Below are 110650 nucleotides of genomic sequence, written 5' to 3' on the forward strand. Positions count from 1 at the left end.
CGACCCCTAAGCTCCTCCCGCGAGCTCTTTCTACAACTATTTATTTGTTCTTCGCCTTTATCTCCATAAAAAACATCAACCCGCCGTTCTCATTATTGTTCAACTTTTATGGTCGACGCTGCCAAAACGGCCCGCAACCGTTGCCCCGAAGAACTCAACGACACGCTTTTCGCATTATTTTCTCAGAAAGTGAATCTCTCGGAATCGTAAGTACTTGCCAGTGAATCAACTCTCTGATTCTCTGTTCGAAAGCGTTTCCTGATTTGAGTCGTTCGACGCGTCACCCGCGTTTTCCGTCTGGGGGGCAACCTGCCGGGAGACTCGGACTCAATGTTGCGGAAAATCTTGGTTTTGGTCCGCCGTGAGAGGGGATACCGGGGAATGAAAAGCAAGCATGTGGCTGTCCTGCTGGGTGGTTTTTCGTCCGAGCGGCCCGTGTCTTTGTCTTCGGGAAAGGCTTGTGCCGATGCGCTCGAGCAGGAAGGTTACCCGGTCACCCGTGTCGATGTCGGGCGCGATGTCGGCTCCGTGCTTGCCGAGCTCAAGCCCGATGTCGTCTTCAACGCGCTGCATGGTCCCTTCGGCGAGGACGGTACCGTCCAGGGCATCCTTGAGTATCTCGGCATTCCCTACACTCATTCCGGCGTGCTCGCCTCGGCTCTGGCCATGAACAAGGAGCAGGCCAAGCGGGTTGCCAAATCGGTCGGTATCCCGGTCGCTGAATCGAAGGTCGCCAGCCGCTTCGCCATTCAGAACAAGCACCCGATGAAGCCGCCCTATGTGGTCAAGCCGGTCAATGAAGGCTCGAGCTTCGGCGTCGTCATCGTGCATGAAGGTCAGTCGCATCCGCCGCAGGTGATCGGCTCTTCCGAATGGAAATATGGCGATACCGTCATGGTCGAGCGCTACATCCACGGCCGCGAGCTGACCTGTGCGGTGATGGGTGATGTGGCGCTGGGGGTCTGCGAGATCATCCCGACCGGCCATTCCTTCTACGACTATGATTCAAAATATGTCGCTGGGGGATCAAAGCACGAATGCCCCGCAAAAGTTTCACCGAATATTTACCAAAAAATACAAACACTGGCGCTTAAGGCTCACCAAGCGATCGGCTGTCGGGGCGTTTCCCGATCGGATTTCCGTTATGACGATCGGCATTCCGAAAACGGCGAGATTGTCTGGCTCGAGGTCAACACCCAGCCGGGTATGACGCCGACGTCCTTGGTGCCTGAAATCGCCGCCCAGGCCGGGCACTCGTTTGGCGATTTGTTAAGTTGGATGGTGGAGGACGCTTCGTGTCTGCGTTGAAATGGGGACAGGGTAAGGAGAGGAGCGCGGCCGAGCCGGCGCTGTTCGGCCTGCCGTTGTCATCAGGCCATTTCGTGCTGCCGCGCGTGCTTCGCCGCCCTGTGCGTATTCTGGCCCGTCTCGGTGTTGGGGAATTCCAGGCGCCGCGCTTTTCCGCGGCGATGATGTCGGCCGTGCTGATCGCCTCGAGCAGTGCCTACGGCGCCTATCTCGGAGGCCACGTCGACGGCATCGTCCAGAGCATCACCGCCCGCACCGGCTTTGCCGTCGACCAGGTCAAGGTGGTCGGCAATCGGCAGACCTCGGAGATCGATATCCTCGACAGGCTCGAACTCGACGGCTGGACGTCGCTGATCGGCTTCGATGCGGCGGCGGCGCGCGAGCGGATTTCCGGCCTGCCATGGATCGAGGTCGCGGCGGTGCGCAAGGTCTATCCGCACACGCTGGAAGTGCGTGTCGAGGAGCGCGCCGCCTTCGCGCTTTGGCAGCAGGGTGACGAGCTGTCCGTCATCGAGAGGAATGGCGCCGTGATCGCGCCGTTCTCGGGCGGCAAGCAGGTGCTGCTGCCGCTGCTGATCGGCACCGGCGCCCCGGCGAGCGCGCCCGACTTTCTGGCCAAGATCGAAAAATATCCCGATCTCGCGAGCCGGATCAAAGGCTATGTCCGCGTCGGAGAAAGGCGTTGGGACCTGAAGCTCGACAATGGCATCACCGTCAAGCTTCCCGAGGATGGCGAGGATCAGGCACTCGCCGAACTCGTCAAGATGGATCATGAGAAGGGCCTGTTGTCGCGCGATATCGCCGCCGTCGACATGCGTCTGACCGACCGGCTGGTCGTGCAGTTGACGCCCGAGGCGGCGACGCAGCGCGAAGCCGCACTCAACGAAAAGCCCAAGAGCCTTAAGCACAAGCCGGAGACGAAGATATGAGCTGGCTTGGCGGTCATGGCGATGCCTCGTCGCGCCGGTCCGGCACCCTGACGGTGCTGGATGTCGGTTCGAGCAAGGTCTGCTGCATGGTGGCCAAGCTGAAGCCGAGTGATGACGGCAAGCTGCTGCGTGGCCGCTCCCACCGGATCCAGGTGATCGGCATCGGCCATCAGAAATCGCAAGGCGTGAAGTCTGGGGTCGTCGTCGATCTCGACCGCGCCGAGCATGCCATCCGGCTTTCCGTGGACGCAGCGGAGCGCATGGCCGGGCTGACCGTCGATTCGCTGATCGTCAACATGACCGCCGGCCGGCTGAAGAGCGAAGCCTTCTCGGCAACCATCAATCTTGGCGGCCACGAGGCCGACGAGGCCGACATCAAGCGCGTTCTCGGTGCCGGCGCCAAGCAGGCGCTGAAGGCCGAGCGCGAGGTGATCCATTCGCTTCCCGTCGGCTTCTCGCTGGATGCCGAGCGTGGCGTGCGTGATCCGCGCGGCATGGTCGGCGACGCACTCGGCGTCGACATGCATGTGCTGACCGGCGACGCCGCTCCGATGCGCAACCTGGAGCTTTCCATCAACCGTTCGCATCTGTCGGTCGAGCGCATGGTGGCGACGCCCTATGCCAGCGGGTTGGCGGCCCTGGTCGACGACGAACTGGAAATGGGCGCGGCCTGCATCGACATGGGCGGCGGCACGACGACGATCTCGGTATTTTCGGAAGGCAAGTTCGTCCATGGTGATGCCATTGCCATCGGCGGCAATCACGTCACGCTTGATATGGCCAAGGGGCTTTCGACCTCGCTCGATGCCGCCGAACGGCTGAAGGTGATGCATGGTTCGGCGCTGCCGGGCAGTGCCGACGACCGCGACCTGGTCTCGATCCAGCCGATCGGCGACGATGGCGACGTGCCTTTGCAGATCCCACGCTCGGTGATGACGCGCATCGTGCGCGCGCGCATCGACGAAACGCTGGAATTGCTGCGCGACCGGTTGAACAAGTCCGGCTACGGCAATGCTGTGGGCAAGCGTGTCGTTCTGACCGGCGGCGCCAGCCAGCTTGCCGGCCTGCCCGAAGCAGCGCGCCGCATCCTGGGGCGTAATGTGCGCATCGGCCGTCCACTCGGCGTGGCCGGCCTGCCCGAAGCGGCAAAGGGGCCGGCGTTCTCGGCCGCGGTGGGGCTTCTGATCTACCCGCAGATGGCGAGCTTCGAGAGCCATCCGGCAAAAGGAATTTCCGGTCTCAGAATGACTGGAACGGGCGGAAAACTGCATCGCATGAGTCAGTGGTTGAGAGACAGTTTCTAATTGACGGGGACAGCCCCATAGGCGGCCGCGGCGGCGAAGCGGCGTGAAAGGCAAAGGACGGAGACAATGACCATCAATCTGCAAAAGCCGGACATCACCGAGCTTAAGCCGCGCATCACCGTGTTCGGTGTCGGCGGCGGTGGCGGCAATGCCGTCAACAACATGATCACCGCCGGGTTGCGCGGTGTCGAGTTCGTGGTGGCCAACACCGACGCGCAGGCGCTGACCATGTCGAAGGCAGGCCGCCTGATCCAGCTCGGCGCGCATGTCACCGAGGGCCTCGGCGCCGGCTCGCAGCCGGAAGTCGGCCGTGCGGCGGCGGAAGAGTGCATCGACGAGATCCTCGATCACTTGACCAACACCCATATGTGCTTCGTCACCGCCGGCATGGGCGGCGGCACCGGCACAGGTGCTGCTCCGGTCGTTGCCCGCGCAGCGCGCGAAAAGGGTATCCTCACCGTCGGCGTCGTCACCAAGCCGTTCCATTTCGAAGGCCAGCGCCGCATGAAGACAGCGGACTTCGGCATCGAGGAACTGCAGAAGTGCGTCGATACGCTGATCGTCATCCCCAACCAGAACCTGTTCCGGCTGGCCAATGACAAGACCACCTTCGCCGACGCCTTCGCCATGGCCGACCAGGTGCTCTATTCCGGTGTTGCCTGCATCACCGACCTGATGGTCAAGGAAGGCCTGATCAATCTCGACTTCGCCGACGTGCGCTCCGTCATGCGCGAGATGGGCAAGGCGATGATGGGCACCGGCGAAGCTTCGGGCGAGGGCCGTGCGATGGCCGCCGCCGAAGCGGCGATTGCCAACCCGCTTCTCGACGAGACCTCGATGAAGGGCGCAAAGGGCCTGCTGATCTCGATCACCGGCGGCCGCGACCTGACGCTGTTCGAAGTCGATGAGGCCGCAACCCGTATCCGCGAGGAAGTCGACCAGGACGCCAACATCATCCTGGGCGCCACCTTCGACGAGGAACTCGAGGGCGTCATCCGCGTCTCGGTGGTTGCTACCGGCATCGACAAGTCGGCGGCTGAAATCGCCGCGGCGCCGATCTCGATCCGCACCGCGCCTCCGAAGCCGGCCAGCCGCCCGGCCGTTGCCGCACCGGAAAGCCGCCCGGCTCCGGTCCAGCAGACCGCGTACGAACCGCGTGCCATCGACCCGGTCGCCGAAGCCATCCAGTTGGCCGAGGCAAATGCCGCGGCCATGGCACAGGCGCGTCCGGCTCCGGTCGCTCACGCCGAAGATTTCCGCCCGCAGAGCAAGATCTTCCAGGCGCCGCCAGCACAGCCGATGCCGCAGCCGGTGGTCCAGCAGATGCAGCCGGCTCCGCAGCCGCGCGAGATGCTGCGCGAAGCCCCGCAGCCGGTTGCCATGGCGCCGCAGCGCATGCCGCGCGTCGAGGACTTTCCGCCCGTCGTCAAGGCCGAGGTGGATGCCAAGAGCCGCCCGGCCGACCACGAGAACAACAGCGGACCGATGGGCCTGCTGAAGCGCCTGACCAACGGACTGACCCGCCGCGAAGAAGAGCCTGCACGGCTGCAGCCGGCGCAGCCACGCGAACCCAAGCTGCGCCAGGCCGCACCCGAAGTGCGCCGTCTCGCCAGCCAGGATGCGCAGCTCTACGCGCCGCGTCGTGGTCAGCTCGACGACCAGGGCCGCCTGACACCGCAGGTGAGGGCGACTCAGGAAGACGATCAGCTGGAGATTCCGGCGTTCCTGCGCCGCCAGGCCAATTGATTGGTAAACGGACTGTAATAGTTGTTAACAGGCAAGCGAGGAATCGCTTGCCTGTTAGCGTATTAAACGATGTGATTTCAATCACTTACAAAGTCGTGCCCATTCCAGTTTGTGGTTACACAGAGTAAGAAACCGTGATTTGGAGTCTCCCTGACGGGACATTATCTTCGCCGCCTACCATCGTCGGTTTGCCAGGATTTCGGGGGAAGTCGCCCTGCTTGCCGATTCACACAAGAGCCGCGCCCTCGGGCTGGAGAAGCGGACCTAGGCATTACGGGCTTATGGGGATTGTCTTGCACGACTATCAGACGACATTGAAGACGCGCGCGTCGCTTACCGGCACCGGCGTCCACAGCGGCAAGGAAGTTTCCATCAGCTTCATGCCGGCGGATGCCGACACCGGCATCGTTTTCCAGCTTTTCAGCGGTGCGGAGCAGGGCCGCGAGTTCCGGGCCTTGGTCTCGGAAGTCGGCGCCACCGACCTGTGCACCATGCTTGGTGATCCCGCCGGCGAGCACATCGCCACGGTCGAGCACATCATGGCTGCGTTGCTCGGGCTCGGTATCGACAATGTCGCCATCGAGATCGATGGTTCCGAGGTTCCGATCTTCGATGGCAGCGCCATGGCGTTCGTCGAAGCCATCGACCAGGCGGGCATCGAGACGCTGTCGGTCAAACGGCGCTATATCAGGGTCATCAAGCCGGTCCGCATCGAGAATGGCGCCTCGTGGGCAGAATTCAGGCCCTATGACGGCACCCGTTTCGAGATCGAGATCGACTTCGAAAGCCCGGCAATCGGCCGTCAGCTGTTCGCCTCCGACCTCAATGCCGATATTTTCCGCCGCGACATTGCGCGCGCCCGCACCTTCGGTTTCATGAAGGACGTCGAGCGGTTGTGGGCCGCCGGCTACGCGCTCGGCTCCTCACTGGAGAATTCGCTGGTGATCGGTGACGACAACCGCGTCATCAACATGGGCGGCCTGCGCTATCCCAATGAATTCGTGCGCCACAAGACGCTGGACGCCATGGGCGACCTGGCTTTGGCCGGCGCCCGCTTCATCGGCTGCTTCCGCTCCTATCGCGGTGGCCACAGGATGAATGCCGCGGCACTGCGCCGCCTGCTGTCGGATCGCACCGCGTTCGAAATCGTCGAGACGACACGCCGGGAGCGTGGCCGCAGCGCCGAGATGAACGCTGTCAACGCGCCGCTCTACGCGCCCTGGATGATCTGATTTTCTTATTTTTTCGTGTTCCATGACAGCCGGCCAGTGTTGCAGGAATGCACCACCCGTCGGTGAAATTGCACCGATGTTCAAGCTGTGTCTGGCCGCCATAAAAATGTGCGATTGGCCGGAGATAGCGTTGCCGGGCAAGGCGGTAATGGTTTATGGCTGCTGCCGTCGATTAGTGCATGGCGCTCAAAAGTGGGGACCAGTTTTGAGACAACGGCATGCATCAGACATTTAAATAACGCCGAAAGGGCGGAATCCAATCATGTTCTTCAAGCGAGTCGGTCAATCGAAAGCGCCGCAGAGGGCTGTTTTCCTGGCGCTTTCGGTGGTTGTTCCATCGCTCTTCCTGTCGGCCTGCATGTCGTCGGAGAAAGACATCGACCTGTCGACCTATGTCGACCAGACTGAACCGGCCGATGTTCTCTACAATCAGGGCCTTGCCAACCTCAACGCCGGACGCCTTCAAGAGGCGAGCCGCAAGTTCGACGCTGTCGACCGCCAGCATCCCTATTCGGAGTGGGCCCGCAAATCGATGGTGATGGGCGCTTTCGCCGACTATCGCCAGGGAAATTACGACGAGGCGATCGGCTCGGCCAAGCGCTATCTCACGCTCTACCCGTCGACCGATGACGCGGCTTACGCGCAGTACATCATCGGCTTGAGCTACTACCGGCAGATCAAGGATGTGACGCAGGATCAGAAGGAAGCGCGTCAAACCGTGCAGACGATGCAGGATCTGGTGACGCGCTGGCCGACATCGGAATATGTCGACGACGCCAAGGAAAAGATCCGTTTCGCCAACGATCAGCTGGCCGGCAAGGAGATGCAGATTGGCCGCTACTATCTCGAGCGCCGTGAATACATCGCCGCCGTCAAGCGCTTCCGCACCGTGGTGGAGAACTATTCCAACACGCGCCATGTCGAGGAGGCACTCGCCCGCCTGACCGAAAGCTATTACGCGATGGGCCTGACCTCCGAGGCCCAGACCGCCGCCGCCGTGCTCGGCACCAACTACCCCGACAGCTCATGGTACAAGGATTCCTACAAGCTCTTGCAGAGCAATGGGCTTGCACCGCGCGAAAATGCCGGCTCGTGGATATCCAAGGCCGGGAAGATGATCACCGGCGCCTGACGCTAAGCAGGCGTCCGGGCTTCGGCAACGCGACGCCCGGTTGGTTTTCTTCTCTTTGCTTGTCGCAGGTTCTTGCCGCAAAACCGCACGACACCTTTGCGGAACCTGCGTAGAGCATTCGGCCCGAAGCGTGCATGGCGCTTTTTCGGATTGATCCGATGCTCAAACAAAAAGATAGTGCGGCGCTGCGACCGCAATTGGTCGCGTGCCGTTCTAGATTCGGGTTCTGATGCTTTCCAGACTGTCGATCCGCGATATCGTCCTGATCGAGAAGCTGGATATCGACTTCCAGCCGGGTCTTTCGGTGCTGACCGGCGAAACCGGCGCCGGCAAATCCATCCTGCTCGATGCCTTGTCGCTGGCGCTTGGCGCGCGCGGCGACGCATCGCTGGTGCGCCATGGCGCGGCGCAAGGACAGGTCATCGCTGTCTTCGACGTGCCGCGCAACCATCCGGCCCGCACGCTGCTTGCCGACAACGCCATCGAGGATGACGGCGACATCATCCTGCGCCGCTTGCAGACGGCGGATGGCCGCACCCGCGTTTTCGTCAACGATCAGCCCTCAAGCGTCACCTTGATGCGCGATGTCGGCCGCGCGCTGGTCGAGATCCATGGCCAGCACGATGAACGCGCGCTGGTCGATCCCGGCGCGCACCGCGAGGTGCTCGACGCCTTCGGCGGCCATCTCGGCGCTGTTCGCTCGACGGGCGAGGCATGGCGGCACTGGCGCGCCTGCGAGCAGGAGCTGTCGCGACACCGTGCCAAGGTGGCGGCGGCCGCGCGCGAGGCCGACTATTTGCGCGCAGCGGTCGCGGAGCTGACAAAGCTCGATCCGCAGCCGGGCGAGGAGACCGACCTCGCAGAATTGCGCGCGTCGATGATGCGGGCCGAAAAGATCGCATCGGAAATCCATGATGCGCAGGATGTGCTGTCCGGCCCGTCCTCGCCCTTGCCGCAATTGGCGAGCCTGCTGAGGCGGCTGCAGCGCAAGGTGACGGAGGCGCCGGGCTTGCTCGATGACGTGGTCAAGTCGCTCGACGAGGCGATGCTGTCGCTCGACGCGGCGCAATCGGGCGTCGAGGCAGCGTTGCGCGCCACCGAATATGATCCGCAACGGCTGGAGAAGGCGGAGGAGCGGCTGTTTTCGCTGCGCGCCGCCTCGCGCAAGCACAGCGTCGCCGTCGATGACCTGGCGCAGCTGCGCGACACGATGGTTGCCGACCTTGCCGATCTCGATGCCGGCGAGGAACGCCTGCACGGGCTGGAAAAGCAGGCCGCAGCGGCCCGCGAGACCTATGACATTGCCGCCGCGCAGCTATCCTCGCTTCGTCATGCGGCGGCTATCGGCCTGACGAAGGCGGTGATGGCGGAATTGCCGGCACTGAAGCTCGAACGCGCCGCTTTTATCGTGGAGATGAAAAGCGAGGCCGAGAGCCGCATGGAAGACGGCATCGACCAGATCGAGTTCTGGGTGTGCACCAACCCAGGCACGCGGCCCGGGCCGATGATGAAGGTCGCGTCCGGCGGCGAGCTTTCGCGTTTCCTTTTGGCGCTGAAGGTAGCGCTGGCCGATCGTGGCTCGGCGCCGACGCTGGTCTTCGATGAAATCGACACCGGCGTGGGCGGCGCCGTCGCGGACGCCATCGGCCAGCGGCTGGCGCGATTGTCGAAGCGCGTCCAGGTGCTCTCGGTCACGCATGCGCCGCAGGTGGCGGCGCGCGCGGCAACCCATTTCCTGATCTCCAAATCCGGTACCACCGACCGTGTCGCCACCGGCATTGCCGAGATGGACCGGCCGGCGCGGCAGGAAGAGATCGCGCGCATGCTGGCCGGCGCCACCATCACCGACGAGGCCCGCGCCGCCGCCGAGCGGCTTCTGCGTGAGAACACCGGCGCTTCCTGACGGCGCTGCTTGGGATCGGGAGTGCTTCCAGCTGGTCAAAATCCGGCGTCCCACAGAGTCAGCATATGGCTCCATCCCGCTGTTTAGGCGTGGTTTTGTCAGAATTTCAGCTCCCGTCCATCCGAATCCTGATCTATTGTCCCGAGCCAACAGCAGCCAGGTGCAAAACCATGTCCGAGAAGCCAGTTGATGCCCTGACCGAAATCGAGGCCGAAGCCGAGCTGAAGCGCCTGGCGGAACAGATCGCCGAGCACGACCGGCGCTACCATACCGAAGACGCGCCTGTTATCACGGACGCCGAGTATGACGCGCTGGCGCGGCGCAATCTCGCCATCGAGGAGCGCTTTCCGGCGCTGGTGCGCGAAGATTCGCCCTCGCGCAGAGTTGGTGCGGCACCGGCGGAAGGCTTTACCAAGGTGCGCCATGCGGTGCCGATGCTCAGCCTCGCCAAGGCGTATACCGACCAGGATGTCATCGATTTCATCGAGCGTGGCCGGCGGTTCTTCGACCGCGACAAGGACCTCGACATCGCCTTCACGGCCGAGCCGAAGATCGACGGGCTGTCGGCTTCGCTGCGCTACGAGAAGGGCATGTTCGTGCAGGGTGCGACGCGCGGCGACGGTGCCGTCGGTGAGGACATCACCGCCAATTTGAGGACGATCGCCGACATCCCTGCGAAACTGAAAGGCTCGGGCTGGCCCGAAATCATCGAGATCCGGGGCGAGGTCTACATGACCTATGCGGAATTCGAAGCGTTGAAGCAACGCTCGGCGGCAGTCGGCGGCCAGGACTATGTCAATCCGCGCAACACGGCGGCCGGGTCGCTGCGCCAGAAGGATCCGTCCGTCACCGCCAGCCGCAACCTCAAATTCTTCGCCTATGCCTGGGGCTACACGACAGCGGATCCTGCTCCGACCCAGTATGATTCGGTACAGAAGTTCGCGGAGTGGGGATTCAAGATCAGTCCTCTGATGGTACGGGCGAAATCGGCCGATGACCTGATCGAGCATTATCATCGGATCGAGGAGCAGCGCTCGGCGCTGGGCTACGACATTGACGGCGTCGTTTACAAGGTCGACCAATTGGAGCTGCAGCGCCGATGGGGCTTCGTCACCGGCGAACCGCGCTGGGCCGTCGCGCACAAATTTCCGGCCGAACAGGCGATGACGACCGTGCTCAAGATCGATATCCAGGTCGGCCGCACGGGAACGCTGGCGCCGGTTGCGCGGCTGGCGCCGGTCACGGTCGGCGGCGTCGTGGTCGAGAACGTCACGCTGCACAATGAGGACTACATCAAGGGCCTGGACAGCACCGGCCAGCCGATCCGCGACGGCATCGACGTGCGCATCGGCGATACGGTGGTGATCCAGCGGGCCGGCGATGTCATTCCGCAGATCGTCAGCGTCGTCATCGACAAGCGGCCGCCCGACGCCGTGCCATACGAGTTCCCGCACACCTGTCCGATCTGCGGTTCGCCGGCGACGCGCGAGATCAACGAGAAGACCGGCAAGGAAGATTCCCGCCGGCGCTGCACCGGCGAACTGATTTGTCCGGCGCAGGCGGTGGAAGGATTGCGCCACTTCGTGTCACGTGGCGCCCTGGATATCGAAGGCCTGGGGGCGGAGAACATAGACACTTTCTTCAATGCGGGATTGATCAAGACTGCCGCCGATATCTTCACGCTCAGGGATCGGCGCCCGGCGGTCACCAGGGCACTCGCTGAACGGCGCGAGGAGCAGGCGAGGCAGCGCGAGGCCGCATCGGGCAAGACGCGCAAGAATGTACGCAGCGTCGAGGATCGCAATTACGAAGGGTTAGACAAGCTGTTCGCGGCGATCGACTCGCGCCGCGAGCCGGAACTCGACCGTTTCATCTTCGCACTCGGCATCCGCCATATTGGCGAAACGACGGCCGCAGTGCTTGCCCGGACGTTCTCGACCATCGAGGAGTTGATCCGCGTCGGCAAGGAGACAGCGGCCGCTGCCGATCCGCACAGTGTCTTCCCGTCGGTCAACGGCATCGGCGACACGGTTATCAATGCGCTGCGCGATTTCTTCGGCAATCAACGCAATGACGACGCGCTCGACGCGCTGCTCAAGCAGGTCAAGCCGAAGCCTTATATCGTCAACGTCTCGGCCGACAGCGAGGTCGCCGGCAAGACGATCGTATTCACAGGCTCGCTGGAGAAGATGACACGCTCCGAAGCCAAGGCGATGGCGGAGCGTCTCGGCGCCAAGGTTGCAGGCTCGGTTTCGGCGAAGACCGATCTCGTCGTGGCCGGGCCCGGTGCCGGCTCCAAGCTGAAGCTCGCCAGCGAACACGGCATCGAGGTGATCGACGAGGACGCCTGGCTGGCGCGGATCGGCAAGGCATGACTGGATCGTTCACCGGCTTCGGCCCCAAAGCCATTCCGTTCCTTAAGGCACTGGATTTCCACCAGAGCCGCGAGTGGTTCCTGGCGAATCGCGACATTTTCGAAAAGGATTTGCGCGATCCCTTCGGCGATCTTGTCGAGACGCTGACGGAGCGCTTCGCGAAGGCCGGCATCGGCCTGCGCGGCGACCGCAAGAAATCACTGTTCCGGATCAATCGCGACGTGCGCTTCGCCAAGGACAAGCGGCCCTACAACCGGCATCTGTCGGCCATCCTGTCGCCCGACGGCACCAAGATGGAGCAAGGGGTGTTCTACGTGCATATCGGGCTGGAGCGCTGCTTTGCCGGCGTCGCCTGGTGGCAGCCGGAGCCGGCGCTGCTGCTGGCGATGCGAAAAGCCATCGCGACAAGGCCGGACGATTTTCGCGCCCTGGTGGCGGCGTTGAAGAAGAACCGTCTTGAACTCGAGACCGAAGGCCGCATGAAGCGCACCCCACGCGGCTTCGAGCATATCAGCGATGCAGATCTGGTCGCCGCTATCCGCAACCGGCATTTTGTCGTCCAGCACCTCATCGATCAGGAGGGAATTCATGAGGCTGATCTGGTCGACGAGCTCGTCGATTTCACCTTGCGTGCCAAGCCGCTGCTCGACTGGGGCCGAGCGATCGAGGGCAAGGTTTCGGAGCATTGGGCCACCCCATAGCCGTTTCGGCTTTCAAGTCGAAGCGAAGGCCGATGCACGGCCTGGTTGCTTTGTGAGTGCAGTTATGCTATGTATTTAGCCATGGTGCTGATTTGCGCCAGTAACCCGCCGCAGAGGCGGGTTTTGCGTTTCGGGTCCTGGCGCCGTCCTGCACAGCCGATGAAGCACAGGCGAGTGCGCCTGTAGGGCGCCAACTGAATCAGGGAATCACACGGCGCGCGTATCGCGGCCTTGCTAGATCAGGACATATCAGTTTCGCTGATTTGTTGGCTCAAGCGAATTCGTCTGACTTTTCAACCGCGCACCCCTAAATACCGGCGCGACGTTAGGAATGTGACATGTCGGCTGAGACCTTGACTACGAATTCCGTGAACAGCGATTTCTGGCAAGGTGTTCGGCTCTCGATGCCTGTCGTGGTGGCGTCGGCGCCGTTCGCGGTGTTGTTCGGCGCGCTCGCCGTCGACAATGGCTTCTCGGTCCTCGAAGCCTTCCTGATGAGCGCGCTGATCTTCGGTGGCGCCAGCCAGATGGTCGGCATCCAGCTGTTTGGCCAGCATGTGGCGCCGTGGTTGATCGTGCTGTCGATCTTTGCCGTCAATTTCCGCCATGTGCTCTATTCCGCCGGCATCGGCCGGCGCATCGCGCACTGGCCCGTCATCAGCCAAGCGCTCGGCTATTTCATCCTTACCGATCCGCAGTTCGCGGTGGCCGAGGCGAGGGCGCAATCCGGCCAGACGGTCGGCTTTGCCTGGTATCTGGGACTTGGACTGCCGGTCTACCTGTTCTGGATCGTCGAAAGTGCGCTTGGCGCGGTGTTCGGCAAGCTTATCCCCGACACGCATGCGCTGGGCATCGACTTCCTGCTGCCGATCTATTTTCTTGGTCTGGTGCTGGGCTTCCGCAAGCGGCCGCTGTGGCTGCCGGTGGTCATCGCCAGTGGCGCCGCCTCGATCATCGCCTACAAGACGGTGGGCTCGCCCTGGCATGTCTCGATCGGCGCGATTGCCGGTGTGCTGCTGGCGGTCATCCTGCCTCCCCACCACAGCGGCGTGAAGGCACGGCCATGAGCACGACATTCTGGATCATCATCGCCGGCGCGATCGCCACCTATCTCACGCGCATTGGTGGGCATCTGGTCATCTCCCGCTTCGACACCATCCATCCGCGCGTCGAGGCAGGCCTCAATGCCGTGCCGGCGGCGGTGCTGACGACGCTGGTGGCGCCGGAGCTGTTGAATGCCGGACCGGCGGAATGGGCAGCGTTGGTCGTCACATCAGTGGTTTCGCTGCGTGGCGGACTGATGTCGATGTTCCTGGCGGGGGCTGCGGTGCTGATCGTCGCTCGGCAGATCGTCGGGTGATCGACTTTTACCTTCGCGATAAGCCACGCATGCGCTTCGTCTAAGCGCCGACGAGCAGGCGAACGCAAACCCTCGTCAGGGGCGCTTCCTGAACATCGCAGCGACCCGGACCACGCCCAGCCAGATCGACTCCGACCTCTCCTGATGGGCGCGGCGTACGGCGCCAGCATAGATGATCTCACGCTGTTTGGGCGTCAGCGCGTTAAGTTCGATGGGCCGACGGCCGAAGGGTTCAGATACCATTTCGATCTCCGTGGCTGGCTGTCTTGATCGGTGCCAACACCGGCAATTTACGTGATGCGATTCATCACATACAATGAATAATCAAGATGTCTTTATTCTCTAGGAGAGATGGATGGACCTGTCGGATCTCCGCATTTTCCGCATGGTGGTGCGCGAGGGCGGAATCACCAGGGCGGCGGAAAAGCTGTTTCGTGTGCAGTCGAACGTGACCACACGCGTCCGGCAGCTCGAAGAAGATCTGGGTGTGCGGTTGTTTATCCGCGAGGGCAAGCGATTGCACGTGTCGCCTGCCGGCCGACGGTTGATCGAATATGCGGACCGGTTGTTGGCGCTTGCGGAGGAGGCCCGAACAGCAGTGCTTGATCCGCGCCCACGCGGCACTCTGCGGCTTGGCGCCATGGAAAGTACCGCCGCGGCTCGACTTCCTGGTCTCCTCGCCGAGTACCACGCATGCTATCCCGAAGTAGAGATCCAACTGCGCACCGGCAACCCGCAGGTTCTCGCGGCCGCAATGCTTGCCGGCGAACTCGACGCCGCGCTCGCAGCCGAGCCAATCGCCGACAATCCGTTCGAAAAACAACCTGCATTTCGAGAGGAATTGGTCATTGTCTCGGCGGCATCGCGCGTTTCAGTCGAGAACCGCCTTGATATGCCCAAAACCATGATTGCCTTTGAACATGGCTGCCCGCATCGCAAGAGACTGGAAGAATGGTATACGCGCCGAGGGTTTATGGCCGAGCAAATCATTGAACTCGGTTCATACCATGCCATGCTTGGTTGCGTGGTTGCTGGTATGGGCATAGCGCTGATGCCGAAAAGTGTGCTTTCGGGTTTTCCTGAAAGCGGCAGGCTGCGGCTGCATGAACTACCTTCGGAAGAAGACAATGCACTCACAGTATTGTTCTGGCGCAAGGGGGCCAGTTCTCCCAATGTTCAGGCTTTGCGGGAGATGCTTGCAAAACAAGGCCCCCCAATCTCAGCCAAAACAGCCACTGCGACTACTGCTTGAGATCGTGCGGCAGCGGCGCCGTCGCTTTCTCCAACCAGGCCAGCGTCTCGCCGTCGAGCATCGGTCCGATCTCGGCCAGCACGCGCGCATGATAGGTGTCGAGCCAATGCAGTTCGTCGCGCGTCAGCAAATCCGATCGCACCAGCCTGGTATCGATCGGCGCCAGCGTCAGCGTCTCGAAGCCGTGCATGGCGATGTCGCCGCCCTCGATCGCTTCGGCCGGCGTGACCAGGATGAGGTTCTCGATGCGAATGCCGTAGGCACCTTCCTTGTAGTAGCCCGGCTCGTTGGACAGCATCATGCCTTCCAACAGTTTCTCGGTGCCGGTGCGGGCAATGCGCTGCGGCCCTTCATGCACGGCCAGATACGAGCCGACGCCATGGCCGGTGCCGTGGGCGAAGTCGCAGCCGTGCTTCCACAGCGCCATGCGGGCGACAGCATCGATTTCCGAGCCGCGCGTGCCGGCGGGGAAGCGCAGTGTGGAAATGCCGATCATGCCTTTCAGCACCAGCGTGAAACGCTCGCGCATCTCCTCAGTCGGCTGGCCGATCGGCACGGTGCGCGTGATGTCGGTGGTGCCGTCCTGATACTGCGCACCGGAATCGAGCAGGAACAGTTCGCCGGCCTTAAGCTTTCGGTTGGTGGCGCGCGATACGCGGTAGTGCATGATGGCGCCGTTCGGGCCGGCGCCGGAAATGGTGTCGAAGGCGACGTCGCGCAGCGGCATCTGGGTTTCTTCACCTGTCTGCCGGCGCGTCTCCTCCAGCCTGGTGACGACGGATATCTCGTCGAGCGAGCCGGGCTTCTGCCGCTCCAGCCAGCACAAAAGCTTCGCCACGGCGGCGCCATCACGGCGATGCGCGGCGCGCGAGCCGTTGATCTCGGCCTGGTTCTTGGTGGCCCGCGGGATGCGGGCGGGGTCGGGTGCCGCAACCACGGTGCCGCCATTGGCCTCAACCAGCATGCGCAGCCTGTCTGCTGCCAGCACCGGGTCGAGCGCGATTTTCGCGCCGCCCTTGGCGAGGGCCACGATCGCCGCTTCGAATTCGCTGGGCTCATGCGGTTCGGCGAGCTGGGTGAGGTAGGCCGCGACCTGACGCGAGAATTTGCGCCGGTCCATGAAAAGCTGGTGCGACCCGTCGGCGGCGAGGATGGAGAAACCAAGCGCCAGCGGCGTGTGCGGCACGTCGCCGCCGCGAATATTGAAGGCCCAGGCGATGGAGGAAGGGTCGGTGAGCACGGTGTGGGTGGCGCCGTCCTTGGCGATCGCACTTGCCAGCCGCGCCAGCTTGTCTTTGGCCAATTCGCCGGCAAAGCCGATCGGGTGAAGCTCGACGGGGGCCATCGGCGCCTCGGGCTGGTCCTTCCAGACGATGTCGATCGGGTTCCTGTCGAGCGGCACCAGCACGGCGCCTGACTTGTCGGCCGAGGCCTGCAGCGCCTTGACGTCGCTGATCGTGTGCAGCCATGGGTCGAAGCCAAGCCGCGCGCTCTTGCCGAGGTTGTCCTTGAGCCAGACGGCGGGCGGGTTATCGACCAGGCTTTCGATTGCAAAAATGTCGAGATCGACCTCGCCGCGCACCTGCAGCGTGTAGCGCCCATCGACGAAGACGAAGGCGCGGTCGCGCAGGACGATGGCGACACCGGCCGAGCCGCTGAAGCCGGTCAGCCATTTCAACCGCGCCGAACGTTCGGCGACATATTCACCCTGGTGCTCGTCGGCGCGCGGCACGATGAAGCCGTCCAGCCCATTGGCTTCAAGCCATTGGCGCAGCAGCGCCACGCGCGGTTTGCCGACGGCCGGGTCGCCCGCGGAATCGAAGGTCTGGAACATGGTGGCCTCCTGCAGTCAGTACAACCGTAGCGTACGGTCGCGGAAACCGGAATCGATTTCCGGCAGCGGCAAATTGCTACGGCATCAATTGACTGACAACCGGCGGACCTTGGTCCAAGCTCGTTCTCGGCTTCAATGTTTGAGGTGGATGGTCACCCAGCCTTCGCGATGCAGGGTTCTGACATGCCGGAAGTTCTGGCCGACATAGGCCGAGACGACGGCATCGCGCTGCCGCTCGAGGATGCCCGACAGCACGATCGAGCCACCGAGGGCGATGTGATCGGCCATTAGCGGGGCCAGCCGCATCAGCGGCCGTGCCAGTATGTTGGCGACGATGAGATCGAAAGGCGCGCGTTTGCCGAAGATCGGGTGGTGAAAGCCTGGAGCGGTGACCGTTTCCACCAGCGCCTTGACTTGGTTGAGCCGCGCATTGGCGGCCGCCACTCTCACCGCCACCGGATCGATGTCGGTGGCCAACACGGGAATACGCGCCAGCTTGGCGACAGCAATTGCCAGCACAGCACTACCAGTGCCGAGGTCGAGCGCGTTGCGCGGGTGCTCGCGCCGGACCACTTTTTCCAGCATTTCCAGGCAGCCGGCCGTGGTGCCGTGGTGGCCGGTGCCGAAGGCGAGGCCGGCCTCGATCTCGATTGCGAACTCGCCGCTATGGCGTTTTTTGCGATCATGCGCGCCGTGGACGAAGAAACGGCCGGCGCGCACCGGCTTCAGCCCTTCCAGCGAGCGTGACACCCAGTCGATGTCAGGCAGGCTCTCGCGCTCGATCGGCTTCGACAGCGAAAGCCCGGCAAGGACGTCCTTCAAGCGGGCCTCGACCGCATCGACGTCGCCATCGGCGTAGAGCGACACTTCGTGGATGTCCTTGTCCTCGTCGACCTCGAGCAGGGCGATCGGCAGGCCTTCATCCTCGAAGGCCGCCTCGAGCGCCGCGAAAATGCGGATCGACTCGATCTTTCCGATGGAGAAGTAGAGGCGCGTCTGGGTCATGAAATCGTGATCAGCTCTTCGCCGCCAGCCGCTTCAGTTTGGTGATGGCCGTTTCCGAACTTTCGCCATAGGCGATGGTGCCGGCAAAGTCACCCTTGGCGTTGAGCAGCAGCACCGAAGCGGTGTGGTCCATCGTGTAGTCGCCGTCGCCGGTGTCGACCTTCTTCCAGTAGATGCCGAACGACTTGGCCATCGCATGGACCTTGTCTGGATCGCCGGTGATGCCGGTGATCCGGTCGGAGAAATTGCTGACATAGGCGTTCATCACCGCTGGCGTGTCGCGCTCCGGATCGACCGAGACGAAATAGGCGTGCAGGTTCTTGCCGTCGTCGCCGAGCGACTTCAGCCAGCCGGCCAACTCGAACAGCGTGGTGGGGCAGACCTCGGGGCAATGGGTGAAGCCGAAGAAGACGACGCTGGGCTGGCCCCTGAAGGCAGCTTCGGTGATCGGCGCGCCTTTCTGGTCGACCAGGGTAAAGGCGGCGCCGAAAGGCTCGCCGCCATAGTGGCCGCGGTACCAGTCGAAGGTCAGCCAGCCGATGCCGGCCGCCATCAGGACGAGAATGCCGATCAGGATAGAACGCATCATCAGTAAGGTCCGTCTTGCAATTTCTTCGGCGTGCCGGCCAAAACCAGGCGAGCCCTTGGTTCGGCGAACAGTCTTAGCGGTTTGACCGGGTACACGCAAAGGTGCCGCGTTGACGCAACCGGCCATGGCGGATGCGGCGTTTTCATCCGGTGCCGCCGCTTGCAATGCCGTGCTCTTCGCCCCACCTGAGACCGGCAAACTCGAACCCCGGAGGCTACCTTGCAAGGATCGATTGGGCGAAAACTGGTCGGTGGCGCCTTAGCCATGTGCCTTGTCCTCGGCGCCGGTGCGGCCCTTGCCGAAGAAGTCGGCAAGGTCGGCGTCGACTGGCTCGGCAACGACATCATCGTCGAGGCGATCAAGGATCCGAAGGTGGACGGCGTGACCTGCCACGTCTCCTATTTCGATCGCGGCATCATCGATCGCCTGCACAAGGGCAACTGGTTCGAGGATCCGTCCGATTCCTCGATCTCCTGCCGCCAGACCGGTCCGATCATCATCGGCGACATCGACATGAGCGAACGCGGCGAGGAAGTGTTCAAGCAAGGCATCAGCCTGATCTGGAAGAAGCAGGTGGTGAACCGCATCTACGACAAGCCCAACGAGACGCTGATCTATCTCTCGCATTCGCGCCAGGTGCAGAACGGCTCGGCCAAAATGTCGGTCACCACCGTGCCGCTCTACGGCCAGAACGTGGTCTGGAGCAAAGGCAAGCCTCAATAGGGGCTTCAGCTCTTTCGCGGAACCGGTAGACGGACGATTGGTCCCGCTTGCGGGACCAATCGCTCTGACGTAAAGCCGCCGGCATGGATCGTTCCGAAAATCTCGTCCCGAAGGATTCCGAGCCGCGCATCCATCCGACCGCGGAACTGAAGGCGTGCAGGCTCGGCCGTTATGCCTCGATCGGCGAGCGGGTGGTGCTGCGTGAGGTGAGCGTCGGCGACTTCTCCTATTTCGAGCGCCACTCGGAAGCGATCTACACGACGATCGGGAAATTCTGCTCGATCGCCGCCAACAGCCGCATCAATGCTCTGGAACATCCCATCGAGCGGCTGACACAGCACAAGGTCAGCTACCGGCCGAACGAGTATTTTCGCTGGCTGGGCGTCGATGCTGCATTCCGCGCACGGCGGCAGGCGAAAGCAGTCACCATCGGCCACGATGTCTGGATCGGCCATGGTGCGGTGATCATGCCCGGCGTCACCATCGGCAATGGCGCCGTCATTGGCGCCAACGCGGTGGTGACACAGGACGTGGCGTCCTATGCAATCGTTGCAGGCGTGCCGGCGAAGGCGCTCAGATCTCGCTTTCCGGCCGTCATCGCGGCCCGGATCGAAGCTCTCGCCTGGTGGGATTGGCCGGTCGAAAAGCTCGCCAGAGCGGTTCCCGACATGCAGGCAATGCCGATCGAGGCATTCCTTGACCGCTGGGAAAACGAGGGGGCCTGACCTTCCGCAGATGCGGCTCAGTTGGCGGCCAATCGACGCCCGAGGCTTAACGGATCGGCGTCTCGCCACGAAACAGTGGCTGGTGCGCCCGCATCAAGGCGGCAATCCGGTCGGCGACCTTTCGTACCGGCGGGGAGTGACGTTCCTCATGATGGGTGACGATCCATTGGTCGGTTTCGAGTTCGGGGATAGGCTGAGCGACGCGAACCAGCCGCGGGTCGCCGTCACCGACGAAGCAGGGAAAGACCGAAAGGCCGGCGCCGGCGGCCACCAGTTCGCGCACCGAATGGGTGTTGTTGCCGCGCACGGCGATGCGGTCGCCGTGATGGGCTTGTAGCCAGCGCGCCGAGGCAATGTTCGCCCCTTCGCCGGTGACGCCGACGAACAACCCGGCGGCGATGCCGTTGATCAGGTGGCGCCCGGAATAAATGGCGTGGGCGACCTTGCCGCTCTGACGGCCGGCCAGCCACTGCTCGGTCGGGCGGTCGCTGCGGATACCGATGTCGGCGTCACGGCGACCGATGTCGACCCGGTCGGTGGTGGTGACGAGCTCCACCCTTATGCCGTCGTCGACCGTCCAGATCTCGCCGATATGGGTGGAAATGAAGGCCGAAGTCCACGGCCCGGCCGACACACGGACAATGCGGTCGGGCAGGCTTCCTTCGCGCCAGCGGGTCAGCGACTGCATTGCTGCCTCGACGTCTTCGGCGCGCCGCAGCAGTTCTTCACCGACCGGGGTCAGCCGGTAGCCGGTCTGCTGACGCACGAACAGCGGTTCACCGATTTGCCTTTCGAGCGCGGTGACGCGTCGTCCAAGGGTGGCTGCGCTGAGGCGCGTGGTTCCTGTCGCTGCGCTCAAGCCACCCAGCCGCGCAACGACGAGAAACAATCTTAGATCGTCCCAGCCGATGTCCATTTTGCAGAAATGAAAAACTCCTTGCGACCGTGGCTGTAGCGCGAAGCCGGCATCACGCGCAAGTATGCAGGCATTGGAAGCATTGGACAATCCTGCTTGGCAGGATGGCGATAAGCGCGTCGGCTGGTTGACGAGCCAGCGCAATCCTTTCGATCTCGCATACGCTTCGCGCAGATGCTTTGCGCTTTCGACCAACCCGAGCGCGCGGCCACTTTGCGCGCCAAAGGAGACGATCATGTTGTATGAACTTCGATTCCATTTCGCCCGCTGGCTTGCCTATCGCCGGACGCTTGCGAGCTTGAGGCGGGCCCCGGACAGCACATTGGCGGACGCCGGCATTTCTCGCGAAGAGATCCGCGAGCGTGCCCGCCACGCCAGCTTGCGACTTTGAGACAATGGAGGCGGGCAGATGATGGTGCTTTGGGAAGATCGCTCGGTACCACGCATCGGGATCTGGCGGTCGTGGTGCCGTCCGGCGCTTCAGGGGAACCGCTCTGCGCACTCTCCGCAGTGAAACCCCTTCCGCCATGCGGGGGTGGCGCGGCGGAAGGGGCCGCTGTGAAGCGGGAGGAACAGGCACTCTTGCCTGCACCGTTACTGTGCCAGTAAACCAATAAAGTGTGGCTTTGCCGCAATTCTCCATATGCGTGCATTAAATTGTATTGTTTGCGCGGGGAACCTCGAGCGGTCGCCGATTGTTTCTCATCGCGCGGCAAGGGACTTCGATAGATGGAAAAGCATTTCACCAAGATCGCCAACTGGGTCGCTCATGTAGCCGGCCTGCCGCTGACATTTGCCGTCTGCTGCCTGATCGTCGTCGTCTGGGCGATGACCGGTCCGTTCTTCGGCTTTTCGGATACCTGGCAACTGGTGATCAATACCGGCACAACCATCATCACCTTCCTGATGGTGTTTCTCATCCAGAACACCCAGAACCGCGACGGCGCAGCGATCCAGGCCAAACTCGACGAACTGATCCGGGTCGGCAAGGGCCACAACCACTTCATCGGTATCGAACACCTGACCGAATCCGAAGTCGAGGAAATCCGCGAAAAATGCGAGCGTGCGGCGAAGCGGCATGACGAGAATATCGCCGCCATGGCGGCCAAGAAGGCCGTGGAGCAGAAGCGCGGGTCGAAAAAGCACGCGGCCTGAAGATCAGCCTTTCATGAACGCCGCGAACGACTCCTTGTAGTCCGGGTGCCAGCGCGAGAGGGCAGGGCGGTTTTCGATGATGTCGCCGATCGCCCACGCCATGCGCTTCTCATCCAACGGCCGCGCCGCCTCATTGTCCGGGCACAAGATGTAAAAGTCGCCCCTGGTCAGCGATTCCAGCATGAAATCAATGACCTGTTCGCCGGTCCAGGCGCCGGCCGGTTTTTCCGTCGCGCCTTCGGTCAGGCCGGTATAGGTGAAGCCGGGGATCAGCAGATGGGCTGCGACATGGGCGCCGGGTTCGTTGCGTAGTGCATGCGCCAAGCCTTCGGTGTAGGTCTTCACCGCGGCCTTGGAGACATTGTAGGCGAGGTTGCCGGGCGGCGTGGTGATGCCTTGCTTGGAGCCGGTGTTGACGATCAGGCCTGGCTTGGCCGAGGCCAGCATACGCGGCGCGAAGGCCCCGACGCCATGCACGACGCCCCAGAAATTGATGTCCAGCAGTCGTTTCCAGGCATTGCGGTTTTCCCAGGGCTTTCCGGGATTGTCGCCGACGCCGGCATTGTTCATCAGCAGCGACACATCGTCGAAGGCGCCGAACGCCCTTTCGGCGAGGCGGTCCACCTCATCCGCCTTCGAAACGTCGGCGGCGACGGCAAGCACGGCATCATCTCCGGCAATCGCGGCGACGGCTCGCGAGGCGTCGTCAAGGCGCGCGCCGCCAATGTCGGCCAGCACGATCTTCATGCCCATCAACGCAAGCCGCTTGGCGGCCGCAAGACCGATGCCGCTGGCGGCGCCAGTGATGACGGCGGCGTTGCCTCGGCCAAGCGCGGGCAGGACTGTCTGGATCTCGGCGTCGGTCATCATGGGCGATGGTTCCTTCTTTCGATGGCGCCGAACTTAGCGCCCGAACGGGCTTGCGCAAGCCTCTGATCGCCCTGTTTGGGTTGACCAGTCCGGTCGAGGCTGCGCATGTTGTCCCGGCAAAAGGAGCTTTTGCCCGGGGCAAACGGAGATTTCCTGATTGACGGACTGGGTCGCAATTCTCAGGGAACAGACCACCATCGGTGACCAGATGGGGCGCGAGGTGCCGCAGATGCTGGCCAACCCCGACATCAGCGAAGCCCAGGTGAAGACGCTGTTCTCGGCGTTGGAAAAACAGGCCGAGTTCGTCGAGAAGCTGCGCATGGCGCTGGAAAAGTTCGGCCATGATTTTTCGATCATCAAGGCGGCGGAACAGCTGGAGGAGCGCTATGCCGACCTTGCCGCATCGGTGGCGGAGAAACTGAAAGCGATGCGCAAGTAGAGACTACTTTTCGAGCACCCGTGCGAAACGCGTATCCGGAACGAGCCATATCGTTGCGACCAGCACATACAGTGCGACGCCGATCCACTGGCTGGCGAAGGTCAGCACGACGGCTACGACGTAGATAGCCAACGAGATCTTTCCCTTGCGGTCACGGCCCAATGCCTTGGCAAAGGCGGTGTCGTTGCCGTGCAGGCGATGCAGCGCGGCGGCCAAAATCGTATAGGCGATGGCGCACAGCACCAAGTCGATGCCGTAGATGGCGACCGGCACCGGCGCAAAGTGGTTCTCGCCCATGAAGGCCGTCGTCGCCGGTATCAGCGACAGCCAGAACAGCAGGTTGAGGTTCGCCCACAGCACGCGGCCGTCGACACGCTGCACGGTGTGGAACATGTTGTGCAGGTTGTTCCAGTAGATGCCGACATTGATGAAGGACAGCACGTAGCAGAAGAAGACCGGCCACAATGGCAACAAGGCTGCGACATCCTCGCCATGCGGCACTTTCAGCTCAAGCACCATGATGGTGATGATGATGGCCACGACGCCATCGGTGAATGCCTCGACCCTGCCTTTGCCCATAAGTCCTCCCTCCTCCCGGCACAGGTTACGGTACGAAATCCAAAGACGCCATCTCTCGAATGGAGTGCTCAACAGCGAGCTTGTCGCTCGGGCAACGCTCACCGTGCCGTCAGGAGACCTGCCTGCCGGCCGGAACGTCGCGGATGAACGTGCGTTAAGATCGCGATCCCCGAAACCGGTAATGAGGTTGACCCATGGCCATTCGCTATTTGGCCCGTACGCACAATGAAACTCGCAGCGATGCGCTTGCAATCCCGGCGATCGCCGCGATGATTGCGGTGCTGTTTGCCGGCAGCACCGTGCTGACGCCGCTCTACATCATCTACAAGCAGCAATTCGGTTTTTCACAGATCACGCTGACGCTGATCTACGCGGTCTATGTCGTCGGCAACCTGGCGGCACTGCTGATGCTGGGCGGCGTCTCGGATGTTGTCGGGCGCCGGCCCGCGAGCCTGGCGGCCATGCTTGTCGCCATCATCAGCGCCGTTGTCTTCCTATTTGCCGGAAACGTCGTCTCGCTGGGCATGGCCCGCATTCTGAGCGGGCTCGGCATCGGGGTTGGCGCGGGGACCGGAACCGCATGGATTGCCGAGCTTCTTCCGGGCGCGGACAAGTCGCGCGCCAGCGTCATCGCCACCAGCACGAATTTCCTCGGCCTCGGTCTTGGCGCCTTGATTTCAGGACTTCTGGCTGAGTACGAGCCATGGCCGTTGCGGCTGGTCTTCATCGTCTATCTGGCGGCACTCGCGGTGGTGACGATCCTGGTCTGGCACACCCGCGAAACCGTTGCGAAGCCGGGCGGCCTCAAGCACGTTTCCATCCGGCCGCAACTCTCCGTCCCGGAGGATATCCGCGCGCGCTTCGTCGCGCCGGCGGTCACCGGCTTTGGCGCCATGGCGCTCGTCGGCTTCTATGCGGCAGTGGCGCCGAGCATATTGGCGCAGCAGCTTCATGAGACCAACCACGCCGTCGCCGGCGCGCTGTTCTTCGAACTGGCGATCGTCACCGCGATCAGCATCGTGGTTCTGATGCACATGACGAGCAACAAAGCCATGCTGGCCGCGCTGGCATTGATGATCCCAAGCGTCTTGGCGGTGGTGGCGGCGCAAATACTGGCTTCGCTGGCGTTGATGATCGCGGCGACAGCCTGCTGCGGCGTGGCGGCGGCGCTCGGCTACCGTGGTGGCCTGCAGGTGGTAAACGAGATCGCGCCGCAGGATCGCCGTGCGGAGGTGGTGTCCAGCTTCTTCATCTGCTGCTTTGTCGGCAATGCCTTGCCCGTCATCGGCATCGGCATCGTTTCGACCTACGCAAATTCTATCGCCGCAAGCCTGGCCTTCGCCGGCATGATCATCATATTTGCGGTGGTGGCGCTGGCCTTCGGGTTGAAACACAGGCGTTGAGACGAGGCGACGCTCGGGCTCAGCCGTTCGGCATTTCGGGCGCCATGTTGGCGCGCTGGCGCGGCACGCCGAGCCCGGTATCCGGTGGCTCGCCGGCAGCCGGCCTGTTCTCGATCATGTGCAAGGTGCGCCAGCCGCCGAAGCGGTAGTAGGCCGCTGCCAGAACCAGCGAGGTGATCGAGCCGGCCGGAAAACTCCACCACAGCGCCTCCTCACCGAGCACGCCGCGCATGGAATAAGCAAAGCCGGTGCGTACGACCAGCACCGAGATCACCAGGATGATCAACGGCGGCATCACGGCGCCTGTGGCGCGCACCGTGGCAAACAGCACGATGGTGACACCGAACAGGATGAACGACCACGACGCGATGGTGTTGACGTGGCTGGCGATGTCGATCGCAGCGCTATCGCTGCTCAGGAACAGGCTCAGCACCGGGCGGTCGAAAACGGAAAGCACGGCAACCAGTGCGCCCGTCAGGACCAGGTTGAAGCCGACCCCGGACGCCGCGATGCGGCCGATCCGGTCCCAGCGCCCGGCGCCGACATTCTGCGCCGCCATCGAGGAAACCGCGGCACCGATGGCGAGCGCGGGCATCTGGATGTAGGTCCATAGCTGCGCGGCGATGCCGTAGGCGGCAGCGACTTGCGAACCGTAGGAATTGACCATGCCCATCACCGTTAGCGCTGCTGCCGAGATGACGATCATCTGCAACCCCATCGGAACGCCCTTGAAGACGACGATGCGCAGCAAGGTGGGGTCGGGCCGCAGCAAAGCGAGATTGGCGCCGGCCAGCCGCAGCGGATGCTTGCGCACGTAGAGCACGATGAGGATGGCGATCACACTCACCGTCTGGCCAATCAGCGTGGACGTAGCGGAGCCGGCGATGCCGAGTTCGGGAAACGGCCCGATGCCGCGGATGAGCAGCGGGTTGAGGACGATGTCGAGGACGACGGCCAGCGCCATGAAGAAGAAGGGCGTGCGTGAATCGCCGGCACCGCGCAGCACGGTCATGACGAAGGACAGAAGGTTCATCATCGGCACGGCGATGAAGATGATGCGCAGGTAGGAACGGGCGAGCGGCAGGGCGTCGGCGGGCGTGCCCAGCGCGCCCAGGATGGCGTCGACCCAGATCCAGCCGCAGACCGCGAAAACCACCGAGACCAGGAAGAAAAAGGTGGCGCTGGTGCCCACGATGCGGCGCGCCTCCGGCAGGTCGCGGGCGCCGACCGACTGGGCCACCAGGATGGTCGCCGCCATGCCGATGCCGAACACCGTGCCGAGGATCAGGAACAGGACGAGGTTGGCATTGGAGGTGGCGGTCAACGCCGATTCGCCGAGGAAACGGCCGACCCAGACGGCGTTGATCGATCCGTTGAGCGACTGCAGCACGTTGGAGCCGAGCACCGGCAGTGCGAACAGCAGAAGCGTGCGCGCAATCGGCCCGCTGGTCAGGTCGCCGGTGCGCCGGCGCGAGGGCATTATTTCGTCCATGTCGGGCAACTCGGCGAAGGTTTATCTCAAGTCCGGTCCACGATGATCGCCGATTCCACGGGACAGGTCATGCTTGATACAATCATTTTCTCAAAACTCCAGGAATGGCATATTGATCCCTGGTACCTGGGCTGCATTCCTGCTGATCTTGGATAGCCGGGGGGCATGTCCCGATGTGCGCCGGTCTTCGTGCGTCCAATCCGTCGGCCACGGCAAGATCAACGCGGTGTCGAACAGGACGGCCGAGCCGATCGATGCGGGGCGAACCGAGGGAATGCGGAGATATTGAACCAAGCCTTCGCGATCTGCTCAGGCGGACGCGCTCGGCGCGCCCGCCCTTGTGTTGTCGCTACTTCTTGGCAAGACCCGGCAGCGTGACTTGGTAGACCAGGAACATGGTGTCGACATCGGCGCCGTCCTCGGCCTTGTAGGGCGCGCCGACCTGGAAGCCGTCCTGGGCGAGGAAGTCGTTATCGTTGGCGACGAACAGGAAATAGTCGTCGGGCAGTTTCGGATCGAGCGCGCTGACCACCGACATCGCCTCCCACTTCTCCGACAGGTTGTTCCTGTTGTTTGGCGCACCGTTGTGCAGGCCGAAGCGGCCGAGTTCGGCAGTGTCGTTGATGTCGATGAACGGCGTCAGTCTTGCCGGCGTCACCGACGGGTCGAGCAGGCCCTTAGGCGCCAGCGGCTTGTCGGCGGCATCGAAGGCGCCGCCGGCAATATCGGTCGCGGCCGAGACGTCGACGACGAAGATCTGGCGCACCATTGAGGTGTCGCCTTTCACGCCTTGGCCGTTGCCGCTGTCGCGCGCCAACATCAGGAAGACCTGATCCGACAATGCCACGATCTCGCTTTGCGCCGCGATCTTGGTCTTGCCCTTGGCATCCTTGAATACCGGCAGCGGCACGACATACTCATGCGCCAGCTTTAGGTGGGCGAGGTCGGAAGCGTGATAGACCAGCGCCCTTGTGTTCTGGCGGGTAGAGGCGGAATCGCCGCCGTCTTGCCTTGCCGCCGACTGCAGCACGGCGATCAGGAACTTGCCGTCGGGCGTCATAGCCATGCCTTCGAGGCCCTGGTTGTTCTGGCGGCCGGTGTCGGGATCCTTCGGATCCGGCTCCGCGGCACCCGGGCCGGGATTGTCGGAGGCGAAGTTCGGCGCGCCGTGGCGCATCGGCACGAGAGCGGCGGGCGGCTGGGTCGCCGACAGCAGATGTCCGTCGGCGGAGAACCGGTAGATGTTGGGGCCGTATTCGTCCGAGATGAACATTGTGCCGTCGGGCAGGCGCGCGATCGCCTCGTTGTCGAGCGCCAGCTTGCCGTTGGCTTCGGGCAGGATCGGCATGTCGCCGCTTGATGCGCGCACGCCGTTGAGCGGATCGAGGCCGGTGGCATTGGCGCCCTTGTCGTCGGTGAGAAGCATGGTGTCGGCAAGCGTTGCCTTGACGCCTGTCTGCTCCTGGCCGGCAGCCGGTGCGGTGCCTGGTGCTGCCGGGGTAAACTCGATCCCGATCGTGTTGAGGCGCGGCCGGTAGTCGGTGGTGCCGACGACATTGTAGCCGCGGTCCGGCAGCAGCCAGAGCGAGCCTTTGTAGCGGCCTGCATCACGCGTCCAGCTGGTGGTATCGATCGACATGCCGGAGCCTGAGCCGAAGGTCTCGCCGAACTTGTCGCGCTGGGCGGCCGGGATGCGGCCGACGCCGACCAGTCCCTTGTTGACGAGGCCGCCGATCGTCGCGGTGCTGTCGGCGAGAGCCGGCGTCAAGGCGGTGAACAAGGCCAGCGCGACGCCGAGCGACGCGGTTCGGTGCAGGTGTTTCATGGATGAACCTCTTTGAGACAGATGAGCCGAAGCGGCCGCAGGACGAAAAGCTGCAAGAGGTGCAACGATGATGCCGCGCGCTCCCGAAACGCGGTCTACGGCGCGAACATGATGCTTGCGTGACAGCGCACGATGCTTCGCCAGGCTCTGGCCGACGGCCGACATCTCGAATGCGCAGTCCTCGCACGAGACTTGTCATTCCCGGACATTCATGGAATTGGCCGAGGCTGGCGAGAAGCCGGTTGACCGAACGCGTCGATCGAAGCGCACAGCATCAATCGCTGTCGCGCGCCACCAGCTCCAGCGGCCAGACCTCGCGCATGATTCGCGGACCATCCGGGCCGGCGAAGCCGGGCAGCGACGCCAGCAGCATTTCGGCGAGCCGCTGTCCCATCGGCTCCAGCGCCGGGCGGAAAGCGGTCAACGCCGGCGAGAAGTAGCGGCAGAGCGGCGTGTCGACGATAACGGTCACCGCCATGTCGTGACCCGGCCTGATGCCCATCTCGGCCAGCGCCTTGCAGCCGCCAAGCGCCATCGCGTCATTGTTGAAGATGATGGCGGTCGGCGGGTCCTTGGAGCGCATCACCTGCGGCGTCACTTCGTAGCCGGCAGCCTCGTTGATGAAGCCGGAAGCAATCAACCCGGGGTCGACCTCGATGCCATGCCGCCGCAAGGCCTTGCGGTAGCCGGTCAGGAACAGATAGCCGAAATTGAGGTCGAGCGACGGGCGTATGGCGGCGATGCGGCGGTGGCCGCGCGCCACGAGGCGGTCGACCGCATCGGCTCCGGCCTTTTCGAAATCGAGGTCGAGGGAAGGGTAGGACTTGGCTCCGGAGCGGCTGCGCCCGAGCGTGGCGAATGGGAAACCGACCTGGGTGAGATAGTCGATGCGCTCGTCCTCGCGCCGCGTCCAGGCCAGCACCACCGCATCGGCCCGGCGCGTCTCGACGACACGGCGCAGGCGCTCCTGCTGGTAGTCGCCGGGAGCGCCCATCACCACGATCAGGTCGAGCCCGCTTTCGGCGAGCCTCGCCTGCAGCCCGATCAGGAGCGGAATGAAGAACGGCTCGCCATATTGCTGGTCGCCCGGATGTGGCTGCATCATGAAGGCGATCGAATGGGTGGCGCCTTGCCGCAAGCTGCGGCCGGATTGGTTCGGCGAGTAGTTGAGTGTCCTTGCCGCTTCGAGCACGCGCTGGCGCGTGTCGGCATTGACGTCGGCGCGGCCGTTGAGGGCGCGCGACACCGTGCCGATCGAAATGTTCAGGTGACGGGCAAGGTCGTGAATGCTGGATGCCAAGTGACTGTTCTCCCCCTTGCCTGGCTAGCACCGGCAGCCGCCGAGGCCAAGACGACAAGACGATTTTCGCGAGCGACCAATTGACATTCTACGCCTTCGGGTGTGTTCTCGTAAACGTTTACGGAAAAACGTTTACGGCCATGCCGTGAATGCCGTGACGATCGGTCTGGAGGGACCGAGAGGGAGGAGTACTGGATGGTCAATGTCGTCCTGGTCGGTTGCGGAGCCATGAGCAAGGCCTGGCTCGATGCCGCGCGGCAGATCGACCAGCTGGCTATCGTCGGCCTTGTCGACCTCGATGCCGACAGGGCGCGAGCGAGGGCGCACGAATACGATCTCACCGGTGCCGTCATTGGAACCGATCTCGACGCCGTGCTCGACCAGACCCGGCCCGACGCGGTATTCGACGTGGTGGTTCCCGCCGCCCGGCGACAGGTCGCGCTTTCCGCCTTTGCCCATCATTGCCATCTGTTGACGGAAAAGCCGCTCGCCGACACTCCTGAGAATGCGCGGGCCATCGTCAAGGCCGCTCGCCAGGCGGGGCGCATCCATGCCGTCGTCCAGAACCGCCGCTATGTCGCCAATGTCAGGCGCATCCGGAGGTTCCTGGACTCCGGCGCCATTGGTGCCGCCACCAGCATTCATGCCGACTTCTTCGTCGCGCCGCATTTCGGCGGCTTTCGCGAAGAAATGGCTCATGTCCTGCTGCTCGACATGGCGATCCACACTTTCGATGCCGCCCGCTACATGGTCGCCGGCGAGCCGGCCGGCGTCTATTGCCAGGAATGGGAGCCGGCCAATTCCTGGTACCGGCAGGGATCGTCGGCCAGCGCGGTCTTCGATCTCGGCGGTGGCAGACTGTTCACCTATGCCGGCTCATGGTGCGGCGCCGGTTTACGCACAAGCTGGGAGGGCAGCTGGCGCATCGTTGCCGAGCGCGGCAGCCTCATTTGGGACGGTCATGACGTGCTACAGGCAGAGGTCGTGGCGCCGGGCCGCGACGGCCTTTTCGACAAAACCCAGCCAATCAACGTGCCGCCGCTCGATCCCGCCGACCGCGTCGGCGGCCATCTCGGCATCATCCAGGATTTCATCCGCGCCATCGAGACCGGCACCGAGCCGGAGACGCGCGGCGCCGATAACATCAAGAGCCTGGCCATGGTTTTTGGCGCCATCGAGAGCGCCGAAACCGGCCGCCGGGTGACGATCGCAGAGGACCCACAATGACGCTAAACCCGCTTCTCGACATCAGGATCGGCACCATGGTGCGGGCCAACCTCGACGACCCGGCGGCCTACATCAAGGCAATCCTGCCGCTCGGTTTCGAGAGCATCCAGCCCTTCTTCTGGCAGACGCTGGGCGGCAAGGACTTGCCGCGCCTTGCCGGACAGATCCGAGAGACGATCGGCGATGCCGATGTCACCGTGTCCTCGCTCGGCGTGTTCGGCAATCCGCTCGAGAGCGGCGATGTCGACCGCGGCGTGCTCCAGGCTTGGGAAACGGCGATCGACAACGCGCATCTGTTCGGCACGTCGATGGTCAGCGGATTTACCGGCCGCTTGCGCGGCAAGCCGCTGACCGACAGCCTGCCGCGCTTCAAAGAGGTCTGGGGACCGCTGGCCAGGCGCGCCGCCGACAAGGGCGTGCGCATCGCTTTCGAGAATTGCGCGATGGATGGCAACTGGGCTCAAGGAGACTGGAACATCGCCCACAATCCCGACGCCTGGGAGCTGATGTTCAACGAAGTGCCCGACGACAATCTGGGTCTCGAATGGGAGCCCTGCCACCAGCTTGTCTATTTGATCGATCCGATGCCGCAGATCCGCAAATGGGCGCCGCGCATCTTCCACGTCCATGGCAAGGACGCGACGGTGCGCTGGGATGTCATCCGCGAGCATGGCGTGTTCGGCCGGCTGCCGTTCGTGCAGATGCGCACGCCGGGCTTCGGCGACAGCGACTGGACGCGGGTGATCAGCGAATTGCGGCTGGCCGGCTACAAGGGCGCCATCGACATCGAGGGCTGGCACGATCCGGTCTATCGCGGCGATCTTGAGATCACCGGGCAGGTGCGGGCGCTGGAATATCTGAAGCAATGCCGGGGAGGCGCCAGCTACCTGCCGAATCCGGTGTGAGAGCAGACCGGCGGGGGGAGCCAGCCGGAAAGTCTGCTGGATACTGCCGGAACGAATGTTGAAAACCCTCGGATTGCGAGGACAAAAGGGAGGATAAGTGCATGAGCATCGCGAAGAGAAAGACACTTCTGCGCTCGACCGTCGTGGCTGCCGCCACGGCGCTTTGCGCCACAATTTCCACCTTGCCCGCACAGGCGCTCGACGCCCAATGGTGCAAGGATGTCCACATCCGTTTCTTTGTCGGCGGCGCCGAGGGCGACGCTTTCGGCACCATCGTCTACAATGGCGCCAAGCAGGCGGCGGCCGATCTCGGGCCGAAGGTCGACTACATCTTCTCCGGTTGGGACATCGAAAAGATGGTGCAGCAATTGCGTGAAGCGGTCGCGGTCAAGCCCAACGGCATCGCCATGATGGGTCATCCGGGAGATGCGTCGATCATGCCGCTCGCCGAACAGGCGCATAAGGACGGCATCAAGATGATGTACCAGAATGTGCCAGTGCCGACGGTGACGGCGGCGTTCGGCGGCGGCTATATCGGCGCCCAGCAGGAGCAACAGGGCCGCGCGCTCGGCGCCGAGGCGTTCAAGCTGGGCAAGCTCAAGGCCGGCGACAAGGCGATCATGATCGGCCCATTCGACAACGAGAACCGCGGCGCGCGCGAGCGTGGCACGGTCGCAGCGCTCAAGGAGGCCGGCGTGAAGGTCATCCAGCTGTCTTCGCCGCCGAGCGGCGAATGGGCGTCCGACCCCAATCTGGCGATCCCGGTGATCACCGCGGCCCTGCTCAACAATCCCGATGTCAAGGCGGTCGGCTATCCCGGCGGGCAGATGCTCGGCAATGTTCCGACATACATGCAGGCGGCGGGACGCAAGGCGGGTGAAATCTTCAACTTCGGCTTCGACACCAGCCCTCAGATCGTCGAAGGTTTCAAGGGCGGCTGGGTGCAGCTGACGGCCGACCAGCAGCCGTTCCTGCAAGGCTATCTGCCGATCCTCAGCCTCTGCCAGCAGGTGGTGCTCGGTCTGGCGCCAATGAATGTCGACACCGGTGCCGGTTTCGTCACGCCCGACAATTACGAGATCGTCGCCGAGCTTGCCAAGCAGGCGCTGCGCTGACCTCCCAAGCCGTGCGCCGGGATCAAGTCGGGCCCCCGGGACCGCTGGCAAAGCCGGCAAGAGACAACCAAGTGAGGATCGCCATGGCCGAACGGATCATCGAACTGCGCGACATCAGCAAATCCTACGGTCAGGTCTATGCGCTGGGCGGGGTTAATCTCAGCGTCGACCGCGGCGAGGTGGTCGGCCTGATTGGCGACAATGGCGCCGGCAAGTCGACGCTGATCAAGATACTGTCGGGCGTGGTCAAACCGACCAGCGGCGAAATCCTGGTGCGCGGCAAGCCGGTGACCGGATGGAGTGCGGCACGCTCGCGCGATGCCGGTATCGAGACGGTGTTCCAGGACCGGGCGCTCGCCGTCCAGCAGACGATCGTGCGCAACATCTTCATGGGCCGCGAACTCACCGGATTCATGGGCTTTTTGAAGGTCAACAAGGAGATCGAGGAAGCGAGCCGGCTGATGCGCGAGATCGGCTTCACCTCGAAAGTGTTCACGCCGCACTCGATCGTCGGACAGCTGTCGGGAGGCGAACGCCAGGGCGTGGCGATCGCACGCGCCATCTACAAACAGGCGGAGCTGATCATCCTTGACGAGCCGACGACGGCGCTGTCGCTGACCGAGACCGCCAAGGTCTTCCATTTCGTGCGCCAGGTGCGGGCGAGCGGCCGCTCGATCCTGTTCATCGGCCACAACATCCACCATGTCTTCGACATTGCCGACCGCTTCGTGGTGATGGACCGCGGCAAGGTGGCGCTGACCGCCGATCGGAGCGAGGTCAAATCGGCCGAAGACCTCATCAACTTCATGGAAGACGTGGCACACCCGGGCGGATTGGCCGGACTGCACGATGCCGGCGACGCGGAGCAGAGAGCACGATGAGCAAGACCATGGAACCCGATCTGCACGAACCGGCGGCCGGCATTCCTCGCCCCAGTCCCCAGAAGGAGTGGAAGCACCCATCCGATCACTGGATGCGGGGGTTCATCCTCGACAACCGCGCTTCGCTTGGCACGCTCGGCGTGTTCATCATCATGATGGCGGTGTTCATGGTCGCCAACCCGACTGTCTTCACCACCTGGTATCTCTACCGTTCAGTGCTGACGACGCTGCCGGTGGCGCTGTTCGTGGTCGTGCCGCTGGTCTTCGTCGTCACTTGCGGCGAGATCGACCTGTCGTTTCCGGCGACGATGGGTTTTGCTTCCTGGGTCTTCGCGCTGGTCGTGCAGGCCGGCTACGATCCGTTCCTCGGTATCATTGCGGCGCTGATCACCGGCTTGCTGCTTGGTTTCCTCGTCGGTTCGCTGGTGGTCTATGGCGGTCTGTCGTCGCTGATCGCCACGCTTGGCATGAATTTCCTGCTGCGCGGCCTGATCCAGATCATCAACGAGGGCAAGTCGATGGCGCTGACCAGCCTTGCCGACAGCTGGGCCTACACGATCTTCTCCGGCGAGCTCATGGGCATTCCGGTGCAGATATTCTGGGCCATCGCCTTTGTCGTGCTGTCGGCGATGCTCTACAACCGCCATCGCTTCGGCGCGCAGGTGAGAGTAGTCGGCGACAACCCCGACAGCGCCCAGCAGATGGGCATCGACGTCAAGCGCGTGCGGGTGAAAGTGTTCGTCTTCGTCGGCATCGGAGCGGCGATCGCGGGGACCTTTTCAGTGATGATCAACTTCACCTGGTGGCCGACAGCCGGCGACGGCTATCTGCTGCCGGTGCTGGCATCGGTGTTCGTCGGCGGCACGCCGACCTGGGGCGGCATCGGCACCGTGGTCGGCGGCGCGATCGGCGCGGTCACCGTGTCCTTCATCCAGACCGGCGTCGTCGCGGCGGGCCTGAGCGGCTTTTATGTCCAGTTCTTCAACGGCCTGATCATCATCCTGTCACTGCTCGGCCATAAGTGGAACCAGGCGCGGTATAGGTGAGGGGCTGTTTCGTTGGCGGACAGCAAGCCTGACGATTGGCGCAGACGCGCATCATTTCGTCATCCTCGGGTCTCCGCGACGTCGCTTCGCTCCTGCTCCGCCCGTGGATGACGAAGATGGGGGCTTCCGCCAGAGAATGGTAGGACGATGGGGCAAGCGGACGCTCACACCGCCGCGACGAACCCGTCCAGCACGCGTTTCTGGCCGGCCTTGTCGAAGTCGATGGTCAGCTTGTTGCCTTCGATAGCGGAAATGTTGCCGTTGCCGAATTTCTGGTGGAAGACGCGGTCGCCGACACTGAAGGCGGACGGCTTGTCGGCGACGGACTTGGCTACCAGCTCGCCGTCGATGGTGCGGCCCTTGACCGAGGTGCGGCCAGCGCCGTAGCCGGAGTCCGTTTCGCCATAGCCGATGCGTTCGACCTGATGGCCGGAGCGCGAGCCCCAGTTGCGATCGGTCGCCTCGGTGCGGTTGGCCTGCGCGCGCTGCCAGCCCGGCGTCGCATAGGTGTTGGAGAAGGCGCCGGATTTTTCGGTGTCGGCGCCGACATTGTCGAAGCGCGAGGCGCCATAGGGGTTTTGTCTTCCCGCGCCTTGGCCGCCGCGGCCGGAGGCAAAAGAACCGCCGCCATAGGAATTGCCATAGCCGCCATAGGAGTTGCCGCTTTCGGCGACCTCGACATGGGCGTTCGGCAATTCTTCGAGAAAGCGCGATGGGATCGTCGATTGCCACAGGCCGTGGATGCGGCGGTTGGAAACGAACCACAGATGCAGGTTCTTCTTGGCGCGCGTCAGGCCGACATAGGCGAGCCGCCGCTCTTCCTCCAGCCCGGAGCGGCCGCCTTCATCGAGCGCGCGCTGGTGCGGGAACAGGCCTTCCTCCCAGCCGGGCAGGAAGACGGTCTCGAATTCGAGGCCCTTGGCCGAATGCAGCGTCATGATGTTGACGGCGTCAAGCTCGGCATTCTGCTCGGCGTCCATGACCAGCGCGACATGCTCGAGGAAGGAGCGCAGCGATTCGTACTCCTCCATCGAGCGGATCAGCTCCTTCAGGTTCTCCAGCCGGCCGGGCGCTTCGACCGAGCGGTCGTTCTTCCACATGTCAGTGTAGCCGCTCTCTTCGAGAATGGTCTCGGCGAGTTCGGTGTGCGGCGTGGTTTCCAGCGCCTTCTGCCAGCGCTCGAAATTGGCGGCCACTTCGCGCAATGCCGCGCGCGGCTTCGGCTTCAACTCGTCGCTTTCGGCGAGTTTTGCCGCGGCTTCCAGCATCGGGATGCGGAGCGCCCGGGCGGTGTCGTGGATCTGCCGGATAGTGGCTTCGCCCAGGCCGCGCTTCGGCACGTTGACGATGCGTTCGAAGGCGAGGTCGTCGGCACCCTGCGCCACCACGCGGAAGAAGGCCAGCGCATCGCGGATTTCCATGCGCTCGTAGAAGCGCGGGCCGCCAATGACACGGTAGTTGAGGCCGAGCGTGACGAAGCGGTCCTCAAACTCGCGCATCTGGAAGGAGGCGCGGACCAGGATCGCCATGTCGTTGAGATTGTGCTTTTGGCGCTGGTAGGCCTCGATGGTCTCGCCGACGGCGCGGGCTTCCTCCTCGGAATCCCAGGCGGCGTGGACATGCACCTTGCCGTCCTCCGGCTCGTCGCGGTCGGTGAACAGCGTCTTGCCGAAGCGGCCCTCATTGTGGGCGATAAGATGGGAGGCGGCACCAAGGATGTGCGCGGTCGAGCGGTAGTTTCGCTCCAGCCGGATGATGGTGGCGCCGGGAAAATCCTTGTCGAAGCGCAGGATGTTGTCGACCTCGGCCCCGCGCCAGCCATAGATGGATTGGTCGTCGTCGCCGACGCAGCAGATGTTTACGGTGGCGCTGCGCTGATATCCCTCCCCCTTGAGGGGAGGGTGGCCGGGCGAAGCCCGGTCGGGTGGGGTCCTCGCGGCAGTGCTCGACGTTCTGGAGGTGCCTTCTGCGGCGACCCCCTCCGCCCGCTTCGCGGGCACCTCCCCCTCGAGGGGGGAGGACTGCGGCCGCTGCGCCAAAAGCCGCAGCCACATGTACTGGGCAGTGTTGGTGTCCTGATACTCGTCGACGAGGATGTATTTGAAGCGCTTGTGATATTCCTTCAGCACATCCGGATTGGCGCGGAAGATGCGGATCGGGTGGCACAGAAGGTCGCCGAAATCGCAGGCGTTCAGCGTCTGCAGCCGCGCCTGATAGGCCTTGTAGAGTTCGCGGCCCTTGCCGTTGGCGAAGGCGCGGGCGTCGCCCTCGGCGATGTCGGCCGGGCCTTGCCCCTTGTTCTTCCAGCCGTCGATCATCTGGGCGAACTGCTTGGCCGGCCAGCGCTTGTCATCGAGGCCCTCGGCCTGGATCAATTGCTTGATCAGCCGCACGACATCGTCAGTGTCGAGGATGGTGAAGTCGGATCTCAATCCGGCGAGTTCCGCATGGCGGCGCAGCAGCTTGACGCCAATCGAGTGGAAGGTGCCGAGCCAGGGCATGCCCTCGACATTGCCTTCGCCGATCAGGACGCCGATGCGGATCTTCATCTCGCGCGCGGCCTTGTTGGTGAAGGTCACCGCCAGGATCTGCGAGGGGAAGGCCTTGCCGGTGGCAAGGATGTGAGCGATGCGGGTGGTCAAGACGCGGGTCTTGCCGGTGCCGGCCCCGGCCAGGACGAGAACCGGACCTTCGGTGGTTTCCACAGCCAGCCGCTGTTCCGGGTTGAGCCCCTTCAGGTAGTCGGGCGCATTGTTGTGGCCGCTGCGGGCGGCCATGGCGCGCGCGGCAATGCCCGACGGGGCCGAAGGCCGCGCATTGGGTTCGTCGAAAAAAGGCATGTCTTCGGAAAAGCCGGACATTGCCCCGAATGTAGTGATTCGGGAGCGAAAGACCAGAAGTGTCTACGTTTTGTTCCGGTAAAGTGCCTGATATCGCCGTTCAGGCCTCGCGGTAACCGAGAGCGACGAAAGATGGATGTCCGAACGAGCGCACCTTGTCGCTTATCACGGCGCCGAGACTGCTGGAAAACCCTGATGCAGGCAAGATGGATTTCTACCTCGGCGTGTGCTGCGCGCTTGACAGGCGCGCGGGGCAGGAGAAAGTGTGCCCAGGGCAGGAAGGTAACGCCGGTTGCCCAGGGCCGCGTGTGAGAGCGCGCAACAGTCGAAGGAGTATCATCTTGGCTGTCACCACCACCTCCCTCATTCTCCTGCTCATCGGCCTGGCGCTCGGCGGCGGCGGCATCTGGTTGGCGTCGATGGGCGGCAGCTGGTATTACATCATAGTCGGCCTCGCCTTCCTGATCACAGCCTGGCTGCTTTACCGGCGCAGGTCCACCGCGCTGTGGCTTTACGCGGCGATCGTGCTCTGCACGCTTGCCTGGGCCGTCTGGGAGACCGGGTTCGATTGGTGGGAACTGGGCCCCCGCGGCGGCATCATCGTGCTGGTGGCGCTTTGGCTGCTGACGCCGCGGGCGAGACGGGGCCTTGCCGGTCCCGATGCACGCGCGCCGCTCATTCTTGCCGTGCTGGCATCGCTTGCCGTCGCCGGCTACTCGATGACGGCAGATCCGAAAGACATTGCCGGCGAACTCGGCACCGACAAGGTGATCGCGAACGCCAACCTCGGCAATGATGTGCCGGCCGGCGAGTGGCACTATTACGGACGCACGCAGTTCGGCCAGCGTTATTCGCCGCTCGACCAGATCACGCCGGACAATGTCGCCAAGCTGCAGCCCGCGTGGACCTACCGCACCGGCGACGTCAAGGGACCGGACGACGTCGGCGAGACCACCTATCAGGTGACGCCGCTGAAGATCGGCGACACGCTCTACATCTGCACGCCACACAATTTCGCCATCGCCATCGATGCCGCGAGCGGCAAGGAGAAATGGCGCTACGATCCCAAGGTCAAGCTCGACAAGGACCGCCAGCACCAAACCTGCCGCGGCGTGTCCTATTATGCCGATGCGGCCATCGCCGCCGGCCAGCCGTGTGCTGCCCGCGTCTACCTGCCGACCTCGGACGCCCGGCTGATCGCGCTCGATGCCGCCAACGGGCAGATCTGCCCCGCCTTCGCAGAGGGCGGCACGCTGAACCTTTTGACCAACATGCCCTATCCGAAGTCGGGCTATTATTACTCGACCTCGGCGCCGCTGATATCAGGCGGCAAGATCATCGTCGGCGGCGCGGTCAACGACAATTATTCGACGCAGGAGCCGTCGGGCGTCATCCGTGCCTACGACGCTGCCACCGGCAAGCTGCTGTGGAACTGGGATTCCGGCAATCCGGACCAGACGACGCCACTGGCGGCCGGCCAGACCTACACCGCCAACTCGCCCAACATGTGGTCGACGCCGAGCGCTGACGAGAAGCTCGGCCTGCTCTATGTGCCGCTTGGCAACCAGACGCCGGACCAGCTCGGCGCCGGGCGCAGTGACAATGTCGAGAAGTTCTCGTCGTCGATCACCGCGCTCGACCTCAACACCGGGCAGTTGCGCTGGGTGCGGCAGACCGTCCACCACGATCTCTGGGACATGGACGTGCCGGCGCAGCCGAGCCTGATCGACATCACAAAGGCAGACGGCACGGTGGTGCCGGCGCTGGTCGGGCCGACCAAGCAGGGCGACCTCTACGTGCTCGACCGGCGCACAGGCGAGCCGGTGATCGCGGTCAAGGAAGTGCCGGCACCCGGCGGCGCCATCGAGGGCGACCATACGTCGCCGACGCAGCCGGTGTCGGATCTTACCTTCAATCCGAAGCCGCTTACCGGCGCCGACATGTGGGGCCTCACCATGTTCGACCAGCTGGCCTGCCGGATCGAATTCCAGGCCCTGCGCTATGAAGGCCGCTACACACCGCCTTCCGTCCAGGGCTCGCTGATCTATCCCGGCAATTTCGGCACCTTCAACTGGGGTGGCGTCGCTGTCGACCCGGTCCGGCAGGTGATGTTCGGCATGCCGACCTACCTGGCCTTCAAGTCGCAGCTCATTCCGCGCGACCAGGTGCCGCCGCCGGACGAGGGTCGCGGCAGCGAGCAGGGATTGAACCGCAACGAGGGCGCGCCCTATGCGGTGGTGATGGGGCCGTTCCTGTCGCCGCTCGGCATCCCTTGCCAGGCGCCGCCCTGGGGCTATGTCGCCGGCGTCGATCTCAGGACCGGCACCATCGCCTACAAGCACCGCAACGGCACCGTCTACGACATGACGCCGCTGCCGCTGCCGCTGAAGGTCGGCGTGCCTGGCATCGGCGGGCCGATGATCACCGCCGGCGGCGTCGCTTTCCTGGGCGCCGCGGTCGACGACTATCTGCGCGCCTATGACCTGACATCGGGCAAGCAGCTGTGGCAGGCACGGCTGCCTGCCGGCGGGCAATCGACGCCGATGACTTATACGGTGGCCGACGGCCGCCAGTTCGTGGTCATAGTCTCCGGCGGCCACGGCTCGGTCGGCACCAAGCCGGGGGACTATGTGATGGCCTACGCGCTGCCGAAGTGAGGGTGGCGCAACCCATGAGCTAGCCGAGCCCCAGATGGCTTTTCAGGCTGGGTACCGATCCGAGTATGCGGTTGGTGAGGTCAGGGCCGGCGGCGGCTTCGGCTTGCTGGACCAGCGTTTCGCCGGCCTTCTGGATCTGAGCCAAATCGAGCCCGGACGCCTTGAGCGCCGCGAGGCCGTTGACCAGCGCGCCGGCCTTTTCGCCGAGAACCCCGCCAAGCGCGCCTTGCAACGACGACAGGAACCCGCCACTACCGCCAGCCGGAGCGGGGGCCATGACATCATACTGGTGGGCGAGGTCGTCGGCGCCGGGGATCTTGGCGAAAAACGCCGAGGCGCTGGTGCCTTCCGCCTCATGTTCGAGCACCGAGAAGATGGTGCCGACGACTTTCTCCGTCGTCGCCTGGTCGAGGCCCGCTTTCTGCGAGACGGTGTTGACGATATCCTGGACGTTCATGGTCTCACCTCAACCTTGGGTTTCGCGTTTGTAGAGCGGTTCCGGTCACGGCGGACGCAGACCAAAGATCGTCTGCCCGCATCCACAGCCGCCGAGAGTAGTGCCGGAGCCGTAGCGGCGGCAAGGACGATCGTGCTGGCGAGGATCGGGTGAGGCATGGTCATTGCTCGCTCCTTTCGGGTCGGGACGCGTGAAGGCATGCCGGTCAAGGTGCCATCGATAGCGGACAGCTTCTTTCACTATTGTGGCAGCGCCAGCAGGATTATCGCCGATGGCCAAGAAGTGATGACATGGACGCCCGCGGCGCCAGCCTTGCCGGCCTCACCTGCGCGACCGCGAGTATGCGCTCGACTGGATCATGCCGGCTCGGTCCCTATGTAGCTCAGGTATCGAAGCTCGAAGCCGAGGAGTGCACCATGACGAAATCAGCTGCCCCGACACCCGCCATCACCCAGGCGATGATCGATGCCTATGACGAGTACACGCATCTGACACTCGACCGCCGCCGCTTCATGGAGCAACTGACCCGGCTTGCCGGATCAGGCGCGGCGGCTGCGGCGATCGCGCCGCTTCTGGCGGCGAATTCCGCCCAGGCGGCAATCGTTGCCGACAACGATCCGCGGGTGAAGGGTGAGGACATCAGCTATCCCGGCAGCAGCGGCGAGATGAAGGGCTATCTGGTCAAGCCGGCGGATCAGGCGGGCAAGCTCGGCACGGTCATCGTCGCGCATGAGAACAGGGGACTCAACCCGCATATCCGCGACGTGGCGCGACGCGTGGCGCTGGAAGGGTTCGTGGCGCTGGCGCCGGATTTTCTGTCGCCGCTCGGCGGCACTCCGGCCGATGAGGACAAGGCGCGCGACATGTTCACCAAGCTAGATTCGGCGCAGACCATTGCCGATGGTGTGGCGACCGTCGCTTTCCTCAAGAGCGACAAGGACGGCAACGGCAAGGTCGGTGCCGTCGGCTTCTGCTGGGGTGGCGGCACGGTCAACATGCTCGCCGTCAACGCACCAGATCTCAATGCCGCCGTCGCCTATTACGGCTTGCATCCGAACGCCGCCGATGTGTCGAAGATCAAGGCGGCCTTGCTGCTGCACTATGGCGGACTGGACGAGCGCATCAATGCCGGCATCGATGCCTTCAAGAAGGCGCTCGACGCCGCGCATGTCGAATACACGGTCTATGTCTATGAAGGCGCCAACCATGCCTTCAACAACGACACCTCGGCCGCCCGCTACGACAAGAAAGCGGCCGATCTCGCCTGGGGACGCACGATCGCCTTCCTGAAGGAGAAGCTGGCGTAGCTTTCAGCGAGCCGGTTTGTGGAAGGCGACGCCGGCGACCACCAGTGCAATGCCGAGGCAATCGGTGAGGCTTGGAATCTGGCGCAGTACGATGACGCCGATCAGCGTCGCGGTGACCGGCAGCAGCGACAGCATCAGCGCGAAGCTGGCGCGCGGCAGCCGCGACATGGCGAGTTGGTCGCAGATGTAGGGAATGACGGAGGAGCAGATGCCGACGCCGATGGCGGCGAGCAGCAGCGGCCGTGAGAAAAAGGCCGGCAGCGCATCTCTGAAGCCGATCGGCAGCACGATGATGAAAGCGATCGCCATGGCGGCGCCAAGACTGGCGATGCCGCCGCCCGCGCCTGAAGCTGCGATGCGGTGCCCGAGCACGATGTAGCCGACAAACAGAGTACCGTTGAGGAAGGCCCAGAACAGCCCAAGGGGATCACTCGACCATTTGACGTCGATGAGCAGCAAGGTGCCGGTGACGGCAACGGCAAGGGCGGCGAGATTGCGCGGGGTCCTAAGCCCGATCACCGCGACACCGATGGTGCCGACGAATTCGATCGCCGCAACCAGCGAGATCGGCAAGCGGTCGAGCGCCAGGTAGAACGAACAGTTCATCACCGCCAGGCAGGCGCCGAAGGCCAGCAACAGCAGCCGGCTCGAGCGATCGGCGCGGGCGAGCGTTCGCCATGGACGGGTCGATGGCGCGAAGATCAGCGCGGCGGTAGCGATGCGCAGCCAGGCCATGCCAAGCACGCCGACATGCGGGAAAAGCAGCACGGCAAATGCCGGCCCGAGATAATGGAAGACGGCGCTGACGCCGAACCAGACATGCGGCGGCAGTGCTGTCGCCAGGCTGCGGAAGGGAAGGCCGGCAACAGCGGGGTCTGCCGCAGGAGCTTGCGTCTGATCATCCATCGGATCAGTATCGCAGGCGATTTTGCCTGTTCATATGGGTGATGATTGGCCTTTCCGGCCGGTATCCTCACGGAAGCAAGGATCTTTCCATGAAACGCCTTCGGATTGAAAGCGCCGACCTCGATGCCGCGGATATGAAAATCCTGCGCTTGCTGGAAAAGGACGCGCGCATCAGCACGGCGGAGCTTGCGCGCTCGGTCGGCTTGTCGGCGCCGAGCGTGGCCGAGCGCATCAAGCGGTTGCAGGAGAGCGGGGTCATCGAGGCCTATTCGGTCAGGATCAATCCCGCGGCACTCGGCCTGCCGGTGTCGGCGTGGCTGCGCATCCGTCCGGTACCGGGACAACTGGCCGTCGTGGCCGAGATCATCCGCGATCTGCCTGAGATCGCGCAATGCGACCGGGTGACCGGCGAAGATTGTTTCATCGCGCTGGCGCATGTCGGCTCGGTGGCCGAACTTGAGCGTGTGATCGACTGCATCATCCCTTACGCGATGACCAATACGGCGATCATCCAGTCGTCGCCGGTGGTGGCGCGCTCACCACTGGCAGCGGTGAAGCGTACGGTTTGAGCGAGCAGGAACGTTTATGCGTGGCCGCGCTTCAGGCGGGCTCGCTTCAGGATGGTGCGCCAGCGGATCATGTCGAACGGGATCGGCTCGTTGTTGTTGGCAATATGGAAGATCTCGTTGTCGACATTCTTGAGCGAGCGCCAGAAATCATAGTCGGTGATGCGCGGATCGGCAGCCAGCTTGTCCACTTCGACCTTGATGTCGGTTTTCATGCACTTTCCTCGAACCGGCTTCGCCGCGCCGCCCGCATCGCAACCCAATGCGATCGTTTTCAACCGCTCCGCTGAGTCGTTCAACGGCTCAATTGGCTTGTTCCCGTTAAAACCTCGGTAAGGTTAACGCGGGCGCCGAGCGGCTTCAAGCGGACTTGCGGCGAATCCCGATTGAACGGCCGGCGCGCTCCGGCATCGGCAGTGCCGAATGGGCGGCGCGCATGGCTTCGACCTTGGCAAGCACATCGGCTGGGAAGGGTGCGACCTTCGGCCCCGACATGTCGACATGCAGGGACAGCGTCTCGGAGGTTGCGGCGAGCCAGCCGTCGACGTGGCGGATTTCCTGGTAGGCCCGCAGCCGCTTGTCGTCATGGTCGAGGAGTTGGAAGGAGACCGTGACCTTGTGCCCGAGATGCAGCTCCTGCACGTAGCAGACATGGACTTCGGCTGTGTAGATGGTGAGCCGCCGCTGACTCACGTAATCCAGCCCCATGCCTATCGCTTCGAAGGCTTTGTCCGAGCAGCGGTCGAACAGCACGTTGTAATAAGCCATGTTAAGATGGCCGTTGTAGTCGATCCAGTCCTTCTCGATGTCCATGGGTTTGGAGACGAAGGGGGCGGGGATGGGCATCGAAACTTCCTTGTTCTGGTGCTGGACAGAGCGTGGCCGGTGAGTGTCTTCATTCTGACGCAATTCCTCAGGGAAAGCGCTACGCGGTTTCCCGGGAAAACCGCTTCGCACTTTTCCTGGAATTGCTTTAGGCATCCATAGACGCATAACAAGCATGGGCGCTGGTCCATTCGCGGAGGAATTCATGGCTTTGAGCGACCTCAACCCGGTCGAACGCAACGAGGAAGGCATCGCTGCCGTGCTCGGCATCCTCAAGCAGCGGCTCGGCGAACGGTTCCAGACCGGCGAGGCCATCCGCTCGCAACACGCGCATACCACCACCTATATTCCGACGCAGGCGCCGGACGGCGTCGCTTTCCCGGAGACGACGGCCGAGGTGCAGGAGATCGTGCGCGCCTGCGCCGCGCACCGCGTGCCGGTGATCGCCTTCGGCGTCGGTTCATCGCTGGAGGGGCACACCAACGCACCGGGCGGCGGCATATCGGTCGACACCTCGCGCATGAACCGCATTCTCGCGGTCAATCCGCAGGATCTCGATTGCACGGTCGAGCCCGGCGTCACCCGCGAGGATCTGAACCGGCATCTGCGCGACACCGGCCTGTTCTTTCCGATCGACCCCGGTGCCAATGCCTCACTTGGCGGCATGGCGGCGACACGCGCATCCGGCACCAATGCTGTGCGCTATGGCACGATGCGCGAGAATGTGCTTTCGCTGACGGCCGTCATGGCCGACGGCGAGACGGTGACGACCGGCAAGCGCGCGAAAAAGAGCTCGGCCGGCTATGATTTGACGCGACTGCTGGTCGGCTCGGAAGGCACGCTCGGTATCATCACCTCGCTGACCTTGAAGCTGCAAGGCATCCCGCAAGCGATCTCCGGCGGCGTCTGTCCGTTTCCGAGCGTCGAGGCGGCCTGCAACGCGGTCATCGCGACGATCCAGATGGGCATCCCGGTGGCGCGGATCGAACTGGTCAATGCTTTGCAGATGCGGGCGATGAAGAACTATTCCAAGCTCGACTATCCCGAGAGCCCGTGCCTGTTCGTCGAGTTCCACGGCAGCGATGCCGGTGTGGCCGAACAAGCCGAGACTTTCGGCATGATCGCCGAAGAGAATGGCGGCGGGCCGTTCCTGTGGACCAGCGTCGCCGAGGAACGGACGAAACTGTGGAAGGCAAGGCACGACGCCTACTGGTCGTCGCTGACGCTGCGGCCGGGCGCCAAGGGCCTGTCGACCGATGTCTGCGTGCCGATTTCGCGCTTTGCCGAATGTGTCATGGAAACCGAAGCCGATATCGCCGAGATGGGCCTGATCGCGCCGATCGTCGGCCATGCCGGCGACGGTAATTTTCACGTGTTGGTGCTGATGGATGTTAACGATCCCAAGGAGATCGCGCAGTCGGAAAAATTCGTCGCGCGGCTCAACACGCGGGCGATCGCCATGGATGGCACCTGCACCGGCGAGCACGGCATCGGCCAAGGCAAGATCGGCTTCCTGCGCCATGAACTCGGCCACGGCGTCGACATCATGCGCACCATCAAGCAGGCTCTCGATCCGCAAAACATCATGAATCCGGGCAAGATATTGCCGGGGATAGACTGAAGGGGATCCGATCCAGCGACGAACCGAGTGATTGCCTACTTCTCCTGTGCGCCCTGAACAAGGGTTTGCAGCATAGGGCGGGTTGGCGCGAAGAAAGTCGTGCCGGTGTGCGGCGTGGAGAAATCAAGCAGCCGGTCGTAGGCGCCCGGCGGCTCACCGACATACATACGCTGCAGCATCTTCTCGGTCACCCAGAGATACCTGGAATAGCCGATAAAGTAGGTGCCGAACTCCTGCTGTCCCGGCCGGCCGAAGGGCATGTTGTCACGCAGGATGTCGTATTCGTTGCCGTCGGCATCTTCGATGGTGGCGAGCGACTTGTGCGACTTGCGCGGGGCGTCGTCATCGTCGATTTCGATGTTATCGATCTTGGTGCGGCCGATGATCTCTTCCTGGAGCGGTGTCGGGGTTCGCGCCCACGCCTGGAGATCGTGCAGGTATTTCTGAACGACGACATAGCTGCCTCCGGCGAAGTCAGCATCCTCATCGCCGACGAGCGCTGAGGCCGGCAGATCCAGCCCGGTCGGGTTGGCCGTGCCGTCGACGAAGCCGAGCAGGTCGCGCGCATCGAAATAGCGAAAGCCCGAGACTTCGTCGACGACGTTCACGCCGTCACCGAGATTGTCGAGCAGAATGCGCTCGAACTCGAAGCACATGTCGGGACGTTCGGAGCGGATGTGGAAAAGAAGGTCGCCGTCGGTCGAAGGGGCCGAATGAACAGCGCCCTTGATCGGCGCGAACGGTTTCAGTTCCAGCGGCCGCCGATCTGGAGAAAGACGATCCCAGAGATCGCGGCCGATGCCGGCAATGCACGAAAGCCGTCCCGAAAGGTCACGGAATCCGACATTCTTCACCAGATCATCAAGTTCTCCGAGCACGGAGGCGACCTTGGCGAGCGCGCTCCGCTCGTTGGCGACATTGACGACAAGAAAGACCGCCGAAAGCGACAGCGGAGCGTCGATACTTTGCGCATCGATCGGCACGCGATCCCAGTTCTTGCCCGACATCTAGATTCTCCACTTCGCCGGGATTTGTTTCAGATCACCGGACATCACGCAACACCGGATGAATTGCCTCTTTATCGACACGCGGATGCGGGTAGAGTGCGGCAGAATTTCAATCAACCTGTTCGGAGCTGATGCTCGCTCGCCTGTTCGTGACCTTCGGTGGCCTTTTTGTGCTGGTGCTCTGTGCGGCGCTGGTGGTGCCGTATTTTGTCGACTGGACTAGCTACCGCGCCGATTTCGAACGCGAGGCAAGCGCCATTCTCGGCCGCAAGGTGACCGTGCGGGGCGACGCCACGGCCAGGCTGTTGCCGTTCCCGTCGGTGACCTTCGCAAATGTCGCCGTCGCCGGCGGCCCCAACGGCCAGCCGGCCATGACCGTCGAGACGTTTTCGATGGATGCGGAACTCGCACCCTTCCTGCGCGGTGAAGTGCTGATCTTCGACATGCGGCTGGTGCGGCCGAAAGCGACCATCGATATCGCCAATGATGGCACGGTCGACTGGGCGATGCGGCCGTCCTCGCCGTTCGATCTCAACCAGATCTCGATCGAAAAGCTGACGGTGACGGAAGGCCAGGTCGAGCTGCGCCATGCGGCCGGCGGGCGCAGCCATCTCATGTCCGAGATCAACTCGACCATTTCGGCCAAGTCGCTGGCCGGCCCGTGGCGCATGGACGGCACGCTTCGGCTGGACGGATTGCGCACCGCGGTCGCGGCCTCCACCGGCAAGGCAGAAGGCACCGGACAGATGCGGCTTCGGCTGAAGGCCGATCCCGATGCCTATCCGCTGGTCATCGAGACCGACGGCAATGCCGGCATCGTCAATGGGGCGGCCGTCTATTCGGGCCAGTTCAAGATTTCAAATCAGGACAAGAATGGCGCCGACAAGAACAGCGCAGAGCTGCGTGGCACCGATGGCGAGACGGTGAAGGTCTCTGGCGGCAAGCCCGATCCGGGCTTTCGCCTGAACGGCAAGTTTTCGCTCGACCATCAGAAGTTGGGCGTCGACGAATTTCGCTTCGAGACCGGGCCGCTCGACAATCCCTACACCGCCGACGGCAAGGCCTCGGTCGATCTCGGGCTAAAGCCGAGCTTTGCCATCGAAGCCAGTGGCGCTCAGGTGCAGCTCGACGAGGCCGTGGGTGCGCAAGCTGGTGCCGGCCTGACATTGGATCAGCGCATTGCAGGGCTGGAGCAGGCTTTGCTCGATCTGCCGAAGCCGACCATTCCCGGTACCGTCGAGGTCAAGCTGCCAGCGGTGGTGGCCGGCGACACCACGGTGCGCGACGTTCATCTTTCCGCCGAGCCGGTCGATGGCGGCTGGTCGGTGAAATCGCTTGCAGCGACCTTGCCCGGTCGCACCAGGTTGGAAGCCGATGGCAAGGTCTTGCTCAATGTGGAGGGCCATTTCGGCTTCAACGGCTCGTTGCTGCTGGCCGTGGCTCAGCCTTCGGGTTTTGCAGCGTGGCTGTCGAAGGACGTCGACGAGGCGGTCCGCCGTTTGCCCGCCGCCGGCTTCAAAGCCAAGGTCGACCTCTCGGAAAAGCGGCAGGCCTTCAGTGACCTCGAACTGATCCTGGGCAAGGCGAAGTTTTCCGGCCGCATCGATGCTAGCCAACCTGACGATGCCAAGCCGTCGGTGCTGATGCGGCTCGAAGGCGGCGAGCTCGATGTCGACGGCCTGGCGGCCTTTGCCTCGATCTTCGTCAGCGACAAGGGCGCCAATCGATTTGCCGACCGCGACCTCGATTTCCAGATCAAGGCAGGGCCGGTCAGCGCCGGCGGGCTGACCGCCGACACGGTCGATACCGCGCTGAGGTTGCGCGACGGGCTGCTCGAAATCGACCGGCTGTCGGTGGGCGGGCTGGCCGGCGCCTCGATCAGCGCCACCGGCAGGATCAAGGATTTCCCGGCACGTCCGACCGGCAAGCTCGACGCCTCGGTGGTTGCCGTCGACCTTAAGCCACTGATCGACGTCGCCGCCCAGCATTATCCCGACAGCGCCGTGCTCAAGGGACTGGCAAGCCGTGCCGCCGCCTATCCCGAGCTGTTCCAGGATGCGCGCGTCGACCTGGTGGCGAGTGCCGCCGACAATGGCGATGGCACCTCGGGCCTGGCGGTGAGCGGGCAAGGGAAGGCCGGCGGGTCGGCTTTTTCCGCGTCGCTGTCGGGAAGGGGGGCGGGGGACAAGCTTCTCGAAGCGCCGGTGGCGTTGACCTTCAACGCCAAAAATCCTGACGCCACTGCGCTGCTGGCGCTCTACGGCCTGCCGGCGCTGCCGCTTGGCATGCTGGGCGAGGCAAGCACGGACATCCAAGCCAAGGGCACGCTTGGCGGCGGCCTGGCGACGAGTTTCAGCCTTGCCGGTGACGACTTCAAGGCCGGTTTCGAGGGGACGATCGCCGATACGCCGCAAGGCCTCGCCGCCAAGGGCAAGCTTAGCCTCGACGCCGCCGACATCGAACCATGGCTGATGACATCAGGCATCGGCCTGCCAGGCATGGGGGCTGGCATGTCGACGTCGCTCTCCGCGCAGGGTGATTATGGCAACGGGCTGCTGGTGCTGGACGAACTCAGCGGCGCCATCAACGAAGCGGCGGTGTCCGGCGACGTCAATGTCGACGTCAAGGACGGCGTGCCGCATCTGGCCGGAGCGCTGGTGCTCGACGAACTTGATCTCGATCCGATGGCGGTGGCGCTGTTTGGCGATTCCGCCTTTCTTGCCGACAAGGAAGGGGCCGATAAGGGTGGGCCGGGGCCGGCCACGCCGATCAGCCAGAAATCCAGCCTGCCGTTCACTGCCGACCTCGATCTGACGACGGCAGCCCTTGCCGCCGGTCGGTTCGCCACCGCGTATGATGCCGCCTTTTCGCTCAAGCTCGACCAGGAAGGTATTCGCGTTTCGGATCTCAAGGCGAAATTGCTGGGTGGCGCGCTGACCGGCCTGTTCGAGCTGAAGAACAACGATGGCACCGGACTTTTCACTGGGCAGATGAAACTGGCCGGCGCCGATCTGGCGACCATGCTGCCGGATGCCGGCATCAGGGGCAATGGTGATTTCTCGACGGCGCTGTCAAGCAGCGGCAAATCGGTCGAAGGGATGGTGGCCGCCTTGTCCGGCTCCGGTACGGCGGCGTTGAGGGGCTTGCAGGTCGCCGGCGTCAATCCCGATGCGTTCAGTGCATTCCTCGCCAAGGCGGATGCGATCGGGCGCGATATCGATGCGGCGAAGACCGCCGGCTTCGCGCCTGAAATCGCCGCCGACGGCAGTTTTGCCGCCAAGGACACCGATGTCGCCTTCACGGTTGCTGGCGGTATGCTCAGGGCGCCGCCGGTCAACCTCGAGAATCCGGCAGCGACCTTGTCCGCCGACATTGAGGCCGATCTCAATACCAGCAAGATTTCCGCCAAGGGGACGATCGCCTATCGGCCGGGCGATGAAGCCCTGGTCGGCTCCGAGCCGACGGTGAATTTCACCGCCGAGGGGCCCCTCGGCGCGGTGAAACGAGAGTTCGACAGCGAGCCGCTGGCGCAGTTCCTGACCCAGCGCGCGCTGGAAAGGGAGCAGCAGCGTGTCGAGGCGATGCAGGCCGAATTGCTCGAAAAGCAGCGGCTGCGGCGCGAGGTACGCTACTACGCGGCGCTGCAGGATGAGCGTGACAAGGCCGCCGAGGAATTGCGCAAGCAGGAGGAAGCAGCGCGGCTTAAGGCCGAGGCTGAGGCGAAGGCCGAAGCGGATGCGCAGGCGAAAGCCGAGGCCGACGCCAAGGCCCAGGCTGAAGCGGATGCGCAAGCGAAAGCCGAGGCCGACGCCAAGGCCCAGGCTGAAGCGGATGCGAAGGCGAAGGCGGATGCCGACGCGAAGGCCGCGGCCGAACAGCAGGCTGCCGACGAGGCCGCCAAGGCGCAGGCCGATCAGGAGCGGCAGAAGGCGGAAGAGGCGATGCGCATTGCCTCGCCGCAGGAGAAGGCAAGGCTCGAGGCTAAACGCAACGCCGCACAGGCTCCGAAGGTGGAGCGTGCGCCGCTGCCGGAGGCTCGCGACAACCCGCCGCCGGCCAAGCCGAAGTCCAATCCGTTCACCATCGACAATCTGCTGAAGTCGCTGCAGTAGGCAGCAGGAGGCTTTTCCCGTCCTGGGATAGTCTCAGAGAACGAGCAGTTCGGCGCAGTCGGTGACATAGCGGGCGTGGCGGAAATCTCGGACGGTCAAGAGTTTGCCGTCCTGCCAGGCCAGCAGGATGAAATAGGATGGCCGCGCCGCTGGATCATCGCTGTCGCGGACGAGGGCTGCCGGCCTGCCCTCGATAAAGCCCGCCACGAAACGCCAATCCTGCACCTGGGAATAGTTGTGGAAGTAGGTGCCGACCTCCTGGCGACCATTCAGCCGCGTCCTTGCCACCAGTTCCAGCCGCACCTCATCGGCCAGCATGTCGCGCACGGCGTCGAAATCGCGGGCGTTGAAGCGATCGATGTAAGCATCGAGCAGCAGACGCTCTGCGCCGCTCAATCTCGGAACAGGGCGGTCGTCCGGTTCGTCCGCAAGATGGCGCAGCCGATGACGACCACGATGCAGCGCCGCCTTTATGGCGGGGATGCTGGTGTCGAGCGTGGCGCTGATCTCCTGCAGTGAATAGCCCAGAACGTCCATCATGATGACGCTGCTTCGCTGCGTGACGGGAAGGCGCATGAAGGTATGAAGGCCGGCCGCCGCGGCCTGACGGGCGGCAGTGGGGTTTGCCGGATCGACGATCATGTCCGGGTCCTCATCGGAAAAAGACTTTTCACGGGCTCGCCGGCGCAGGAAGTCGAGCGCCGTATTGTGGGCGATGCGGAACAGCCAGCCCTCCGGATTGGCGATCGGGCCGGTATTCGGCAGCGCCTCGAATGCCTTGGCCAGGGTTTCCTGCAGCACGTCTTCACCGTCGATGACTGAGCCCGTCATGCGGGCGCAGTAGCGGTGCAGCTTTGGACGCAGTTCGCCGAACAGGCGGCTGAAGACTTCGCGTTGTTGGACGTCAATGGTGATGTTCATGCGTACCGTGTTCCACCTACTGGTCGAGCATACGGTAGCTGCCCACAACAGTCATTTCCTCGCTGTGTGGACGCTCGATGCAGCGATCCCTGATGCCAATCTGAAAGGCCTCGAATGCCGCCAGCCCGGTGATGATATCGGCATGGGCCTCGGTTTCCGTCTCGACCAGATGGACAAAGGTCCCGTCGTCGGAACGCCATGTCATGTAGCGAACGCCGTCCGGCGATTTTTCCCGCAGCTCATGGAATACGCCCTTGACCAGCCGTTCATTCTCGTCGGCCCGTTCCGGTTTCGTCTTGTAGCGTATCAGGAGGCGTTTCATCGCAGTTGTTCCTCTTCGTTGCCCCATGCTCATGTCCGAGACGTTGCGGCGAAGCCAAAGGATTCCGGGTGACGGGAAAATAGCTCTTTCCGTGCATCTGGGCTTCACGCCCGATCGAGCAGCCGCCTCAACATCGGTTCGATGCGCGACAGCTCGTCGAGATGTGCCGCCGATAGCTCGGCCAGACAATCGTCGGCGCGCTCGGTCAGCTGCAGCAGCACGCGGCGATGATCGTCCTTGTCCTGATTTCTAGCGACCAGCCCTGCCTCGCAAAGGCGGTTGACCAGCTCGACGGCGCTATGATGGCGAGTGCGCAAGCGTTCGGCCAGATCGCCAACCGTCACCGGCCCGCCGCCGGGGAAACCCTTGATTGCCAGCAGCGCCTGATGCTGGCGCGGAGTCAGGCCGGCGCCTTCCGCCTGGATTTGGCTGAATTCGAGAAAGCGGCGGATCAGGTATCGAAACTCGGAAAGCCGCTGGTAGTCGGCCTGGCTGATGGCGGGGCGTGGTTTTTGTGGCGGCGACATATTCAGACATGTGTTCGTTTTCCGACGAAAACTCAAACGGATTTCGGGCGAAACCGGCTTGAACAAATATATCGTGTTACGATACATAGCCACCGACAAACCCCGGCTGGCCTTTTCGACCGTGCCGCAACCACGTACGGCCCGCAGCCAGGAAGCAAAGCCCGCCATGAAGATCCACCACTCGAATCCGGAGCATCTGCGTGATTTCACGACTGATGCCAGGGTGCTGCTTGTTGCTGCCATTGCGGTGGTCGTGGCGACGGCCGGACTGGTTGCCGGTATCGCGCTTTTGAAGCTGATCCGGCTGGCCACTAACATCGCCTATTTCGGCCAGTTCACGCTCGCCGACCTGAAACTCGAAGACACGCCGCTGGGCTATGCCTCCATCATCGTCCCGGTGATCGGCGCGCTGATCATCGGCCTGATGGCGCGCTTCGGCAGCGAGAAAATCCGCGGTCACGGCATCCCCGAGGCCATTGAGGCGATCCTGCTCGGGCGCTCCAGGCTCGATGCCAAGGTGGCGATCCTGAAGCCATTGTCGTCGGCGATTTCGATCGGCTCCGGCGGGCCCTTTGGCGCCGAGGGCCCGATCATCATGACAGGCGGAGCGATCGGCTCGCTGATCGCGCAGATGCTGCCGGTCAGCGACAACGAACGCAAGACGCTGCTGGTTGCGGGTGCGGCGGCGGGAATGACCACGGTCTTCGGGACACCGATCGCCGCCATCATGCTGGCCGTCGAATTGCTGCTCTTCGAATGGACCCCGCGCAGCTTTATTCCGGTGGCGGTCGCGGCAATCATTGCCCAGGTCGAGCGCACCGTGCTGCATCTGCCCGGACCGATCTTTCCGTTTCAGGGCGGTATGGAGGTATCCTTTGTCGGCCTTGCCGGCTGGGTGGCGATCGGGGTCGCGGCAGGCCTGTTGTCGGGGCTGCTGACGCAGATGGTCTACGCCTGCGAGGACGGCTTCCAGAAGCTGCCTATCCACTGGATGTGGTGGCCGATGCTGGGTGGTCTGGTGGTCGGCATAGGCGGGCTGATCGAGCCGCACGCGCTCGGCGTCGGCTATGACAACATCACTGACATGCTGGACGGCCGCATGATCGCGACCGCGGCACTCCTCCTTCTGGTGGTGAAGGCCATCTTCTGGTCGGTTGCGCTTGGCTCGGGAACGTCGGGAGGCGTGCTGGCGCCGCTGCTGATCATGGGCGGGGCGATGGGGGCGGTGCTGGCCGGCATTCTGCCCGCGGCGGATCCGGGCTTCTGGGCACTGCTGGCGATGGCCGCCACCATGGGCGGCACGACGCGCGCGCCGCTGACGGCCACCTTCTTTGCCGTCGAACTGACCGGCAATACGCATATACTGGTGCCGCTGATCGCGGCTTGCGCCGCGGCGCACGCCGTCACCGTGCTTTTGATGAAGCGGTCGATCCTGACCGAGAAGATCGCCAGAAGGGGACACCATCTGGTTCGCGAATACCGCGTCGATCCCTTCGCCTTGACCAGGGTGCGCGAGGTGATGACGTCTGAGGTCGAAAGCGTGCCGGCGACGATGACGCTGCATGGCGCAGCAGCCTTCCTGACCGCGCCAGAAACACAGCATCCGAGTTTTCCGGTGGTCGATGAGAACGGCCATGTGCTGGGTCTCATCGATCCGCCGGCGATCTTGCGCTGGAGACGCGCCAGTAGGCACCGCACCACGACGCTTGGCGAGCTGCTGGCCGGTAGCAAGGTGACGCTGGCCTATCCGGACGAGTATCTTGAAGGCCTCTCCGACAAGCTGCTGATGGCCAATGTCTCCCACCTGCCCGTCGTTAGCCGTGAAGACCTGCGACTGGTCGGTTATGTCGGCTGGAAGGATCTGATGCGTGTGCGGTCGAGGAAGCAGGCCGAGGAGCGTGATCGCTCGACCTTGCTCGGATTCCGCACCAGGCGCGGGAAAAAGGAAGCGACGATCGAGGGCCTCTAGGAACTCGTTCCGCGTTTCACCCACTCGAGCACATAAAGCCTCAGCGCCGAGGACAGGTTGGTGTCGCGAGGCCGCGTCTCGTCGACTTCGGCGACAAGAGCCGCGAGCGTCAATTGCCGCGTGGCCGCGATCGCGACGAGGTCGTCATAGAAGGGTTTTTCGAGCGAATAGCTGGTGCGGTGGCCGCGAATGGTCACCGAGCGCTTTTCGACCGCGCTCACTGCGGAGCGCTCATTGCTCGCTTTCGCCGCCGGATGGCTCGCGGCGGTGACCAGCGACGAATTTCTCGGCCTGGTCGGCAACTAGGTGGTCGCGTTGCTTTTCACCTTTGGAGCGGCCGTATAGCACCCGGTTCTGTTCGGCGATCCGCACCTTTTCGTCCCGCGCCCTCTGCTTGCGGGCCTGGCGGAGATTGACGATGTCGGCCATGGCGTTAACTGCGGGCTTATTTCTTGCGGAAGGCGTCGAGCGAGACCACTTCGGCGCCCTTGGTGGCGGCGTCCGCCGCCGCGGGCTTCTTCTCCGCCTCGGCGGCAGCCTTCTTTTCGGCCTTGGGCTTTTTCTCGGAGACGATGGTCAGCGGCTCGGGTGTCGGTGTTGCCGGTTCTTCGTCGGGCTGAGCATCGGTCTTGACGTCGAATTCGAGCTCGAAATTGACCGAGGGATCGTAGAAGCCGCGCACGGCCGAGAACGGGATTTCAAGCTTCTCCGGCACGTCGGAGAAGGACAGGCCGACCTCGAAGCCGGTGTCGGTCACCTTCAGGTCCCAATATTGGAACTGGATGACGATGGTCATCTGCTCGGGATAGCGCTCGCGCAGACGCGATGACACGCGCACACCCGGTGCACCGGTCAGGAAGGTGATGAAGAAGTGGTGGTTGCCGGGGAGGCCGGTACGCGCGACTTCGGCCAGGACCTTGCGCATGACGCCGCGCAACGCCTCCTGGGCCAGAATGTCATAGCGAATGTGGTCGTCGGCCATGTGGTGGTCGGGTTCCGTTGAATCGTCCGCATAGCTGTAATCAAGCTTTAGGGCGGCGTAAACCTGATATAGACAGCCACCGAACCGATACGAGGACTATTGCCAACGATTTGATCGCTCAGGCGCCGGCAAGCGCGGTCTGCTTTTCAACCGATACCGCGGAACGGCGCTTGCCAAAGGCGCGCAAGAAGGTGCGAACGCCATTTGTCGCGGATTGCACCACTTCATCCTCGCGCGGCGAGCCGCCAAGCATGAAGGTCGTCTGCAGTTCGGCATTGACGAGGCCAAGGAACTGGCGTGCCGCCACGTCGGGGTCCTCGATCGCGAGGTAACCGCCATAGGCGAGGCGGGCAAAGCGGGCGGCGATCGCCGGCCATGTCCTGCCCGGTCCCTGTTCGCGCCACTCTGCAAACAGTTCGGGATAGCGCTCGCCTTCGGTCTGGATCAACTTGCGCAGGAACTTTCCGTCGCGGCTGCAGATGCAGTTCTGGTTCAAGCGAACGGCAAAGCCGATCAGATCCGCTTCGAGATCCTTGGGCTGATCTGGGAAGGTAGCGATGGTGGCGAAGATGCCGGCATTGCAGCGTTCGGTCAGATCACGAACCACCGCGACGAACAATTTCTCCTTGTCGCCATGATGATTGTAGATGGTCTGGCGCGAGACGCCGGCTTCGGCTGCGATCAGATCGATGTTGGCGCCTGCGAACCCTTCGCGGCAAAACACGGCAGCTGCAGAGTCGACGATCGACAGACGCTTGGCCTCATGGCCGCGTGGCGGGAAAGTGTCAGGAGAGACGTGCAGCTTCATAAAAATCTATATAGAGATGATTGACGAATTAGACAAGACTGTCTAAATTTGTGGACATACAATGAAGAGATTTCGCCCGCAGAGACGAACAAAATTCGCTCTTGAGGTGTCGGAATCTCATGGGGATGGAACGTCCTAGGTTAGACGTCGCCCGCGGCGGCAACCAGTCTTGAAAGAAGCCCTTATCATGAGTCCCAAATTCCTCCGCATTGCGGTCGTGCTCGGCCTGTTGTCCGCCATCGGCCCGTTCGCCATCGACATGTATCTGCCTGCGTTGCCGTCAATCGGCGCGGACCTGCACGCCAGCACCGCCGCCGTGCAGATGAGCCTGTTGATCTTCTTCCTGTCGATGGGCTTCGGCCAGATCGTCGTCGGGCCGATCTCGGACATGGTCGGCCGCAAGCTGCCGCTTTATGGCGGCCTTGCGCTGTTCATGGTTGGCGGCATCGGTTCGGCAATGGCGCCGACCATCGAATGGCTGATCGCTTTCCGCTTCCTGCAAGGGCTTGGCGCCAGCGCCGGCATGGCCGTTCCGCGCGCCATCGTGCGCGACCTGCACACCGGCAATGAGGCCGCCAAGCTGATGTCCTTGCTGATGCTGGTGTTTTCGGTATCGCCGATCCTGGCGCCGCTGACCGGCAGCCAGATCATCGAGAATTTCGGCTGGCGCGCCGTGTTCTGGACGGTGACGGGTGCGGCACTGCTGGCCACCATCCTTCTGGCAACCTCCCTCAAGGAGACGCGGCCGGCGGAAGAACGCGTCGGCTCCTCCTTCGGCACCGCGCTTGCCGGCTACCGCTTCCTGATGGGCGACCGCAACTTCCTTGGCCTTGTGGCGATCGCGGGCTTCGGCATTGCGAGCTTCTTCGTCTATCTGTCGAGTTCGTCCTTCATCCTGATCGACCATTACGGGCTGTCGCCTTCGGTCTACAGCGTGTTCTTCTCGATCAATGCGGTCGCCTTCATCGGCATGTCGCAGCTGACGGGATTGCTGGCCGAGCGGTTCGGGCTGCGGCGCGTGGTGCGCGTCGCGGTGACCGGCTACGCCACGACGATGGTGGTGCTGTTTGCGGTGATGGCGACCGGCATCGACCGGCTCGACGTGATGGCGGCACTGCTGTTCGTCGGCTACGGCTTCCTCGGTCTGGTCATCCCCACCACTTCGGTGCTTGCCATGGAAGAGCATGGTGAGATCGCCGGCACGGCTTCGGCGCTGATGGGCACGCTGCACTTCGCCATCGGCGCGCTCGCCATGGGCGTCGCCGGGGTGTTCTTCGACGGCACGCCGCTGCCGATGGTCGCCGGCATCACGCTCTGCGCGGTGATCTCGTTCACACTGGCCAAGGTCACGCTCGGCCGCTCGCGCGAGACGGTCGAGGCCCCGGCGGAATAGGCGAGCGCAAACGCATAAAAAAGGCCGGGTTCGTCCGGCCTTTTTTCATGCCCGCAGACCAGCTACGCCGAGGATGAAGCGGACACGCTCCTCAACCGGAAGCTGCCGTTGCACGTGACGCATATCGAAGGAGGAGGGGAGAAGTGGAGGTTTCTGTTGCCAGGTACCTCCGAACCCCGCCTAGAAGTGCGAACCCCTAGGGCTTGAATTGAAGCTATCGCACCGCTTACGCGGCGAGACGTGCTTCCGCATAGTTGTCGTTTGCAACTACAGGTTTAGCCCGATAACGGTGGTACTATGCCGGGCAAAAGTACGATCTTTACACCTTCGTCGATCCTATTTCGCCCCCAGCAAAAACCGCTCTGTCGCCAACAGCGGCTTTTGGTGGAGGCGCCGGGTACCGCCCCCGGGTCCGAACGGCTTATTTCATCGCCCATTTATCGCCATAGTCGGTCAAGCCGACAAACTGAATATAGGGGCCCATCGCGAGAAATGAAAGGCCGCAATGGCACTTTGTCCCGTGTCAAACCGCGTCTCCAAAGGGTTGACTTGGGCGCGGTCTCCACCGAAGCTTTGCTACGGTGAGGAGTTGCCGACCTAGCGCACACGTTGCAGCAGCGCGCCACAACCCTCATCGATCGGATCCGTGGCGCCGACGAGGGGAATTTTGATGGCCGACTATCTTGCAGACGTGAAGAAATACGACGTTGGCGCCAGTGCGGATGCGGTCGAAAAGATCGTAAAGCATCTGGGGATTGCGCTCAGGAACCGCGATTCCTCGCTGGTGTCCTGCACCGATCCGAAGGAGCTTGGGCGCGTCAGGGACAACTGGGTTGCCAAGAAACTCGGCATCAGCGACTCGGCGAAGGCCGATGCGGCCATCGAAAAGACGTGCAAGGCAATGTCCGCCGACAACACCAAAAGCCGGGTGACTTTCTACTATCTGGTTGCGAAGGATTTGGGCAAGCTCGGCTCCCTCTGACGATCGCGCGTCAATTTGCGGAGGCTGGCGCGAGCCTTGCGCCAGCCGATGATGTTGTTGGGGACTGGCGACCTTCGAGCAGGATTTGCGCTGCTTTCTGGTGTTCGGCCGCCTGTCCATCAGCTATGATGGCTGGACAACCGAATCGAGCCGGAACCGATGCGCCAGTATCTCGACCTCCTGCAGCACGTGCTGGACAGCGGTGCCGATCGCGGCGACCGCACCGGCACCGGAACGCGCTCCGTCTTCGGCTACCAGATGCGTTTCGATCTGGCGCGCGGTTTTCCCGTCACCACCACCAAGAAGCTGCATCTCAAGTCGATCATCCATGAACTTCTGTGGTTCCTGGCCGGCGACACCAACATCAAATACCTGACCGACCATGGCGTTTCGATCTGGGACGAATGGGCCGACGAGAATGGCGACCTCGGCCCCGTCTACGGCAGGCAATGGCGCTCCTGGCCGGACGGCCATGGTGGCTCGATCGATCAGATTGCAAACCTTCTCAAGGAGATACGCAAAAACCCTCAATCGCGGCGGTTGATCGTTTCGGCATGGAATCCAGCCGAGGTGGAGGCGATGGCGCTGCCGCCCTGTCATTGCCTGTTCCAGTTCTACGTCTCGGAAGGGCGGCTTTCCTGCCAGCTTTATCAACGGTCGGCCGATATCTTCCTCGGCGTGCCGTTCAACATCGCTTCCTACGCCTTGCTGACGCTTATGGTGGCGCAAGTGACCGGGCTGAAGCCCGGCGATTTCGTCCATACGCTTGGTGACGCGCACCTCTATTCCAACCATTTCGAGCAGGCGCGCGAACAGCTGCGGCGCACGCCGAGGGCGTTGCCGACGATGTGGATCAATCCAGAGGTGAAGGACCTCTTCGCCTTCCGCTTCGAGGATTTCCGGCTGGAAAACTACGTCGCCGACGCGTCGATCAAGGCGCCGATCGCGGTATGACGCTAGAGAGGACCGCGCTTCAAGCCATAGCCAATGCGAAGCTGCAAGACGCAGAACTTTTGTTTCAAAACGAACGCTATTCGAATGCTTACTATCTTTTCGGGTACGCTGCGGAAATTGCCATCAAGTCACGAATTTCGCGACTTTTTCAGTCAGATACCATTCCTGACAAGAAATTCGTCCAAGATGTGTACAGCCATGACCTCAACAGGCTTGTGGCGTTGGCTGGCTTGTCTGCGGACCTTAACGAAAGCCGGACGGCGTCGCCTGTATTCGATGGCCATTGGTCGGCGGTTTCAGATTGGAATGAGGCTTCGCGTTACGATATGATAGATATGTTCGAGGCCACGGCCATGCGAAACGCGATGGTCGACGAAGGGCAAGGAATATTCAGATGGCTTCAGGATCGTTGGTAAGGACCGACATCGATGCCGGCATCAACCTAATTCGTGCTCTTGATGAAAAGGGATTTGGAGTTGCAGCCGCATTATGGTTGTACAACAGTGACGTCGACAACTGGCGCATGATCATCGCCTATCGAGGTCCACGAAAGGATCTTGAGAAGAAATATCTTGATGCAGCAACCTTTGCCGCTGACTGGCGCAAGGAACGTCCTCAAGAGCCTATTTTAGATCTTAGCAAGGTGAAGATCACATCAGCGGACGACCGGCTCATCGCGGGCTTAGGTATCGCCATGCGAGTTGATGGTCTAGGAGAGGTACGATTTTCGCATAACACCATCAATGGCATCTATGTCGAAGATGCCTTGATTCATAGGCTTGCCGCCTAGACCTTCTTAGGACGCGGCGATCAGTCGATGCCGACCATCACGTCCGAGGCCTTGACCACGGCATAGGCTTGCTTGCCCTTTTCGAGCTTGAGATCGGCGACAGGGTCGTTGGTGATCGAGGCGGTGACGATGGCGCCGCCAATGTCGATCCTGACATGCGAGGTGGTGGCTCCCTTGACGATCTCGGTGATCGTTCCCTTGAGGATGTTGCGGGCGCTGACCTTCATCGGAGCTTCCTTTCCGAGATTTCTTTTGCCCGTCTTACCAGAACAATCGATGTCGCACAGGCGCTTTCGCGGGGTACCAGGCCTTCCCTTGTTATATTCATGCGGATATATCGGTAGGCAGGCTTCGAGCAGATCGGATTCGAACCAGGGAGAACTTTCCATGACGCGCAAAGGTTCTGGATTGAGGGCGATCGCCATCGGCGGTCTTGCGGCGACGTTGATGGCAGTTCCGGCAGCACATGCGGAAGACAAGGTGGTGGTGTTTGCTGCGGCCAGCCTTAAGGACGCGTTGGATGCGGTGAACAAGGCCTGCGAGGCCGATGTCGGCGAGGCTGCGACGGTCTCCTATGCCGCAAGCTCGGCGCTTGCCAAGCAGATCGAGAGTGGGGCACCAGCCGACGTCTTCATCTCAGCCGACCTCGACTGGATGAAATATCTCTCCGACAAGAAGCTGACCAAACCGGACACCGAAGTAAAGCTGCTCGGCAACGAGATCGTGCTGGTGGCGCCGAAGGACTCGGCGGTTGAAACCAAGATCGAGAAAGGTTTTGACCTCGCCAAGCTGATCGGCGATGGCAGGCTCGCCATGGGCGACGTCAAAGCGGTGCCGGCCGGTAAATACGGCAAGGCCGCGCTCGAATCGCTCGGCGTCTGGTCTTCGGTCGAGGGCAAGGTGGCGCAGGCCGAGAATGTGCGCGCGGCGCTCAAGCTGGTTTCAACAGGTGAGGCAGCCCTCGGCATCGTCTATGCCACCGACGCGCACGCCGAAAAGGGCGTCAAGGTGGTAGGCACCTTCCCGGGGGATTCGCATCCGCCGATCATCTATCCAGTTGCCCAGACCGCCGATTCGAAGGACAAGGATACGCCGGCTTTCCTGAAATGCCTGCAGTCGCCGAAGGCCGGTAGGCTGTTCAAGGATCAGGGTTTTACTGTGCTCGCACCGAGCAACTGAGTTTCCAAGGGGCTTCATCTCGCAATATGAACTGGCTGCTGGACCTCACTCCCGACGAATGGAATGCGGTCCGGCTGTCGATCAAGGTGGCAACGGTGGCGATGCTCGCCAGCCTGCCGCCAGGCATACTGATCGCACTGCTGCTTGCCCGTGCACAGTTCTGGGGCAAGACCCTGGTCAACGGGCTGGTGCATCTGCCGCTGATCCTGCCGCCCGTGGTGACCGGCTATCTGCTGCTGCTGACCTTTGGCCGGCGCGGGCCGGCCGGTGCCTTCCTGGCCGACCATTTGGGCATTGTTTTCTCCTTTCGCTGGACGGGTGCGGCACTGGCTTGCGGCGTCATGGGTTTTCCCCTGATGGTGCGGGCGATCCGGCTGTCGATCGAGGCGGTGGACCGCAAGATGGAGGCGGCGGCGGGAACGCTCGGCGCCAATCCGCTGTGGGTCTTCGCAACCATCACTTTGCCGCTGATCCTGCCTGGGCTGATCGCCGGCGCCATCCTATCCTTCGCCAAGGCGATGGGCGAGTTCGGCGCGACCATCACCTTCGTCTCCAACATTCCCAACGAGACGCAGACATTGCCGTCGGCGATCTACACCTTCACTCAGGTGCCGGGTGGCGATGAAGGGGCACTGCGGCTGACGCTGATTTCCGTCGTCATTTCCATGGCCGCTCTGGTGGCTTCGGAAGTGCTGGCGCGGCGTGTCGGCCGGCGGATGGACATCGAATGAGCGTTCTCGTCGATATCGGCCATCGGCTGGGCGGCTTTGCCATCGACGCCCGCTTCGAAAGCGCCGGACGGCTGACGGCACTGTTCGGACCGTCGGGGTCGGGCAAGACGACGCTGATCAACATGATCGCCGGGCTGATCCGGCCCGACAAGGCACGCATCGAGGTCGACGGCCGCGTGCTGGTCGACACCAATGCTGGCATCTTCGTGCCGAAGCACAAGCGCCGCATGGGCGTGGTTTTCCAGGATGCGCGGCTGTTTCCGCATATGAGTGTTGCCGGCAATCTGCGTTACGGCCGCTGGTTCACGCCGCCAGCGGAGCGCTATGCCGATATGGATGCCGTCGTCGACCTGCTTGGCATCGGCCCGCTCATGGACAGGCGACCGGCGAAGCTCTCGGGCGGCGAGAAGCAGCGTGTGGCAATCGGCCGGGCGCTGCTTGCCAGCCCTGGATTGCTGCTCATGGACGAGCCGCTGGCCTCGCTCGACGAGGCGCGCAAGGCCGAGATCCTGCCCTATATCGAACGGCTGCGCGACGAGACGAAAATCCCGATCGTCTATGTCAGCCACTCGGTCGCCGAGGTGGCGCGGCTGGCCAGTGACGTGGTGATGCTGGCGCAAGGCCATGTCATCGCCAATGGTCCGACCGAGGCAGTCATGCAAAGGCTCGACCTGTTGCCGGCGGAAGAACGCGGCGAGGGGGGCGCCGTGCTGGACACCAAGGTGCTGCGTCACGACGAGACTTTCGGCATGACCGTGCTCGGATCGGCGGCCGGTGAGATCCGTGTGCCGCGGCTGGCGATGAAGGCGGGGGCGGCTGTGCGCATCCGTATACGTGCCCGCGATGTGATGATCGCCACCGAACATCCGGCAGGGCTCAGCGCACTCAACATCCTGCCGGGAACCATTACCGCGATAAACTCCGGTGAGAGCCCGGCGGTCGATGTCGGCATCGACTGCAACGGCGCAACCGTGCTTGCCCGCATCACCGAACAGTCGCGGCGGACACTGAAGCTTCATCTCGGCGGCAAGGTTTTCGCGGTGGTCAAGACGGTGAGCTTCGACCGGGCCAGCACCAGCGCCGGCCTGCCCGGTGAGGCGGACGGATGATCGTCGCTATGTCTTTTTGGAATAGCGGTTTCGCCGGGAAGTCTCTAGTATGGGATTGGGCGTGACTGCGGAGGAGAAAAAATGCCGTCGTTGAGCTTGCGGATAAATCTCGATCCAGACGGGCGCATCGGACCGGGCAAGATCGAACTCCTGGAGCAGATCGCCGCCTTCGGCTCGATCTCGGCCGCCGCACGCGGCATGGAAATGTCCTACAAGCACGCTTGGGACCTGGTGGAGGACATGAACCGGGTGTTCGGCAAGCCACTGGTGGCGGCACAGACCGGTGGCCGCAAGGGCGGCGGCGCGCAACTGACGGGCGCGGGGCTCGCCGTGGTCAGCCGCTTCCGCGCCATCGAGCGTGCGGCTTCTGCCGCTGCAGCGACACATATGGAGGCGTTACAGGCGGAGATTGATGCTGGCTGAGTGGAGGGCAGTAGGCAGTAGGCAGTAGGCAGTAGGGACTAGTCCTGTTCACTAGGCTTGCGAAGCAGATAAGTGTCCATGATCCAGCCTTTCTGCCGGCGGGCTTCTTCGCGGGTTCTCTCAATCTCGGCGCCGACGTCACCGAGTCGGCCAGAGATGAGAATCTCGTCCGGCGTGCCGAGATAGGCGCCCCAATGGATGACCGCGTCCTTGTCTTCCAGCGTATTGAAGGCGCATTTGCCGTCAAGCAGGACGATTGTGCTGCCGGCATTGTCGGCCAGGCCTTCCTCGGTCAGGCGCCGGCCGGTGGTAATGTGGATGGAATCGCCGATCCGGTTCAACGCCATCCGGTGGCTGGCGGCAAGCGCCTGAATGGCGGTGATGCCAGGTATTACTTCCAGTTCGAACGCCACGTTACCTCGCAAGCGCACCCGCTCGAGGATGCGCAAGGCGCTGTCATAGAGCGAGGGATCGCCCCAGATCAGGAAGGCGCCGCAGCCATCCCCGGCAATCTCGTCGCGGATCAGGTCCTCGTAGATCGAGGCGATGGCTTCATGCCAGTCATCGACCGTCGAGCGATAGGAGGTGACCGGCCCGTCTTCTACTGGCCCATCTTCTATTGGCAGGTCGCGCACTGGCACGTCGAATTCGACGCGGCGTGACTTCGGGTTGGTAACGAAGCGGTCACAGATCTGGCGGCGCAGGTCGGCGAGCTCGTTCTTTTTCGCGCCCTTATCGGGAATGAACAGCACGTCCGCCTGGTTCAGGCCTGATATGGCCTGCACAGTCATGTGGTCGGGATTGCCGGCGCCGATGCCGATGACGAGAAGCTTGCGCATGGAGCGAACTCCTGCCCGATCGGAACCTGTTAGTCCAGACCGCTTGGGCTTACCCGCGGATACGGAAGGGCTTTGAAACGCCACGGTGAAACGGCTAGGGTCTGTAAGCATTCCAGCCGAGGAGGCTTTCATGTTGCGATATGTTCTGACCGCCGCGCTGGCCCTGCTGGCTGCGCCCGCATTCGCCAATGATTCAGTTGCCGAGCTTGGCACCGGCGGCCTGATCCTGTCGCGCAGCGATGCCGTGGCGATGCAAAGCGAGGATCTTTTCATCTCGCCGGAAAAGGTGACGGTCGACTACGTCTTCCACAACAACACCGATCGGGATGTCGACGCGATCGTTGCCTTCCCGATGCCCGACATCGAAGGCGACCCCGAAGAGAGGCCGGCACTGCCCAACGATCAGAGCGACAATTTCCTCGGCTTTGAGGTGACGATCGATGGCGCGCCGGCAAAGCCGCAGCTCGAGCAGAAGGTGTTCGCGCTCGGCATCGACATCAGCGCCGATCTGAAGGCGCAGAACGTGCCGTTTTATCCTTTCGGCGACGCGGCGAAGGCGGCGCTGGCCAAGCTGCCTCAAGCGGTTACCGATGACTGGGTCAACCGCGGCATCATCATCGAGGACACCGGCGGCGACGGTACGGAGGCGAAGAAGGTCTACACGCCATTCTGGCAATTGCGTTCGACCTATTGGTGGCGCTCAACCTTTCCGGCCAACAAGGACGTCCACGTTTCCCACCGTTACAAGCCGAGCGTGGGCGGCACCTCCTCGGTCAGCTTTTTCTACGACGGCAAGTTCCAGGGGGAGTACGCGACCTACAAGACGCGCTACTGCATGGACGACACGTTCGAGAACGCGGTGCGCAAGGCGGCCAAGGACGACGCCGACGGCTATTCAAAATATTATGAAAATCGGATCGCCTATATCCTGACCACAGGCGGCAACTGGGCAGCGGGCTCGATCGGCAAGTTCAAACTGACGGTCGACAAGGGCAATCCGAGGGCCCTGGTCTCGTTCTGCGGCGACAATGTCAAAAAGGTCGGGCCGACGACATTCGAGATGACGGCGGATGATTTCGATCCAGAGCACGACATCGACATTCTTCTGCTCGAACCGTCGGATCGCAATGATGGGAACGCCAACTGATGCATGTCGCAATATACGTTGCCATTGCCGAGAACGGCGTGATCGGGCGAGACGGCGGGTTGCCCTGGCGACTTTCCACCGATCTCAAGCGTTTCAAGGCCGATACGATGGGCAAACCCATCATCATGGGCCGCAAGACCTATGAAGGCATCGGCCGGCCGCTGCCCGGCAGGCTGAACATCGTGGTCACCCGCGACAAGGCCTGGCGCGCCGACGGCGTCGAGGTCGCGCATTCGCTCGAAGCCGCGATCCAGCTGGCAACGGTGCGCGGCCGCTGCATGGCCGGGGTGGACGAGGTCTGTGTAATCGGCGGCGGCGAAATCTATAGCCAGGCGCTGCTGCTGGCCGACCGGCTGCATGTCACCCATATACTGGCAACGGTCGACGGCGACGCGCATTTCCCGCCGATCGATCCGGATTCCTGGCGCGTCGTCAGCTCCCAGGAGGTTCCGGCCGGGGAAAAGGACAGTCACGCGACGCGCTATTCGGTTTACGAGCGCCGGCGCGCGAGACATTGAATGACAAAAAGGGCATCGAAGGAAGACAAAGGGTCGCGACCGGACCAAATCGGACGAACTGGCAGCGCATCGCGTTGAAAGCGCCTCGCGGCGTCCCTATAGAAGAACATAATGGATTTGCGCCGAAATGCCGGCGCTTGAGGGAATTCCAAGCGAAAGGACATTTATGCCCTGGAACGATAAAAGTGGCGGTGGCGGCGGCCCATGGGGCGGCGGCGGCAATCAAGGACCCTGGGGGCAGGGACCAAAGGGACCGAGCGGCCCGCAGGGCTCGCCTCCCGATCTTGAAGACATCATCCGCCGCGGCCAGGACCGACTGCGGCGCGCCCTGCCGGGTGGCGGCGGCGCAAGCCCGGCTATCTTCGCACTGATCGCGGCGGCACTTGTGGTGCTGTGGGCCTTCAAGGCGGTTTACACCGTGCAGCCCGACGAGGTCGCGGTCGAACTGCGCTTCGGTAAGCCGAAGGCCGAGCTGTCGCAGCCGGGCCTGCATTTCCATTGGTGGCCGCTCGAAACGGTCGAGACGGCCAAGATCTCCGAGCAACTCGTCGATATCGGCGGCGGTGGCGCGACGAGTGGCAACACCTCCGGGCTGATGCTCACCGGCGACCAGAACATCGTCAACGTGCAGTTCTCGGTGGCCTATCAGGTCTCCGACCCGAGGTCGTATCTGTTCGACGTGTCCGACCCCGACGGAATGCTGCGGCAGGTTGCCGAAAGCGCCATGCGCGAAGCCGTCGGCCGCCGGCCGGCGCAGGACATCTTCCGCGACGACCGCCAGGGCATCGCCGCCTCGGTGCGTGAAATCATCCAGACGACGCTGGACGGCTACAAGGCCGGTCTCAACGTCAATGCCGTCTCGATCGAGGATGCGGCACCGCCACGCGAAGTCGCCGATGCGTTTGACGAGGTGCAGCGCGCCGAGCAGGACGAAGACAAATTCGTCGAACAGGCCAACCAGTACTCCAACCAGAAGCTCGGCCAGGCGCGCGGCGAAGCCGCACAGGTCCGCGAAGACGCGGCCGCCTACAAGAACCGGGTCGTGCAAGAGGCTGAAGGTGAGGCACAGCGCTTCATCTCGGTCTATGACGAATATGCCAAGGCACCCGACGTGACGCGCAAGCGCCTCTACCTGGAAACCATGGAGAGGGTTCTGAAGGATTCTAGCAAGGTGATCGTCGAGCAGGGCAACGGCCAAGGTGTCGTTCCCTATCTGCCACTGCCGGCATTGCAGCCGAAGGCGCAGGCACCGGCCGCGCCTGGTGGCGTTACGGGAGGTAACCAATGATGGCCAACCGTCTTCCCGTCATCGTCGTCGCAGCGGCCGTCATCCTGTTCCTGCTCTATTCGTCGGTCTTCGTGGTCAATGCGCGCCAGCAGGCGCTTGTGCTCAGGTTCGGCGAGATCGTCGACGTCAAAAGCGAGCCCGGCATCTACTTCAAGGCGCCGTTCTCGTTCTTCGACGCCGATACGGTGCAACTGATCGAGAACCGGGTGCTGCGCTTTGATCTCGACAACATTCGTGTCCAGGTGTCGGGCGGCAAGTTCTATGAGGTCGACGCCTTCATCGCCTACCGCATCTCGGATCCGCGCGTCTTCCGCTCCGCCGTGTCCGGTCAGATCGAACTGGCCGAAGCGCGACTGAGGACGCGTCTCGACGCTGCCTTGCGCCGCGTCTACGGTCTGCGCGATTTCGAGGCCGCGCTCTCCGAACAGCGTGCCGTGATGATGCGCGAAGTCCGCGATCAGCTTAGGCCAGACGCGACGTCGCTCGGCCTGCAGATAGAGGATGTCCGCATTCGTCGCACCGATCTCACCGCCGAGGTTTCGCAACAAACCTACGACCGCATGAAGGCGGAACGTCTGGCTGAGGCTGCGCGGCTGAGGGCGCGGGGCAATGAAGCGGCACAGCGCATCACGGCCCGCGCCGATCGCGAAGTGGTCGAGATCGTTGCCGAAGCTCAGAAAGAGTCGGAGATCCTGCGCGGCGAGGGCGAAGCCCAGCGCAGTGCCACCTTCGCGGGAGCGTATCAGCGCGATCCTGCCTTCTTCGACTTCTACCGGTCGATGAACGCATATGGAACGGCGCTGGACAACACCGGGACGACGATGGTGCTGTCGCCGAGTTCGGAGTTCTTCCGCTTCTTCCGCGATCCAGACGGCAAGGAGGCGCCGGCGAAGCCGGGGTCGGCTGCGCCAACCGCGCCGCCAACGGCACCTGCCGCCCCGGCGGTACAGCCCAGCACCGGCCAGTAGCGGCCGGTGCAGGATTTTCTCGCCGCCATTGGCCTCGTCCTTGTTATAGAGGGCCTGGTCTATGGCGGCTTTCCCGGCCTTGCCAGGAGGCTTGCAACCGAAGTGCTGTCGCTGCCCGAGAATGCGTTGCGGATTGCCGGGCTGGCTGCGATCGCCATCGGCGTCGGGATCGTCTGGCTGGTGCGAGGTATATGAGGCCGGTGAGCTTCGGTTTTCGGGATACTGGTTTCGATCCGCGATACGAGCTTCGATCCCGGGGATAACGGATGATTTATCCTCTGCCGATAGTCATAGCCGCAAACGTGCCGTATTTTTTGCCAACATGGCGCGACGCGGCGTTTTCGTCGAAGCGCTTTTCTTTTCAGGAATACCGGGAGGCTTCTCGATGACATCCAACATTATTTTGCGCGCGGCACGGCGGACGTTCATCGCGGGCGCTGCGGCACTTCTTGTCAGCGCCGTCGCTGTCCCGTCCTTCGTGACACCGACATTTGCCGCTGACGGACCTGCTTCGGTCGCCGATCTGGCGCAAGGCCTGCTCGGCGCGGTGGTCAACATCTCGACCTCGCAGACGGTGAAGGGTACCGAAGGTCCGGGTGCCGTGCCGATGCCGCAGCTGCCAGAGGGTTCGCCCTTCCAGGACTTCTTCGACGATTTCTTCAAGAACCGCGGCGGCGACAAGGACAATAGCGGGCAGAAAGTGCAGTCGCTGGGCTCCGGGTTCGTCGTCGATGCCGAGCAAGGCATCGTCGTCACCAACAACCACGTGATCGCCGACGCCGACGACATCGAAGTCAATTTCTCCGACGGCATTACCTTGAAGGCAACGCTGGTCGGCACCGACACCAAGACAGATGTCGCGGTGCTGAAGGTCGATCCGAAAGGACACAAGCTGACGGCGGTGAAGTTTGGCGATTCCACCAAGATGCGTGTCGGCGACTGGGTGATGGCGATCGGCAATCCGTTCGGCCTCGGCGGCACTGTGACGGTCGGTATCGTCTCGGCCCGCAACCGCGATATCAATTCCGGCCCCTATGACGACTTCATCCAGACCGATGCCGCGATCAATCGCGGCAATTCCGGCGGCCCGCTGTTCAACAGCGCCGGCGAGGTCATAGGCATCAACACCGCCATCATTTCGCCGTCCGGCGGCTCGATCGGCATCGGCTTCTCCATTCCCTCGCAGCTCGCCTCGGGCGTGGTCGACCAGTTGCGCCAGTTCGGCGAGACGCGGCGCGGTTGGCTCGGCGTGCGTATCCAGCCGGTGACCGACGACATCGCCGAGAGCCTCGGCATGGTGACTGCCAAGGGCGCGCTGGTTGCCGGCGTCATCAAGGGTGGTCCGGTCGACAATGGCACAGTTCAGGCCGGCGACGTCATCCTGAAATTCGACGGCAAGGACATTCATGAAATGCGCGATCTGCCGCGCGTCGTCGCCGAAAGCCCGGTCGGCAAGGCGGTCGACGTGCTGATTGTGCGCAAGGGCGTCGAGCAGACCGTGAAAGTGACGCTCGGGCGGCTCGAGGACGGCGAAAAGCTCGCCAGCGGCGAACAGGGTGGCAACACCGATCAGGACAAGAGTGAAAGGGCCCCGGCCGTTTCCACAGCCTCGGTGCTCGGGATGACGGTCGGCGAACTGAACGACGAGACGCGCAAGAAGTTCAGCATTGCGGGCGATGTTTCCGGCGTCGTCATCACCGACGTCACCAAGGACTCTGCTGCCGCCGAACGCGGTATCCAGCCGGGCGAAGTGATTACCGAGATCGCACAGGAATCGGTCGCTACGCCCAAGGATGTTATGGACCGGATCGGCGCCTTGAAGGAACAGGGACGCAAGAATGCGCTCTTGATGCTGGCGTCGAAGACCGGCGAGCTCAGGTTCGTCACGATCCGGATGGACTGAAGTCCGGAAGGATCCGGCAGAATTCTCATCTAGAATGGAAGGGCGGCTAGCGGGCCGCCCTTTTTCTTCTTTGCTCCCAAGCGGCGCGGGAGAGCCGGTAGAACACATGTCGCTTGAGCGCGGGCTGGCTTGCGGGAATGCCGGGGTGGTCGAAGTCGGCGGACGGGTCGGCAGTCATGCCGAGGCGCTCCATGACGGCCGTGGAGCGGCGGTTGTTCCCGACAGCAAAGGAGACGATCTCGCCAAGGCCGAGCGTTTCGAAGCCGTAGTCCAGCCAGGCTTCCGAGGCCTCGGTGACATAGCCCTTGCCCCAGTATTCGGGCGCCAGCCGCCAGCCGATCTCGATGGTACCCGCCGGCAGGAACGGCATATGGTCGGTTCCGGTGATGCCGACAAAGCCGATGCACTCACCGGTGGTGATGATCTCGGCGGCGGCAAAGCCATAGCCGTCGCGGTCGATCACGCCTCGCAACTCGTCCATCTTGGCATCCGTGGCGGCGCGGTCGTGGCGGAACGGAAAGAATTCCATCACCTGTGCGTCGGAGTTGATCCGGTGGAACAGTTCACGGTCGCGATCCTCCCAGTTGCGCAGGATCAGGCGCTCGGTACGCATTGGTTTCATTGCACAAACTCTTCCTGCCTGTAGCCTTGCAAATAGAGCAATGCGGTCAGATCGCCATGGTCGATGCGAACCTTTGCCTGTGCCGCCACCGTCGGCTTGGCATGAAGCGCAACACCGGTGCCGGCCAGGCGGATCATGTCGAGATCATTGGCGCCGTCGCCGACGGCGATGACGTCAAAGGGCGTCAGACCAAGGCGCGCTGAAATTTCGATCAGCGCTTCGGCCTTGGCGGCGCGGCCGAGGATCGGTTCACCGACCAGCCCGGTGAAGCGGCCATCCTGTTCGAGCAGGCGGTTGGCGCGGTTCTCGTGGAAGCCAAGCATGGCCGCGATTCGCGTCGTGAAGACCTCGAAGCCGCCGGACACGAGTGCCGTCCAGGCGCCGTTGGCGCGCATGGTCTGAACCAGCGCGCGGCCGCCTGAGGCCAGCGTCAGACGATTGGCGACGATGCGGTCGACCACGGCGGCGTCGAGGGCTTTCAGCAGTGCCACTCGCTCGCGCAGAGCCGGTTCGAAAGCGATCTCGCCGTTCATCGATCGCGCGGTGATGGTGGCGACACGGTCCTTGACGCCGATCTCGTCGGCCAGTTCGTCGATGCATTCCTGGTCGATCATGGTTGAGTCCATGTCGGCCATGAGGATCTTTTTGCGGCGGGTCTCGGCCTGCTGGACGATCACGTCGACCGCCTCGGTGGCGAGTGCCGTGCGCAATGCGGCAGTCGTGTCGGCGGCGTCAGCAATCTCAGGCAGCACAAGATCGCAGGCAATTCCTTCGGCAAGCCAGACAACAGCGCTTGCGCCGACTGACCGTGACGCCATATTCGCAAGCGACAGCGACAAGGCGCGGTCAGCGGGATGGGAAACAAGCGTGGCGATGAGCGGCATGGAACATTCCGGCGAACATGCGGACGAGGGCCGCGTGAAGAACGCGATCCTGATAGCCGGGCCGACCGCCAGCGGCAAGTCGGCGCTGGCGCTCGATCTGGCCGAGCGCAAGGACGGCGTGATCGTCAATGCCGATTCCATGCAGGGCTATTCGGTGCTCGATGTGCTGACCGCCCGGCCGGAGGCGGCCGACCTCGCCCGCGCGCCGCATTTTCTCTACGGCCATGTCCACCCGGCCACAGCCTATTCCACCGGCGCATGGCTGCGCGACGTGATGAAGCTGATCGACGACGGCGCGCTTTCCGAACGGCCCGCAATTTTTGTCGGCGGTACCGGGCTCTACTTCCGTGCGTTGGCCGAGGGCATTTCGGAAATGCCCGATATTCCGCAGCGGATTCGGGACCGCTGGCGCTACGAACTGAAGGAGCAGGGCGCCGTCAAGCTGCACAGCCTGTTGCTGCGCGAGGATTCGGCGGCCGCCATGATGCTCAAGCCAACCGATAGCCAGCGCATCGTGCGGGCATTGGAGGTGCTCGACGCGTCGGGCCGTTCGATCCGGGAATGGCAGGCAGAACGCGGCCGGCCACTCATAGACAGGGAGACCGCGCATTTCTTCGTGATCGAGCCGGACCGGGCGGCGCTGGTCGACCGCATCGAAAAACGCTTCGACCAGATGTTGGACAAGGGCGCGCTGGACGAGGTCAAACGGCTATCGGCGCTTGGCCTCGATCCCCAGTTGCCGGCAATGAAGGCGATTGGCGTTCGTGAACTGCTGGCCGCGATGGCCGGAGAGATTGGCTTTCCCGAGGCGATCGAACGCGCCAAGATCGCCACCAGGCAATATTCCAAGCGGCAAACGACCTGGTTCAGGCATCAACTGGGGCCGGAATGGCTGAGATTGCGCCCCGGTGATGATCTGGAAACCACGATCTGATTGGCTGTTTCAATTGCAACCTAAAAAGTTTATCTGCAAGGAAAGGTTCTCGTTGCGGTTGTCCAAATTAACCCTCCGTAAGCCCTCCCATGCCATAAGGTCAGTGGGGTACTTTCCAGCGGGGAGCAGATGCGTTTCCACAAGGCGGAATCAGCATTTTTCGTCTTTATCTTCGTGATCCTGGCCGCCGGCCTGGTGACGCTGCATGCCTATGGCCTTCTGCAATCCTTCGCCACCGAGTTGCATACGGCTTCGGGTCTGGACAAGGTCATTTATCTCAACAAGCTTTTGTTCGCGACCGGTGTGCTTTTGGCCACCGCGCTGTTCTTCGGCATTTTCTTCATCTACCCGCTGATCCGAAAACAGGCGACAGAAGAAGGCAAGCTACGTGCCATGACGGTCTCGCTCAGCGCACGCTCGGAAACTTTCGAGCATGCGGCGCTGACCGACGGCCTGACCGGCATGCAGAACCGGCGCTATTTCGATGACGCGCTGAAGGAGTATCTCGAGGAGTTCCGGCGCATCGAAAAACCAGTCGGGCTGATGATCCTGGATCTCGATCATTTCAAGCAGGTCAACGATACTCACGGCCATGATGTCGGCGACGAGGTGCTCAAGGCCGTCGCGAACTGTCTCAAGGATATGACACGCTACCACGACGTGGTGGCGCGTTTGGGTGGCGAGGAGTTCGCCGTGGTCACGCCCAACATGGACGCCGACCTTCTGGGCAAGTTTGCCGAGCGGATCCGCAAGGCGATCGCCAACATGTCGGTGCTGTCGGGCAATGTCCGCCTCAAGATCACCACCAGCGTCGGGCTTGCCGTCTGGGACCGCAACGAAACGGCGGAGGAGTTCTATCGCCGGGCAGACCGCCAGCTCTATGAGGCGAAGAGGCAAGGCCGCAACCGCGTCTGCGCCTAGAATCCCGAAGAAGAATTCATGAGGCCGGTCGCCTGACGCGGCTTTCTCGACTTCCGGTGCTCACGGACTAAATGTCCGTTCCGCTCCGGCTTCTCAAAAGCCACATCATGCAACTCGGCCTGATGAATTCTCTTTCGGGATTTACCCAGGCATGCCAACGAAGCTGAGCCCTGGAACCTTGGCGCCGTTCTCACTCAACCGGCAGAACAGCAGAGCCCGCAGGCTCAGTCGTTTTGCGGGCGCAGGCCGAAGGTCGCGGGCTTGAGACCGTAGCGCATGTCGAAATCGTCGTCCGATGACGCGCGAGTGGTGGGTGGCTTGCGGTAGTCGGGATCGCCAGCCTGGCGGCCTGAATCGACGACTTCCGCGAAGGCCATCGCCTGCTGCGTTGGTTTCGGCACGTTGCGCAGTCGTTCGACGATTGCCACCAGATCGACATCGTCGCCTGACTTCGCAGAGGCGGCCTGTTCGCGCTTGGCCGTGCCCGGGAGCAACTCGCTCGGCAGTTTTTCGAACTTCAGCCGCATGGTCGACGCCACGCCTTCGCCGAAGGCGATGGCTTCGCGCTGGCCCATGGAGGACAAGAAGGCAAGCGTCGAGGCGGAAGAGTCGGCAATCGCCGAACGGATGATCGCCTGGTCCTGCTCATTGGCAAGCCGCATGGCGAAGAAGGTCGAGCATTGCGACAGGATGGTCGGGTCGAGCTCGCCCGGGCGCTGGGTGACGACGCCAAGATAGCAGCCATATTTGCGGCCTTCCTTGGCGATGCGCGACAGCGCGTGCCTGGTCGGCGCGAAGCCGAGGCGCGGATCGGCCGGCATGTAGCGGTGCGCTTCTTCGCACAAAAACAGAAGCTGCAGCTTGCCTTCGCTCCACAAAGCGAGATCGAAAGCCAGGCGCGCCAGAACCGAGCAGACGGAATTGACCACTTCGGAGGGCATGCCGGCCATCTCGAAGCAGGTCACCGGGCGGCCATGATGCGGCACGCGGAAGATGTTGCCGATCGTTTCGTGGATGGTGTCCTCGATCAGGCGCGAGTTGAACATGAAGCGGTAGCGTGGGTCGGCCGCCGCCGATTCGATGCGAGTCTTCAGCGATCTGAGCGTCGGGCGATCGGCCTTGCTTTCGAGCATGCCCATCCGCTCGTCGATCTGCTTGAGGAGGTCGGCGATCCGGTAAGGCACCGGCGTATCGGCGGTCAGCGCATCGTTGCCGCGCCGCAGATAGGCACCGGAATTCGGATTGCGGTAAAGGTTCTTGGCGGCCGGGATGAGGTCGCGCAAGGCATCGATTTCTTCCGGCTCCGTCTCGCGGCCACGGAACAGTACCTCGGCGAATTCCTCCAGCGTGAACATCCAGAACGGAAGATCCAAGGTTTTGGAATCGACCCTGACACAATATTCGGGCAGCGACGCCGCGAACTCATTGTGCGGGTCGAGGATCAGGATGCGCAGGTCGGGTCGCGCCGCGATCGATTTGCGCAGCAGCAGCGAGACGGCGGTGGACTTGCCGACACCGGTGGTGCCGACAATGGCGAAGTGACGCGCCAGCGTATCGTCGATGGCGATGTTGGCGGCAATAGCTTCGTCCTGCGCGAGCGTACCGATGGTGATCGAATGACGCCCCGCGAGGTCATAGACAGCCTGCAGGTCACGGGTGCGGATGCGGTGCGCAACGGCGCCGATATGTGGGTAGGTGGTGATGCCACGGTCGAAGACCGGCTTGCCGCCGGGCTCTGCTGCATCACGTACTTCGCCGATCAGCTCGATGCTGACCTCGATGGCGTTCTGGCCCTCATTGCTCCAGGCGCGATCCGACTTGCCGATCCCGTAGACCAGGCCGACGGTTCGCGTGGGCCCGAGATTGATGGAAATCATCTTGCCGACCGTCCACAGGCCGGTCACCGCGCCGTCGACATCGTCCGCATAGGCGCTGATGGTCGCGCGTGCGCCGTCGCACTGCACGACATTGCCCAGGATGCGCCTGTCGTTCTGCTCGGCGTCGCGGCGCTCCTGCGATGTCGGTTCTCCAACAGAAGCTGCGCGTTCGACATACATGGACAGGCCAATCCCCATTTCCCCTGGAGCATCGAGCCTACAGGAATGGGGTTAAGGCCCGATGAGGTCGGATGGTGTAGAGAGGCTTAATGGCCGCATGAAAATTGTCGCGAGGCACCTCTTTTGCGACGCCAATATTTCGCTATAGTAGACGTATGGATGATATAGCGAACGACATTTCCTCGACGATCGGCCGAAGGATACACGCCGAAAGGGTCATGCGGGACTGGTCCCTGGCCGAGCTTGCGGAGCGTTCCGGCGTCTCGAAGGCGATGCTGAGCACGATCGAGCGCGGCAAGACCAGTCCGACGGCGGCCCTTCTCGTGCGCATCGCGGCGGCCTTCGGCCTGACGCTGTCGACCTTGATCGCGCGCGCGGAATTGCAAGGCGGCGGGCTGCTGCGCGAGGCCGACCAACCGGTGTGGCGCGACCCCGACACCGGCTATGTAAGACGGCACCTGTCGCCGGCTGGCGACATACCGCTCGAACTCATCAGGGTGCAGCTGCCGGCGGGCGCCAAAGTCAGCTTTCCGGCCGCTTCCTACGCCTTCATCAAGCAGCAGATATGGCTGATTTCCGGGCGGCTCGAATTCGTTGAAGGTGAGACGGTGCACCGGCTTGAGCCAGGCGATTGCCTGGCGCTCGGGCCGCCGTCTGATTGCACCTTTCATGCCCTGGAACGCGGTGCCGACTATCTCGTCGCGCTGGTCAGGGCCTGACATCATGGCCACGAGACCAAAGCGCCCCCACAATGGGGGGCCGCCTCTTGATGAGTACAAGGGCCCGCCATGGGGCAAGGGCGACCCCTATATCTTCCTTGCCTGGCAGGCCGCCCATGCCAAGGCATGGAAGGCGCCGAGCCGCGAGGTCATGCTGCTGCGCATGGACCGGGCCGAGCGGCTGGGCCTGACCTATGAGGAGTACACGCTCGAGATTCTGGAGCGTGGGCGGCATCTCGGGCACGAAGACGCCGAACGCATCAGCGCCATCAAGGCGGCGCGAAAGCGACGCCGCGTGCGCCACCTGGACTGACGGCAATGTGCCACGTCTATCGCAAACCACAGGACCTCATAAGCATGAACTCCATCGAGATCGGAACCCTGACCCCGACTGCCGAGACGCAAGACAAGCTGGCCGAATTGCTGGTCGCGACGGTGGCGGCCGGCGGATCGGTGAGCTTCATGCATCCACTGGTGCCGCAGACAGCAAGGGCCTTCTGGGAGAAATCGCTGGCCGCGGCGGAAAGAGGGGAAAGAGCCGTGCTTGGCGCCTGGGACGGCGAGGTCCTGGTCGGCACAGTAACCTTGCTGCTCGACTGCCCGCCCAACCAGCCGCACCGGGCCGAGATCGCCAAGCTGATGACGCGGGTCGATCGTCGGGGCAGGGGTGTGGGAATGCGCCTGATGAGGGCCGCCGAGAGCCTTGCCGTCGAGAAGGGGCGGACGCTGCTGGTTCTCGATACGGCCGCTGACGAGGGCGCTTCAGGCCTCTACGAAAAGCTCGGCTTCACGCTGACCGGCGAGATACCGGACTATGCCCTGAAGCCGCATGGCGGGCTGACGGGCACGCTGATCTACTGGAAGCGTATCGGGCCAATCTCGTAAGGTCATCCAATCGAGGAAGGAGGCAGGGTGCAAGCCGTGCCCCCTTCATGATGCTCAACTGGAATGGCGGTCGATTAGCCTTTGTGGTGGGCCTGCTGCAGGCCGTAGACCGGCGTCGCGATGCCTTCGTGCCGCGCCTTCAACTGCAGCGACAGGAACTGCGAATAGTGGCGTGACTGGTGCAAATTGCCGCCATGGAACCATAGCGCTTCCTGTTGCGTCGGCTTCCACATGTTACGCAACTCGCCTTCCCACGGGCCGGGATCCTTGGTGGTGTTCGAGCCGAGGCCCCAGCATTTGCCGACCTTGTCGGCGACGTCCCTGGAGATCAGATCGGCGGCCCAGCCGTTCATCGAGCCGTAGCCGGTGGCGTAGACGATGAGGTCCGCGGGCAGTTCCGACCCGTCGCTGAGCAGAACCGAATGCTGCTTGATCTCCTCGACGTCTACGCCGCTCTTCAGCTTGATCGAACCATCGATGATCAGCTGTGATGCGCCGACATCGATATAGTAGCCAGAGCCGCGCCTCAGGTACTTCATGAACAGGCCGGATTCGTCGTCGCCCCAGTCAAGCATGAAACCTGCGTTTTCCAGTCCCTTGTAGAACGCCGCGTCGCGTTTCTTCATCTCGGCATAGGCCGGGATCTGGAACTCGTGCAGGATCTTGTAGGGCAGTGAAGCAAAGATCAGGTCGGCCTTGGCCGTGGTGATGCCATTCTGCACCGCCTGCTCCGAATAGAGCGAACCCAGTCCGATTTCCATCAGCGTGTCGGATCGGGAGATATGGGTACTCGAGCGCTGCACCATGGTGACGTCGGCACCGGCCTCCCAAAGTGCCGCGGCGATGTCATGGGCGGAATTGTTGGATCCGATGACAACGGCTTTCTTGCCGACATAAGCGTCGGGTCCGGGATGCTTGGAGGAGTGATGCTGATCGCCCTTGAAATCTTCCATCCCCTTGAATTTCGGCATGTTGGCCTTGCCGGATTGTCCAGTGGCCAGCACCAGTTGCTTGGGTTTCAGGACAATGTCCTTGCCGTCGCGGCGGACGACGACGGTCCATTCCTTCTTGTTGTCGTCATAGGAAGCGCTTTTGGCCTCGGTCGAGGACCAGTAATTCAGCTCCATCACCTTGGTGTACATTTCCAGCCAGTCGCCGATCTTGTCCTTGGGCGAGAAGACCGGCCAGTTCTTGGGGAAGTCGATATAGGGCAGATGGTCGTACCAGACCGGGTCATGCAGGCAGAGCGACTTGTAGCGCTTTCGCCAGCTGTCGCCGGCGCGCTCGTTCTTCTCGATGATGATCGTCGGCACGCCCAGTTGCCGCAGCCGCGCGCCGAGCGCGATGCCGCCCTGGCCGCCGCCGATGATGACCGTATAGGGTTGCGTCTTGAAGCCGAGTTCGGCGGCCTCCTTTTCGCGCTCTTCCTTCCATGTCGGACGGTTCTTGCCCGAGCCATGTTTGGCGCCCATCGGCCGCGCGAAGCCCGCCGGCTCCTCGTGGCCCTTTAGCTCGACCATCGTGGTCAGCAGCGTCCAGATCTTGCCGTCCTTCAGCCTGATGTGACCGAAGCCGCGTGCCGCCTCGGTCTCGAAGCTGATCCAGCCCTCGATCAACCCGCCGCTCTCGGTCGCGTCCTCGCCCTTGGCGATGGCAAAGTGTGACGGCCTGGTCTTCGACAACTGGCTTTTCAGCATGTCGCGGACCTGGTCGCGGCCTTCCATGGTCTTGATGTTCCAGGTGAAGGTGACGAGGTCGCGCCAATAGCAATCCTCCTGAAAGCAATCGATCGCTTTCTCGATGTCATTGGCGGCCAGGGCGGCGCCGAATTGATCGAGCAGGTCGGACAGTTTCTTGTTTGGGGCCTTATCGAGCATCAGGGTTCCTCCCGTGAAATCCAGATCGTCATGATGGCTCAGCCCGACGTGCCGGCCGAACAATCAAGTATCGGCAAAGATAGTGGCCCTCGTCACGCCCCACCATAGTTTTCAGCGGTTTCAATGACTTACCCGGAAATTGAGATCACCAAGCGGTTTTGGAACACCCAGCTGTTGGGAACGGACGCTCCGATTCCGAACGTCGGGGACAATGCCACGCCGGTCGCGCAAAATTGATGGTCATATGCCGCAATGCGGTCACCGGGGCTGACGACAACCGATCGGTGAGAAGCCGGGAAGCGGTGGCGGGCAACAGGGCGGTTCCCGGGGATTTTCTGGATGCGGAACTCTGGAGCCCGTTATGCAAGCATTTTCAGTTCATTCTATCGGCCGGCGCGGACGCGCCGCTGCCATGGCTCTGGTCATGGCCATGAGCGCGACCTTGACCAGCCCGCTGGTACTGCCCGGAACTCAGGCTCACGCGGCGGAAATTTCCGTTACCATCCGCGAAAGGCTTTCAAACTATGGCGGATGGCGAACCTCCGCGCGCTTCGGCGATGTCTGGGTTCCGACAGTCCGTACCGAATGGCGGCCCTACACTGAAGGTCACTGGGTCTGGACCGACGACGGCTGGTACTGGCAATCCACCGAGCCGTTTGGCGATGTCGTCTATCACTACGGCCGTTGGGCCTATGATCCAGATTTCGGCTGGGTGTGGATAGCCGGCGATCAATGGGCACCAGCCTGGGTGGTCTGGCGCCAGGGCGGCAACGATGTCGGCTGGGCGCCGGCGCCGCCCGATGTCGACGTCGCCTTCGACGATGCCTGGTGGTGTTTCGTGCCGGTGGCGGCGATCGGCGCGGTCGATCTGGTCAGGGTGGTGCGGCCGGTTCAGGAAAACGTCGTCATCGTGCGCAACACGACGATCATCAATCAGACCGTCGTGGTCAACAACGCGCCGCATGTGCGGCTCGGCAACCAGGTCGTTGCGATCAATGCCGGGCCCAGGCTGCAGCAATTGCCGAAGCCCGTCATCGAATCAATCCGGGCGGCAAAAGTGGTTCCGCCTCGCAAAGGGGTGTTTGCCAGTGCAAGGCTCGATGCTTCCAAGGGCGCGGAGATCAAGAGGCTGGCAGGCAATGGAACGCCCGTCACCACGGCACCCTATGGAAACGGGCAAACTGTGGTGGGCCATGGCTCCAAGACGTCGATCGGCGACAAGGCCCTTTCTCCGGCCGCGGTGGCAGCGGGCAATCCGGGCGCCACCGTGCGCAAGCGCATGGTCGCCGGCAACGGTGCGAAGGCCGATGCGCTCAAGGCCCATGCCGGCAAAACCTCCGGCAATGGGCGCATCGTTGTAAAATCGCCGCCCAACCCGGCTTCGTCCAAGTCGGTTTCTGGCCAGCGCCTGACACACAGGGCCGGGCCGCAAAGGCCGCACCAGCAGGCACTGGCCATGCGCATGTCCCAGCACCATGGTCCGGCCAAGGCGGCGCCTCACCACCCGCCGGCAAAGATGCAGGCCAGGAAGGTGTCCAAATGCGATCCGCGCGTTTCCCGCTGCAAGGCGCCGGGCTGATCACCGCAATCGCGCCGGCACGCTGCGCGCCGGCGCGATTTTTCCCGTTGACAGGCTGCCTTTCCCGCCCTTAGTGTCCGCCACCATGAAAACGGCACTCATTCTCGTAGGAAAGCGCATGGGCAAGGCGGTGTAACCGCCGGGCGAAAACCCCCCATGCGCAGACACAGGCTCCCTCGGGAGCCTTTTTTATTGCCTGAAACACGACTAAACGACCAGCAATCGCCTGACGGCGGACAGTACGGGACAAGACCGATGAGCAACGGAAAGAACGAGCGGCGCGAGATGACAGGCGCCGAAATGGTGGTGCAGGCGCTGAAGGACAATGGCGTCAAGCACGTCTTCGGCTATCCAGGTGGCGCTGTCCTTCCGATCTATGATGAGATCTTTCAACAGGACGAGGTCGAGCACATCCTGGTGCGCCACGAGCAAGGTGCCGGCCATGCGGCTGAAGGCTATGCGCGTTCGACCGGCAAGGCCGGCGTGATGCTGGTGACCTCCGGCCCCGGCGCCACCAATGCGGTGACGCCGCTGCAGGACGCCTTGATGGATTCGATCCCGCTGGTCTGCCTGACCGGGCAGGTGCCGACCTCGCTGATCGGCTCCGACGCTTTTCAGGAATGCGATACGGTCGGCATCACGCGCCCCTGCACCAAGCACAACTGGCTGGTGAAGGACGTCAACGAACTCGCCGCGACCATCCACGAGGCTTTCCATGTCGCGACCACCGGCCGCCCCGGTCCGGTCGTCGTCGACATCCCAAAGGATGTGCAGTTCGCCAAGGGATTCTACGTCCCGCCGCAGATCGCGCCGCGCACCAGCTACCAGCCGAAGGTCCAGGGCGACCTGGACAAGATCAAGGCGGCGGTCGAGCTGATGGCCGGCGCCAAGAAGCCGATCATCTATAGCGGCGGCGGCGTCATCAATTCCGGCCCGGAAGCAAGCCGTCTGCTGCGCGAGCTGGTCGATCTCACCGGTTTTCCGATCACCTCGACGCTGATGGGCCTCGGCGCCTATCCGGCATCGGGCAAGAACTGGATGGGCATGCTGGGCATGCACGGCACCTATGAAGCCAACATGGCCATGCATGATTGCGACGTGATGATCTGCATCGGCGCTCGGTTCGACGACCGTATCACCGGGCGGCTGACCGCGTTTTCGCCGAACTCGAAGAAGATCCACATCGACATCGATCCGTCGTCGATCAACAAGAATGTCCACACCGAGGTGCCGATCATCGGCGATGTCGGCCGGGTGCTGGAGGACATGGTGCGGCTGTGGCGGGCGAGCGCCAAGGCCGACAAGAAGGCGCTCTATCCCTGGTGGGAGCAGATCGCCAAATGGCGCGCGCGCGACTCGCTCGCCTACAAGATGAACAACGACGTGATCATGCCGCAATACGCCATCGAGCGGCTCTATGAACTGACCAAGGGCATGGACACCTACATCACCACCGAGGTCGGCCAGCACCAGATGTGGGCGGCGCAGCACTATCATTTCGAGAAGCCGAACCGCTGGATGACTTCGGGCGGGCTGGGCACGATGGGCTATGGCCTGCCGGCGGCGCTCGGCGTGCAGATCGCGCATCCCGACGCATTGGTCATCGACATCGCCGGCGATGCCTCGGTGCAGATGACAATGCAGGAGATGAGCGCTGCCGTGCAGCACGACGCGCCGATCAAGATCTTCATCTTGAACAACCAGTATATGGGCATGGTGCGGCAGTGGCAGCAGCTGCTGCACGGCAATCGCCTGTCCCATTCCTATACCGAGGCAATGCCGGACTTCGTCAAGCTGGCGGAGGCCTATGGCGGTCACGGCATCCGTTGCGAGAAGCCGGGTGAGTTGGACGATGCGATCAAGGAGATGATCTCGGTCAGGAAGCCGGTGCTGTTCGATTGCCGCGTGGCGACGCTCGCCAACTGCTTCCCGATGATCCCCTCGGGCAAGGCGCACAACGAGATGCTGCTGCCCGACGAGGCGACCGACGAGGCGGTGGCCAACGCCATCGACGCCAGGGGCAGGGAACTGGTGTAGCCGGCAGACCCGGGCATGGCTTGTCGCAAGAAGCCATGCGCAAACAGAGAATTAGATCCAAGAGCTTGAAATCGAGATTCATGTCATGAACGCACAGCTACAGCCGACCGGTTCCGCCTATTTCATCGCCAAGGAAACCGAAAAGCCGGAAAACCACACGCTTTCCGTGCTGGTCGACAACGAGCCGGGCGTGCTTGCCCGGGTCATCGGCCTGTTTTCAGGGCGCGGCTACAACATCGAGAGCCTGACCGTCTCCGAGACCGAACATGAGAAGCACTTGTCGCGCATCACCATCGTGACGCGCGGCACGCCGCATGTGCTGGAGCAGATCAAGCATCAGCTGGAGCGCATCGTGCCGGTGCACCGCGTCGTCGATCTGACCGTGCGTTCGCATGAATCCGGCCAGGAGCGGCCGCTGGAGCGCGAACTGGCGCTGGTCAAGGTGGCCGGCACCGGCGAGGCCCGCGTCGAGGCACTGCGGCTGGCCGACGCGTTCCGCGCCAGCGTCATCGACGCCAACACCGAGCATTTCATCTTCGAGATCACCGGCAAGGGCTCAAAGATCGACCAGTTCATCGCCATCATGAAGCCGCTGGGCCTGGTCGAAATCTGCCGCACCGGCGTGGCGGCGTTGAACCGCGGCCCACAGGCGATGTAAGCCCGCCGCATCGACAGTTTCGGCGGGGGCCTGGTTCGACCAGGAGCCGGCCGCTGGCCTTTGCGCTGCCCTCACGAAGCGACAATAATGCTGACATATCTGGGAGGATATCATGTCGCTTGACGCATTCCTTGCCCTGCTTGTCTACGCTTTCGTAACCTCGATCACGCCGGGGCCGAACAACCTCATGCTTCTGGCATCGGGAGTGAATTTCGGCCTCGTCAGATCGGTTCCACACATGCTGGGCATCAGCATCGGTTTTCTGGTGCTGCTGGTCGCCGTGGGTCTTGGCCTGGGTGCGGTGCTTACGGCTTTCCCGGCGTTGCACACCGGATTGAAGATCGCCGGCGGTGTCTATCTGCTCTATCTCGCCTGGAAGATCGCCATGTCGCGCTCGCTCAACGGCAAGGGCGAGGTGAAGGCGCGGCCGATGCGCTTCGTCGATGCGGCGGCGTTCCAGTGGGTCAATCCCAAGGCATGGGTGATGGCGATCACCGCCATGGCCGTCTACGCCAATCCTGAGCGTCCATTCCTGTCGGTGGTGTTGATCGCCGTGGCTTTCACCGTCGTCAATCTGCCAAGCGTCTCCGTGTGGGCGGGGTTCGGCACCGCGCTGCGCGGTTTCCTGTCGGATCCGGTGCGGTTGAAATGGTTCAACATCGCCATGGGCGTGCTCTTGGCGGCGACGCTTTGGCCGATGCTTGGATAGGTCGTGGGGCGCACCATCTGATCGTTACGAAACGGGATCCGGACTCTCGGATTGAGAGCCAAGCCGTGTTGCACATCCATTGTGCAGTGCACATTAAATCTTCGTAATGCCGTGTTTTGGCCCTTTTCCGACAAAGGCGTGTCCTATGTATTCGGCGAAATCGCGGCAATGAGCCGCGAGTTGCGCTAGAATACGACCACCTGGCTATGGCGTGTCGGACAGAGAGGGCCTTTTGTCGATGCGTGGAAAAGTCATTCTTTCATTGCTTGCGGTCGCCTGTGTCGGCGCGGCCTGGCTCTATCTGTCTCCGGGCACGCTGAGCAGAGTTCAGCAACTTACCGGCGCAAAGCAGGTCGCGGCGGCGGACAAACCGGCAATCGACAAGCCGGCGGCGGGGGACAAGTCGGCAGGTGGCGGCAGTGGCGCCCGCTCGGCCTCGATCCTCTCGGCCGTCGCTTCCACCGCCGATTTCGCGATCCGGCGTTACGCGATCGGTTTCGTCTCCTCTCCAGCCGTCGTCAGCATCAACGCGCGGGTCTCCAGCCAGATCGTCTCGATCGACGTCAAGGACGGGCAGATGGTCAGGGTTGGCGACGTTCTGTTTTCGCTTGATGACCGGGCGCTGAAGGCGCAACTGGCCAAGGACCAGGCGGCGCTCGCCAAGGATCAGGCAATGCTCGCCAGCTCGCAGTCCGATCTGCAGCGCGCCAAAGACCTGGTCGCCAAGCAGGCCGGCACGCAGCAGACCTATGACCAGGCAGTCGCTGCGGCGAAGGCTGCCGCGGCGACCGTCGATGCCGACAAGGCGACGATCGACGCCGACAACGTCCAGCTTGGCTTTGCCACGATCACGGCGCCGATTGCCGGCAGGCTGGGTGCGGTCAACGTCACCGTCGGCGACCTCGTCACCACCAGCAATGGCAACAGCAGCACGGCCACTCCGCTGGTGACCATCACCCAGATGGACCCGCTGCAGGTCAACTTCAATTTTCCTGAGAGCAACCTGGCGCTGCTGCACAAGGCACTCGCAAATCCGCAGCAAGGGGCAGTGACGCTGACCAAGGACGGCGACCCGACGCCGATCGGCAAGGGCACGCTCGATTTCGTTGATTCAAGCGTCGACACCGCGTCGGGCACGATCGCCACGCGGGCAAGCATTCCGAATGCCGACCTTTCGCTGTGGCCGGGCCAGTATGTGAATGTCGTGCTCGATGCCGGCATCATGCCGCGGATGACCTCCGTTCCCACGGTAGCGGTCCAGCCTAGCCAGAAGGGGCCGTTCGTCTATGTCGTCAAGCCGGACAGCACCGTCGAAATGCGCCCGGTGCAGGTGGCGCTGACCGAAGGCGAGAACAGCGCCATCAGCCAAGGGCTGAAAAGCGGTGAGAAAGTTGTCACCGAAGGCCAGACGAAGCTGAAGGACGGCGCCGCTGTGCATGAAGGCAACGCCGCGGCGGGTGCTGCCGCGCCCAAGGTGGCCGAGGCGGCCAAGGCCGGCGAGGCGGCTCGATGATCTCCGAATTTTGCATACGCCGGCCTGTCGCCACCCTTCTGATGTCGTTCGCCCTCGTGCTGGGCGGTCTGTTCGCTTACAAATTCCTGCCGGTGGCAGCACTTCCGAGTGCCGAATTCCCGGTGGTCAACGTCTCGGCTTCGCTGCCCGGCGCCTCTCCGGAAACCATGGCCACATCGGTGGCGACGCCCCTGATCAAGCAGTTCGCCACCATAGCCGGCATCGATTCGATCTCGACCAGCAACTCGCTTGGCTCGACCTCGATCGCCATCCAGTTCGTGCTCAATCGGGACATCGACGCCGCCGCCGCGGACGTGCAGGCGGCGATCGCGCGGACGCAAAGATCCCTGCCGCCGCAGATGACGTCGCCGCCGAGCTATCGCAAAGTCAATCCGGCCGACGCGCCCATTCTTTTAATGTCGCTGGTCAGCGACACGGTCCCATTGACCGATCTCGATGCGTTCGCGGAAAACGTCATCTCGCCGTCGCTGTCGACCATCGACGGGGTGGCTCAAGTTTCGATCTTCGGCCAGCAGAAATACGCCGTTCGCATCCAGATCGACCCGACCGCGCTTGCCGCGCGCGGCATCTCGATCGATCAACTGCAGGCGGCGATCGCGTCCGCCAACAGCAACACGCCGCTCGGCGTGCTCCAGAACGACAAGCAGCAACTTACGATCACCGCCAATACGCAGCTCAATGACGCGGCCGGTTTCTCCAACATCATCATAGCCACCAAAAACGGTCACCCGGTGCGGCTGGGCGAGGTGACCCGCGTCGTCGATTCGGTTCAGACGACCACGACCGCAAGTTGGTACGATGGCACCCGCGCGATCATCATGGCGGTGCAGCGCCAGCCCGACGCCAACACGGTCGACGTCGTCGACAAGGTCAAGGCGATGCTGCCATCCTTCCAGGACCAGATGCCGGGCGCTGCCTCGATCAAGCTGCTCAACGATCGCTCGACCTCGATCCGCCAAGCCGTCGATGACGTGCAGTTCACGCTGCTGTTGACCATAGCGCTGGTGGTGATGGTGATCTTCGTGTTCCTGCGCCGGGTGACGGCGACCATCATCCCGGCCGTGGCGGTGCCGATTTCGCTGATTGCCACGCTCGGTGCGATGTTCCTGTTCGGCTTTTCCATCGACAACATATCGCTGATGGGTCTGACGCTCGCGGTCGGCCTCGTCGTCGACGACGCTATCGTGATGCTGGAAAACATCTTCCGCCACATGGAGGAGGATGGGTTGTCGGCCTTCGATGCGTCGCTGAAGGGCGCGCGCGAAATTGGCTTCACCATCATCTCGATCTCGATCTCGCTGGTGGCCGTGTTCATCCCGGTGCTGCTGATGGGCGGCGTTATCGGCCGCATCTTCAACGAGTTCGCCGTCGTGGTGACGGTCGCCATCCTGGCGTCGATGTTCGTATCGCTGACGCTGACGCCGATGCTGTGCTCGCGCTTGCTGTCGGTCAGCAAGGCCGACCGCGACAAGCATGGCCCTGGCCATAAACGGGACCTCGTTACACGCGGCTACGACCGGATCTTGAGTTTCTGCCTGAGGCACACCTTCCTGGTGTTCCTCGTCTTCATGGGAACCGCGGCAGCCTCGGTGTGGCTGATCGAGGCCTCGCCGAAGGGCTTCTTCCCGCAGGAGGATATCGGCCAGATATCGGTGACCACCATCGCGCGTCAGGACATCTCGTTCGACGCCATGTCCAAGCTGCAAGGGCAGGTCGCCAGCGTCTTCTCGCATTCGCCCTATGTCGACCATGTGGCGTGGTCGGCGGGCAGCGGCAACAATGCGCTCAACCAAGGGCAACTCTTCGTCCAGCTCAAGGGCAAGGACCAGCGTCCCGATATCGACAAGGTCCTTTCGGATCTGCGCAAGCAACTGGCCGGCGTGGCGGGTATCGAGACCTACATGCAACCGGTGCAAAACCTGAGGCTGGGCGCACGGTCGTCGGCCAGCGCCTACCAGCTCGTGGTTCAAGGGCTCGATACCGGACTAACCGACACCTGGGCGCAGAAACTGAATGACGCGATGGCGGCCGACCATACGAACTTCACCGATGTCACCAGCGACCTGCAGAACAATGCACTGCAGGCGACGCTGGTGGTGGACCGCGATAAGGCCGCGCAGCTCGGCATCGATACTGCCACGCTGCGCTCCGCCCTTTATGGCGGCTTCGGCACCGATCAGGTTTCAACGATCTTCGGTTCGGCCGACAGCTACGAAGTCGTCACGGAGCTCGATCCCAAGATCGAATGGTCGCCGGAGCGGATGCTCGCCATCCAGATGAGGACTGCGAGCGGCAGTCTAGTTCCGCTTGGCGCCTTCGCCCGGGTCGATCGCACGGCAGGCGCCTTGACCGTCAACCAGCTCGGCCAGCTTCCGGCGGTGACGATCTCCTATAACCTGCCGCAGGGCGTGGCACTGGGTGACAGCGTAGCGCGCATCGAGGCGCTCAAAGAGCAGATCGGCATGCCGACGGCGATCTCGACCACCTTTGCCGGCACGGCCAAGACCTTCCAGGACTCACTAGCCAACCAGGGTCTTCTGGTCGGCGGCGCGATCCTGACCATCTATATCGTGCTCGGCATCCTGTACGAGAGCTTCATCCACCCGCTCACGATTCTCACCGGCCTGCCGTCGGCTGTGCTGGGTGCCGTCGTTGCCTTGCGCTTCGCCGGCATGGATCTGTCTGTCATCGCGGTGATCGGCATCCTGATGCTGATCGGCATCGTCAAGAAGAACGGCATCATGATGGTCGACGTCGCGCTCGAGCTCCGACGTGATGGCATGTCCGCGAAGGAATCCATCCACAAGGCCTGCCTGATGCGGTTCAGGCCGATCATGATGACGACGCTGGCGGCACTTATGGGGACCTTCCCGATCGCGCTCGGCACCGGCGCCAGCGCCGAGCTGCGCCAGCCTCTAGGCGTTGCCGTTGTCGGTGGTTTGCTTGCCTCGCAGGCGCTGACCCTGTTCGTGACCCCGGTGATCTATGTCTACATGGAGAATTTCTCGGGCTGGCTGGTCGGGCTTTGGTCGAGGCGCAAGGGCGATCGGAGCGCGGTCGAAGATGTCGACCAGCCCTCGCCACTCGATGCCAAGCAGGAAATGCTGCCCGAACCGCAGCGGGCGGCCGCCGAATGATGTGGCAGGGCCAGCGCCACGTGCCGCTGGCCCAAGGCGTTGCGCTTGCGGTGGCATCACGGGAAACGTAATTTGCCGCCATGTCCCATGACCACGACAACGACCATGACCACGACAACGAACTCGATCCGTTTGCCGCCCGCGTGCGCGCGCTGCAAACCATCCTCACTCAAAAGGGGCTGATCGATCCGGCGGCGATCGACGTCATCGTCGACACCTATGAAACAAAAATCGGGCCGCGCAACGGCGCCAGGGTGGTGGCTAAGGCCTGGAGCGATGCGGACTTTGCCGACTGGCTGAAACGCGATGCGACTGCGGCGATCGGATCGCTTGGTTATGCCGGCCGTCAGGGCGAACATATGCAGGCCGTCTTCAACACCGAGGAGACGCACAACCTCGTCGTCTGCACGCTGTGCTCCTGCTATCCGTGGTCGGTGCTCGGCCTGCCGCCGGTTTGGTACAAGGCCCCGCCCTATCGGTCGCGCGCCGTCATCGATCCGCGCGGGGTGCTGCAGGAATTCGGGCTGACGCTGCCGACGGCCAAGAAGATCCGCGTCTGGGATTCGACCGCGGAACTGCGCTACCTCGTCGTACCGATGCGGCCTGCGGGCACCGACGGCTGGAGCGAGGAACAGCTGGCGGAACTGGTGAGCCGCGACGCGATGATCGGCACCGGCCTGGCGAGGCAGCCGGCGTGAACGGGCCGCAGGATCTCGGCGGACAGATGGGGTTCGGCCCGGTCGCGCCCGAAAAGGACGAGCCGTATTTTCATGCCGCATGGGAAAGGCGGGCGCTCGGCGTGACGCTGACTGCCGGCGCCATGGGCGCGTGGAACATCGACGAGAGCCGGCATGCGCGGGAATCGCTGCATCCGGCCGACTACTATGCGTCGAGCTACTACGAGATCTGGATCAAGGCACTGGAGACCCTGCTCAAGCGCCATGGCTTCGTCAGCGAGCGCGACCTGGCCGAGGGCCGGGCGGTCGATCCGGCGGCAACACCAAAAAGGGTGCTGACGGCGGAAAACGTGCCCGCAGTGCTGGCCAAGGGCGGTCCTTGCGACCGGCCGGTGGCGCAGCCGGCACGGTTCAAGGCCGGCGATGCCGTGCGGACCAAGAACTTCAACCCGACCGGCCACACGCGGCTGCCGCGCTACGCACGCGGCAAGAATGGAATGATCGAGGCGGTGCGCGATGGCTTTGTCTTTCCCGACAGCAACGCGCATGGGCACGGCGAAAACCCGCAATGGGTCTACACCGTGGTTTTCGACGGGTCGGAGATTTGGGGCGAGGGGGCGGACCCGACTCTGAGCGTGTCGATCGATGCCTGGGAGAGCTATCTTGAGCCGGCGTGACGGCCTTGTCGCAGATCTGCCACCGGGGATCGATGCCCCGGTGTTTGCCGAGCCATGGCAGGCCGAAGCCTTCGCCATGACGGTGGCGCTGCACGACAAGGGTGTGTTTTCGTGGAGCGAATGGGCGCAGGCGCTGTCGGCGCAAGTGAAGAACCCAGGCGCCGCGGCTGACGGCCATGACTATTACGAACATTGGCTGGCGGCGCTGGAGGGCCTGCTTGCCTCGAAAGGACTGGCCGCCAAGGCGGATGTAGACGCGATGGCTGAGTCCTGGGAACGCGCCGCACATGCCACCCCGCACGGCAAGCCGATCCTGCTGGAGAACGATCCCGGCCCGGCCCGATAGGGTCGTGGCGGCCCGACCCGATAGGTCGGCAACCCGTCCCAAGGACGTCGAGCGAGATCGTGTGTTCTCTTTACGTTCTGATTTGCCCCTGATAGCCTGACCCTGTCGGCGGCACTGAGGCGCCCGACCCGTCGATGGTGGTGATGGCTGTCTTGTCTTTCCCTTGCGAATCCGGTCTCTCGCGCTGATGGAATTCTCTCCCCAACAGGACGAGGCGTTGCAAGCGGTTGCTCGCTGGCTGAAGACCGGAAAGCCGCAGCTGTTCCGGCTGTTCGGCTATGCTGGCACCGGCAAGACGACGCTGGCACGTTATTTCGCCGAACATGTCGACGGCCAGGTGCAGTTCGCCGCCTTCACCGGCAAGGCCGCACAGGTGCTGCGCTCCAAGGGCGCGGTCAATGCGCGCACCATCCATTCGCTGATCTACAGGCCCAAAGGCGAGGAATCGGTGGCCGACGAGGTCACCGGCAAGACCTCCATGTCGCCGACCTTTTCGCTCAACCGGCAGAGCCCGATCTCGCGGGCGAAACTGGTCGTCATCGATGAATGTTCGATGGTCGACGAGCAGCTTGGCCGCGACCTGATGAGTTTCGGCACGCCGATCCTGGTGCTCGGTGACCCCGGCCAGTTGCCGCCGATCTCGGGTGGCGGCTTCTTCACCGATCACGAGCCGGATTTCCTGCTTACCGAAATCCACCGGCAGGCGCGCGACAACCCGATCCTGCGGCTGGCGCTCGATGTGCGCGAGGGCCGCGAGTTCATGCGTGGCGACTACGGCACGGCGCAGGTCATCGGCAAGGAAGACGTTACCCAGGAACTGGTGCTGAAGGCGGACCAGGTTCTGGTCGGCACCAACCGCACCCGGCGCCGCTACAATCAGCGGCTGCGCGAGCTCAAAGGCTTCAATGCCGAGTATCCGCAGGCCGGCGACAAGCTGGTCTGCCTGCGCAACGATCCGGCCAAGGGCTTGCTCAACGGCTCGCTGTGGAAGGTGATGACCTCGTCGCGCGAGACGGTGAAGCCCGGCATCAATCTGCTGGTTTCACCGGAAGAGGACGATCCGGATCGCGGCGTCGCCAAGATCAAGTTGCTCAAGGCGGCTTTCGAGGATCCCGACGCCGATATCCCCTGGCAGCAGAAGAAGCGATTCGACGATTTCGACTATGGCTACGCGCTGACCGTGCACAAGGCACAGGGCTCGCAGTGGAACGAGATCGTGCTGTTCGATGAAAGCTGGGCCTTCAAGGAAACCCGCCAGCGCTGGCTCTACACCGCCATCACGCGGGCGGCGGAGCGGCTGACGATCGTCAGGTAGAGGCGGCGGGACGCTGTCGCTCCCCGACAGGCCGCGCAGCAAGCCATTGCCAGGCCGCGGCTTCGTCCTCGATCTTGAAGTGCCTGAATTCGATCGGCGGCGAGGACGGCAGAAAGCGTTGCGCGCCCGCTATCCAATCCGGTTCGCCTATCGTCGCACAACGTCCGACATGTTCCAACGCATGGATGGCGCCCTGCTTCAGGGTCTCGTCCGCGATATCGGCCCAGTCGACGCCCTCATGGTCGATGAGGCGCACCAGCACGTCGATGCGCCGGTGGAGGGCATAGGCAGCCTCCAGCAAGCCGAAAAGGTTTTCGCCGTCGGCCGCGGAAACGTGCCCGACGACATCGATGGCGAAAAGGTCGTCACGAGTGGTCTCGACACGGCGAATCGCCGGCACGGCATCGAGAAAATTCATGGGTGCGTCCTTTCCCGGACTCATTCATCAGGCTCTTGGAACACCCGAAACCCCCAGTCTGTTCCCACCGAAGGCATTACTGTTCCCGTCAAACGCATTATAGGTGGCGCATCGAATGATTTCCGAGGCCATCGCCATGCCCGCAAAACTCTCCGTCAATCTCAATGCCATCGCCATGCTGCGCAACCGGCGCGACCTGCCGTGGCCCAGCGTCACCGGCCTCGGCCGCATTGCGCTCCTGGCCGGGGCGCATGGGCTGACTGTGCATCCGCGCCCCGACGAGCGGCACACAAGACACTCCGACCTGCCCGAGATCCGGTCGCTGATCGACGACGAGTTTCCGCGCGCCGAATTCAACATAGAGGGCTATCCGACCGAGGAGTTCCTGGCACTTGTGGAAAAGCATCAGCCCGAACAGGTGACACTGGTGCCGGACGATCCGGCCCAGGCAACCTCCGACCACGGCTGGAACTTCGCGGCCCAGGCTGCGTTCCTTACTCCGGTCGTCAAACGCCTGAAAAAGGGAGGCTTTCGCGTGTCGCTGTTTGCCGATCCGGACCCCGATTGCGTGGCTGCCGCGCGCGATACCGGGACCGATCGTATCGAGCTCTACACGGGTCCGTATGGAAGCTGTCATTCGGATTCCGCCAAGGCGGCCAAGGAATTGGAAAGGTTGGGAAAAACCGCCGATGCAGCGCTTGCTGCCGGGCTTCAGGTCAATGCCGGGCATGATCTGGTGGTTAGCAATCTGCCTGCGCTTGCCAAGCGCATTCCGGCATTGGCCGAAGTGTCGATCGGACACGGGTTGACAGCCGACGCGTTGGAGTATGGCATGGCCGGCACGGTGGGGCGATTTCTCAAGGCCTGCGGGTGGTAGCGATGGCAGCTTCGCGCGACAGACATGGCAGCCATTACCCGACGGCACTTGATATTGCGTCGCAGCAAGCGTAGAGCACCGCGCGCTTATCGGAGTGTCGTCCATGGCCCTTACCAATGCTGGTACTGAGGCAGAACCCGTCGAACAATCAAGCCATCCAGAGGTCGAACAGCACAGCACCAAGGTCCTGATGCTGGGCGCGCTCGGTATCGTCTATGGTGATATTGGCACCAGCCCGATCTACGCCTTTCGCGAAGCTTTGCACGCCTCGTCCGGCGGCGATGTCGCCGATCGTGGCGACATCCTTGGTGTGTTGTCGCTGATTATCTGGTCGCTCACGATTACGGTTACAGTAAAATATATCATGTTCGTGCTGCGCGCCGATAACCGCGGCGAGGGCGGCGTGCTGTCCCTGATGGCGCTGGCGCGCGGCAGCTTCCCGACGCGCTCGGCGATCATTCTCGCCATCGGCATCGTCGGGGCCTCTCTGTTTTTCGGCGATGCCGTCATCACGCCGGCCATCTCGGTCCTTTCGGCGGTCGAGGGCATGAATGTCGTCACGCCTGCCTTCCAGCCTTATGTGGTACCGCTGACATTGGTTATCCTGGCCATATTGTTCGCGGTGCAGCGGTTCGGCACGGGTGGTGTTGGCTTGGTGTTCGGCCCGGTAACCGCCGTGTGGTTCCTCGCCATTGGCCTTTCCGGCCTCAATCACATCATCGCCGACACGGAAATCCTGTGGGCGGTGAGCCCGCACTATATCGTCGCCTTTCTGATCAATTCGCCCGACGTTGCCTTCGTCACCATCGGCGCCGTCTTCCTTGCCGTCACCGGCGCCGAGGCGCTCTATGCCGATCTCGGTCATTTCGGCCGCAAGCCGATCGTGCTCGCCTGGCTGGCGATCGTGTTCCCTTGTCTGCTGCTCAACTATGCCGGGCAGGGCGCCTTCGTGCTGGCCAACGGCGGAGTCGTCGGCCATCCATTCTTCGAGATGAACGGGGGTTGGACGCTGATCCCGATGGTGGTGCTGGCGACCGCTGCGACGGTGATCGCCAGCCAGGCGGTCATATCAGGCGCTTTCTCGCTGACCCGGCAGGCGGTGCAGCTCAACATGCTGCCGCGCCTGGAAATCCTGCACACGTCGGAAAAGCAGTCCGGCCAGATCTACATGCCGCGCGTCAATCTGTTGCTGGCGCTGGTGGTGATGATGCTTGTCGTTGGCTTCGGCGAGTCCAGCAGGCTGGCCTCGGCCTATGGCATCTCGGTGACCGGCAACATGCTGGTGACGACGACCCTGCTCTTCGTGATCATGACGCGTATCTGGAAATGGAACCTCTGGCCGGCAATCGCGCTGACGGCGCTGTTCTTGTTCATCGATATCGGCTTCTTTGCCTCCAACATCGTCAAGGTATTCGAGGGCGGTTGGGCCTCGTTGGCGGTGGCCTTCGCTATCATCATGGCCATGTGGACCTGGGTGCGCGGCAGTCGCTATCTGTTCGACAAGACCCGCCGCAACGAAATCCCGCTCGATTTCCTCGCCGGCAATCTGTTGAAGAAGAAACCTCAGCTGGTGTCGGGCACCGCCGTGTTCCTGACCAGCGATCCGCTCAGCGCGCCAACCGCGCTGATGCACAGCCTCAAGCACTACAAGGTGCTGCACGAGCAGAACGTCATCCTTTCGGTGGTGACGGCGCCGCAGCCGGTGGTGCCCGACAGCGACCGGGTCAAGATGGAGACGGTCAACGAGCTGTTCATGCGGGTGACGCTGACCTTCGGCTACATGGAGCAGCCCAACATCCCGCGTGCGCTGGCGATCTGCCGCAAGCAGGGCTGGAAGTTCGACATCATGACGACGTCGTTCTTCCTGTCGCGGCGCTCGCTCAAGGCCTCGCCCAATTCAGGCATGCCGGTGTGGCAGGACCGGTTGTTCATCGGCCTGGCACGCACGGCGGCCGATGCGACGGAGTATTTCCAGATCCCGACCGGCCGTGTGGTGGAGATCGGTACACAAGTAGCGATCTAAACAGGCGATTGGCAAACGGGCTGTGCCTCACAGCACAGCCCTGCCATACCGGCGAAAATGCCGCCTCAGCCCGCCAATGCGGTTTTGTTCGCCTCGAGAAATTGCTTCAACGTCTTTGGCGTCCTGCCGGAAAGCGTCTCGATCGCGTCGGTCACAATGGCGATGCGGCCTGCGCGCGTGTTTGCGTCGAACGACACGACGACGTCAGCGAAATCCTCGGGAACGCCTGCTGCCTTCACCCCTTCCGTCAAGGCTTCATCCGGAACCTGCACGACATTGAGCGGCTTTCCGGTGACCTCGCTCACCAGGGCGGCGATTTCGGCCGTGGTGTAGGCGTGCGGGCCGGTCAACGTGTAGGTCTTGCTTTCGCTCGAGGCGCCGGCGAGGCCGGCGGCAATCGCTGCTGCCATGTCATCGCGTGCGCCGTGCGCAATGCGGCCTTCGCCGGCGGACGTATACCAGTGTCCAGAGGCGATCGCGTGCGGCAGGGCCATGAACAGGTTCTCCTGGTACCAGCCGTTGCGGAAGATCGTGTAGGGGATGCCACTCGCCTTGATCGCCTGCTCGGTGCCGTAGTGGTCGCCGGCAAACAGGACCGGCGACACCGGCTCCGGATTGGGCATCGAGGTGTAGAGCAGATGCGAAACGCCGGCGTTCTTGGCCGCCGCGACTGCATTTTCGTGCTGCCTCAGGCGCTTGCCGCTTTTGAGATCGAGATCGCCGGTCGAGATGATCAGCACCTTGTCGGCGCCCTTGAATGCGGTTTCCAGCGAGGCCGCGTCATTGAAATCGGCGGCCCTGACGACAACGCCGCGCGCCGCTAAATCGGCCACGTTTTCTGGGTTGCGTGTGGTGGCGATGATCTTTGCCGGCGGAACTTTGTGCGTGTCCAAGAGATAGTGGATGACGCCGCGGCCGAGCTGGCCGGAGGCGCCGGTGACGAGAAGGGTTTCGGTCATGGGGGATCCTGACGTTGCGCCGCAAGGGCGGATCGAGTGGTAGTCTCTGAAAGAGACCAGCACTAAAATAGGAATTGACCCACCGCCGTAAAGAAGGCAGTTTTTCGGGAGGTAGGCACAGGCAGGGAACCAGCCATGGACGGCAAGGTCATCAATCTCAGATCGAAGATGGAGGTCTACAAGGCCATCTCCGGCGGCGGCAATTTCGCCAATTGTCCGGTTCGCGATGTCATCCAGGGCGTCAGCGGCAAATGGAGATCGCTGCTGATGATGGCGCTGGCTGAAAGACCCTATCGCTTCGGCGAGTTGAGGCGCCTGGTGCCCGATATTTCGCAGCGCATGCTGACCCAGACGCTGCACGATTTGCAGCGCGATGGCTATGTCCATCGTGAGGTGTTCCCGACCAAACCACCGGGTGTTGAATACAGCCTGACCGATCTCGGGCGCTCGATGTTCGGCGCCTTTCATCAATTGATTCTGTGGGCCGAACTCAACCACGATGCGGTGCGGACAGCGCGCGCCGATTTTGATGCCGCCCAGGCGTAAGCACGCCAAAGCCTGAAGCGGTGGCTTGATTTCGCCCGACGGCTGAAGGATTGTCCCGGCCATTCGGCTTTCCTCGCCTCGATGGTGGCTGGAACCGTGATCGATCCGTTCAGGCGGATCGGGCTTGCAGAGGCGAAGTGGCCGGATCGCTTCGGCCAATGAGGCTCGAAAGGTACGATCCCTTTGCCTGCAGGAACGCACCCAGGCCCCGCGGGTAGTCCGGTGCCACGGCGTGCTTGATCGACGCCCGTTCACTCAATGCCTTGCGCCAGGCCCGGACGAGCGGCTTGCCCTCCAGGATGCCGAAATCGCCGATCCGATCGAAGGCATCGAAGTAACGGAAGATCGGGCCGTAGACGGCATCGACGAGCGAAAAGCGCTCACCCGCGAACCATGGTCCGTTCCGTATGCATTCCGCCAGCTCGGCCTCAACACGATCGAACATCGCTGACAATGAACCGGACTCGGCAAGGAAGCCGGCCTCGGTCGAGGCTGAATAGAACCGGCCGATGGCGTTAAGGGTTGCCGAGCCGAATTCGATCCAGGCACGATGCCGGGCGCGGGTATAGGGGTCGGCGGGGTGGAGAGGGTTGGCCTGCGTCTCTTCGAGGAATTCGAGGATGACCGCGGATTCGAAGATCACCGTTTCCTCGCCATTTCGCTGCGCGCGCAGCAGCGGCACCTTGCCGAGCGGCGAGATTGCCTTGAACCAGTCCGGCTTATTGGCGAGGTCGATATCGACGCGTTCGAACGGCACGCCCTTTTCAGCCAGTGAAATCGCGGCGCGCTGCACATAGGGGCAGAGATGATGGCTGACGAGGATGAGTTTATTGGCCATTTCGCTCTCCCCAATTTCGGTGAGTTTCCAGATTTCGTGTTTCATCGGGTTGGCTTTCCATAGTTAATGCAATTGCATCTATCTAGATGCATACGCATCGATCGTCAAGCTTGATGCAATTGCATCTATTGCCTATGCTGGGCCATGACCGAGAAAGTCGCGCCTTCGCCTGAAGCCATCAAGGCCTGGGCCCGCCTGATGCGCGTTTCGCGCCAGCTGATGGAAAGCGCTGAAGAGGCGTTGAAGGCCGCTGGCCTGCCGCCGCTTGCCTGGTATGACGTGCTGCACGAGCTCGCCGAGGCGGGCGAGGGCGGGGTGCGACCGTTTCAGCTGATCGAGCGCACACTGTTTGCGCAATACAATATCTCCCGGCTGCTGGCGCGGCTCGAGGCCGATGGGCTTGTGGAGAAGCTGCCGGTGGCCGATGACGGTCGCGGCCAGACCATCCGCATCACTCCCAAGGGCCGCGAGACGCGGCGCCAGATGTGGGCTGTCTACGGACGATCGATCGCCGAACTGGTCGACGCCAAACTCTCGGCCGATGAGTTGACCATGGTCTCGGCACTGCTCGGACGGTTGCGTCATCCGCCCGTCGTGGACTGACGCCATGGCACCGAGCCGACCTGGCGAGGTCAGGCCAGATGGCTGCCCCAGAGAAACGCCAGCGTCGCCAGCACGCCAAGTGCGGTGCGAACCAGATGCAGATTGCCCCATTTGACGATCAGGGACCTGGCTTGCGGATTGGCGGCGCCTGCGTCCATCGCCCCCAGCACCCTGTTGGTCGGCATCATGGCGATCAGCGTCCACGGCCAGGGCAGGATGATCAATACGGCGCCAACCAGAAAGGCGAGACCGCCGGCCTGCCACCAGGCAATCAGACCGAGAACGCAGGCGACAAGGGCAATCGACGCCTGCATGGCGGCGCCGCGTTTGTAGGAAGGCTGCCATTCCTGCAGCAGCGCCTTGTCATCGAGACGAAGCCGCGCCGGTTGCTCGGCGACGCTGACATAGATCGCAGCGCCGGAGAACGCGGCGGCAACCGTCAAGGCAAGCAACCCGATCAGCATCTTCTTTCCCGCGCAAGCCGTCCGGCGCTGATGCCGCCAGACAGAAATAGGGCTTGCAAGGCTCAAAACAATACGCCATAGATTGAGCGAACCGTAACGTACGGTACGGCTGGGCGGGGATAACCGGCCGGCCTTGCCTTTGAGAGAAGAGCGTGTTGCACATCCTACCCGAGATCGAGAACAGCCAAGCGCTGACAGAGCGGCAGAAGGCCGTTCTCGATGCGGCGTTGCGGCTGCTGGTCGAGGAGGGCGACCAACTGACCATGACAGCCGTGGCACGCCGTGCGAGTTGCTCCAAGGAAACGCTCTACAAATGGTTCGGCGATCGTGATGGATTGCTGACGGCGACAGTGCAGTGGCAGGCTTCGAAAGTGCGGGTGGCGCCGGTCGACGGCAAGGGGCTCGATCTGGACTCGCTGACGGCAAGCCTGGAACGCTTTGCTTCCGACTGGCTGAAGGTAATTTCGAGCGACACCTCGATAGCGCTCAATCGTGTGGCGGTCGGCCATGCCGGATCGGGAAACGACAATCTCGGCGCTGTCGTGCTGGAGAATGGCCGTTTCGCGCTGGCCAAGCGGTTGAAGCCTGTCCTTGAGGCCGGCCGCCAGGCCGGGTGGCTCGACTTCGCGGATGCCGAAACGGCGTTCCGCACCTTTTTCGGGCTGGTCGCCCGTGACGTGCAGATACGTCTGCTGCTCGGCGATCGGCTGGAATTGACTGAGGCGGCGATCGGCGGCGATGCCGCGCGGGCGACGCAGCAGTTTCTCGCTCTTTTCGGAGCAAAAACCGGCCGCAAGGCTGATTCATAAAAAACGGGAAGGAAGACAAAGAATGCGCGTCTATTACGATCGTGATGCCGATCTCAACCTGATCAAGGGCAAGAAGGTTGCCATCATCGGCTATGGCAGCCAGGGCAGGGCGCATGCGCTCAACCTCAAGGATTCCGGCGCCAAGGAGATCGCCATCGGCCTCAAGGCCGGCTCGGCGACCGCCAAGAAGGTCGAAGCCGACGGGCTCAAGGTGATGAGCGTGGCCGACGCCGCCAAATGGGCCGACCTGATGATGATGGCGACGCCTGACGAACTGCAGGCCGACATCTACAAGAACGAGATCGCGCCAAACATCCGCGACGGTGCCGCAATCGCCTTCGCGCACGGCCTCAACGTGCATTTCGGCCTCATCGAGCCGAAGTCGACGGTCGACGTCGTCATGATCGCGCCCAAGGGTCCCGGCCATACCGTGCGCGGCGAATACCAGAAGGGCGGCGGTGTGCCGTGCCTGGTCGCCGTCAACCAGGACGCTTCGGGCAATGCGCTCGACCTGGCGCTGTCCTACGCCTGCGGCGTCGGTGGTGGCCGTTCGGGCATTATCGAGACCAATTTCCGCGAGGAATGCGAGACCGATCTGTTCGGCGAGCAGGTCGTGCTGTGCGGCGGCCTGGTTGAGCTGATCCGCGCCGGCTTCGAGACGCTGGTGGAAGCCGGCTACGCGCCGGAGATGGCCTATTTCGAGTGCCTGCACGAGGTCAAGCTGATCGTCGACCTGATCTATGAAGGCGGCATCGCCAACATGAACTACTCGATCTCGAACACCGCCGAATGGGGCGAATACGTCTCGGGTCCGCGTATCATCACCGCCGAGACCAAGGCCGAGATGAAGCGCGTGCTGAAGGACATCCAGACCGGCAAGTTCACGTCGGAGTGGATGCAGGAATACCGCGCTGGCATGTCACGCTTCAAGGGCATCCGCCGCATGAACGACAGCCACCAGATCGAGGAAGTCGGCGCCAAGCTGCGCGCGATGATGCCATGGATTTCGAAGAACAAGCTGGTCGACAAGGCGAAAAACTGAGCGAAATCAGCACATACAGCTGGAATCTGAAACGGCGCCTCGTGGCGCCGTTTCCTTATTCTGCCGGTAGGTCGGCTGCAGCTCAGCTATAGGGCGAGTAGCACTGCTGGCGCGGGCCGCTATAAGGCTGGAACGTGTTGTCGTAGGCGCGATACGACCGATAACGGTTGTAGCACCATTGGACATGGGCGCTCGAAAGCCGTCCTGCGCGGTAATAATGGCGCGGGGCCGGCCTGACATAGTACCTGTCATAGTAGTTGTAGTTGTTGTACATGCTGCCGAGGCCGAGCCCCAGCCCAAGGCCCAGGATTGCGGCCGCTCCATCATCGTAATAGCGGCCGCCGCGATAATGGTGGCGACCGTGGCGCCAACGCCAGTCATCTCCGCCATTCCAGTTGCCGCGGTTCCATCCATTCCAGTTGCCGCGGTCCCAGTTGTCACGGTTCCAGTGGCGACGCCCATCATGGCGGCGCCACCTCCAATTATCACTGTAGAACGGACGGTTGTTGCCGCCCGCCCATTCCTCGCGGACCGGGGTGACCGCCGGTGCCGCGGTGCTGGTGGGAATCGACAGTGTCGGCTGTATGATCGGACCGGCAGCGGACGGTGCCGTGGTGCCGGAGAGGATACTGAGCGCTACCAGTCCTGATGTTATCGTGGACGAAAAGAGCGAATTCATTGCACTCTCCAAGAGGTACAGGCCCCACGCCTACCCGAGGAATGGGCCTAATGTGGATGTTTGCATCTGAACGGCGGATGAACGGAAAGGTTCCGGTCAACCACGGCGCGTATGCCCCCAGGACCAACCGGTCTCCCTAGGAGGTGGTCCTGCAACCTTGTTTTCTGCAGCGCTTGCGGGCAAAGGTCATGGCATGTCGCTGCGCCTTGCCACTTTCAATGTCGAGAACCTGATGAACAGGTTCGATTTTTCCGGCTATCGCAACCAGCTCAACGAAGATCGAACGTTGGCGCTGTTCGATATCCAGAGCGAGGCGGAATACAAGATGCTGGAGCAGGCACGCGCCATCGCCCAGTCCGACGACACGCGCCAGTTGACGGCGCTGGCAATCGCGGCCACCCGCGCCGACATCGTCTGCATGCAGGAGGTCGACAATATCGAGGCGCTGAAGGCCTTCGAATACGGTTACCTGTTCAAGATGGTGGGACAAGGCTACCGGCAGAAATACATCACATCGGGCAATGATTCGCGCGGCATCGACGTTGCCGTGATGATGCGCAACCAAACCGCGCACGGCCAGCCGATCGAATTCGTGCGCATGACCAGCCACGCCTATGTCACCTACGAGCAGTTCGGGCTGCATACGCCGGAGTTGGCGGCACTTGGCAACCAGGCCAATGAGCGCATCTTCCGGCGCGATTGCCTGGAAATCGACATCACGGTGGGCGGCGTGCCGCTGACGCTCTATCTCGTGCACTTCAAGTCGATGGGCTCGCCGCGCAACGGGTTTGACGGGCGTGAGGCGACGATGCCGGTCCGCATCGCCGAGGCGCAGGCCGTGCGGCGGATCATCGAGGAGCGCTTCGGCAAGGACCATGCCGCCGACAAGCGCTGGGCGATCTGTGGCGACATGAATGACTACCGGCAACGCGTGATGGTCGCCGGCGATGCGATCGACGGCTACCGCTTCGAGGTGATCGACGAGACCCTATCCTGCATCAACGTACTGACGGCGGGGGGTTTCTGCGAAAACGTCGTCGAGCGGCGGCCCGAGATAGACCGCTGGAGTTTTTATCACACGCGCGGACCGGAAGAGCGGCATCTGTGCCAGCTCGACTATATCCTGCTGTCGAAGGGGCTCGCCGCCAGCAATGCTACGGCTGTTCCCGACATCATCCGCAACGGCCAGCCCTGGCGCACGATTTTCCCACCCGGCCAGGAGGTCGATCGCTTTCCGCGCGCCGGCTGGGATCGGCCGAAGGCGTCGGACCATTGTCCGGTGGCCATCACCCTGGACATCGTTTGATACGCCCATGAGTTTCGACCTGCCGCGCAATGTCATCCTGCCGGTCGACGCCGTCGACGTCAGGCTCGATCCCCGCCCGCATCCCTTCGCTTGGGACAATGCAGAGGCCATCGCCGAGAACTGGCAGCGCGAAATCGCCGCCAATCCGGCGCTGTTCGACGGCATAGTGGTGTTGCTGTCGCAACTCGCGTACCGCGACAACCGTCTCGTCGGCCGCTGCCATGCGGTCAATTACTCGACGTTCCTGCTATGGCGAAAACGGCGCGAGAATTCGGGCGCCGAGCATGCCTATGCGCATGCCATGCTGGTGGCCGGCGACAACGCGCTGGTGGCGATCCGCATGGGACCGCACACGGTGAACGCCGGCCGCGTCTATTTCGCCGCCGGGTCGTTCGAGCCGCTCGATTTTCGCGATGGACTGGTCGATGTCGATTTCAACATGATCCGCGAGGTTCGCGAGGAAACCGGCCTCGACCTGTCGGGTGCCGAACGCGGCAAGCGCTACCACGCGCTGTCGACCAACAGCGGAACGGTGATCTTCCGCCGCTATCACGCGAAGGCGCCCGCCGACGAGATCGCGCGCCGCATCTCAGCCTTCGTCGCCACCGAAATCGATCCGGAGATCGAGGGACCGGTGATCATCCGTGATGCCGCCGACCTGCCGAAAGGGCTGTCGCCGCACATGAAGCCGCTGATTGATTGGCATTTTGCCGGCAGGGATTAGCGTTGCGCCTTGTCCTGCGCCGGCTCGCGATCGTTGCGGGTGGCGACGAAGAACAGGATAAAGCCGATGCCCAGCAAGCCGCCCATCGCCATCCCCATGGTCTGGCCGACGACTGCCTGGAAATCTGGTGTGACGCGGTCGGGATTGGCCATGCCGTAGCGGGCGAGATACCACCAGATGCCTGCAAGAGCGGCCTCGATGATGACCATCACCAGGATCAGCCGCGCCTTCTTGCTCACGCGCTATTCCTCGACCCAAGGTGAATTGCCCTAGCATCGCGAACGGTGCGGCGACAGTGGCGGGGCGGGTTGGGAACGTCGAAGCCTGCGCAAAAGCCGGCCGGGCGCGGGGTGCGTTCCGATCGGGTTGCCCTATTCGTGCCTTAGCGCATCGATCGGATCGAGCCTGGCGCCGCGTAGCGCCGGGAAGAAGCCGAAGACCATGCCGATCAGCGCTGAAAAACCCACGGCGAGCAGGATGACCGCGGGGCTTGGCGCGAAGGGGATGGTCAGCGTCACCGCGGCGAGGCCGGCCAGCGACAGGCCGATCAGGATGCCGATGATGCCGCCGAGCAGCGACAGCACCGTCGCCTCGACCAGGAACTGGATGAGGATGTGCTTTTCATGCGCGCCGATGGCCAGCCTGATGCCGATCTCGCGTGTACGCTCGGTGACCGAGACCAGCATGATGTTCATGATGCCGATGCCGCCGACCAGCAGGCTGACGCCGGCGACAGCACCCAGCATGCCGGTCATGGTGGTTGTGGCGCTGGCCATGGCGTCGGCGATCTGGGTCATGTCACGGATGGCGAAATCGCTCTCGCGGTCCGGCGTGACGCGGCGCGCGTCGCGCAAAATGTCCTCGACGCGCGGCTGCAATTCGCTGGTCGGCGTGCGGTCGTCGGCGGCGATGTAGATGTTGTCGATGTCGCGATTGCCTGCGATGCGGCGCTGATAGGCGTGCAGCGGCATCAGCACGACATTGTCCTGGTCCTGGCCGAAGCCGGTATAGCCCTTGGGCTCGAGCAGGCCGATGATCTTGCAGGAGGTGCGGTTGACGCGGATGATCTCGCCCTCCGGATCGCCGGCCCCGAAGAATTGCTGGCGCACCGTCTCGCCGATCAGGCACACGCCGGTGCCCGAGCGGGTTTCGGAATCGCTGAACGGGCGGCCGGACACCAGTTTCCAGTCGCGCGCATCGAGATAGGCGCTGTCGGTGCCGGTGACGCCCGAGGTCAGGCTCTCGGTGCCGAAGATGACACGCACCTGTTTTTGCGAGGCCGGCGAAATGGCGCGCGCGCCGGTCAGGTGCGCAACCAGCGCGGCCAGATCCTTTTCAGCCAGCGGACGCACTGCCTGATCGAGCCCGCCCGGAGCGCCTGGGCCGGCCGGACGGCCGGAGCGCACGACCAGCAGGTTGCTGCCGAGCTTGGAGATGTCGGCCTTGACCTTTTCGGTGGTGCCAGAGCCGATGGTCAGCATCGCGATAACGGCGGCAACGCCGATGACGATACCGAGCAAGGTCAGGAATGAGCGCAGCACGTTGCGACGGATCGAGCGGAGCGAGAGACGGACGGTTTCCCAGATCATGGTTGTGCCACCTCGATCTTCATGGTGTCGGAGGCGACATGCCCGTCGAGGAAGCGAATTGTGCGTTCGGCATAGCCGGCGACGTCGGCCTCGTGGGTGACCATGGCGATGGTCAGGCCAAGCTCCTTGTTCAGCCGGGTCAGCAATTCCATGATCTCGTGCGTACGTGCGGTGTCGAGATTGCCGGTCGGCTCGTCGGCGACGAGCAGCGTCGGGCGGGTGACGATGGCGCGGGCGATCGCCACGCGCTGCTGCTGGCCACCGGAGAGCTCGGCCGGCGTGTGGTGCTCGCGGCCGACAAGGCCGACCTGGGCCAGCGCCTGCATGGCAAGGTCGCGGCGTTCGCGAGCGGCGACGCCGCGATAGATCAGCGGCAGTTCGACATTTTCCGCCGCCGTGGTGCGGGCCAGCAGATTGTAGCCTTGGAAGACGAAGCCGACATAGAGATTGCGCAGCATGGCGCGGCGGTTGCGGTCGAGCCGGCCGGCATCGATTCCCATGAAGGAATAGGTTCCGGCCGTCGGCGTGTCGAGGCAGCCGATGATGTTCATCGCCGTCGACTTGCCGGAGCCGGACGGCCCCATGATGGCGACGAATTCACCGCGGCGGATGGCAAGGTCGACGCCGGCCAGCGCATGCACCCTGGCCTCGCCCTGGCCATAGCTTTTCCAGACCTTGTCGAAGGTGATGAGGGTCGCGCCCGCGGCCACGGTGTCAGCTCCGCTGCTGCGACGCGGTGATAACCTGAGCGCCTTCGTCCAGGCCGGAGGTGATCTCGGTCAGTTCGCCGTCGGTGGAGCCGATCTTGACGTTGACCGGGCGCGGACGCCCATTCTCCAGCACGTAGAGCGTGCGCGAGCCGTCGGTGGGCGGCGTCGGGGCTTGGCTCTGGCGATTGCCGCCGGGGCGACCCATGCGGCCGGTGAACAGATCACTCAGGCTCCACGTGCGGGCGGCCGCCTGCTGTGTCGGGCGATAGCGAAAGGCCGTGGCCGGCACTGTGAGCACGCCCTTGGCCTGTTTGGTGACGACCGAAACGGTGGCGGTCATCCCGGGCCGCAGCAACAGCTCGCCGTTGTCGACTTCCAGCCGCGCATTGTAGGTGACGACGCCGTCGGTGGTGACCGAGGCGTAGGAAATATCGCGGATCTCGGCATCGAATGGCCGATCCGGAAAGGCATCGACGGTGAAACGGGCATGCTGGCCTGTCTTGACCGCGCCGATGTCTGCCTCGTCGACCGCAGCCACCAGTTCCATGTTCCTGAGATCGGCGGCGATGATGAACAACACCGGCGCCTGCAGGGAGGAGGCGACCGTCTGGCCGGGATCGACCGAGCGCGTCAGCACGATGCCGTCGATCGGCGCATAGATGGTGCTGTTGGCAAGGTCGGTCTGCTGCGATTTCAGATCGGCATTGGCGATGGCGAGGTTGGCCTGGGCGCTATCGAGCGCCGCCTTGGAGCGATCGCGGGTCGCGGTCGCCGCCTCGAGCGACTGCTCGGTCGCCATGCCGCGTTTGGTCAAAGCCGCCGCGCGGACAAGCGCCTTCTCGTTTTCGGCGAGCGTTACCGTGGCGTCCTCGACATTGGCCGCCGCACCCTTGGCGGAGGCCTCAGCCCGTTCGATCTGGACCTGCAGCTTGGCGGTGTCGAGCGCTGCCAGCACGTCGCCCTTCCTGACCCGCTGGTTCTCCTCGACCGACACCGAACGGATGATGCCGGAGAGCTGGCTGGAAATGTCGACCTGGGTGAGCGGCTGCAGCGTGCCGGTCGCCGACACCGCGACGGTGAGGTCGGCCTTTGCGGCTGGCACCGTGGTGTAGTCGATCCTGGCCGGCGTGCCGGCATACCACTGATAGGCGCCAAGCCCGCCGGCGAGCACGATCAGCGCCAGCAGGGCATAGAGCCAGCCGCGCCGGCGCGACTTGCGCAGACCTTGCTTGTCGAGCCCGAGCGCCGTCTCGATGGTGGTATCCGATTCCGTCTTTGGCAGATTGACAATTTGGTCCACGCTGGACCCCTATAATGCGCAAATGTCCCGATCTGTGCACAGATCAGGCTTGATGGTTCGAATATCAAATTAAATTTCGCCCATGTTTGGATTGAGGCAGGAATGAAAACCCGGAATTACTTGCTTTACGATGTGTTTACGACGGAGCGACTGGCCGGCAATCCTTTGGCCGTCGTGCTGGACAGCAAGGGATTGGACACGGCCGCGATGCAGGCAATCGCCCGCGAATTCAACCTGTCCGAATCGGTTTTCGTGCTGCCGCCGAACAATCCAAAGCATAAAAACCGCATCCGCATCTTCACGCCCGACTATGAAATGCCGTTCGCCGGTCATCCAACGGTCGGCTCGGCGATCGCGCTGGCCGAACTGGCGGAGGAGGGCGGCGCTGGCATCTTCGTACTGGAGGAAAACATCGGCCCGGTGCGTTGTGCCGTCAGCAAGCATGATGGAGCGACGTTTGCCGAGTTCGATCTGGCGAAGCTGCCGGAGCCGCTGAAGCTGGAGGCCGATCCGGAGGCTATCGGTGCAGCCCTTGGCCTGACGCCGCACGAAATCGGCTTCGAGAATCATCGCGTCGCGTTCTGGTCGGCGGGCGTGCCCTATGTGACCATTCCGGTCGCCAATCTCGAAGCGGCGGGCCGCATCCGTCTGGATAACCAAGCCTGGTCGGAACTGGCGCCGCGCAAGAGCGAATGGGCCTTCGCCAGCCCGTATGTCTATTGCCGCGAGACGGTGAACCACGAAAGCGCCTTCCATGTGCGCATGATCGTGCCCGGCACGCCATCGTATGAAGATCCGGCGACGGGTTCGGCGGCAGCGGCTTTTGCCGGCGCCATCATGCATTTCGACGCGCCGACCGACGGCATTTGGCAGCTGTGGATCGAGCAGGGGCTGGAGATGGGCAGGCCATCGCGAATTCGCCTCGAATTGAACGTGGAAGGCGGAAAACTGGCCTCCGCACGCATCGGCGGCAATGCCGTGAAGGTGGCGGAGGGCAAGCTGTTCGTTTGATCGCGATGGGCTGAAAGCGATTTGTCGGGAAATGACTCCGGCAGGGCTGGACATGACCGATGGTGGCGGCTATATGCCCGCCAACGCCGGTTTTTGCCGGCCGAGTGGGTGCGTAGCTCAGTTGGTAGAGCAGCTGACTCTTAATCAGCGGGTCCACAGTTCAATCCTGTGCGCACCCACCAAATTCCTAGAAGACTTGGTGGAAAGACCCTGAAAACGAGACGCGTTTGGCGTGTCACGAGCGCGTGAGCGTGACCGTGACTACCGTGCCGATGCCGTCACTTTCCCAGCCATGCGCCTGCAGAAACACGCCAGGGAATGGCCCGATGCCGGCCTAGGCATCGGCCATGAAGAAATTCAACAGTTGAACGGGCCAGATCCCGCATTGCGCCGCCCGGATCGCAGACCTGTCCATTCCAGCCATCGTCCCAGCCGCGGCGGCCGGAGTCTGGTTCAGTCCGGCATGCCATGATATGCGTGGCGCCGCTGCATGCCGGGATCGGGCAGGCGTCGAACAGCTTGTTTCCTTTAGTTGTTGCGAAAATATCACGTCTAATGCGAGCGAGCTGTAGTATTATTCGTGCAGGGCAATGCTTGGGGATCAAACGCATGCGGGCTTCCGTTTTTATCGGTTCTGTATTCTTTGCGGCTTTGATGGCTGGTACGGCACTTGCCGCGGACCGGACGGTCGAGCTGCCGGTCGCATCGAGCTACAACTGGACGGGCGGCTACATTGGCGCCCAGATCGGCGGCGGGTGGAGCAAGGTTGATCAGCCATGGGGTGTTACCGAGGCTAGTCCGAACATCTTCGACCAGGACAATGCGGATGGAAGCGGTGTCGTCGGCGGCTTGCATGCCGGCTACAACTGGCAATCCGGCTCATTCGTGTTCGGTGGCGAAGCGGACATCAACGCAACCGGCATAGATGGCGACGACGGCGGAAGCGGAGGCGACATCAATGGCTTCAAGGCGAGATGGGTTGCTTCCGTCCGCGCCAGGGCTGGTGTCGCATTTGATCGGGTGCTGATCTACGGTACGGGCGGTTACGCCTACCTCAATGGAAAAGCAGACACTCGAGATGTGGGTCGACAGGAAAGTCACTCGGCTTCATTCAACGGATGGACGATAGGCGCAGGCGCTGAATACGGTGTCACCGACAACATTACGGTTCGTGGCGAATATCGCTACGCAGATTTCGGCTCAAAGACCGTCGTCTTCAACAACTATGTCGAAGACATTAGCCCGGCCTTGCACACTGTCACGATAGGTGTGTCGTATAAGTTTTGACCGTCTTCGGCGCGGCCCCCCCCCCGCGTCGACCAGCTGCGGCAAAGTTAATCACCCGCATAGTCCCCGTTTCACGGAAACGGGGGAACCGGTTCAGCTCTTGTTTCGAGGCAATTCCCAAGGGGGGTGCTACGCGCCTTTCCCCGGGGAAAGCCGATACACACTTGTCCTGGAATTGCTCTACTTCTCCGACACACCAGCCTCGGCAAAACTGGCCATCCTCGCATGGCATTCCAGCGCTGAACGGACGATGTTGACGGCCAGACACGCGCCGGAGCCTTCGCCGAGCCGCATGCCGAGATCGAGCAGCGGCGGCAAGCCGAGCGCTTCGAGCAGGCCACGATGGCCCGATTCAGCCGAAACGTGCGCGGCGATCGTGTGGGCGAGCCCGGTCGGGTGCAGCTTTGCCAGTGGGGCTGCGGCGGCGGTGCAGACGAAGCCGTCGAGCAGCACGGGTATGCCCAGATGGCGGGCGGCCAGCGTGGCGCCGAAAATGGCGGCGAGTTCGCGTCCGCCAAGATTGGCTGCGACGTTTAGTGGGTCGGAAAGAGAATCGGCATGGCGCTTCAGGCCGG

General features: G+C 62.9%; 108 protein-coding genes, 1 tRNA gene and 1 other RNA gene (1 of these 110 cut by a window edge). 70 read left to right on the forward strand and 40 right to left on the reverse strand.

The window, feature by feature from the left end:
* Positions 1 to 381 precede the first annotated feature (381 nt).
* The 11 genes from NKJ01_RS09900 (at position 382) to NKJ01_RS09950 (ending at position 13990) form a co-directional block, all read left to right on the forward strand.
* A complete protein-coding gene (locus tag NKJ01_RS09900) occupies positions 382 to 1308 on the forward strand; it encodes a D-alanine--D-alanine ligase (protein ID WP_023757013.1) in 927 nt (308 codons plus the stop codon).
* Positions 1296 to 2237 (forward strand): cell division protein FtsQ/DivIB, encoded by a 942-nt coding sequence (locus NKJ01_RS09905; RefSeq protein ID WP_023757014.1) that lies wholly within the window; start codon positions 1296 to 1298, stop codon positions 2235 to 2237. The genes NKJ01_RS09900 and NKJ01_RS09905 overlap by 13 nt, the downstream gene beginning before the upstream one ends.
* Complete coding sequence (ftsA, locus tag NKJ01_RS09910; RefSeq protein WP_023757015.1) at positions 2234 to 3541, forward strand: cell division protein FtsA; 1308 nt, start codon at positions 2234 to 2236, stop codon at positions 3539 to 3541. The genes NKJ01_RS09905 and ftsA overlap by 4 nt, the downstream gene beginning before the upstream one ends.
* 66 nt (positions 3542 to 3607) lie before the next feature.
* Complete coding sequence (gene ftsZ, locus NKJ01_RS09915) at positions 3608 to 5287, forward strand: cell division protein FtsZ (protein WP_023757016.1); 1680 nt, start codon at positions 3608 to 3610, stop codon at positions 5285 to 5287.
* 281 nt (positions 5288 to 5568) lie between these two features.
* Complete coding sequence (gene lpxC / locus NKJ01_RS09920) at positions 5569 to 6519, forward strand: UDP-3-O-acyl-N-acetylglucosamine deacetylase (RefSeq protein WP_352727615.1); 951 nt, start codon at positions 5569 to 5571, stop codon at positions 6517 to 6519.
* 262 nt (positions 6520 to 6781) lie between these two features.
* Complete coding sequence (locus NKJ01_RS09925; protein ID WP_023757017.1) at positions 6782 to 7651, forward strand: outer membrane protein assembly factor BamD; 870 nt, start codon at positions 6782 to 6784, stop codon at positions 7649 to 7651.
* Between the two features lie 229 nt (positions 7652 to 7880).
* Positions 7881 to 9554, forward strand: coding sequence for a DNA repair protein RecN (recN, locus tag NKJ01_RS09930; RefSeq protein WP_352727616.1), 1674 nt, complete (start codon positions 7881 to 7883; stop codon positions 9552 to 9554).
* A gap of 170 nt (positions 9555 to 9724) precedes the next feature.
* Positions 9725 to 11929, forward strand: a complete 2205-nt coding sequence (gene ligA, locus NKJ01_RS09935) for an NAD-dependent DNA ligase LigA (protein WP_352727617.1) — start codon at positions 9725 to 9727, stop codon at positions 11927 to 11929.
* On the forward strand, positions 11926 to 12630 hold the full coding sequence (locus NKJ01_RS09940; protein ID WP_352727618.1) for a DUF2461 domain-containing protein: 705 nt from the start codon (positions 11926 to 11928) through the stop codon (positions 12628 to 12630). The genes ligA and NKJ01_RS09940 overlap by 4 nt, the downstream gene beginning before the upstream one ends.
* Before the next feature lie 338 nt (positions 12631 to 12968).
* Entirely contained in the window at positions 12969 to 13697 is a 729-nt protein-coding gene (locus NKJ01_RS09945; RefSeq protein ID WP_352486308.1) for an AzlC family ABC transporter permease, read from the forward strand.
* Positions 13694 to 13990, forward strand: coding sequence for an AzlD family protein (locus NKJ01_RS09950; RefSeq protein WP_352727619.1), 297 nt, complete (start codon positions 13694 to 13696; stop codon positions 13988 to 13990). The genes NKJ01_RS09945 and NKJ01_RS09950 overlap by 4 nt, the downstream gene beginning before the upstream one ends.
* 75 nt (positions 13991 to 14065) lie before the next feature.
* Here the strand turns inward: NKJ01_RS09950 and NKJ01_RS09955 are convergent, their stop codons facing one another.
* Positions 14066 to 14233, reverse strand: coding sequence for a hypothetical protein (locus NKJ01_RS09955; RefSeq protein WP_352727620.1), 168 nt, complete (start codon positions 14231 to 14233; stop codon positions 14066 to 14068).
* Positions 14234 to 14345: 112 nt separating this feature from the next.
* On the opposite strand from NKJ01_RS09955, the gene NKJ01_RS09960 reads away from it, so the two are divergent.
* The gene (locus NKJ01_RS09960; protein ID WP_352727621.1) at positions 14346 to 15242 is read left to right on the forward strand and encodes a LysR family transcriptional regulator; all 897 of its coding nucleotides are present in this window, start codon (positions 14346 to 14348) and stop codon (positions 15240 to 15242) included.
* On the opposite strand, the gene NKJ01_RS09965 is transcribed toward NKJ01_RS09960, so the two are convergent.
* From NKJ01_RS09965 to NKJ01_RS09975, 3 genes are all read right to left on the reverse strand, one after another.
* Positions 15232 to 17076 (reverse strand): aminopeptidase P family protein, encoded by a 1845-nt coding sequence (locus NKJ01_RS09965; RefSeq protein WP_352727622.1) that lies wholly within the window; start codon positions 17074 to 17076, stop codon positions 15232 to 15234. The two genes, NKJ01_RS09960 and NKJ01_RS09965, sit on opposite strands and share 11 nt — an antisense overlap.
* A gap of 132 nt (positions 17077 to 17208) precedes the next feature.
* A complete protein-coding gene (locus NKJ01_RS09970) occupies positions 17209 to 18081 on the reverse strand; it encodes a 50S ribosomal protein L11 methyltransferase (RefSeq protein ID WP_352727623.1) in 873 nt (290 codons plus the stop codon).
* A 10-nt stretch (positions 18082 to 18091) separates the two neighbouring features.
* Positions 18092 to 18670 (reverse strand): SCO family protein, encoded by a 579-nt coding sequence (locus tag NKJ01_RS09975; protein ID WP_352727624.1) that lies wholly within the window; start codon positions 18668 to 18670, stop codon positions 18092 to 18094.
* A 264-nt stretch (positions 18671 to 18934) separates the two neighbouring features.
* Between NKJ01_RS09975 and NKJ01_RS09980 the strand changes: the two genes are divergently transcribed.
* Positions 18935 to 19393, forward strand: a complete 459-nt coding sequence (locus tag NKJ01_RS09980; protein WP_352727766.1) for a CreA family protein — start codon at positions 18935 to 18937, stop codon at positions 19391 to 19393.
* A gap of 83 nt (positions 19394 to 19476) precedes the next feature.
* The gene (locus NKJ01_RS09985; protein WP_352727625.1) at positions 19477 to 20118 is read left to right on the forward strand and encodes a DapH/DapD/GlmU-related protein; all 642 of its coding nucleotides are present in this window, start codon (positions 19477 to 19479) and stop codon (positions 20116 to 20118) included.
* 46 nt (positions 20119 to 20164) lie between these two features.
* Here the strand turns inward: NKJ01_RS09985 and NKJ01_RS09990 are convergent, their stop codons facing one another.
* Positions 20165 to 21034 (reverse strand): LysR family transcriptional regulator, encoded by an 870-nt coding sequence (locus tag NKJ01_RS09990; protein WP_352727626.1) that lies wholly within the window; start codon positions 21032 to 21034, stop codon positions 20165 to 20167.
* Positions 21035 to 21269: 235 nt separating this feature from the next.
* Here NKJ01_RS09990 and NKJ01_RS09995 point away from each other — a divergent pair, with 235 nt between their 5' ends.
* A complete protein-coding gene (locus tag NKJ01_RS09995; protein ID WP_352727627.1) occupies positions 21270 to 21425 on the forward strand; it encodes a YjiS-like domain-containing protein in 156 nt (51 codons plus the stop codon).
* A 338-nt stretch (positions 21426 to 21763) separates the two neighbouring features.
* A complete protein-coding gene (locus NKJ01_RS10000) occupies positions 21764 to 22189 on the forward strand; it encodes a low affinity iron permease family protein (RefSeq protein WP_352604145.1) in 426 nt (141 codons plus the stop codon).
* A gap of 3 nt (positions 22190 to 22192) precedes the next feature.
* Here NKJ01_RS10000 and NKJ01_RS10005 read toward each other — a convergent pair whose 3' ends face one another.
* Positions 22193 to 23059 (reverse strand): SDR family NAD(P)-dependent oxidoreductase, encoded by an 867-nt coding sequence (locus NKJ01_RS10005; protein WP_352727628.1) that lies wholly within the window; start codon positions 23057 to 23059, stop codon positions 22193 to 22195.
* A 157-nt stretch (positions 23060 to 23216) separates the two neighbouring features.
* Here NKJ01_RS10005 and NKJ01_RS10010 point away from each other — a divergent pair, with 157 nt between their 5' ends.
* Positions 23217 to 23498, forward strand: a complete 282-nt coding sequence (locus NKJ01_RS10010) for a hypothetical protein (RefSeq protein WP_352727629.1) — start codon at positions 23217 to 23219, stop codon at positions 23496 to 23498.
* Positions 23499 to 23501: 3 nt separating this feature from the next.
* Here NKJ01_RS10010 and NKJ01_RS10015 read toward each other — a convergent pair whose 3' ends face one another.
* The gene (locus tag NKJ01_RS10015) at positions 23502 to 24077 is read right to left on the reverse strand and encodes a TMEM175 family protein (RefSeq protein ID WP_352727630.1); all 576 of its coding nucleotides are present in this window, start codon (positions 24075 to 24077) and stop codon (positions 23502 to 23504) included.
* A gap of 194 nt (positions 24078 to 24271) precedes the next feature.
* On the opposite strand from NKJ01_RS10015, the gene NKJ01_RS10020 reads away from it, so the two are divergent.
* Positions 24272 to 25480 (forward strand): MFS transporter, encoded by a 1209-nt coding sequence (locus NKJ01_RS10020; RefSeq protein WP_352727631.1) that lies wholly within the window; start codon positions 24272 to 24274, stop codon positions 25478 to 25480.
* A gap of 19 nt (positions 25481 to 25499) precedes the next feature.
* Here NKJ01_RS10020 and NKJ01_RS10025 read toward each other — a convergent pair whose 3' ends face one another.
* The 3 genes from NKJ01_RS10025 to NKJ01_RS10035 all read right to left on the reverse strand — a co-directional run bounded on the left by NKJ01_RS10025 (position 25500) and on the right by NKJ01_RS10035 (position 30097).
* Positions 25500 to 26972, reverse strand: coding sequence for an MATE family efflux transporter (locus NKJ01_RS10025; protein WP_352727632.1), 1473 nt, complete (start codon positions 26970 to 26972; stop codon positions 25500 to 25502).
* Positions 26973 to 27321: 349 nt separating this feature from the next.
* On the reverse strand, positions 27322 to 28797 hold the full coding sequence (locus NKJ01_RS10030; protein ID WP_352727633.1) for an esterase-like activity of phytase family protein: 1476 nt from the start codon (positions 28795 to 28797) through the stop codon (positions 27322 to 27324).
* Positions 28798 to 29071: 274 nt separating this feature from the next.
* The gene (locus tag NKJ01_RS10035; RefSeq protein WP_352727634.1) at positions 29072 to 30097 is read right to left on the reverse strand and encodes a LacI family DNA-binding transcriptional regulator; all 1026 of its coding nucleotides are present in this window, start codon (positions 30095 to 30097) and stop codon (positions 29072 to 29074) included.
* Between the two features lie 195 nt (positions 30098 to 30292).
* Between NKJ01_RS10035 and NKJ01_RS10040 the strand changes: the two genes are divergently transcribed.
* From NKJ01_RS10040 to NKJ01_RS10060, 5 genes are all read left to right on the forward strand, one after another.
* Complete coding sequence (locus tag NKJ01_RS10040; protein WP_352727635.1) at positions 30293 to 31324, forward strand: Gfo/Idh/MocA family protein; 1032 nt, start codon at positions 30293 to 30295, stop codon at positions 31322 to 31324.
* Positions 31321 to 32229, forward strand: coding sequence for a sugar phosphate isomerase/epimerase family protein (locus NKJ01_RS10045; RefSeq protein WP_352727636.1), 909 nt, complete (start codon positions 31321 to 31323; stop codon positions 32227 to 32229). The genes NKJ01_RS10040 and NKJ01_RS10045 overlap by 4 nt, the downstream gene beginning before the upstream one ends.
* 101 nt (positions 32230 to 32330) lie before the next feature.
* A complete protein-coding gene (locus tag NKJ01_RS10050) occupies positions 32331 to 33344 on the forward strand; it encodes a substrate-binding domain-containing protein (protein ID WP_352727637.1) in 1014 nt (337 codons plus the stop codon).
* 83 nt (positions 33345 to 33427) lie between these two features.
* Positions 33428 to 34225: an ATP-binding cassette domain-containing protein gene (locus NKJ01_RS10055; protein WP_352727638.1), complete on the forward strand. Its 798-nt coding sequence runs from the start codon at positions 33428 to 33430 to the stop codon at positions 34223 to 34225.
* Positions 34222 to 35271, forward strand: coding sequence for an ABC transporter permease (locus NKJ01_RS10060; RefSeq protein WP_352727639.1), 1050 nt, complete (start codon positions 34222 to 34224; stop codon positions 35269 to 35271). Before NKJ01_RS10055 ends, NKJ01_RS10060 begins: the two co-directional genes overlap by 4 nt.
* Positions 35272 to 35435: 164 nt before the next feature.
* On the opposite strand, the gene NKJ01_RS10065 is transcribed toward NKJ01_RS10060, so the two are convergent.
* Positions 35436 to 38132, reverse strand: coding sequence for an ATP-dependent helicase (locus NKJ01_RS10065; RefSeq protein WP_352727640.1), 2697 nt, complete (start codon positions 38130 to 38132; stop codon positions 35436 to 35438).
* 320 nt (positions 38133 to 38452) lie between these two features.
* Here NKJ01_RS10065 and NKJ01_RS10070 point away from each other — a divergent pair, with 320 nt between their 5' ends.
* A complete protein-coding gene (locus NKJ01_RS10070; protein ID WP_352727641.1) occupies positions 38453 to 40768 on the forward strand; it encodes a glucose/quinate/shikimate family membrane-bound PQQ-dependent dehydrogenase in 2316 nt (771 codons plus the stop codon).
* A 19-nt stretch (positions 40769 to 40787) separates the two neighbouring features.
* Here NKJ01_RS10070 and NKJ01_RS10075 read toward each other — a convergent pair whose 3' ends face one another.
* Positions 40788 to 41225: a hypothetical protein gene (locus NKJ01_RS10075; protein ID WP_352727642.1), complete on the reverse strand. Its 438-nt coding sequence runs from the start codon at positions 41223 to 41225 to the stop codon at positions 40788 to 40790.
* Positions 41226 to 41641: 416 nt separating this feature from the next.
* On the opposite strand from NKJ01_RS10075, the gene NKJ01_RS10080 reads away from it, so the two are divergent.
* Positions 41642 to 42532, forward strand: a complete 891-nt coding sequence (locus NKJ01_RS10080; RefSeq protein WP_352727643.1) for a dienelactone hydrolase family protein — start codon at positions 41642 to 41644, stop codon at positions 42530 to 42532.
* Between the two features lie 3 nt (positions 42533 to 42535).
* On the opposite strand, the gene NKJ01_RS10085 is transcribed toward NKJ01_RS10080, so the two are convergent.
* Positions 42536 to 43438, reverse strand: coding sequence for an EamA family transporter (locus tag NKJ01_RS10085; RefSeq protein WP_352727644.1), 903 nt, complete (start codon positions 43436 to 43438; stop codon positions 42536 to 42538).
* Positions 43439 to 43527: 89 nt separating this feature from the next.
* On the opposite strand from NKJ01_RS10085, the gene NKJ01_RS10090 reads away from it, so the two are divergent.
* A complete protein-coding gene (locus NKJ01_RS10090) occupies positions 43528 to 44007 on the forward strand; it encodes an Lrp/AsnC family transcriptional regulator (RefSeq protein ID WP_352727645.1) in 480 nt (159 codons plus the stop codon).
* Positions 44008 to 44021: 14 nt separating this feature from the next.
* Here the strand turns inward: NKJ01_RS10090 and NKJ01_RS10095 are convergent, their stop codons facing one another.
* On the reverse strand, positions 44022 to 44219 hold the full coding sequence (locus NKJ01_RS10095; protein WP_023757051.1) for a hypothetical protein: 198 nt from the start codon (positions 44217 to 44219) through the stop codon (positions 44022 to 44024).
* Positions 44220 to 44364: 145 nt separating this feature from the next.
* Positions 44365 to 44850: a thioesterase family protein gene (locus NKJ01_RS10100; RefSeq protein ID WP_352727646.1), complete on the reverse strand. Its 486-nt coding sequence runs from the start codon at positions 44848 to 44850 to the stop codon at positions 44365 to 44367.
* A 184-nt stretch (positions 44851 to 45034) separates the two neighbouring features.
* On the opposite strand from NKJ01_RS10100, the gene NKJ01_RS10105 reads away from it, so the two are divergent.
* A complete protein-coding gene (locus NKJ01_RS10105; protein WP_352727647.1) occupies positions 45035 to 46450 on the forward strand; it encodes an FAD-binding oxidoreductase in 1416 nt (471 codons plus the stop codon).
* 35 nt (positions 46451 to 46485) lie between these two features.
* Here NKJ01_RS10105 and NKJ01_RS10110 read toward each other — a convergent pair whose 3' ends face one another.
* Complete coding sequence (locus tag NKJ01_RS10110; protein WP_352727648.1) at positions 46486 to 47457, reverse strand: Dyp-type peroxidase; 972 nt, start codon at positions 47455 to 47457, stop codon at positions 46486 to 46488.
* A gap of 131 nt (positions 47458 to 47588) precedes the next feature.
* Here NKJ01_RS10110 and NKJ01_RS10115 point away from each other — a divergent pair, with 131 nt between their 5' ends.
* On the forward strand, positions 47589 to 51569 hold the full coding sequence (locus tag NKJ01_RS10115; protein ID WP_352727649.1) for an AsmA family protein: 3981 nt from the start codon (positions 47589 to 47591) through the stop codon (positions 51567 to 51569).
* A gap of 33 nt (positions 51570 to 51602) precedes the next feature.
* Here the strand turns inward: NKJ01_RS10115 and NKJ01_RS10120 are convergent, their stop codons facing one another.
* From NKJ01_RS10120 to NKJ01_RS10130, 3 genes are all read right to left on the reverse strand, one after another.
* The gene (locus tag NKJ01_RS10120) at positions 51603 to 52490 is read right to left on the reverse strand and encodes a sigma-70 family RNA polymerase sigma factor (RefSeq protein WP_352727650.1); all 888 of its coding nucleotides are present in this window, start codon (positions 52488 to 52490) and stop codon (positions 51603 to 51605) included.
* Positions 52491 to 52506: 16 nt separating this feature from the next.
* The gene (locus NKJ01_RS10125) at positions 52507 to 52812 is read right to left on the reverse strand and encodes a hypothetical protein (RefSeq protein ID WP_352603047.1); all 306 of its coding nucleotides are present in this window, start codon (positions 52810 to 52812) and stop codon (positions 52507 to 52509) included.
* 104 nt (positions 52813 to 52916) lie between these two features.
* A complete protein-coding gene (locus tag NKJ01_RS10130; RefSeq protein WP_352727651.1) occupies positions 52917 to 53339 on the reverse strand; it encodes a MarR family winged helix-turn-helix transcriptional regulator in 423 nt (140 codons plus the stop codon).
* 166 nt (positions 53340 to 53505) lie between these two features.
* Between NKJ01_RS10130 and NKJ01_RS10135 the strand changes: the two genes are divergently transcribed.
* Positions 53506 to 55308, forward strand: coding sequence for a chloride channel protein (locus NKJ01_RS10135; RefSeq protein WP_352727768.1), 1803 nt, complete (start codon positions 53506 to 53508; stop codon positions 55306 to 55308).
* On the opposite strand, the gene NKJ01_RS10140 is transcribed toward NKJ01_RS10135, so the two are convergent.
* The 4 genes from NKJ01_RS10140 to NKJ01_RS10155 form a co-directional block, all read right to left on the reverse strand.
* On the reverse strand, positions 55305 to 55529 hold the full coding sequence (locus NKJ01_RS10140) for a ribbon-helix-helix domain-containing protein (RefSeq protein WP_023757060.1): 225 nt from the start codon (positions 55527 to 55529) through the stop codon (positions 55305 to 55307). The two genes, NKJ01_RS10135 and NKJ01_RS10140, sit on opposite strands and share 4 nt — an antisense overlap.
* Before the next feature lie 10 nt (positions 55530 to 55539).
* Positions 55540 to 55737, reverse strand: a complete 198-nt coding sequence (locus NKJ01_RS10145; protein ID WP_023757061.1) for a DUF4169 family protein — start codon at positions 55735 to 55737, stop codon at positions 55540 to 55542.
* 16 nt (positions 55738 to 55753) lie between these two features.
* Positions 55754 to 56290, reverse strand: a complete 537-nt coding sequence (locus tag NKJ01_RS10150) for an SspB family protein (RefSeq protein ID WP_023757062.1) — start codon at positions 56288 to 56290, stop codon at positions 55754 to 55756.
* Between the two features lie 118 nt (positions 56291 to 56408).
* Positions 56409 to 57098, reverse strand: a complete 690-nt coding sequence (locus NKJ01_RS10155; RefSeq protein ID WP_352727652.1) for a TetR/AcrR family transcriptional regulator — start codon at positions 57096 to 57098, stop codon at positions 56409 to 56411.
* A 187-nt stretch (positions 57099 to 57285) separates the two neighbouring features.
* Between NKJ01_RS10155 and NKJ01_RS10160 the strand changes: the two genes are divergently transcribed.
* Complete coding sequence (locus tag NKJ01_RS10160) at positions 57286 to 58491, forward strand: multidrug effflux MFS transporter (RefSeq protein WP_352727653.1); 1206 nt, start codon at positions 57286 to 57288, stop codon at positions 58489 to 58491.
* A 142-nt stretch (positions 58492 to 58633) separates the two neighbouring features.
* Here the strand turns inward: NKJ01_RS10160 and ssrA are convergent.
* Positions 58634 to 58993: a transfer-messenger RNA gene (gene ssrA, locus NKJ01_RS10165) on the reverse strand.
* 168 nt (positions 58994 to 59161) lie between these two features.
* On the opposite strand from ssrA, the gene NKJ01_RS10170 reads away from it, so the two are divergent.
* From NKJ01_RS10170 to NKJ01_RS10185, 4 genes are all read left to right on the forward strand, one after another.
* On the forward strand, positions 59162 to 59473 hold the full coding sequence (locus NKJ01_RS10170) for a DUF2853 family protein (protein WP_352727654.1): 312 nt from the start codon (positions 59162 to 59164) through the stop codon (positions 59471 to 59473).
* A 159-nt stretch (positions 59474 to 59632) separates the two neighbouring features.
* Positions 59633 to 60427, forward strand: a complete 795-nt coding sequence (locus tag NKJ01_RS10175) for a thymidylate synthase (protein ID WP_352727655.1) — start codon at positions 59633 to 59635, stop codon at positions 60425 to 60427.
* A complete protein-coding gene (locus NKJ01_RS10180; protein ID WP_352727656.1) occupies positions 60424 to 60843 on the forward strand; it encodes a hypothetical protein in 420 nt (139 codons plus the stop codon). Before NKJ01_RS10175 ends, NKJ01_RS10180 begins: the two co-directional genes overlap by 4 nt.
* Positions 60822 to 61217 carry a hypothetical protein gene (locus NKJ01_RS10185; protein WP_352727657.1) on the forward strand — a complete coding sequence of 132 codons (396 nt, stop codon included), beginning with the start codon at positions 60822 to 60824 and terminating at the stop codon, positions 61215 to 61217. The genes NKJ01_RS10180 and NKJ01_RS10185 overlap by 22 nt, the downstream gene beginning before the upstream one ends.
* A 20-nt stretch (positions 61218 to 61237) precedes the next feature.
* Here NKJ01_RS10185 and NKJ01_RS10190 read toward each other — a convergent pair whose 3' ends face one another.
* Positions 61238 to 61444 (reverse strand): TOBE domain-containing protein, encoded by a 207-nt coding sequence (locus tag NKJ01_RS10190; RefSeq protein WP_352727658.1) that lies wholly within the window; start codon positions 61442 to 61444, stop codon positions 61238 to 61240.
* 160 nt (positions 61445 to 61604) lie between these two features.
* Between NKJ01_RS10190 and modA the strand changes: the two genes are divergently transcribed.
* The 4 genes from modA to NKJ01_RS10210 all read left to right on the forward strand — a co-directional run bounded on the left by modA (position 61605) and on the right by NKJ01_RS10210 (position 64659).
* Positions 61605 to 62396, forward strand: a complete 792-nt coding sequence (gene modA / locus NKJ01_RS10195) for a molybdate ABC transporter substrate-binding protein (RefSeq protein ID WP_352727659.1) — start codon at positions 61605 to 61607, stop codon at positions 62394 to 62396.
* A 26-nt stretch (positions 62397 to 62422) separates the two neighbouring features.
* A complete protein-coding gene (gene modB, locus NKJ01_RS10200) occupies positions 62423 to 63127 on the forward strand; it encodes a molybdate ABC transporter permease subunit (RefSeq protein WP_352727660.1) in 705 nt (234 codons plus the stop codon).
* The gene (gene modC / locus NKJ01_RS10205) at positions 63124 to 64236 is read left to right on the forward strand and encodes a molybdenum ABC transporter ATP-binding protein (protein ID WP_352727661.1); all 1113 of its coding nucleotides are present in this window, start codon (positions 63124 to 63126) and stop codon (positions 64234 to 64236) included. Before modB ends, modC begins: the two co-directional genes overlap by 4 nt.
* A gap of 81 nt (positions 64237 to 64317) precedes the next feature.
* The gene (locus tag NKJ01_RS10210) at positions 64318 to 64659 is read left to right on the forward strand and encodes a winged helix-turn-helix domain-containing protein (protein ID WP_023757072.1); all 342 of its coding nucleotides are present in this window, start codon (positions 64318 to 64320) and stop codon (positions 64657 to 64659) included.
* Positions 64660 to 64697: 38 nt separating this feature from the next.
* On the opposite strand, the gene cobF is transcribed toward NKJ01_RS10210, so the two are convergent.
* Positions 64698 to 65498 carry a precorrin-6A synthase (deacetylating) gene (gene cobF, locus NKJ01_RS10215; protein ID WP_352727662.1) on the reverse strand — a complete coding sequence of 267 codons (801 nt, stop codon included), beginning with the start codon at positions 65496 to 65498 and terminating at the stop codon, positions 64698 to 64700.
* Between the two features lie 130 nt (positions 65499 to 65628).
* On the opposite strand from cobF, the gene NKJ01_RS10220 reads away from it, so the two are divergent.
* The 6 genes from NKJ01_RS10220 to NKJ01_RS10245 all read left to right on the forward strand — a co-directional run bounded on the left by NKJ01_RS10220 (position 65629) and on the right by NKJ01_RS10245 (position 71322).
* On the forward strand, positions 65629 to 66645 hold the full coding sequence (locus NKJ01_RS10220; protein ID WP_352727663.1) for a DUF4424 domain-containing protein: 1017 nt from the start codon (positions 65629 to 65631) through the stop codon (positions 66643 to 66645).
* Positions 66645 to 67163 (forward strand): dihydrofolate reductase, encoded by a 519-nt coding sequence (locus NKJ01_RS10225; protein ID WP_352727664.1) that lies wholly within the window; start codon positions 66645 to 66647, stop codon positions 67161 to 67163. The genes NKJ01_RS10220 and NKJ01_RS10225 overlap by 1 nt, the downstream gene beginning before the upstream one ends.
* Before the next feature lie 166 nt (positions 67164 to 67329).
* Positions 67330 to 68451, forward strand: a complete 1122-nt coding sequence (gene hflK / locus NKJ01_RS10230) for an FtsH protease activity modulator HflK (RefSeq protein ID WP_352727665.1) — start codon at positions 67330 to 67332, stop codon at positions 68449 to 68451.
* A complete protein-coding gene (hflC, locus tag NKJ01_RS10235) occupies positions 68451 to 69419 on the forward strand; it encodes a protease modulator HflC (protein ID WP_352727770.1) in 969 nt (322 codons plus the stop codon). The genes hflK and hflC overlap by 1 nt, the downstream gene beginning before the upstream one ends.
* Before the next feature lie 6 nt (positions 69420 to 69425).
* Entirely contained in the window at positions 69426 to 69614 is a 189-nt protein-coding gene (locus tag NKJ01_RS10240; protein ID WP_023757078.1) for a DUF2065 domain-containing protein, read from the forward strand.
* A 190-nt stretch (positions 69615 to 69804) separates the two neighbouring features.
* On the forward strand, positions 69805 to 71322 hold the full coding sequence (locus NKJ01_RS10245; protein WP_352727666.1) for a DegQ family serine endoprotease: 1518 nt from the start codon (positions 69805 to 69807) through the stop codon (positions 71320 to 71322).
* 46 nt (positions 71323 to 71368) lie between these two features.
* On the opposite strand, the gene NKJ01_RS10250 is transcribed toward NKJ01_RS10245, so the two are convergent.
* Positions 71369 to 71944 (reverse strand): GNAT family N-acetyltransferase, encoded by a 576-nt coding sequence (locus NKJ01_RS10250; protein WP_352727667.1) that lies wholly within the window; start codon positions 71942 to 71944, stop codon positions 71369 to 71371.
* Positions 71941 to 72828 (reverse strand): phosphoserine phosphatase SerB, encoded by an 888-nt coding sequence (gene serB / locus NKJ01_RS10255; RefSeq protein WP_352727668.1) that lies wholly within the window; start codon positions 72826 to 72828, stop codon positions 71941 to 71943. The genes NKJ01_RS10250 and serB overlap by 4 nt, the downstream gene beginning before the upstream one ends.
* Between serB and miaA the strand changes: the two genes are divergently transcribed.
* Together miaA and NKJ01_RS10265 are read left to right on the forward strand one after the other, a co-directional pair.
* Positions 72818 to 73762 (forward strand): tRNA (adenosine(37)-N6)-dimethylallyltransferase MiaA, encoded by a 945-nt coding sequence (gene miaA, locus NKJ01_RS10260; RefSeq protein ID WP_352727669.1) that lies wholly within the window; start codon positions 72818 to 72820, stop codon positions 73760 to 73762. The two genes, serB and miaA, sit on opposite strands and share 11 nt — an antisense overlap.
* A gap of 129 nt (positions 73763 to 73891) precedes the next feature.
* Positions 73892 to 74683 carry a GGDEF domain-containing protein gene (locus tag NKJ01_RS10265; RefSeq protein WP_352727670.1) on the forward strand — a complete coding sequence of 264 codons (792 nt, stop codon included), beginning with the start codon at positions 73892 to 73894 and terminating at the stop codon, positions 74681 to 74683.
* Positions 74684 to 74907: 224 nt separating this feature from the next.
* Here the strand turns inward: NKJ01_RS10265 and NKJ01_RS10270 are convergent, their stop codons facing one another.
* On the reverse strand, positions 74908 to 76740 hold the full coding sequence (locus NKJ01_RS10270; protein ID WP_352727671.1) for an ATP-binding protein: 1833 nt from the start codon (positions 76738 to 76740) through the stop codon (positions 74908 to 74910).
* 155 nt (positions 76741 to 76895) lie between these two features.
* On the opposite strand from NKJ01_RS10270, the gene NKJ01_RS10275 reads away from it, so the two are divergent.
* The 3 genes from NKJ01_RS10275 to NKJ01_RS10285 are packed head-to-tail and all read left to right on the forward strand — an operon-like array spanning position 76896 to position 78344.
* Positions 76896 to 77459: a helix-turn-helix domain-containing protein gene (locus tag NKJ01_RS10275; RefSeq protein ID WP_352727672.1), complete on the forward strand. Its 564-nt coding sequence runs from the start codon at positions 76896 to 76898 to the stop codon at positions 77457 to 77459.
* Between the two features lie 4 nt (positions 77460 to 77463).
* Positions 77464 to 77772: a hypothetical protein gene (locus tag NKJ01_RS10280; protein WP_352727673.1), complete on the forward strand. Its 309-nt coding sequence runs from the start codon at positions 77464 to 77466 to the stop codon at positions 77770 to 77772.
* A 44-nt stretch (positions 77773 to 77816) separates the two neighbouring features.
* Positions 77817 to 78344, forward strand: a complete 528-nt coding sequence (locus tag NKJ01_RS10285; RefSeq protein ID WP_352727674.1) for a GNAT family N-acetyltransferase — start codon at positions 77817 to 77819, stop codon at positions 78342 to 78344.
* 74 nt (positions 78345 to 78418) lie between these two features.
* On the opposite strand, the gene NKJ01_RS10290 is transcribed toward NKJ01_RS10285, so the two are convergent.
* Positions 78419 to 80221: an NAD(P)-binding domain-containing protein gene (locus tag NKJ01_RS10290; protein WP_352727675.1), complete on the reverse strand. Its 1803-nt coding sequence runs from the start codon at positions 80219 to 80221 to the stop codon at positions 78419 to 78421.
* 361 nt (positions 80222 to 80582) lie between these two features.
* Here NKJ01_RS10290 and NKJ01_RS10295 point away from each other — a divergent pair, with 361 nt between their 5' ends.
* From NKJ01_RS10295 to NKJ01_RS10340, 10 genes are all read left to right on the forward strand, one after another.
* Positions 80583 to 81800, forward strand: a complete 1218-nt coding sequence (locus NKJ01_RS10295) for a DUF6600 domain-containing protein (RefSeq protein ID WP_352727676.1) — start codon at positions 80583 to 80585, stop codon at positions 81798 to 81800.
* 255 nt (positions 81801 to 82055) lie between these two features.
* Complete coding sequence (locus NKJ01_RS10300) at positions 82056 to 83837, forward strand: acetolactate synthase 3 large subunit (protein WP_352727677.1); 1782 nt, start codon at positions 82056 to 82058, stop codon at positions 83835 to 83837.
* Positions 83838 to 83922: 85 nt separating this feature from the next.
* On the forward strand, positions 83923 to 84495 hold the full coding sequence (gene ilvN / locus NKJ01_RS10305) for an acetolactate synthase small subunit (protein ID WP_023757090.1): 573 nt from the start codon (positions 83923 to 83925) through the stop codon (positions 84493 to 84495).
* A 112-nt stretch (positions 84496 to 84607) separates the two neighbouring features.
* Positions 84608 to 85204 (forward strand): LysE family translocator, encoded by a 597-nt coding sequence (locus tag NKJ01_RS10310; RefSeq protein WP_352727678.1) that lies wholly within the window; start codon positions 84608 to 84610, stop codon positions 85202 to 85204.
* 238 nt (positions 85205 to 85442) lie between these two features.
* The gene (locus NKJ01_RS10315) at positions 85443 to 86717 is read left to right on the forward strand and encodes an efflux RND transporter periplasmic adaptor subunit (RefSeq protein WP_352727679.1); all 1275 of its coding nucleotides are present in this window, start codon (positions 85443 to 85445) and stop codon (positions 86715 to 86717) included.
* A complete protein-coding gene (locus NKJ01_RS10320; RefSeq protein WP_352727680.1) occupies positions 86714 to 89875 on the forward strand; it encodes an efflux RND transporter permease subunit in 3162 nt (1053 codons plus the stop codon). The genes NKJ01_RS10315 and NKJ01_RS10320 overlap by 4 nt, the downstream gene beginning before the upstream one ends.
* An 80-nt stretch (positions 89876 to 89955) precedes the next feature.
* The gene (nthA, locus tag NKJ01_RS10325; RefSeq protein WP_352727681.1) at positions 89956 to 90573 is read left to right on the forward strand and encodes a nitrile hydratase subunit alpha; all 618 of its coding nucleotides are present in this window, start codon (positions 89956 to 89958) and stop codon (positions 90571 to 90573) included.
* Positions 90570 to 91229 (forward strand): nitrile hydratase subunit beta, encoded by a 660-nt coding sequence (gene nthB, locus NKJ01_RS10330; RefSeq protein WP_352727682.1) that lies wholly within the window; start codon positions 90570 to 90572, stop codon positions 91227 to 91229. The genes nthA and nthB overlap by 4 nt, the downstream gene beginning before the upstream one ends.
* Positions 91198 to 91575, forward strand: a complete 378-nt coding sequence (locus tag NKJ01_RS10335) for a nitrile hydratase accessory protein (protein WP_502905871.1) — start codon at positions 91198 to 91200, stop codon at positions 91573 to 91575. Before nthB ends, NKJ01_RS10335 begins: the two co-directional genes overlap by 32 nt.
* Before the next feature lie 187 nt (positions 91576 to 91762).
* Positions 91763 to 92890 carry an ATP-dependent DNA helicase gene (locus tag NKJ01_RS10340; RefSeq protein WP_352727684.1) on the forward strand — a complete coding sequence of 376 codons (1128 nt, stop codon included), beginning with the start codon at positions 91763 to 91765 and terminating at the stop codon, positions 92888 to 92890.
* Here NKJ01_RS10340 and NKJ01_RS10345 read toward each other — a convergent pair.
* A complete protein-coding gene (locus NKJ01_RS10345) occupies positions 92883 to 93308 on the reverse strand; it encodes a SpoIIAA family protein (RefSeq protein WP_352727685.1) in 426 nt (141 codons plus the stop codon). The two genes, NKJ01_RS10340 and NKJ01_RS10345, sit on opposite strands and share 8 nt — an antisense overlap.
* A 136-nt stretch (positions 93309 to 93444) precedes the next feature.
* On the opposite strand from NKJ01_RS10345, the gene NKJ01_RS10350 reads away from it, so the two are divergent.
* Positions 93445 to 94185 carry a pyridoxine 5'-phosphate synthase gene (locus NKJ01_RS10350; protein ID WP_352727772.1) on the forward strand — a complete coding sequence of 247 codons (741 nt, stop codon included), beginning with the start codon at positions 93445 to 93447 and terminating at the stop codon, positions 94183 to 94185.
* Between the two features lie 103 nt (positions 94186 to 94288).
* Positions 94289 to 96208 (forward strand): potassium transporter Kup, encoded by a 1920-nt coding sequence (locus tag NKJ01_RS10355; RefSeq protein WP_352727686.1) that lies wholly within the window; start codon positions 94289 to 94291, stop codon positions 96206 to 96208.
* 65 nt (positions 96209 to 96273) lie between these two features.
* Here NKJ01_RS10355 and NKJ01_RS10360 read toward each other — a convergent pair whose 3' ends face one another.
* Entirely contained in the window at positions 96274 to 97167 is an 894-nt protein-coding gene (locus NKJ01_RS10360) for an SDR family oxidoreductase (RefSeq protein ID WP_352727687.1), read from the reverse strand.
* 135 nt (positions 97168 to 97302) lie between these two features.
* Between NKJ01_RS10360 and NKJ01_RS10365 the strand changes: the two genes are divergently transcribed.
* On the forward strand, positions 97303 to 97713 hold the full coding sequence (locus tag NKJ01_RS10365; RefSeq protein ID WP_352727688.1) for a winged helix-turn-helix transcriptional regulator: 411 nt from the start codon (positions 97303 to 97305) through the stop codon (positions 97711 to 97713).
* 109 nt (positions 97714 to 97822) lie between these two features.
* Here NKJ01_RS10365 and NKJ01_RS10370 read toward each other — a convergent pair whose 3' ends face one another.
* Positions 97823 to 98551 carry a glutathione S-transferase family protein gene (locus NKJ01_RS10370; RefSeq protein ID WP_352727689.1) on the reverse strand — a complete coding sequence of 243 codons (729 nt, stop codon included), beginning with the start codon at positions 98549 to 98551 and terminating at the stop codon, positions 97823 to 97825.
* Positions 98552 to 98695: 144 nt separating this feature from the next.
* On the opposite strand from NKJ01_RS10370, the gene NKJ01_RS10375 reads away from it, so the two are divergent.
* Positions 98696 to 99154, forward strand: coding sequence for a MarR family winged helix-turn-helix transcriptional regulator (locus NKJ01_RS10375; RefSeq protein ID WP_352727690.1), 459 nt, complete (start codon positions 98696 to 98698; stop codon positions 99152 to 99154).
* Positions 99155 to 99183: 29 nt separating this feature from the next.
* On the opposite strand, the gene NKJ01_RS10380 is transcribed toward NKJ01_RS10375, so the two are convergent.
* Positions 99184 to 99618 carry an anthrone oxygenase family protein gene (locus NKJ01_RS10380; RefSeq protein WP_502905872.1) on the reverse strand — a complete coding sequence of 145 codons (435 nt, stop codon included), beginning with the start codon at positions 99616 to 99618 and terminating at the stop codon, positions 99184 to 99186.
* Between the two features lie 152 nt (positions 99619 to 99770).
* Between NKJ01_RS10380 and NKJ01_RS10385 the strand changes: the two genes are divergently transcribed.
* Together NKJ01_RS10385 and ilvC are read left to right on the forward strand one after the other, a co-directional pair.
* Positions 99771 to 100427: a TetR/AcrR family transcriptional regulator gene (locus tag NKJ01_RS10385; RefSeq protein ID WP_352727691.1), complete on the forward strand. Its 657-nt coding sequence runs from the start codon at positions 99771 to 99773 to the stop codon at positions 100425 to 100427.
* Positions 100428 to 100449: 22 nt separating this feature from the next.
* Positions 100450 to 101469, forward strand: coding sequence for a ketol-acid reductoisomerase (ilvC, locus tag NKJ01_RS10390; RefSeq protein ID WP_023757108.1), 1020 nt, complete (start codon positions 100450 to 100452; stop codon positions 101467 to 101469).
* 82 nt (positions 101470 to 101551) lie between these two features.
* Here ilvC and NKJ01_RS10395 read toward each other — a convergent pair whose 3' ends face one another.
* The gene (locus NKJ01_RS10395; protein WP_023757109.1) at positions 101552 to 102148 is read right to left on the reverse strand and encodes a BA14K family protein; all 597 of its coding nucleotides are present in this window, start codon (positions 102146 to 102148) and stop codon (positions 101552 to 101554) included.
* Between the two features lie 193 nt (positions 102149 to 102341).
* Here NKJ01_RS10395 and NKJ01_RS10400 point away from each other — a divergent pair, with 193 nt between their 5' ends.
* Positions 102342 to 103454, forward strand: a complete 1113-nt coding sequence (locus NKJ01_RS10400) for an endonuclease/exonuclease/phosphatase family protein (RefSeq protein ID WP_352602971.1) — start codon at positions 102342 to 102344, stop codon at positions 103452 to 103454.
* Positions 103455 to 103461: 7 nt separating this feature from the next.
* On the forward strand, positions 103462 to 104178 hold the full coding sequence (locus tag NKJ01_RS10405) for a hypothetical protein (protein WP_352727692.1): 717 nt from the start codon (positions 103462 to 103464) through the stop codon (positions 104176 to 104178).
* Here the strand turns inward: NKJ01_RS10405 and NKJ01_RS10410 are convergent.
* From NKJ01_RS10410 to NKJ01_RS10425, 4 genes are all read right to left on the reverse strand, one after another.
* Positions 104175 to 104417 (reverse strand): hypothetical protein, encoded by a 243-nt coding sequence (locus NKJ01_RS10410; RefSeq protein WP_352727693.1) that lies wholly within the window; start codon positions 104415 to 104417, stop codon positions 104175 to 104177. The two genes, NKJ01_RS10405 and NKJ01_RS10410, sit on opposite strands and share 4 nt — an antisense overlap.
* A gap of 132 nt (positions 104418 to 104549) precedes the next feature.
* Positions 104550 to 105767 (reverse strand): ABC transporter permease, encoded by a 1218-nt coding sequence (locus tag NKJ01_RS10415; protein ID WP_352727694.1) that lies wholly within the window; start codon positions 105765 to 105767, stop codon positions 104550 to 104552.
* Entirely contained in the window at positions 105764 to 106477 is a 714-nt protein-coding gene (locus NKJ01_RS10420; protein ID WP_352727695.1) for an ABC transporter ATP-binding protein, read from the reverse strand. Before NKJ01_RS10420 ends, NKJ01_RS10415 begins: the two co-directional genes overlap by 4 nt.
* Before the next feature lie 4 nt (positions 106478 to 106481).
* Positions 106482 to 107777 (reverse strand): efflux RND transporter periplasmic adaptor subunit, encoded by a 1296-nt coding sequence (locus NKJ01_RS10425; RefSeq protein WP_352727696.1) that lies wholly within the window; start codon positions 107775 to 107777, stop codon positions 106482 to 106484.
* 102 nt (positions 107778 to 107879) lie between these two features.
* Between NKJ01_RS10425 and NKJ01_RS10430 the strand changes: the two genes are divergently transcribed.
* From NKJ01_RS10430 to NKJ01_RS10440, 3 genes are all read left to right on the forward strand, one after another.
* Positions 107880 to 108788, forward strand: coding sequence for a PhzF family phenazine biosynthesis protein (locus NKJ01_RS10430; protein WP_352602959.1), 909 nt, complete (start codon positions 107880 to 107882; stop codon positions 108786 to 108788).
* A 106-nt stretch (positions 108789 to 108894) separates the two neighbouring features.
* Positions 108895 to 108970, forward strand: a tRNA-Lys gene (locus tag NKJ01_RS10435).
* 427 nt (positions 108971 to 109397) lie between these two features.
* A complete protein-coding gene (locus NKJ01_RS10440; protein WP_352602958.1) occupies positions 109398 to 110075 on the forward strand; it encodes an outer membrane protein in 678 nt (225 codons plus the stop codon).
* Between the two features lie 180 nt (positions 110076 to 110255).
* Here the strand turns inward: NKJ01_RS10440 and cobT are convergent, their stop codons facing one another.
* A protein-coding gene (gene cobT, locus NKJ01_RS10445) for a nicotinate-nucleotide--dimethylbenzimidazole phosphoribosyltransferase (RefSeq protein ID WP_352727697.1) crosses the window boundary here: on the reverse strand, positions 110256 to 110650 show its end. 616 nt of this gene lie beyond the right edge of the window; the window shows 395 of its 1011 coding nt (coding positions 617–1011); the start codon falls outside the window, past its right edge; its stop codon occupies positions 110256 to 110258.

This window comes from Mesorhizobium sp. M0276, assembly GCF_040321755.1.
Lineage (GTDB): Bacteria > Pseudomonadota > Alphaproteobacteria > Rhizobiales > Rhizobiaceae > Mesorhizobium.

Excerpts from the sequence above, each read along its gene's own strand:
- NKJ01_RS09900 (WP_023757013.1), top strand. The coding sequence starts at position 382 with ATGAAAAGCAAGCATGTGGCTGTCCTGCTGGGTGGTTTTTCGTCCGAG.
- ftsA (WP_023757015.1), top strand. The coding sequence starts at position 2,234 with ATGAGCTGGCTTGGCGGTCATGGCGATGCCTCGTCGCGCCGGTCCGGC.
- ftsZ (WP_023757016.1), top strand. The coding sequence starts at position 3,608 with ATGACCATCAATCTGCAAAAGCCGGACATCACCGAGCTTAAGCCGCGC.
- lpxC (WP_352727615.1), top strand. The coding sequence starts at position 5,569 with ATGGGGATTGTCTTGCACGACTATCAGACGACATTGAAGACGCGCGCG.
- NKJ01_RS09925 (WP_023757017.1), top strand. The coding sequence starts at position 6,782 with ATGTTCTTCAAGCGAGTCGGTCAATCGAAAGCGCCGCAGAGGGCTGTT.
- recN (WP_352727616.1), top strand. The coding sequence starts at position 7,881 with ATGCTTTCCAGACTGTCGATCCGCGATATCGTCCTGATCGAGAAGCTG.
- ligA (WP_352727617.1), top strand. The coding sequence starts at position 9,725 with ATGTCCGAGAAGCCAGTTGATGCCCTGACCGAAATCGAGGCCGAAGCC.
- NKJ01_RS09940 (WP_352727618.1), top strand. The coding sequence starts at position 11,926 with ATGACTGGATCGTTCACCGGCTTCGGCCCCAAAGCCATTCCGTTCCTT.
- NKJ01_RS09945 (WP_352486308.1), top strand. The coding sequence starts at position 12,969 with ATGTCGGCTGAGACCTTGACTACGAATTCCGTGAACAGCGATTTCTGG.
- NKJ01_RS09950 (WP_352727619.1), top strand. The coding sequence starts at position 13,694 with ATGAGCACGACATTCTGGATCATCATCGCCGGCGCGATCGCCACCTAT.
- NKJ01_RS09955 (WP_352727620.1), bottom strand. The coding sequence starts at position 14,233 with ATGGTATCTGAACCCTTCGGCCGTCGGCCCATCGAACTTAACGCGCTG.
- NKJ01_RS09960 (WP_352727621.1), top strand. The coding sequence starts at position 14,346 with ATGGACCTGTCGGATCTCCGCATTTTCCGCATGGTGGTGCGCGAGGGC.
- NKJ01_RS09965 (WP_352727622.1), bottom strand. The coding sequence starts at position 17,076 with ATGTTCCAGACCTTCGATTCCGCGGGCGACCCGGCCGTCGGCAAACCG.
- NKJ01_RS09970 (WP_352727623.1), bottom strand. The coding sequence starts at position 18,081 with ATGACCCAGACGCGCCTCTACTTCTCCATCGGAAAGATCGAGTCGATC.
- NKJ01_RS09975 (WP_352727624.1), bottom strand. The coding sequence starts at position 18,670 with ATGATGCGTTCTATCCTGATCGGCATTCTCGTCCTGATGGCGGCCGGC.
- NKJ01_RS09980 (WP_352727766.1), top strand. The coding sequence starts at position 18,935 with ATGTGCCTTGTCCTCGGCGCCGGTGCGGCCCTTGCCGAAGAAGTCGGC.
- NKJ01_RS09985 (WP_352727625.1), top strand. The coding sequence starts at position 19,477 with ATGGATCGTTCCGAAAATCTCGTCCCGAAGGATTCCGAGCCGCGCATC.
- NKJ01_RS09990 (WP_352727626.1), bottom strand. The coding sequence starts at position 21,034 with ATGGACATCGGCTGGGACGATCTAAGATTGTTTCTCGTCGTTGCGCGG.
- NKJ01_RS09995 (WP_352727627.1), top strand. The coding sequence starts at position 21,270 with ATGTTGTATGAACTTCGATTCCATTTCGCCCGCTGGCTTGCCTATCGC.
- NKJ01_RS10000 (WP_352604145.1), top strand. The coding sequence starts at position 21,764 with ATGGAAAAGCATTTCACCAAGATCGCCAACTGGGTCGCTCATGTAGCC.
- NKJ01_RS10005 (WP_352727628.1), bottom strand. The coding sequence starts at position 23,059 with ATGATGACCGACGCCGAGATCCAGACAGTCCTGCCCGCGCTTGGCCGA.
- NKJ01_RS10015 (WP_352727630.1), bottom strand. The coding sequence starts at position 24,077 with ATGGGCAAAGGCAGGGTCGAGGCATTCACCGATGGCGTCGTGGCCATC.
- NKJ01_RS10020 (WP_352727631.1), top strand. The coding sequence starts at position 24,272 with ATGGCCATTCGCTATTTGGCCCGTACGCACAATGAAACTCGCAGCGAT.
- NKJ01_RS10025 (WP_352727632.1), bottom strand. The coding sequence starts at position 26,972 with ATGGACGAAATAATGCCCTCGCGCCGGCGCACCGGCGACCTGACCAGC.
- NKJ01_RS10030 (WP_352727633.1), bottom strand. The coding sequence starts at position 28,797 with ATGAAACACCTGCACCGAACCGCGTCGCTCGGCGTCGCGCTGGCCTTG.
- NKJ01_RS10040 (WP_352727635.1), top strand. The coding sequence starts at position 30,293 with ATGGTCAATGTCGTCCTGGTCGGTTGCGGAGCCATGAGCAAGGCCTGG.
- NKJ01_RS10045 (WP_352727636.1), top strand. The coding sequence starts at position 31,321 with ATGACGCTAAACCCGCTTCTCGACATCAGGATCGGCACCATGGTGCGG.
- NKJ01_RS10050 (WP_352727637.1), top strand. The coding sequence starts at position 32,331 with ATGAGCATCGCGAAGAGAAAGACACTTCTGCGCTCGACCGTCGTGGCT.
- NKJ01_RS10055 (WP_352727638.1), top strand. The coding sequence starts at position 33,428 with ATGGCCGAACGGATCATCGAACTGCGCGACATCAGCAAATCCTACGGT.
- NKJ01_RS10060 (WP_352727639.1), top strand. The coding sequence starts at position 34,222 with ATGAGCAAGACCATGGAACCCGATCTGCACGAACCGGCGGCCGGCATT.
- NKJ01_RS10065 (WP_352727640.1), bottom strand. The coding sequence starts at position 38,132 with ATGTCCGGCTTTTCCGAAGACATGCCTTTTTTCGACGAACCCAATGCG.
- NKJ01_RS10075 (WP_352727642.1), bottom strand. The coding sequence starts at position 41,225 with ATGAACGTCCAGGATATCGTCAACACCGTCTCGCAGAAAGCGGGCCTC.
- NKJ01_RS10080 (WP_352727643.1), top strand. The coding sequence starts at position 41,642 with ATGACGAAATCAGCTGCCCCGACACCCGCCATCACCCAGGCGATGATC.
- NKJ01_RS10085 (WP_352727644.1), bottom strand. The coding sequence starts at position 43,438 with ATGGATGATCAGACGCAAGCTCCTGCGGCAGACCCCGCTGTTGCCGGC.
- NKJ01_RS10090 (WP_352727645.1), top strand. The coding sequence starts at position 43,528 with ATGAAACGCCTTCGGATTGAAAGCGCCGACCTCGATGCCGCGGATATG.
- NKJ01_RS10095 (WP_023757051.1), bottom strand. The coding sequence starts at position 44,219 with ATGAAAACCGACATCAAGGTCGAAGTGGACAAGCTGGCTGCCGATCCG.
- NKJ01_RS10100 (WP_352727646.1), bottom strand. The coding sequence starts at position 44,850 with ATGCCCATCCCCGCCCCCTTCGTCTCCAAACCCATGGACATCGAGAAG.
- NKJ01_RS10105 (WP_352727647.1), top strand. The coding sequence starts at position 45,035 with ATGGCTTTGAGCGACCTCAACCCGGTCGAACGCAACGAGGAAGGCATC.
- NKJ01_RS10110 (WP_352727648.1), bottom strand. The coding sequence starts at position 47,457 with ATGTCGGGCAAGAACTGGGATCGCGTGCCGATCGATGCGCAAAGTATC.
- NKJ01_RS10115 (WP_352727649.1), top strand. The coding sequence starts at position 47,589 with ATGCTCGCTCGCCTGTTCGTGACCTTCGGTGGCCTTTTTGTGCTGGTG.
- NKJ01_RS10120 (WP_352727650.1), bottom strand. The coding sequence starts at position 52,490 with ATGAACATCACCATTGACGTCCAACAACGCGAAGTCTTCAGCCGCCTG.
- NKJ01_RS10125 (WP_352603047.1), bottom strand. The coding sequence starts at position 52,812 with ATGAAACGCCTCCTGATACGCTACAAGACGAAACCGGAACGGGCCGAC.
- NKJ01_RS10130 (WP_352727651.1), bottom strand. The coding sequence starts at position 53,339 with ATGTCGCCGCCACAAAAACCACGCCCCGCCATCAGCCAGGCCGACTAC.
- NKJ01_RS10135 (WP_352727768.1), top strand. The coding sequence starts at position 53,506 with ATGAAGATCCACCACTCGAATCCGGAGCATCTGCGTGATTTCACGACT.
- NKJ01_RS10145 (WP_023757061.1), bottom strand. The coding sequence starts at position 55,737 with ATGGCCGACATCGTCAATCTCCGCCAGGCCCGCAAGCAGAGGGCGCGG.
- NKJ01_RS10150 (WP_023757062.1), bottom strand. The coding sequence starts at position 56,290 with ATGGCCGACGACCACATTCGCTATGACATTCTGGCCCAGGAGGCGTTG.
- NKJ01_RS10155 (WP_352727652.1), bottom strand. The coding sequence starts at position 57,098 with ATGAAGCTGCACGTCTCTCCTGACACTTTCCCGCCACGCGGCCATGAG.
- NKJ01_RS10160 (WP_352727653.1), top strand. The coding sequence starts at position 57,286 with ATGAGTCCCAAATTCCTCCGCATTGCGGTCGTGCTCGGCCTGTTGTCC.
- NKJ01_RS10170 (WP_352727654.1), top strand. The coding sequence starts at position 59,162 with ATGGCCGACTATCTTGCAGACGTGAAGAAATACGACGTTGGCGCCAGT.
- NKJ01_RS10175 (WP_352727655.1), top strand. The coding sequence starts at position 59,633 with ATGCGCCAGTATCTCGACCTCCTGCAGCACGTGCTGGACAGCGGTGCC.
- NKJ01_RS10180 (WP_352727656.1), top strand. The coding sequence starts at position 60,424 with ATGACGCTAGAGAGGACCGCGCTTCAAGCCATAGCCAATGCGAAGCTG.
- NKJ01_RS10185 (WP_352727657.1), top strand. The coding sequence starts at position 60,822 with ATGGCTTCAGGATCGTTGGTAAGGACCGACATCGATGCCGGCATCAAC.
- NKJ01_RS10190 (WP_352727658.1), bottom strand. The coding sequence starts at position 61,444 with ATGAAGGTCAGCGCCCGCAACATCCTCAAGGGAACGATCACCGAGATC.
- modA (WP_352727659.1), top strand. The coding sequence starts at position 61,605 with ATGACGCGCAAAGGTTCTGGATTGAGGGCGATCGCCATCGGCGGTCTT.
- modB (WP_352727660.1), top strand. The coding sequence starts at position 62,423 with ATGAACTGGCTGCTGGACCTCACTCCCGACGAATGGAATGCGGTCCGG.
- modC (WP_352727661.1), top strand. The coding sequence starts at position 63,124 with ATGAGCGTTCTCGTCGATATCGGCCATCGGCTGGGCGGCTTTGCCATC.
- NKJ01_RS10210 (WP_023757072.1), top strand. The coding sequence starts at position 64,318 with ATGCCGTCGTTGAGCTTGCGGATAAATCTCGATCCAGACGGGCGCATC.
- cobF (WP_352727662.1), bottom strand. The coding sequence starts at position 65,498 with ATGCGCAAGCTTCTCGTCATCGGCATCGGCGCCGGCAATCCCGACCAC.
- NKJ01_RS10220 (WP_352727663.1), top strand. The coding sequence starts at position 65,629 with ATGTTGCGATATGTTCTGACCGCCGCGCTGGCCCTGCTGGCTGCGCCC.
- NKJ01_RS10225 (WP_352727664.1), top strand. The coding sequence starts at position 66,645 with ATGCATGTCGCAATATACGTTGCCATTGCCGAGAACGGCGTGATCGGG.
- hflK (WP_352727665.1), top strand. The coding sequence starts at position 67,330 with ATGCCCTGGAACGATAAAAGTGGCGGTGGCGGCGGCCCATGGGGCGGC.
- hflC (WP_352727770.1), top strand. The coding sequence starts at position 68,451 with ATGGCCAACCGTCTTCCCGTCATCGTCGTCGCAGCGGCCGTCATCCTG.
- NKJ01_RS10245 (WP_352727666.1), top strand. The coding sequence starts at position 69,805 with ATGACATCCAACATTATTTTGCGCGCGGCACGGCGGACGTTCATCGCG.
- NKJ01_RS10250 (WP_352727667.1), bottom strand. The coding sequence starts at position 71,944 with ATGAAACCAATGCGTACCGAGCGCCTGATCCTGCGCAACTGGGAGGAT.
- miaA (WP_352727669.1), top strand. The coding sequence starts at position 72,818 with ATGAGCGGCATGGAACATTCCGGCGAACATGCGGACGAGGGCCGCGTG.
- serB (WP_352727668.1), bottom strand. The coding sequence starts at position 72,828 with ATGCCGCTCATCGCCACGCTTGTTTCCCATCCCGCTGACCGCGCCTTG.
- NKJ01_RS10265 (WP_352727670.1), top strand. The coding sequence starts at position 73,892 with ATGCGTTTCCACAAGGCGGAATCAGCATTTTTCGTCTTTATCTTCGTG.
- NKJ01_RS10270 (WP_352727671.1), bottom strand. The coding sequence starts at position 76,740 with ATGTATGTCGAACGCGCAGCTTCTGTTGGAGAACCGACATCGCAGGAG.
- NKJ01_RS10275 (WP_352727672.1), top strand. The coding sequence starts at position 76,896 with ATGGATGATATAGCGAACGACATTTCCTCGACGATCGGCCGAAGGATA.
- NKJ01_RS10280 (WP_352727673.1), top strand. The coding sequence starts at position 77,464 with ATGGCCACGAGACCAAAGCGCCCCCACAATGGGGGGCCGCCTCTTGAT.
- NKJ01_RS10285 (WP_352727674.1), top strand. The coding sequence starts at position 77,817 with ATGAACTCCATCGAGATCGGAACCCTGACCCCGACTGCCGAGACGCAA.
- NKJ01_RS10290 (WP_352727675.1), bottom strand. The coding sequence starts at position 80,221 with ATGCTCGATAAGGCCCCAAACAAGAAACTGTCCGACCTGCTCGATCAA.
- NKJ01_RS10295 (WP_352727676.1), top strand. The coding sequence starts at position 80,583 with ATGCAAGCATTTTCAGTTCATTCTATCGGCCGGCGCGGACGCGCCGCT.
- NKJ01_RS10300 (WP_352727677.1), top strand. The coding sequence starts at position 82,056 with ATGAGCAACGGAAAGAACGAGCGGCGCGAGATGACAGGCGCCGAAATG.
- ilvN (WP_023757090.1), top strand. The coding sequence starts at position 83,923 with ATGAACGCACAGCTACAGCCGACCGGTTCCGCCTATTTCATCGCCAAG.
- NKJ01_RS10310 (WP_352727678.1), top strand. The coding sequence starts at position 84,608 with ATGTCGCTTGACGCATTCCTTGCCCTGCTTGTCTACGCTTTCGTAACC.
- NKJ01_RS10315 (WP_352727679.1), top strand. The coding sequence starts at position 85,443 with ATGCGTGGAAAAGTCATTCTTTCATTGCTTGCGGTCGCCTGTGTCGGC.
- NKJ01_RS10320 (WP_352727680.1), top strand. The coding sequence starts at position 86,714 with ATGATCTCCGAATTTTGCATACGCCGGCCTGTCGCCACCCTTCTGATG.
- nthA (WP_352727681.1), top strand. The coding sequence starts at position 89,956 with ATGTCCCATGACCACGACAACGACCATGACCACGACAACGAACTCGAT.
- NKJ01_RS10335 (WP_502905871.1), top strand. The coding sequence starts at position 91,198 with ATGCCTGGGAGAGCTATCTTGAGCCGGCGTGACGGCCTTGTCGCAGAT.
- NKJ01_RS10340 (WP_352727684.1), top strand. The coding sequence starts at position 91,763 with ATGGAATTCTCTCCCCAACAGGACGAGGCGTTGCAAGCGGTTGCTCGC.
- NKJ01_RS10345 (WP_352727685.1), bottom strand. The coding sequence starts at position 93,308 with ATGAATTTTCTCGATGCCGTGCCGGCGATTCGCCGTGTCGAGACCACT.
- NKJ01_RS10350 (WP_352727772.1), top strand. The coding sequence starts at position 93,445 with ATGCCCGCAAAACTCTCCGTCAATCTCAATGCCATCGCCATGCTGCGC.
- NKJ01_RS10355 (WP_352727686.1), top strand. The coding sequence starts at position 94,289 with ATGGCCCTTACCAATGCTGGTACTGAGGCAGAACCCGTCGAACAATCA.
- NKJ01_RS10360 (WP_352727687.1), bottom strand. The coding sequence starts at position 97,167 with ATGACCGAAACCCTTCTCGTCACCGGCGCCTCCGGCCAGCTCGGCCGC.
- NKJ01_RS10365 (WP_352727688.1), top strand. The coding sequence starts at position 97,303 with ATGGACGGCAAGGTCATCAATCTCAGATCGAAGATGGAGGTCTACAAG.
- NKJ01_RS10370 (WP_352727689.1), bottom strand. The coding sequence starts at position 98,551 with ATGGCCAATAAACTCATCCTCGTCAGCCATCATCTCTGCCCCTATGTG.
- NKJ01_RS10375 (WP_352727690.1), top strand. The coding sequence starts at position 98,696 with ATGACCGAGAAAGTCGCGCCTTCGCCTGAAGCCATCAAGGCCTGGGCC.
- NKJ01_RS10380 (WP_502905872.1), bottom strand. The coding sequence starts at position 99,618 with ATGCTGATCGGGTTGCTTGCCTTGACGGTTGCCGCCGCGTTCTCCGGC.
- ilvC (WP_023757108.1), top strand. The coding sequence starts at position 100,450 with ATGCGCGTCTATTACGATCGTGATGCCGATCTCAACCTGATCAAGGGC.
- NKJ01_RS10395 (WP_023757109.1), bottom strand. The coding sequence starts at position 102,148 with ATGAATTCGCTCTTTTCGTCCACGATAACATCAGGACTGGTAGCGCTC.
- NKJ01_RS10400 (WP_352602971.1), top strand. The coding sequence starts at position 102,342 with ATGTCGCTGCGCCTTGCCACTTTCAATGTCGAGAACCTGATGAACAGG.
- NKJ01_RS10405 (WP_352727692.1), top strand. The coding sequence starts at position 103,462 with ATGAGTTTCGACCTGCCGCGCAATGTCATCCTGCCGGTCGACGCCGTC.
- NKJ01_RS10415 (WP_352727694.1), bottom strand. The coding sequence starts at position 105,767 with ATGATCTGGGAAACCGTCCGTCTCTCGCTCCGCTCGATCCGTCGCAAC.
- NKJ01_RS10430 (WP_352602959.1), top strand. The coding sequence starts at position 107,880 with ATGAAAACCCGGAATTACTTGCTTTACGATGTGTTTACGACGGAGCGA.
- NKJ01_RS10440 (WP_352602958.1), top strand. The coding sequence starts at position 109,398 with ATGCGGGCTTCCGTTTTTATCGGTTCTGTATTCTTTGCGGCTTTGATG.